The following is a 115,343-nucleotide window of genomic DNA, read 5'->3' as shown; positions in this document are numbered from 1 at the left end:
CTACAAGAATCGGTTTCAGATATATTTTGTTTGGGTTTAGTGTCTTCACAAGAACCGTCATTACAACCGCAACCACTCATAGATGTGCCTATAGTCATATTTTCACTTATTGCATATTAGAATCCATATAGCTACTATAGAGTCAAGCTAGATTTGGTTGATTTCAATGTTTTTAAAAATAGGTGAGTTATCTGAGAAAACTTCTTGTTCAGTACTAACTATTAGATTCTATGAGAAGGAGGGTCTTATTCCTCAGCCTGAAAGAACTGAGGGGAACTATAGAATGTACTCCGAAGCTTATATCGACCGATTAAAATTTATAGTTAATTGCCGCTCTCTAAATATGAATCTTAATGAAATCAAAAGATTGCTTTCTTATAAAGATTTACCCACCCAAAACTGTTCAGAAGTAAATGAATTAATTGACGCACATATTGTAGATGTACAAGAAAGTATCAAAAATCAGCAAAAACTAATTGAACAATTATTAGATATAAGAAAGACATGCGATGGTTCATGCACAGTTGATAGATGTGGTGTATTGAAAAATTTAGCTTGAATAAAGACAAAGTTTAGACTTAATACGATAGCTCTATAAGCTATTGATACTAAATATGATAAAAAATAAATCGAGTGTATAACTCGTAAAGAATCTAATGATTCTTTACGATTAGCTTCAATTCACTGCCCTCACACTCCCCTGCAACCCTTGCTGAATATCCTGCACAAAACCATCCCCATGATTGAACTTTGCTTTAACCTTGGGTTTCGACTCAGGTTTCATTTGTTCAGCTTCAATACCCTCATCCGTATAGAACTCCTCCACCAAATCCAATCCCTCTTCCGAATTCACCTCAAACCGTGCATTGCCATAACCCTGCCGTGCTATTGCATCCAATGCACTTTGATTAAATCCAGAAGCTTTGCTTTGCTGATCTATATCCTTTGCCATTTGAATGGCTTGTTGCAGATTCACGCCATCACGTAGTGTTAAATCCACGTAATACACAGGTGTACGATAACTTTGTGTGGTGGATTTACCTCTTAAAGTCAATTGCAACGGTAAGCAGGACAATAAGCCATTGGAGGCTGCATGGTAGTAACTGAGTCGTGCTGCCAAAGTGCGAATGCTGTTAAAACCTGTGGTTCTAAAGATAAATGTACCCAGTTCATCCGATTCATCTAAATTGACATGTAACCTTCCATAAGGTTTACAGTTGCCACCTTGTGCCAAAGGACATAAGTCAGGTGATGGACATGGATGTTGTTCAATCCCTTGATTAGTGAGTCGTTGGCATGTTTCACCATTACCCACACAAACAGGACGCCCTGTTTGACGATCAAATAAACTGTACTCTGCACGTAGATTGAGTTCAGGATCATTAAAGATCATACGGACTGGTATGGTTCTGAGCTTTTGGTTCGGTGCTTTCGCACGAAGTTGTTCATCGAGTGGATGCTTGACCCAACCTTCTTTGCCTTGAATTTGGCTAGTAATGGTAAATTGGTCATCCTTTTCGGGCAGTCGTTTGCCATTCTTTTCCACGACCTTGCCGATACTGATTCTGCCAAGTATGGGTGGTGTGATTGCTAAACCTTTAATCATAGTAATTTCCTCTGTCGTTTAAATGTGTTGTTTGGTTAAAAATGAAATGGACATAAAAAATCCCATGCGCTGAGGCATGGGATTTTTAGGTGGTGTCTTGTATTTTGCTTAGGCTAAATCGGCTTCAATCATCATTGGCATAAATGTTGAAACGCCGTGAACCTAGTTTGCTTTGTGGAAATTGACTCAAATATTCAGGGTACTGTTTCAGTAATGCCTTACTGTCTAAGCTGATTGAGTCTTTGGACTTTTTCCACGTCACTGAGCCTGTTAAGAATGTTGCGCGTTCAGCCTGCTGCATCTTGGCTTGCAGTTGATGTTTCAGCAGATCGAATTGCTCCTGATGCTTTTCAATTTGATTGCGTGCTTGAATCAATTGCTCAAACTGTTGATTGGCTTGTGTATCTTCGGATAAGTCTGTGGTGCTAAGTGGGACGTGTTCAGGATATAAAAGCTGTAAGGCTTTGGCTGCCGATTCACTGGCATCGGCTTCAGGTGGGGTATCCTTTTCCACACATTCCCAGAAGTAACGCTCCGCATCGATGATGTGTTGAATCACCGATTCAGAACGGGTCACTTTAAAGATTCGGGTTTCATGTCCACAAATCAGTACGCAAATATGGGCTGCTTTCTTACCTGTCACTGCCAATTGATGTTGTACCTGACACAGCACGTATAAAGGCACACCGTCTCGCCACAGCTTGGCCCCATATTCCCCTGCAGTTTTACATTCCAATATTTGCACATCTGCATCACCTGTCACCGAGTAATCCAAGTTGGCGAGCATGAAATGTTTATCAGCTTCGGGATGTTGTAGCACTGCGTTGACTCTACGGACTTTGTAGTTGGTGTGCATGCTGTAGTATTCAGCGACCAAGGGTTCAAGCCGTTTGCCCCAATACAAAGGTGCATGCCCTTCGCTTTCATCTTCGATGGATTGTTTGATTCGACCTGTTTTAATCATCCACAGTTCCAGCATCGACATATAGGGATTGAGTCCACAGGCTGCGGCGCAATCACTGCTACCGATGCCTTGTCGACGTACTGCTAACCATTCGGCTTGGCTGAGTTTCTTGGTATCCACAAAGCGTTTAGCGGTAAACAGCTTGGGACGATGGGTATGAATATTGACCATTGGATTCGGTGTTACTTTCAGAGGTGTGTTTAGTGCTGTATTCATGATCATTTCCTATTTTGTAAATTTCGGGCATAAAAAAGCCACATTCAAAGATGTGGCTTGCTGTTGTGAATAAGCTGGAGTTGAACAATTGGATGGATTAAAAATAGCAGGCATAAAAAAAGCCACATCGTGTGATGTGGCTATAAAGGGTTTATGCTCTGGAGGTGGTGCAACATAAACTTTGCTTGATTGACAATTTTTAATTTAATCTCAAAAGCTTAAAGCAAACTTAAGCAATCATCCTTAGAGCCTGTTCCAATCCACGTTGTTTTAAGCCTGCCCCTGCACCAAACCAAGCAGAATCAAGTCGATGATCTTGGCTCATGGCACGACGCTCGTGATCGCAGAACTCTGTAATCGAGCACAATAAGCCATAGGCGGTGTCTTTAGCTGAACTGAGTTCAGCCCCTCGTCCATGTCCATTAAACATGGTCATGACTTTAGACATCGCACGTCCATTGGGTTCGGTTTTTGTGGTCTCAGCCTGATTGGCAACATTACGATAGAACTGAATAATGCCGTCATCCTGTTCTGTAGGTGTGAGGCTGGTGTTATTAAACACCGCATCGAAATAAGCAGCAGCTTCAGTCTGCGTGACTTTACGCTGACTCAGTTGTTTCATTTCATACATATGTTCATCCCATGCACGGACTGAAATACCCAGTTGTTGTTTAATCTTCTCAGCATCGAATTTGGTGCTGTGGGGGACTTTAACCACACCTGCACTGGAGTTTTGTCCTTTTAAAGCAATGGCTAAGGTGTTATTACACACCACGCGAATACTGGTGAATTGTGCGGTGGTGGCTAGGGTTCCGTCACAAGCGGTGGCTAAGAGAATATAACCATTGCTGACATCTTTACCTTTGAGTGCTGAAGTCTGTCCTGTTCGTGCCAATGCCCAGAATTTCTTTCCACCTTTGAGTACCCCAGCGGTTTCTAATTCAAAACCTGATTGTTCAGTCAGGTCTTTGTAGAAGTGTAGAATTTCTTTGGGTTGCACTTCCTGATAGCGTTGGCTAACCACAGACAAGGGTGCATGGGTATCTGAACGATAAAGCACTCGCTGTTCTTCATAGGGCATGATGATGCTTTGCCCTCGTTCATTTTGTGCCATATAGCTAACATTGGAAGATTCAATGCGCCAATCCATGCCTGCTTGTTGTGCCCAGACTTCAATCGGTTGATTTTGGGTCAGTTGATTCCCTAAGCCATGCCAAGGGGTTTCGCCTACATACGCCATTTGTTCAAGTTGATGTGCCATGTGATTGTTTCCTTATAAACAAAAAAGGCTGCTGAACCCCATCCCTTGATTGGAATGAAGTCCAGCAGCCTGATTCAGATTTGTCTTGTGAATGTGCTTATTAAGCCTTATGTAATTGGCTCAACAAACGCATTCAGTGTATTGATTCATCTTTATGTTATATAAGTGAAATTTATTCCAATGCGCTTTAAAACCCTCAAATTCATAGCATTTATAAACTGTCTGATCTTATTGAGCTGTCATCACAATTTCACGTCCATCCTTGAGTACTGCAACCACTTCTCTGACATTCCGTGGATCACAATTTAAGAAGAAGCGCATGGATTTACCGTACAGAATTGGATTGGCACCATCACGGTAATCTGCTCTACAGTTACCACGGTTCACCACCACTCGATCCAGTGTAATGCTGTCAGACAATGAGATTAAATGTAGATAGGCTGTTTCAACCTCATGTTTCCCACCAAAGACCTGATTCTTGATTTCAATGCGATATTGCATGGATGCATCGCCTTGGTCGGATGATGTTTGTTGTGCGTCCTTCTCGGCTTCTTGTCTATTCAGGGTTTCCCACTCCTCCCAGCTTTTAGCAATAAATTCTCGTATTTCCGCAATGGGCGTCACCTCTAGGTTACTGAGATAATAGCCTGCTGTAGCTGCCGTTTCTTCACTCGGTGATTTCTCTAAAGATTCCAAGTCCTGTAGTTCTTTCTCAGTCAGTTGATCTGTTTGAGCCTTTGCTTTGACTGCTTCGGTTTTCACTGCGTTATTCTGCGCTTGCGCTGCTTCTGGTTGTTTTTCACAACCGACTGTGAACATGGCTATGGTTGCCAACATCATGATCTTTTTCATTTTATCTCTTCCCCCTATTCCCCATATGCTAGGCATTCACATCAAGGTGCTGGCCTGTCCATGCATTGTTGGTAATATTTATCTTTAAAGACTTGTTTGGTTTTTTCAAAGGTCGCTGTACCACCTCGACTATATTCAAAGGCATCATGAATCATCGGTCTGAGTTGTTCTCTCAGCTCATCGTTATCGCCTGCAAGCATATAAGTCGCTTCGGCAAAGCCGCCATAGCTCAAGCGAGCCTGCATCACACTTTCAGCCACATTGGCTTCTTCCTGACAGGCCTTTTCTTGTTTGGAGCTACAGCCTGTAAGCAAAGCAACAGCAATGATGAAAAGTAATTTTTTATTTAGCATGTTCCTACCCTCTGCATTTACCCACGGTATAACCTCTGGCAAAGTCCAGACGACGTTGATCTTCTTCACTGCTAATCGGTACAGTAAAGAACGGCTTGCCGTATTGTTCACGAATACTGTCATAGCGACAGCTACAGGCTTCTTCACTTTCCACTGCGGTTTTAATGGCAGCGTTTGGGTACATGCATTGTTCGATATAGGCTTTACGGTCTTTGCTATCCGTAGATGAACAGGCAGATAAAATAGGTAAAAGGAATACAGCAAGCATGCTGAATGTTTGAATTCTCATAAAGCTCCCCTCTGGTATTGTTCTGTATTGAAATCAAAATTTAAGACACGACAACGCATACTCCCGAGTCAGGAAGATGTGCGAATATGAATAAAATGAGACGAATAAATCCCATCAACTGCTTGGTGAAAAGTCAGTTGTTTGAAATTGAATTCAGTACAGTAAGGGAATGTTTTGAATGACCATGATGGACTCCTTGGAATTAAGAAGTTCTACCGAATCACTGTCAATTGATTATGGTGGCAGAACGAGAAGGGGTTGACAGACTGGGATCCAAGGAACCAGCACGCGTAAAGCGTCCCCCTCCCGTCCTACCGCAAAGAAGGGGGACACGAGGGTTCTAACGACTTATAGAAATATATAAGCCGCCATGGATCTTCGGTCTGTCAAAACCGACTGACAATGTAGGTCAGCATGCTAAGAATAATGGTGAGGGCAAATTAAGTCAATTCAGATGGTTAGGAATAGAGCTTGTTTTATATTTCTATATATTTATTGATCACTTACAAGGTAGCATGACTCAATTCCTAAATTTTGTTCTGCTTACAAAAATGGTGGAACATTAATTAAATATCAGACGTGAAACGTGAATAATCATGAAAAAGTCGTTCTAGTTCACTAAACTCTAGACAAAATTAATATAAAATATTGATATTTATTATAAAATTTATAATGTTTAGCAAAAGTTGCAATTATGTTAATTTTAGCGAAACTTAAAATTATAATTTTTACAAGATAAGCATTAATCTAAATTTAAATAAAAGATGGTTAGATAAGAGTTATAATTAATCAAATAGTTATGAGTGAAGGAACATTGTGGATAACGGTAAAAAACTAAGATTAGATCTTTTGGGTAAAGATGCTCACTCAAAAATTATTACTCCATTTGAACTGCACCTTTGGAATTGTGAAATTCTTCAAATAGAACCTGTCGGTGAATATTTGGTTCTTCAAATGACCAAAGGAGATATTCAATTTAAATTAGGCTTTTTATATACTTGTGCTACTGATAATTTAATCTATAAAAAGTTAGATAAAGAAGTTGATCTTATCGTTTTAAATGGTAGTTTCTACCACCTAGAATCTTATGCTTTTGGGATCTCGAAAGAAGTTATTGAAGTAAAAAATATTCAAACACACATAGTCGCATGGAATACAAAAGCATCTGATGGTAAAAAATCATTAGGTGGACAACAAAAGCCTATCATTACTACTAAAGAGTTTAATAATACTATTCAATCAGAGGAACCAATAAACCAAATTTGGAGCCGCATACGCCAATTTAAAACTAAAGGACTAGCTGAGAAACTGATTATTCAACGCTATGAAAAAGAAAATCTTCCTTTGGAAATGGAATGTATTAAAGCTAAAGCAATAGGCCTTGCCTTTTGTGTTAAGAATGGTTGTGATTATTTTGAGAATGCAAAAAATCAGAAATCAAATCAAAGGATTATCAGCCTTTATTATGGCGCCATAGCCTTTGCATCAGCAGAAATGTTAGCATCTCCTAATGGCTCAAAATCGCTACAAGAAGTAGAAAATATGACTAAATTTGGTCATGGATTACATACACAGGATAGTATAGAAGATAATGCTTTTGAAGGATTCATTGTAGGAATTTTATATAGTGGGTTTTTTAAAAACTGGTTAGCTATTTTGGGGCATGATATCTCTAAATTTCCGCAAGCAAAGCCCAAGAAACCATCAGACATAGACTTATCTAGTCCATATCTAATAACTCTCATAGAGTTGTTTTCACATATCCCTGAATTAGAAGACTTATTAGGAATGGTTTCTAGCACTCCCACAAATTGGCTTAATTTTAACTATGATATTGCTATAAATAATAGCTTTGGTAAAACCAAAGATTCAACATATATACATATACGAGATAGGTCAGGTAGTAAAACTATTGAGGATTTAGAAAGATTAGATTTACCCTTAGAACAAATAGAATATATTGAATCAGACAGTCCCGGTCTACATTTCAAAGCACTTATAAGACATTCAGAAAATCAAAATTGGCATAGCGTAATTAAGCAACATAGAAGTCCTTTTACTGCGACTAGTTATATACTTCCAATTTTTGGATCTGTTAATGAATATCGATGTATAACCGTAGTAATTTTATATGCTTTATCAATCTTAGTAAGATACCGACCTAGTATTTGGTTAGAAGTAGTATCTGGAAAGCATGAAAATTATTTAACATTAACAGAAGAATTTCTATCTATTTATGAAAGGCTTGCTCCTCAGCAATTCTTAGAAGCTCTTCTCGATCAATCTTTGAATGTAGTACAACCTGGATCTTTATTTTCCTCTTTATAAACATTGATTCTATTAGAAAATATACTCAATTCATCATTAAGGTCTTCGCTTTATTTATCGAAGACCTTAGCTGTTTATTGAACAGATGCATTCTAAGATGTCTTTTTATTTAACATAAAACTTTTATACGAAATGTAAATATATGCTCAAGTATAATACCCAAATTTTACCTATAGGAATTAAGCCGAGTATGACTCAATTCCTTAAAAGTCCCAAATAGCTTTTTTAGCTAATAATATATAACCCTATCCTAGTGTATTGAGAGATATAACCTTTTGCTCAATCAACACGAAGAACAGCCAAAAGCCCTCATACCTTTCACACGGACTCTAAGCCGTTGCTCAATCTTTTCAACAGTCATACGAGCTAAATAGCCATACACAGACTTAAGTCTTTCTAATCCTCTTGAGTCTTCACGTTTAATCATACCCAAACCATTTAGATACTTATAACTTTCCTTTTGCTGAATGCTGTCTGTATTAGCTAGTATCGTGTGACTGTCTTCCAAGTCATCATCCGCATGTTTACACGTATGACAATTCCAATAATAACCAAGCCCTTCCGTGATTTCATCCATCCATACCCTACCCACCCATCGAGCTAATTTGCAGTCATACGTAGATGCAGAACCATCATAGATCAAAAACAAATGAACATGATAACTTCCTAGCGGAGCCTGCTCTAAACACCAAGCATTCAGTTTCAGGTTTTTAAAACACGTATGCTTATTTGCCATACGGTTACGAAGCATTTGAACATGTAGATTAAACATTTCAATATCAACCATATGCTGTTTATCCACGTGATACTTCAAATCCACCCTGACAATAAGATTACGGCTATAACGATGGAATAATCTCTCTACCGCTGTTCGAAGTTTTCCTAATCTCCTCTTAACACCAAACTTATACTGACGAAGATCACTAAGCACTTTGGGTTTATGTACCTGAAACTGCATACTGAAATGTTGTATCGATTCATCCCTTATCTCTAAAAGAGATGCATAGGTGTATTGACCATCTTGCATTTGCTTAAAGCCATAAAACTCATAGCTAGCTAAGAACTCAAATAAACTAACGTAGTCTGCATACACATGATTACAGGAATAGATCTGTTCAAAGGCATTTAGCAATATAACCAGTTCAGGTAGGTCTTCTCTCTTCAAACCATCGTTGATAATCCTCTTGGTAAAGGATTCAATTTCAATCAGCAGTCTTGGTTCATGGAGAGTGTGTTGATGAATATTCATGATGAGTAATTCCGTAATATGCTCATCAGATCAGGTGTTTGAGTATTTTTTAATTCTTAATCTTTAGTTATATAATTCATATATATAATATCTACTACAGCTTTTCAGAGAAAAAAATGCCCTAAGATTCATTGAAATATAGAAACATTTCAATCAATTTACCCTAGGGAATGATAGAAAATTGATCATTTTCAGCAGAGCTAAAGTTATTCAACGCTTTCAATGAAAAAACACGCAAACAATCATGATTGTTCATCGTCATTTTTCTTGACAAGCACATGCTTTGATTTAGGTTTTTGCCCTGGTGTTAGCCTTTTTTCTTTAGGCACCCAACCTTGAATTGGGCTAAATAAACTCTTGTAACAAATATATGGCAAATACTTTTCTTTAAAAGCTCCCCTAGTCACTTTGTCTATAGTCTCAATTTTTAAGGGTTTTGACGAAAGTTCGATCACTCCATCCCAAATAACTTGGGGATCTAGAAGGTAAGTAAACTCTGCTTTTATAAAAGCAAGAGAACCACTATGAGATAAATCCTCTGAATTTCGATATTTTTCATTGCGCTGGTCAATAAACCTTTTCAAAAATGAATCTAAACTTTGATATATATCAATAGACTGTAACTCTGAGTCATAATTAAAAATCAAGGTTAGGTCTGCATACAACGTTTTGTCTTGCCCAACTACAAATCCTTTTTCATCCCAACGCAGTATATACCCTCTTAACCAACGTAAAGGTTGAGTTGAGCGCCCTACCCGAAGGAACTCTGTTAAAATTGCCGATTGCTCTTTTTTGCTAAAATTACCACCATGCAGACGACCAAATTTAAGATGCAATCGATGAACCAGTATGTCCTTTTCTAAAAGGTAATCACCATATTTTGACAACTTTTCAAATGACTTATCTAATTCTTTAAGTTGCTTGTTATAAGTATTCACATTCAGACTTGCTTTAAAACCTCTTAATATCTCTTCATACTTTTGAATTGTTTCAGGGCCTATTGTGTGATTACATAAATCCAATAACTCACTCGCCTTGGAAGAAAAGAAGCTCCTAAAATCGATTACATTTTGTGATTCGAAACCAAGCATTTCTATTTGAATAAAAGGATAATCCACACCGTTTAAGTGTTTGAAAAGACCAAACCAAATACGCCCTAAACGCGTCATGCTATCGCTATAAAATTTAGGAGAACGATTCTTATTAGACGTGGCTGGCGTTATTACCACATTGAATAGTTTTGCTGGAACCGTTTTCAACGTCTCACAGAACAGCTCCATCAAATAAAGTAAGCTACTGCGTGGAATCTTATCCTTGTGACTGATAGGAGGAGGTAAAACAGAACGTAAATCCATCAATGCAACTTTATCGAGATAATTTTGAGCTATTTGAGGGAGGTGCTGGCAATCGTAGCTTTTATTGCACTTAGAAAGTGTTAAAAGCTCATCAAATGTGATCTGTTTTGTTATATCCTTTTGCAGTAATGCCCCTTGAGGCATTAAAGACTTATTTGAGTGAGCCTTAAAAATATCATCGTTACTATTATAGCCGTCTATGTTCAGGCTTATGACTTGGTCTACAGAAAAAAAATAGCTGTAAACCCAGTACCAACAATAATAAAGTGAAAGCTCATTGCCCTTACCCTTCTTTATTAAACCCACGGCATTGCTATGATGATAATCTCGAAGATGCTTATTCCAATTCTTTAGGTCGTAACTTTCGGCAGACAGACCAGCCTCCTGTTTCATTTTCTTATCTAATTGAGCAATAATCCCATCTTCTGAGAAGTTCAAATGTTTACAATTAAACATCAATATACAATGCAAATTTAGACCAGCTTCCTGCATCGGTTCTAATTTTAATAAATAACTTTGTAAATTCTCAGTTTGAGCTATCAACTGGCGTATAGCATCAATTTTACCTTTTAGTACTTTGAATAAGCTGGTGTAACTGTTTGAACAATCATCGGAAGGTGCATACAGATTAATGTCCAAACACATGACGTACACTTGCCCATTTCGATCTAATGTGTCTTTGAAATACTGAAAATAGCTCTCTTCTTCATCCGACAAGGCAAATGTTTGTTTAACTGTTTCATCAGTTTTCATTTTTGGGTTTAAATATTCAGATATTTCAAAATAAACCTGTGCCAATTGCTCACGAGGAATAGAACTAAAATCCTGAGGGCTGTTCATACAAAATTTATTTTGTTGAAAAAACTGATTAAACCACATAACAATATTTGTCTGATTTCCCCACCCGCCTTGCACTTCTGGTTCCATCAAATATTGTACAAATTTTCTAAATGCGGGTATCTCCAATCCATGCCACTCAGGCAATAATCCAGATGCATATTGCAAAGAACCAACATTTTTTAAGAAATTTTCTCTGCTCTTAAAATCCATTTTTTCGAATCTTCTTTTACTCATCACCTCATCATTCTTGATATTTAGCAGCCAACGATCATAGAACTGAATGACATCTATTGATTCCCTAAAAATGAGAATATTCTGATCCACCCCCTTTTGCTTGGCTCCATCATAAGTCTTTCTATATCGAGCCCTAAATAAAATATACATTTCTTCTTTTGAAATTTTAGATAAAGTTGGAGTTATATTCATTAAAACCTTCTAGATGCAGTACTTATAAAATTTTCATTGAAATGTTATTCAGTACTTTTTATCATAATAATCATATTTTATAAATCAAAAATCATAATATTTATAGCAATTATTCAAATAATCAAAGAGGCCATTACCCCAGAAATCAAACACAACTGTTCAATTTTTAAATGTCGATTGAAGTTTTTTTAGGGCAAAAATCCTCTTAGCCCTGTTAGGTCAAAATAGGCTACTTTTGCTGGCAATACTTTTAAAAACACAAGGTGAGCTCAGTGAACTTTATGCGGAGGAGTTAGAACTGTAGAATCTAATAGCGATCCAATAAAGAGAGTCCTGTAATAAGTGTCGCTCTACCCTGATTCATATGAGGGAATAATTGGGTGTAAAAGTAAAAATGTGATTTTCTCTTATTTAACTTTCATTTTTTGGGATTAAAATTTCTTTCAGTAAATCGTGATTTTTTCTTAACTCGTGGATAATTGTTTCCTCCATGTAGTCAGTATTGTTGTATGGCATATTGTAGCCAAAACTCTTTAATGCAGCGGAGGGGTTTTTCGAATTTAGAATGCTTGTTAGATTTTCAATTTCTTTTTGTAATTCTTTTACTTGCCTAGCCTTTTTGTCGGATAATACTTTACGATGCTTATACCCATCACTCATTACCTCTCCTAACTCTTCTTCTTTTTCCTTAATTAAGGCTTTCACCCAATCAACATCAAATTTTTCGAATTCTTTTATCAATGTCGGAATTATTGAAGTTACAGCCTGATTCAAGCTCTTCCACTTACACCCATTTAAAGCACATTGCTCACGTAAAACACTGTATAAAATTTCACGCCTAGGTAATAATTTTTTATCATAGCGCGCCTTAACTGCACGAATCGCACTTACTTTTCTAGCTAATCCAATGTTATAACAATAATAGTAAGCCCCCATTGTATCTACATATCCCATTAAAATTTCGGAGAACCGTTGTTTACAAGTTCTTGAAGATAAATTACTTCTTTCACTTCTTAGTAAATCTATTTTTATAAAAAAATCATATATTTGATTTGGTTTAAAACTAGGATCATTTGAAAACTGTGGAAGTACTGTCACTCTAAGTGGGTTCTTTAAGAAATCATTTTGTTGCATTCTCAGTATGATTTTATCTCTAGCTAATAGATATGAGGGATGCGTAATATCAGCCTCAAAATCACAGTCATACCAATACTTAAATGTGAAAAGTATTTCTTGCTCTAAATCATTCAAATCAGAAATGATGTCTAAATTCACTACTTCAAATCCCCTTAAATAACAATGTATTAAATAGCATGATACGCTAATTATTTACTAATTAAGCATCACTCTACTTTTTAAATTCCATTAAATTTACAGTGAGCACATCAACCAAAATGATAGGAATAAAATCATGAATGGCGCTGCTCTACAACTCTCCACATCTGATTACTTATTTATGCGCTACCGCAGCACAACAGTTAAACTAGAGGATGTAGTCAAGGATTACTACCCTCATCTCAGTAAAGTAAAAATGTTAGAAAAAGCAAGAAATCAAGATTTTCCATTTTCTTGCTTCCGACTAGATAATAGCCAAAAAGCTCCGTACTTTGTCCATGTCAAAGATCTAGCTCGCGTCCTAGATCTACAATATAAATATGCTAATCAAGACCATGTTACTCTTCACCAATGAAGGGTAACACTTCATCCAACTCTATTGTCTTTTTCCTTTTTTTCACTGACACATATCTTTCCAGACTCCCCCATGAATCATGTAGACTCACTTGCTGAATTTGAGGAATTGTAAAACCTTGCTCAGCAAGACGAGTACAACCCTCATGCCTTAAATCATGAAAACGTAAATCATCAATTCCCAAGATTTTACAAGCATTTCTAAATTCACCTCCAATCGTTTTAGGACTTAGAGGAATGAGCAAATCCTTGTCATATCCTCGATTCAACATACGTTTTCGCGTACTCTTCACCTGTAAAAGTTCAATCATTTTTCGGCAAGGTTCTAATACATTAAATTCTTTATGATTACCCTTTGAGCCATTCGGATTTTTTAAATCCCGTACTTTCCACACTTCATTATCCTCGTCATAATCAGCCAATAACATTTCAGTAATTTCTGACTCACGACGACATGAAAATATTGCAAACCACATAATCAAATGCATGGGATAGCTGTAAACAGGCTTTTGCCATTTTCGATAAAAGTATTCTGTCAGTTTTTTTAACTCTGCCGTTGTCGGCAAGCGATCACGTTTACCACTAGAAGATATTTGTCGAGTCTTTCGCAATTGTGCTGTTGCTTTATCAAATCCTGCCAAATCAACATTTACATCCCACATGACTGAAGCATGAGACAATACGCCACGAATATGCAATAACTCATGTTGCAACGTACTTGTCGCTATCGGCTTTAAATCTAATTTAGCATATCCAGCCTTACGCAAAGCGACATGTTCTGAAATATCGGCTGGCTTAATTTTTGTGATAATATATTGCGCTATTGGAAATTTCTGAATTAGGCGAAGACAATAGGTTTTAGTACGACCATATTCACTGCCAACTTCATCAAGATATTTGTCTATGGCATTGGCTAAAGTGATATTCGTCACATCCGATCTACCTAATAAAATATCTGGATTTTCTTCGACTTCCTCTTCACGCATTGCAAGCCATTTTTGAGCGAGTCGCATAGAACTAAACGTCTTACTTTCCTTGAAATTTGCAAACCCTTTACGGCTTATTCTAATTTCGGCCCGAAAGCGTATGGTTCCATCGGCTAATTTACGCTGTGAAATTGTCCCCATGATTTACGCCTTATTGTTTTCTTAAGGCTATAATGGCGTAATTTGGCGTAAATATCAAAAATAATAGTGCTAAATGAGGCGTAAAAAATCGAAATAGATCAAAATCAGCAACACTGTAAAGGTATGTTTTTTAATATGATTACTGAAAAAACCATTGATAACACTAAAGAACCTCGCATCAGTGTTGCACCCATGATGGATTGGACAACTCGTGACTATCGTTTCTTTGCACGTTTGTTTAACCCCAATATTATCCTCTATACAGAAATGGTCACTACAGGTGCCATCATCTACGGTGGAGCAAATCGTCATTTGGACTATAACCATGAAGAACATCCAATTGTTCTACAGCTCGGTGGTTCAAATCCGAAAGATCTTGCAACTTGTAGCAAAATGGCTCAAGACTGGGGTTATGACGAAATCAATTTAAATGTGGGCTGTCCAAGTGACCGCGTACAAAACAATAAGATTGGTGCCTGCTTAATGGCAGAGCCTGACTTGGTTGCAGAATGTATTGCTGAAATGCGTAATGCAGTTGATATTCCAGTTACTGTAAAACACCGTATCGGTATAGATGACATGCAATCTTATGAAGAGATGCTCCATTTTGTCGATACCGTTGCGAAAACTGGGTGTGATAATTTTATCGTACATGCCCGTATTGCTCTGCTTCAAGGCTTATCACCAAAAGAAAACCGCGATGTTCCACCACTACGCTACGAAGATGTGTATCGTTTAAAACAAGAGCGTCCTGATTTGCTGATCGAGATCAATGGTGGGGTTAAGACTTTTGCTGAAACGCAAACACATTTAAAGCATGTTGATGGGGTCATGATTGGTCGTGAGGCTTATCACAATCCTTACCTCTTGGCAGAATTAGGTCAACTTTGGAATTTAGATTTACCTGATCGCTTTGATATTATCGATCAAATGCTGCCTTATATTGCCAAACGTATGCAAGAAGGCGCACCTCTATCGATTATTACACGCCATATTTTAGGCTTATTCCAAAATCTTCCCGGTGCTCGTAAATGGCGTCAGGCTTTAAGTGGCGGTAATGCCAAAACATTTGCAGATGTTGAAAATGCCATTATCAATATTAAAGAAGCCATGAAGCGTACAGAAGATTATATACGTGAACAGTCTGTCTGATCACGACTGAAAATTTCTACGATTCAATACAGTCTTAATCCACAGCTATCTTTTCAATCAAACGATGGTCTTTAAAGATCATCGTTGAAACTGTTTGATCATGTATTCAGTACATCGCTGAATGATACCATCTGCATTTTTACTCCAGACCATCACAACATCAGACCATGCATTTTCAGCATCCAAAGCAATCAGTCGTACCTGTTTAGGCAGAATATGCCTAAATTCTTCAGGAACAATACAAATTCCAATTTCAGCAGCCACTAATTGTAATTGTGAAACTTTACGGGACTGAACCGCCGCTTTCTTTGGAGAAAAACCAGCACTTAGGCAAAGGTTTGCAACCAAGTAACTTAATCCGCCCCGTTCCGCATGTGGTGTAGAAACAAAATTTTCATGCTTTAACTGTTGGATTTTAATACTGCGTTCTGAAGCGAGTATATGATTTTGATGAAGTGCAACGTATAAGGGCTCAGGGTAGAGTGTCGTTGCATATAACTCATCTAAGCGATTTAAAACAGGTGGGCGAATAAAACCAACATCAATATTTCCTTTCATCAGTGCAAGAATTTGGTCTTCAGATGACAAGGTGTTGATCTCGAAATTAACATTGAGATGCTTTGCGGTTTGATCAAATACTTTGACTTTTTCTAAGCTCATGCTAATGCTACTTGAGTGTGCAATTTTAATGAGTCGATTTTGTCCATTTGCAATATCTTTAGCATTTTCAATAATATGATCTAAGTTCAGTAAATTATTTTTAATTTGAGCATAAAAGAACTGCCCTGCTTGAGTGAGTTTTATTTTTTTATCACTGCGGTCAAAAATTTCAAATCCTACTTCATCCTCTAAAAGCTTGATTTGACGACTTAAAGCTGATTGGGCAATAAACAGCTTTTCAGAAGCTGCAATAAAACCACCTTCCTCTACGATTCTAATCAAATAATTAAATTGTTTGAATGTCGCCATATTCATCTCAAAATTAGATCAATCCTGCTTTTTTCTATATTAGATTAGATTGTTTGATTTCACTAGACTTTACTTAAAGCGACTTAGATCAGAGAGAAATAGTATGAGCATATCCAAACAATTACTGGTTTTTATTTGTATTATTTGCGCTGTTGTTTTACTCAATCTTTATGATGGTTTTATCGCAAAACAAACAGGTAAATCGCCCCAACAGCCTGAGTTTATTTATTTACAGGACTGATTAAGTGGAACAGATAAAGTATGTTTTTTACAAACGCGTGCAAGATTTCACTAAAGCATACTTTTTTATATTGGTGACGCATGTTGTGGTGCTTTTTTTAAAATCATATTGGTAAGTAATATACTTACCAGCAAGCTCATCACTCACAAAGGCGTCTTTTCGAAAATGAGCACGTATAATACAGCCGTGTAAATCAGGCGCAGCATATACTTTTATACTTTCAACATATTTGCTGTGTTGTTGAATATTGACCTCCCAGCCCAGCAGTTGCTTGATCTTTTGAAACTCTTCTTGTTTGCTGATCTGTTGGATATTTTGCAAATTACAGACTTGAATTGCATCCGCTTGAGGTTGAAGGATTGACCAACCCAGCAAGTTCTGTATATCACGCATTATTGTTTTAGCTTCATCCAATTGGTTGACCGCCTGAAAATGACGAACCGTTGAATAAAGATAATATGCAATTCCGCCAATCAGTAGGATCGCCAATATGCTTATTTTAAGATCGGGGATAGGTCGATTAAAAAGCCGCTTCATTCTCTAAGCTGTCCATGTTTATGGTCTGAATGCTATAGCGCATTTCAAGCGACTTTTCAGCATAGTTAACGACCAAACTTATTTAAACAACGCCAATATTTATCTTTAAATAGGCTGACATCGATTTCAAAATTGTTCTGATATTTTTCAACCACCTGATCTATAACTTTGGCGGGTTTTCTAAACTCTTTACAAGCAAAATACATGGTTCTTAAGTTATTACCGGTTTCTCGTCCAATATTTAAATACCCCTCAAAATCCTTGAGCTCATCTAATAATTCTTCTTCAATCGCGTTAAGCAACTCATAATCTGTTGCAGACGGCATACCACTTGAATTCTGGCCAGCATAAGGTATTTCTACCAGCAGTATCCACGGATGAGAAGCCTTTTGATCCCATGTTAAAAGTGTACTGTTTAAGATCGCCACCAAAGGCAAACCTTCATTGGTCTCCCCCTCCAAACTGATATATTCATCTTCATCAGTACTTGAACGGGTTATTTTGTCTAAGCGAGAAATTTCACTGTTCTTTAAAATTAAAATATTCTTTAAACGATCGATAGGCATTAATTCTTTTTCAGCATCTTGTCTGAATTGTAGCGAAACTTGATCTAGCTTTGTGATCGAATCATATTCACCCAAATAATTATCCAAAAAGATATAAACTGCTTGTAAGAATTCAGCTTTTTGAGCTTCATTATATTGATCATGCACAACCACCAGATCAGTTTCATCTGGATATTCTTCATGGTCTTTTAAATAAAATGATAGCGTTTTTTGACTAAACTCATGACCATGCATACCAATACTGGTTTGCTCAATATCACTTGCGGGTTTAAGTGCGGTAAATTTCCAGCCGGGAATTTCAGGGGCTGCTGCCACCAATTCCTCGACAAACACAATGTTCGCCACAACACCATCTGGCGTTAAAATCAATTCAGCTGTTTGTGGGTCAAGCATCCCGGTAAGGAAAAAAATTCCACCATGAACTTTGGCCAATTCAGGCGATAATTTATCAAAGAAATCTGCCTGAATGGTATCTTGATTTAACTCATCCACAATACGATGGAAATCCTGTTGATGCTGCTCAAACCATTGCCAAAATTCAGCATAGCGGTTTCGATTGATTTGTATTTGTTGTTCTTTCTTTCCAAATAACTTTTTGAAAAAACTCATTTTGATTGTTCTCTGTTATTACGTTTATTTCAGATTAATTTAACTGAATTTTTATGATTTTTAAATGCATCTAAACTTTTACTTAAAAATACCAAGCGCTTATTTGATCCGATCTAACTTTTTCAACACTTCTGCAACGGCGACCATCGCAAAACTAGAAGTCACCACCACAGCCGAGCCATATCCACCACAGCGCAAGCCTGCACTCGCACATACATCAGCGCTGGAAAAAGGATTATCAATTGAATACACACAAGTAATGCCAAATTTTTCTTTTGGTTTCTTACAAATGCCTTTGGCGCGCAACTGACTCCGTAATTTTGCAAGCATCGGATCTTGTTCTGTTTTAGATAAATCAGCAACACGAATTTTTAGAGGATCAAGCTTACCACCAGCCCCACCCGAAATAATCAAAGGAATTTTATTAAAACGACAATGTAACATAAGTGCAAATTTTGCTTTAACGTCATCGATGCAATCTAGAATAATATCGGGAACATTTTCTAAAATTTCTTTCACATTGTCAGGGCTGAGATAATCATCAATCAAATTGATCTTGATCCGAGGATTAATTGAACGGCAACGTTCCGCCATGACTTCAATTTTCTCATGACCTAAAGTAGAGGTCATTGCAGGCAATTGTCGGTTGATATTTGAAGCAGCCACTGAATCCATATCGACCAGTGTTAACTCACCAATCCCTGTACGTGCTAAGGCTTCGACTGCCCATGAGCCGACCCCACCAATACCGATCACCATGACATGACTTTTTTCATAGTGATTGAATGTCTCTTCTCCATAAATTTTGGCTACGCCTGCAAAACGGCGCTCATATTCATCATTTTGGAAAAGTTCAGTCATGTCTAGTATCAACTCAAAAATACCTCGCTATTTTACTCATTTATCGACAGTGTGTCTTGCTCCAACACAATAAAAAAAGCCCTGCATTTTATACAGGGCTTGGAGAACTGAAATATATCGTGATTTATTGATTAGGCTATGAAGCGATTAAATTACGCAGTACATAATGCAAGATACCACCTGCTTTAAAGTATTCCACTTCATTCAAAGTATCAATACGGCATAACACTTTGAAACGATCTATTGAACCATCGACACGTTTAACCTCCACATCTAAACTTTCATGTGGTTGTATGTCATCAGAAAGTCCATAAATCGAAAGTTGCTCATGCCCAGTTAAGTTGAGTGATTGACGGGTTTGACCATCTACAAATTGCAAAGGTAAAACCCCCATACCAACCAGATTTGAACGATGGATTCGTTCAAAGCTTTCAGTAATCACCGCTTTTACTCCTAAAAGATTGGTGCCTTTCGCCGCCCAGTCACGTGATGAGCCTGTACCATATTCCTTACCTGCAATGATGACCAATGGCGTACCATCTTGCTGATACTTCATCGCAGCATCGTAAATGGCTAACTTCTCATCTGTCGGGATATAGAGGGTATTGCCACCCTCTTCGCCATTGAGCATTTCATTCTTAATACGAATATTGGCAAAGGTACCTCGCATCATCACTTCATGATTACCACGACGAGATCCATAAGAGTTAAAGTCCTTTTGATCGACACCTTGTGCTTCTAGATAACGACCTGCTGGACTGTCTTTCTTGATATTCCCCGCTGGAGAAATATGATCTGTTGTGACTGAGTCACCAAGAACGGCCAAGATATTTGCATTGAGAATATCTTTAATTGGTTTCGCGGGTTGATCAATACCGTCAAAGAATGGAGGATGACGAATATACGTTGAGTTTTCATCCCATTCATAGGTTTCAGAATCAGGGATTTGAATTGCTTGCCATTTTTCATCACCATCAAAAACTGCCGCATATTCTTTATGGAACATCGCTGTATTAACTTTTTGCAGCACCTCATCAATCTCGATTTGACTCGGCCAAATGTCTTTGAGATATACTGGTTGACCTTGTTGATCGTGCCCTAATGCTGTGCTGGTAATGTCACTACGAATGGTACCCAATAAACCAAACGCAACCACCAAAGGCGGTGATGCAAGCCAATTGGTTTTTACCAGTGGATGTACCCGCCCTTCAAAGTTTCGGTTGCCTGAAAGTACCGATGCAACATTCAAGTCATGGCACTGAATAGCGTCTTCAATCGGTTTAGGTAAAGGTCCAGAATTACCAATACATGTGGTACAGCCATAACCAACGAGGTTATAGCCCAACTGGTCCAAATAAGGTAATAGCCCTGCTGCTTCTAAATAATCGGTTACCACTTTAGAGCCTGGTGCTAGAGAGCTTTTCACCCATGGCTTACGTTGAATGCCTTTTTCGATGGCTTTCTTTGCCAACAAACCCGCAGCCAACATCACACTTGGATTAGAGGTATTGGTACATGAAGTAATCGCAGAAATCACCACATCACCATCTGTCAATGGGTAGCGCTTACCGTCAATCACACAATGCGGCTCTTCATTTTGTAAAGCAGACTGTTTTGAATCAATTGCTGTACCCGCACCACCTTCATTGGCTAAACGTTCTTTTTCTTCACCTTTAGCTGGCTTAAGATCTAGCGCCATTAAGGCACTAAAAGTTTGTGGAATATCAGGCAATGCCACTCGATCTTGCGGACGTTTCGGGCCAGCAACACTTGCTTCAACGGTTCCCATATCCAAAGCAAGCACATCGGTAAATACAGGTTCATCCCCGGTATGACGCCATAGACCTTGTTCTTTACAATAAGCCTCAACCAATGCAATACGGTCTTCTTTACGACCCGTTAAACGCATATAGCCTAGAGTGATTTCATCAATCGGGAAAAAGCCGCATGTTGCACCATATTCGGGTGCCATATTGGCAATGGTTGCTCGGTCTGCAAGCGGTAAAAATGCCAACCCATCACCATAAAATTCAACAAATTTACCCACCACGCCTTTTTTACGTAGCATCTGAGTAATGGTTAAAACCAAATCCGTTGCGGTAATCCCTTCACGCAATTTCCCTGTCAATTTAAAACCAATCACTTCTGGAATCAGCATTGAAATCGGTTGCCCAAGCATGGCCGCTTCGGCTTCAATTCCCCCCACACCCCAACCTAATACACCTAAACCATTGATCATTGTGGTGTGTGAATCTGTACCGACTAAGGTATCGGGAAAGGCAAATACCTCGCCATCACTTTCACCCAGCCACACTGCTTGAGCTAGGTATTCTAAATTAACTTGATGGCAAATCCCTGTTCCGGGCGGTACCACACTAAAATTATCAAAAGAAGACTGCCCCCAACGGAGGAATTGATAACGTTCTCCATTACGTTGCATCTCAATTTCGACGTTCTCATCGAAGGCATGATCTGTCCCAAAGTGATCCACCATCACAGAGTGGTCAATGACCAAATCCACTGGAGATAAAGGGTTAATTAAATTGGGATCTTTATTGGCTTTCTGTACAGCTGCACGCATCGCAGCCAAATCTACCACAGCAGGTACACCGGTAAAATCTTGCATCAAGACCCGTGCAGGGCGATATTGGATTTCTTGATCTGAAGTTTTATTCTTTTGCCAATCAACAATCGCCTGAATATCGCTTTGCCTCACGGTTTGATCATCTTCAAATCTAAGTAAATTTTCCAATAATACTTTGAGTGATTTAGGCAATTTTGAAATATCACCTAAACTCGCTTGAACCTGTTTCAAATTAAAAATTTTATATCTTGTATCCCCTACAGTTAGGTCTTGTAGAGAATTTAAACGATTGATATGACCATATTTTGCCATTGGTTGAACCTCCAGCTTGGCGTTAACTTTCTTATTGGCTACTTGGAGTACTTCTTTAAATCTAAGACAAATATTTATTTTAGGTGTTGTTGATTGGTTATTTTTATTCAAATTTACATCGCTATATGTAAGCATTCATGTGAATTTTTCCACAACATCCCTGCCAGCGTTGCTTGATCCATTGCCAAACTTTCAGCTAAACCCGCCAAGACAAAAGGCAAGTTCACTGGTGTATTACGAGTATGCTGCTGGTCAGACGTCTGGCAACACAGTGGTGTCATATCTGGGCAATCGGTTTCTAGCACTAAATGTTGCGCACCAACAGCTTGTACAACTGCATGCAGTTTTTTGGCATTTGGATTGGTGATTTGCCCTGTGACACCCAGTTTAAAGCCTAATTTAATAAAGGCTTTTGCTTCTTCTATCCCGCCACTAAAAGCATGTGCAATACCACCATGTTTAAACTGGTGCTGTTTCAACATTGCAAGCACGTCAGCATGTGACTTACGAATATGTAGAAGAATGGGTTTATCGTATTGTTGGGCAAGTTCAATTTGGGCTGAAAAAAAATTTTGTTGTTTTTGAAAAATTTCAGCTTGTTTATGCTGTTTAAGAAACGTGTCTAAGCCGATTTCACCAACCGCAATACAAGCTTCAGTTTTCAGTATATTTTCCAAAGCATTTAAATGCTCTAGACGGTGTTGTTCGATATAAAAGGGATGCAACCCCGGCGCAAGATGGCTACGAGGCGCATTATTTAGCTGATTTAAAAATTGCTGAGTGTCAATCAAATCTTGAAAACGTTCATATAGAAACCCAATCAAAATCAAATGTTCTACACCCACCTTTTTTGCTTGATACGCCAATTGTTCTCGATCCAGATCAAAATCAGCAACATCAAAATGCGTATGTGTATCAAACAAAGGCCAAGGCATTAGGATTTCGCTTTACCACTTGCAACAGGTGTAGAGCTGCTTGGCTGATCAACTTGCATCTCCGCTGGGAAATATTGACTTTTCAGCACGCCTTTTAACTGATCGTAAGGAATCATCAAACGCGGTAAGCCAACAACATAAGGCCCTATATCATATTCACCATATTGTAAAATCAGACCTTGTTTACCCAAATAGAAATTGTCTGATAATGTAAACTTCCACGCCTGTTCATATTCATTGACGCTTTCAGCAAGTTTTGAATCGATAACCCAAGTTTTAAATGCATCATGTGCCAATTTTTCAAATTTAGCTTTTTGATTGGCTTCAATGATTTGATCCAAGCCAACTTGTTTTTTACTCACCAAATCAAAGTTAAAATAGGTTTGCGCAGATGCCCCATGTGCACCGCCTAAATAACTACTGGTATTTAATACCACCGTCGCTAAAGGTTTATCTGAGTTTAAAATTTTAGGACTTAAACTAATCGTGATCTGGCCACTTGCCCCTAATGTTTTAAGCTCTTTATCCATCTCAAGGAATGAATTTGCATAAGGTTGCACCCGCTCTTGCAATTGCTGAACAGGGGTTTTATTGGCTTGCACCTCACTTGCTGAAGCTTGTGAAGCCGTTTGTTGCTGATCTGCATCTTTTTTTGCTTTACTCAATTGCGCGATATCCAGCATTTTATCCAGATTATCAAGAATCGCTTGATCAATCGTTTCATCAACAAAAGCCTGATTACTTTTTAGTCTTTCTATAGAAAACTCAGGGCATGTATTGCCATTACACTCAGGCAGTGTCAATTTTACTTTTTCTGTATCGCCCTGTAATAACATTGATGTATCAGGCACTTGAGATGCAGCACTTTGATCAACTGTTGGTTCTGCTTTTTTCGAGTCAGATTTTTGACATGCAGTTAACCCTAAAGTGATCACCAGAATTGAAAGCGCTAAAGTACTTTTTTGATTTAACATTTCACAAACCTATCCAACGAATCAAGCCAAGATTTTTTAATCTCTATATACATTAGCCTATTCTTCTCTAAACAAATCCTCAATCAAAATTTGTATGAAAATTGAAGCGTTATTGCAATACATGGCTCAAGTTTATTGATTGCTGAGTCAATTCAACGAGGAGCAACTGATCTTAACCGCTCTGCTTTAGAATCCCGCTAAAATTGGCAGAATGATCAGAATACACCTTAGAACATGCGTTGATACACTTCAGGCTTGAGTATTTTCTGCGTCTGTTCTTTGCTCAAATAAATATCCAACTGGGTACCATCTTCGACAATTTCATTGGCGCGATAATGTAAGCCAACACCTTCACCATCAAAGAACCAATCGGCTTGCCCCCAATATAACTTTTTAGGCGCATTTTTTTTCACATCACTATTTTGCTTTTCCAACCATTCTGCATATTTTTCTTGGACCCAAGTATTCAGTTGGTTCTGATGTTTGGCATCAATCACATCTAAAATACTTAAGCTTTTCTTCAATTTCCGGTCAGCAACAAAAAAGTATTGTCGTTCTTTGATACTGACATCCGCTTGTAAACTATTGACTGAAACTTGCAACAAAACATACTGATTGCGTTGTGAAGCCATACGCGTTTGCATATGCAGTTCAAAGGCTTTATTTTTCGGGAATTCTTCTTGCCAAGTATCTGACTTTTTGACAAAAGCATTAATGGCCTGTTGTAAGGTCATATTCTGTTTTAAATCAATCTGTGCCTGAATCACGCTGGACTGACTATTTGCAATCCACTGATTTAACCAATTGTCTTGGGTTTTAATGGTTTGAATATCAATTTCAATGCAATTGTTCTTTTCACAAAACGGTAAGGCATAATCAGCTTTGGTTTCTTGAATATTTAAATAAGGTAAGACTTCAGCGGCCTCTTGTTTGGGTTGTAATACAGAACCATCTTTGTCCTGATCTTTTTTAGAATCACATGCAAACAAAACCATTGTACTTAAGCAAAGCACTGAAATTATTTTTTTTGAAAATTGCACTGCATAAATCCCTTTGGACAAAAAGCATTGTATTTTGATACAAAAACAGCTTCACAAGGAAGCTGTTTTTACATTTTGCAATAAGTTAGCTGAACTTAATGCTCACGTGTAGAACGGAATTGAATATCCGGATAACGCTCTTGCATTAATTGTAGATTCACTCGGCTTGGTGCGAGATAAGTTAAATGCCCACCACCATCGACAGAAAGTTGGTCATGTGCCTTTTTCTTAAATTCATTAAATTTCTTTTCATCATCACAAGAAACCCAACGCACTGTGTTGATGTTCACTGGCTCATAAATACAATCTACTTTGTATTCTTCTTTCAAACGATACGCCACCACATCAAACTGAAGTACACCTACAGCCCCAACAATCAAGTCATTGTTGATTTGCGGCATAAACACCTGAGTTGCACCTTCTTCTGAAAGCTCTTTTAAACCCTTTTGCAATTGTTTAGATTTCAATGGATCTTTTAAGCGTACACGGCGGAACATTTCAGGTGCAAAGTGTGGAATCCCCGTAAAATGAAGTTTTTCACCTGAAGTGAATGTATCACCAATCTGGATCGTACCGTGGTTATGTAAACCAATGATATCGCCAGGCCAAGCTTCTTCAAGTTGCTCACGTTCACCCGCAAGGAATGTCAATGCATCGCTGATACGCACATCTTTACCAATGCGCACATGATTCATCTTTAAACCTTTCTCATACTTACCTGAACAGATACGCATGAAGGCAATACGGTCACGGTGTTTTGGGTCCATATTGGCTTGGATTTTAAATACAAATCCACTGAAGCCTTCTTCCGTTGCTTCAACAGTACGTTCATGTGTTGGATGCGCTTTTGGTTGTGGTGCCCACTGAATAAATGCATTTAATACATGGTCAACCGCAAAGTTACCTAACGCTGTACCAAACAATACTGGCGTTTGACGACCTGCTAAAAATTCCGCTGGATCTAGCGGATCATTCGCCATTTGCACCAATTCTAAAGATTCTTCAAATGAAGCAAAGGCCAGATCACCGACTTTTTCACGAATGTCTGGATAGTCATAGCCATCACGAATTTCAATATCTGTAATGGTCGAACCAAAACCCGCTTTATATACATAAAGCTTATTTTCAATGATGTTATATACACCAGCGAAGTCTCGCCCCATACCCAATGGCCAAGTAATCGGCACACAACGGATTTTAAGCACGTTTTCAATTTCATCAAGCAATTCTAATGGCTCACGGATTTCACGGTCCATTTTGTTGACGAAAGAAATGATCGGGGTATCGCGCATACGACACACTTCCATCAATTTGATGGTCCGTTCCTCGACCCCTTTTGCACCATCAATCACCATCAATGCAGAGTCAACGGCAGTTAAAGTACGATAAGTATCTTCAGAAAAGTCTTCATGTCCTGGTGTATCAAGTAAATTGATGACATGATTTTTATAAGGGAACTGCATGACTGAGGTGGTAATCGAAATACCACGCTCTTTTTCCATTTCCATCCAGTCAGATGTCGCAGAACGGTCTGACTTTCGACTTTTAACCATACCTGCAACTTGGATTGCTTTACCCCACAACAACAGTTTTTCTGTCATTGTGGTTTTACCAGCATCGGGGTGGGAAATAATAGCGAAGGTACGTCGCTGAGCGACTTGCGCCGCTAATTCATCTTTAAACATAAAAAATCTACAATATGTACACAGTTATGTACACATTTATAAATATGTACTTGAACTGGAAAATGGGAATTCAAAAATTGGCGATATTGTATCAGATTTAGCGTCGTTTTTAACGATTGTTGCTATATCATTAAGCACTTTGATCGCACAGACATCGCAAAAATTCCAGAAAGAGGATGAGCGATACAGACGACAAGCAAATGGTTTTAAAGATCAACGTAGATCTCAATATACGGTGGCGATGGTTAAGTAAAACGCGATTACGCTCAGCTTAAACCTCGTTTGAATGATCGTGCTAGGTCTTTAGCTGGCTGAATATTTTTATATCTAAGGTATGGCTTTAACCATACTATAATTGGTTTCCAAACGGTCTACAGGTAACGGCATGCCTAACAAATAACCTTGTAATTGCTGGCAACCTAAACGTTTAAGAATCTGCGCTTGCTGTTCAGTTTCAACGCCTTCTGCCGTCACCACCAGACCCAAACGAATCGCAAAATGAATAATACTTTCTAAAATGATTTGTTCTTTTGAACCTTCACACAAATTACGGATAAATTCTCGATCTATTTTTAATTCATCTACTGGTAAATCTTTTAAATACAAGAAACTCGAATGCCCCGTTCCAAAATCATCAATTGCCAGTCGGATACCTAAATTTCTTAATTTCTCAAAGGTTTGAATACTGTCATCTATATGATGCATCGCTGTAGATTCAGTAATTTCAATAATTAAATTACCATTTTTGACATGGTATTTTTGAATCAATTTTTCTAAAGTTTCAATCAAATGTTTATGTTCAAATTGTACTGCTGAAAGATTTACGGCGATGGGACCAAAAGCATATTTTTTATCTTCCCATTCTTGAATTTGCTTACATGCTTTCTCTAAGGCCCAATAGCCCATACGAATAATCAGCCCCGTTTGCTCAGCGCCATCAATAAACATACTCGGGGCTAACAAGCCTAGGGTTGGATGCTTCCAACGGATTAAAGCTTCTACCCCACAAATTTGGTAGTCCGCAGTGAATTTAGGTTGATAAAATAGAATAAATTGTTGTTCTTCAACTGCTTTATATAAATCATTGATGAGTTTAGATTGACTTCGACTTTGGTGTTGTTGGTCTAATGAACTGCTATAAACACTAAAAGTATTACGCCCCTGCTCTTTAGATTGCATCATGGCGGAGTCAGCATTGATCAATAAATCTTGTAAGTTCTGCCCGTGGTCGGGGAAAAATACGATGCCAATACTGGCAGAAATATTAATTTCTTTACCTGAGATTTGAAAACCATCTTGTATTTTTTGTAAGAATAATTCGGCAATCTCTTCAGCTTCATTACGATTAGAATCTTCCAGAATCAGAATAAACTCATCTCCACCAATACGAGTGAGTCTTTGCCCATCCTTAAGTAACGGATATAAACGCTGGGCGAGTTTAACCAAAAGCTCATCACCGATATGATGACCAAATGCGTCGTTAACAGATTTAAAGCGGTCTAGATCAATATAAATAAAAGCAATTTTAGACTGTATGTCCTTATAATCTAAAAATAAAGCATCGGTGTATTCAACGAGAAATAATCGGTTTGGAAGTTTAGTCAGATTGTCTTGAAGTGCTAAGTCTTCAAGCTCTTTATTGGCTTGTAATAACTGTAAACTACGTTCTTCTAATCTTCGTTCTAAAATCGCCACACAAAAAGCAGAGACAAGTATTAAACTCGCGACAAAAATAATGGTAAACAATAAAATACCTTGCCCTTCGTGTAGTTGACTTCCAAAATGATTGTCATGCACCGATGAGATCGTTGCTGCTGCCATACCGATATAATGCATTCCCACAATACTGAGTGCGATCATGATCGATACAGCAATTTTATAAAGCATCTTATGATTAAAAGAGTTCTTATATTTAAATGCGAGCCAGAAAGACAATCCTGAACCACTAATCGCGATGATGACAGAGAGCATCACCAAAATAACATCATAATCAACTTGTTGATTTGGAATATCTAGCCCCAGCATGCCGATATAGTGCATTCCAGAAATTCCCAGTCCCATCAACACGCCACCTAAAATCAACCGTACAATTGGCAAAGTCTCTTGAGTGGTGAGCCAAATTGCAAAAGTCGAAGCCATGGCCGCAATAATATAGGAGATCACAGTTAATGTTAAATCAAAGGAATAACCTTGCGGTAGATCACAAGCCAACATTCCGACAAAGTGCATTGCCCAAATGGCGAAGCCAAAAACCATGCCACTTAAACACAAGATAATTTTCTGTAGACGAGGGGTATGTTGGGTAAATATGAGTTGTTCTAATGAAATAGCTACGTAACAGATGATAACTGCAATACATGCAGAACCTATTACGAGATTACTATCATAACTCATATAACTCATAAAAATTTACTTCCAGTAATGAACCTATTTTTGTTATAAGCAACCTCTATATATACAACGCAAAATTGCGAGAAGGTTCACCTTTTTTTAAAGAACGTTCGTTTTACTTAAAATATCACTATCCTATTGAACGTCAAGTTATTTTTTGAATCGAAATAAAAAAAGCATATCCGAGATATGCTTTTTTATTTTACCTAAATAGAATTTTTAGTTATTTACTTGTTAGATGTGCCAAATCTAACAGAACATTGGCAGCCTCATTCACAAAGGTCTCTTCCTCTGGCAATGCCGGACGTTGGTTTACCTTCATTTTCGCTCTTGATTCAGCCAATGCATCCAAACTTGCTTGGTAACTTTCCCAATTTGAATATGGCTTTAATCCTGTTTCAGTGCGACGCTTATTCTCCGCAGCCAATGTTCTTGCTTCAAGCGCCACCAAATCTGCTTTACGTTTATCAATATCTAAAGAGATTCGTTTTTGATCTTTGGTTTCTTGAGCAATCGCTTTACGCGTCTCTAAGTATTGGAACTGTGGATCACCTGCCGCACGAACTTTTGATTTTTCACCAAGCTGTGCCACATACGGTTGAATTGATCCTTCACGTTTAAACGGCGCAGTTGGAATCGTATCCCATTTCAAAGCATTTTTAGCTTTACGCTCACCAAACTCTTCATCATAAATATCCACCAGTTTGATATCTGGAATCACACCTTTGTTTTGGGTGCTACCACCAGTCACACGGTAGAATTTACGTTGCGTTAAGGTTGCTTGACCATAAGCCAGACTATCCAATTGAACTTGCGCAGTCCCTTTACCCGTGGTCGTACTTCCTAAAATTACCGCACGATCGTAATCTTGTAAGGCAGCAGAATAAATTTCACTGGCAGAAGCCGATGCTAAGTTAACTAAAACAGCCAAAGGTCCAGCATAGGTTTGCGCACCACCGTCGGTGTCTTCAAACACGCTCACATTGCCGTTACCATCACGGATTTGAACCACAGGGCCTTCTTTAATCACTTGCCCAATCATTTTGGCAACTTCTTCTAAAGAACCACCTGGGTTATTACGCAAATCAATAATAATCCCTTCAACATTTTGTGCTGCAAGTGACTTCAATGCTTTATTGGTATCTTCTGAAACAGAACGGTATTCGGTCCCTGCACGACGTGCACGATAGTTCAGATAGAAAGATGGGATTTCTAAAACACCAAACTTATGTTTTTTACCATCACGTGTCAGCTCTACAGTACGTGAACGCACACCCGCATCTTCTTCTTGAATCACATCACGAGTAATGGTCACAACTCGTGCTTGGCTCATAGAAGCGCCTGCAGCCAACAATTTCACTGACACCTTGGTGCCACGTTTACCACGAATCAAGCCGACAATTTCAGAACTTGGCCAACCAATCACGTCGACCATTTTATTGCCATCTTGTGCAACACCAATAATGCGATCACCAGATTTAACCTGTCCGGTCTTACTTGCCGGCCCACCATCTACAATGGTTTCAATCTTGGTATAGTCTTCATTACCACGCTCAGGACGAATCGAAACACCAATACCTTCAAGTTGTAAGGTGGTTTGACGATTCAACTCCATAGCATCAACAGGTGGGAAATAATTGCTGTGCGGATCATAGGTCAAGGTCATTGCATTGAGGATACGTTCCAGTACATCATCACTCTTGGTTCGTCCAATACGCTCTAGTTGGCGGGTATACCGCTTGGTGAGTGTTTGAACAGGTGTAAGATCTTCTGATGCTGCCAAATCCTGACCATTGGCCAATGTTGGATCATCTTTTAATGCTTTTTGTTTGGCTTGATCTTCTTGTTTGGCAATAGTGAGATTGATTAATTGCGATACCAACATCTTACGCCAATAGTTTTGCAACTCGGCTTTGCTGGCAAAGAATTCAGCTTTCTCACGATCTGCATCAATAAATTCATTTGGCTGATTTAAGTTCTGGGTCTTTTTAAGTTCAGCCAATTCAAATTCATAAAATTCTTTTAAACGTGCACGATAATGCGCATGAATCGCAAATGGTCCAGACAAATCGCCTGCTTTTAATTTTGCGCCGAGTGTTGCACCATATTGCTTTTTATATTGTTCAATTTCTGAAGCTAAAAATAAGGTGTGCTCTGGGTCAAGGCTATCAATATACATGTCGAGAATACGATTTGATGTATTTGCATCTAAACGCATATTCAAATAATGCTGACGGTCAATCAATGTTGCAAGTTGACGTGTCACTAAGGCTTGATCTTGTGAAGGATGAATCGATTGAGACACGTTTGTAGCATTGGTTTCCGCCATTGCCTGATTGATGGTATGGGTAAAGAATAAACCACCTGTTGCAAGTGCTATAGCGCAAGCGAGAGTTTGAATTTTCATAAATTCTTAATACTTCCTTGGGTTTTCCAATTTCTATATCGTTTTTCAATCTGAACTCAACAGTTTCAATATCTTAAACGACTTTATCTGTTTATGTTGTGTAGTTTTAGCATAATCTGTACTGAGTAAGTGTAGCAAATCATTGCAGAAATCGGGTATTGTTTCCCAGTTTATATAAATACAACCGTGGATTCCTATGATCGGCGCATTGATGCTTGATATTGCAGGCACAGAACTTACTCAAGAAGATATTGAACTATTACAAACTCCGCAAGTCGGTGGCATGATTTTATTTTCAAGAAATATAGAATCACCTGCTCAAGTTCGCGCTTTAACCGATCATATGCGCCAAATTCGCCCCGACATTCTTATTGCCGTTGATCAAGAAGGTGGACGAGTACAACGCCTAAAACAAGGCTTTACCCTACTACCAGCCATGGGGCATTTTGGTGAGCTTTACTTAACTCAACCTGAAAAAGCCTTAACTCTGGCTGAACAATGTGGTTGGCTCATGGCAATTGAAGTGCTTGCAGTGGGGATTGATTTTAGTTTTGCACCTGTTTTAGATCTGAATGACATTAGTGATGTAATTGGCGATCGTGCCTTTGCAAAAAATGTACAAGATATTGTGCCGCTTGCCAGCGCATTTATGAAAGGAATGCAACGTGCAGGTATGGCAACCACAGGAAAACACTTTCCTGGGCATGGTTCTGTGAAAGCAGATTCTCATGTTGCTGCAGCAATTGATCCACGTGAATACCAAGACATTTATAACAAGGATATGCAAAGCTTTATTCAGCTACAAACCCAGCTGGATGCACTGATGCCTGCACATGTGATTTATGAAAAAGTAGATCCAAATCCTGCTGGTTTTTCACCTTACTGGATTCAAACGATTTTACGCCAAGAGCTTCAGTTTGATGGTGTGTTATTCTCGGATGATTTAAGCATGCAAGCAGCTTGTGTTGCAGGCGGAGCAGATGCACGTATCCGTGCTGCCCTCGAAGCAGGTTGTGATATGGGCTTGGTGTGCAATAACCGTGAATCGGCATGTATTGCATTGGCTGGGATCGAAAACCTACCTTTGCCAAATCAAGCACGCTTAGAACGTATGCGTGGTAAAATTCCACAGATCAGCATTGGTGAAACATTTGACCTTGGAAATGAATGGCAAGCTGTCAAAAAAGTCATTGAAGAATTTAAAAATTCACTTTAAAACCAATAGAGAGCTATCCATAGGATATTGCGCTAGATGACTTAATTTTGCTGCCCCCTCTTGATGATCAATGGGGGGAATCCTAGGCCTTTAATGATTAAAGAGATTTAAGCTATTCTCCTTTCAATAGGAGGGTTACAAAGGATCAAAAAAGACGACGAAGCAAAATTAAATTTTTAGTCGTGTTTTAATTGCTTTTCATCATGACCCATTAGAAAAAATAAAAGTTAAGGATAACTATGTCAGACCAGCAACTTTCCAAGCACCGCCATATTTCATTTACAGCCCATTACACAGGCTATATTTGGTATCAAATGGGCATTTCTCATCCCTTATTTGCCACATCCAAAGGTAAAACTTTGGCTATGATTGCCCACCCAATAGAAAGTTGGGGAGAAAAATACGTCGGTGGCAGTATGCGTACCACACTCAAGCAACGTCATACCATGTTGGATGAGCGCTTAGCTGAACTGATTGAACAGTCTCCAGACTTACAAGTATTGGAAATAGCCGCGGGGCTGTCACCCAGAGGCTGGTGGTTTAGACAACATTATCCCTTGATTGATTATCGTGAATTAGATTTACCCGATATGGCAAAAACCAAGCAAGCTGCGCTTAAGCAAATTGATCACAAGAGCCCAGATATGTTGTCTGTTGACTTATTTACAGAGGATTTTAAAAAAGCCTTTGAAGTATTTGATCCACAACGACCACTTGTCGTGATCAGTGAAGGTTTAATTAACTACTTCACCAAACAACTGTTACAACAATTGATTCAATCGATTGCCCATTATGGGCAAGACTTTAACAGTCTGCATTATCTCACCGACCTTTACCCTGAACCAGTAAAAAACAAATTGGCAAAAGTGATTTGGAACAGCAGCAAGCTGTTAAAAGTCATGTCACGAAGTGCTTTTACTTTTCACTTTGTCACACCAGAACAAGTCAGAAATTTTATCTACCAAGCTGGTTTTCAAAAAGTTGAAGTGATTCAGCCCCGTGTCTATTTCAATACAGATTCAACTGAATACAATGCTGAAGAGCATCTAGGTGATTTGGTGTGGATGATTGATGCACAACGCTAAAGCAATCACTTATTGAGATTTCGAGACTTAAATCCTTCGAAACATTAACACTTCGAGATTTAAATACTTCAATTCCAAGAAATAAAAAAACCAGTCAAAAGACTGGTTTTTTTAACAGATCAATATATCAAAGGCTTAAGCTACTGCGCCTTCTTGCGCTATACATAACTGCACTGCTTGGGTCTGGCGTGCAATAAACCGTAATAAGCGATCTGCATTTTCAAAGCTACCATGCTTAAATAGTGCGCGAACACCAGATGCAGAGGTTTCAAAAATCAAACATTCAATCGCAAACTCACCTTCATCATCACTCAAATTTAAAGCCAAATCACGGGTATGTTGATTTACAAAAGCTAAATCTTGTTGATGATCAAGACGCATCAATAAACCAAAGTAATTTAAATCAACCACGTCAACCTGAATCACTTTATTTGAATGGCGATGTGTCAACTGACGATGTGGATCAAGCACTTGAATACGATTTTCACCACGACGCTCGATATGCTGCATTTGTTCCCGTGTGAAATTGACAATCCCATCCAGCCCTTGGATCGACCCACCTTTTAAATAAGTGGTGAATAAAGTCATGGTTTCTTTACGGCGTTGTAATTGAGGAACATGATCGGCATTGGCAATCATTGCAAACTGCATATCTGGGCATTGCAAAGCAAAGTTTGCATTTTCATGCGGTAAGGTAAAACTGTCGTATTGACCACATGCCACCAGTGTATTCACTTGAGGAACCGGTACATGGCTTAACCGTAATAGACGATTACAATTGATTTCATAACGTTCTTGTTCAGTATTTGAAAATTCTGCCATTTGCTTAAAGAATAATCTTTTGGCTGTGGGCGACATACGCGTTTTATCGAGCTTGGCATGATTGACTAAATACAAAATCACGGCCTGACCAAACTCGCCCATACGTTGTTCTTTCATCAACATCAATGATTCTTCTAACAACATGCGCCAGCTTTTACGAGTTTCTTGCATCACCCCCATCAAGATCATTTTTTCGACCAGTTCAGGGCGTTGATCAACAAAAAATGAAGCGATCACAGAACCTAAAGAAATTCCCACCACAGCAACTTTTTCAATCGCGACAATATCAAGCCACTGTCCCAACATACGAGAAAGATCAGGTAATTCTAATGTCCCCGCAGATAAACCAGAGTCGATATTGGTGATTTGTTGATTGGCGCCCATAGAGGGCAAATCAATCAAAATGACTGGGCCACTTTCAAAGAACTGCTCAACACAATACTTATATGAGTTAAAGTTTTGGAACGCTCCGCCCACAATCACAATCGGTGTATTGTGAATTGTTCGTGGATCCGCGATCGCCATATACTCAATTTTCCAGCCATCAATCCAAGTTGTTCTTGGCTCCTGCTTAAAACTGTTTTTGTGGTATATGTCGAAAAAACCAAAGCTTGATAAAGATTGGTGTGATTCTGTGTCCATTTGGATAATGGAATTCATATCCTTCCTCCATCCTTGCTTTATTCTTTTAATATGCAAGATTTTGACCCGCATTATTCTTTCAAATTCGTGATACGTATGAATTCTGTATCACATCAATGTCCTTATTGTTTCATTCTTACAGATGTGTGATTTATACGCAATCGCTAAATTGACCGTTTATCCAGTTTAAATGGCAAAAGATTTTGCAAGATATTTAACGCTTCAACGCTGCAAAATAAGTTTATTTCAGTGAAATACTTCCTTGGCTTTACTTAGACTGCTACTATCAAAGGGAAATTTTTAATGATCAAATAAACTGCTATGCAAGACTCAATTGAACAGTATATGCAAACTGTAGGGAAGCAAGCACGCCAAGCCGCTAGTGTTTTGGCAGGCGCAACTACACTTGCAAAAAATAATGCCTTATCTGCGATTTATACTGCTTTGGAAAATAGTCAACCGCAAATCTTGGCCGCCAACCAAATTGACATGAGCAAAGGTCGTGACAATCAATTGGATAGTGCTTTACTTGATCGTTTAGAACTCAACCCCACACGCTTTAAAGGGATGTTACAAGGCTTAAAAGATGTCATCAGCCTTGTCGATCCGATTGGTGAAATCACGGATCTTGCTTTCCGTCCAACAGGTATTCAGATTGGTAAAATGCGCGTGCCTTTAGGTGTGGTCGGTATGATTTATGAATCACGCCCAAACGTTACCCTTGAAGCTGCCTCTCTTGCGTTAAAATCTGGCAATGCCATCATTTTACGTGGTGGCTCTGAAGCATTGAATTCAAATCAAGCAATTGCTGAAGCCATTCAACATGGTTTAAAAGCAGCGGGCTTACCAGAAACTTGTGTACAAGTGATTAACACCACTGACCGTGCTGCCGTGGGTCAATTGATTACCATGTCTGAATATGTCGATGTCATCGTACCTCGTGGCGGTAAAGGCTTGATTGAACGCATTACCAATGAAGCAACCATTCCTGTGATTAAACATCTCGATGGGAACTGCCATGTTTTTGTTGAGGCGCAGGCCGATCTACATAAAGCACTTCCTATCGCATTAAACTCAAAAACACATCGTTATGGTGTGTGTAATGCAATGGAAACATTGTTGGTTGATGAAAAAATTGCGGAAGAGTTTTTACCCCGTATCGCTGAGCTTTATGCAGAAAAAAACGTTGAATTACGTGGCTGTATCAATGTTCAAAAGATCTTAGGCAATACTGTAAAACCAGCCAGTGAAGAAGATTGGTATGAAGAATATCTAGGTCCAATCTTGGCCGTGAAAATTGTGACGGGGATTGAAGAAGCCATTCAACATATTAACAAATATGGCTCACATCATACCGATGCAATCATCACTGAAAACTTTAGCTTAGCGCGTCAATTCTTAACCCGTGTAGATTCAAGTTCAGTTATGGTCAATGCTTCGACGCGTTTTGCTGATGGTTTCGAATACGGTTTAGGTGCTGAAATTGGTATTTCTACCGATAAAATTCATGCCCGTGGTCCAGTCGGTCTTGAAGGTTTAACCTCGCAAAAATGGATTGTTTTAGGCGATGGTCAAATTCGTCATTGATTCCAAGCTTGAATAACTCGACTCAGCATTTATCTCAAACATAAGTGCTGAGTTTTTATTTTTAATGCACAGTAAAAACATCAATCAATTTAAAATTTTGATAAAAAATATGTGCTTGTCTTTTAGAAAAACGCAAAGATTGCCTTTGGATAGGACAAGATTATTTACAAGAAATTATAGAATGCAGATAGATTAAAACAACAATGAGTGATAATTTTTAACAATCAATTGATAAATATTAATTATTAATCAATATCAGGTCGATAGTCCAAAAGTCTAATCACCTAAAGTCTATCTAGGACAAAAAAACTACACATGGTACAACATGACTGCTGATCTAATTTGCCCTTTATAAACAAGCATAATCAGATCAATCAGGATGACTTTTTTAAATTATAATTTCGGGTATTCAAACGTGTCTACATCAGTATTAGTAATTAACTGCGGATCTTCATCAATCAAATATGCGCTTGTTTCTGAACGTCGTGAAGATCGAATCTTTGGTTTAGCAGAAAACCTAGGCTCTGCTGATGCACGTATTAAAGGAATCACGGCGGGCAATCAACCGCTTGAGCTTTCAATTCCCTATGCAGACCATGAAAAAGCTTTAGAAACCATCTTAGGGCGTTTATCACAGTATAAACCTCAAGCCATTGGACACCGTGTTGTTCATGGCGGTACCTTAACCAAAGCTGAGTTATTGACGCCTGAAATTGTAGAAAAAATTCGTGAAGCAACACCACTTGCACCACTGCATAACCCTGCTCATTTAGTCGGTATCGATGCGACAATGCGCCTATTCCCTGAATTACCGCAAGTTGCAGTATTTGATACAGCATTCCATCAAACCATGCCTGCACATGCATATCGTTATGCTTTACCAAAGTTCCTGTATACACAACACAATGTTCGTCGTTATGGTTTCCATGGCACCAGTCATGCCTATGTTTCTGAACGTGGTTCTGAACTTGCGGGTAGCTACAAACATGGCGGTTGGTTAACAGCACACTTAGGCAATGGTAGCTCAACTTGCGCCATTTGGAATGGTCAAAGTGTCGATACCTCCATGGGACTGACTCCACTTGAAGGTGTGGTCATGGGTACCCGTAGTGGTGATGTTGATCCAAGTATTCATAGCTTCCTTGCTTCAAATCTGGGCTGGGACATCTATAAAATTGATAAAATGCTGAACAGTGAATCAGGCTTACTGGGCTTATCAGATCTTTCAAATGATATGCGCACCTTGATTGAAGCCTCAGAACAAGGCAATGAAGATGCGACTTTGGCGATTGAAGTATTCTGTTATCGTTTAGCCAAATCACTTGCGGCATTAAGTTGCAGTTTACCGCGTATCGATGGTTTATTCTTTACTGGCGGTATTGGTGAAAACTCTGCCTATATTCGTGAAAAAACCATTGCTTACTTACCGCACTTCGGTTTCAACCTCAGCAAAGAACAGAATGATGGTTTAAAACGTGGTACAGAAGGTCGAATTGATGCTGGAACAGGTCCTCAAATTTGGGTCATACCAACCGATGAAGAAGGTCGTATTGCCAAAGAAACTGTTCATGTTGTAGAACACGAGGTACAACAGGCCGCAAAAAAGCCTGAATCTGATATTGCGACAGCTTAAGCTGTCGTAAGTTTTGAACGAGCTTTGGGTATACCTATTGAAATAGCAGCATACTCAAGCTCGTTATTACAATTGATCTTGACCAGATTTTGATATAAAGCTGTTTTGTAATCGCTTAAGCTGGCATAAATATATAAACCAGCCTTGTAGATGAATATCGTTTTGCGATCACTGTATACACCACCAAAAAGATGTTGAGTGAAGCAGATGATTTGAGATATTCATCTTCAATTTATCCATGAATTCACATATTTTTACTGATTAAAGAATCGTCTATGAAAACAATTTTATTGGTTCCAACTGGGGAAGGCGTAGGTTTAACGTCTGCGTGTTTAGGTTTAGTCTATGCATTGGAATGCCAAGGCGTTAAAGCAGGCTTTGTAAAACCATTTTCACAAGAATTAGTTGCTGAACCAGACCGCACCACTGCGCTTTACCGTCATATCTCAAAATTAGATACGGTTGAACCGATAGCTTATGCAAAAATCACACAACAGCTCAATGATGGTGAAACTGATGAGCTCCTTGAAGAAGCGGTCAGCTTACAACGCCAAATTGCAAAGTCCCATGACATTGTGATTGTAGAAGGCTTAGTCCCTACTGCACGTGATGCTTTTGCCAGTGATTTAAATGCCTCTTTGGCGCAAGCTTTGGATGCCAAGGTTATCTTTGTCAGTAATGCCAATATCGAAAAACCAGAACAAACTGCTGAAAAAGTTGAAGCACAAGTACGTAATTTTGGTGGTGCATCATCATCGCGTAATGCAGGCGTATTGTTTATGCGTACCCGTGGTCTACCTGCTGAATCTGCACAAATTCCGGTGACCATTGATCCAAGCTTACGTTTAGTTGCAGATACTGAAAAATTTAAAACTGAAATTCAAAAAACTCATGCACACATTGGCTCAGCAACATTTCCAATTATTGGCTTAGTTCCATTCAGTGACACCTTGAGTGTGCCTCGCATCTCAGACTTAGCAAAACAAATTCAAGCCACGTGGATTAATCAGGGCAAAGCCAACACACGCCGTGTATTGCACAGCAGCTTAATTGCTTCAAATATTGAACATGAGTTACAAAAATTCGTTGCAGGCGAACTGATTATCAGTGCTTCTGATCGTATTGATGTATTATTGGCCAGTAGTTTAGCCACCAGCAATGGCATTCCACTCGCAGGTTTAGTTTTAACTGAACATCATGAACCAAATCCATTGGTTTTAGAGTTCTGCCAGTCTGCAATTAAAAATGGTCTACCGATTTTACATACACCACTCAGTACCTTTGAAACAGCACAGCAACTTGCCAATTTAAGCAATGAAATTCCTGTGGATGATACTGAACGTGCCGATCAAGTGACCCGCTTCGTTTCAAGCCATATTGATCCAGAATGGTTAACCCAGATGTTGAATGGTGACTATAAACCTCGTTTATCCCCTTCTGCATTCCGTCATGAATTGGTACAAAAATCTATTGCTGCAAAAAAACGTATTGTACTGCCTGAAGGCGATGAACCGCGTACCATTCAAGCCGCAGCAATTTGTCAATCTCGTGGTATTGCGCAATGTGTATTGTTAGCAAAACCTGAAGCGGTACTTGAAGTCGCTAAAGCACGTAATATTGAACTCCCTGTGGATTTAGAAATTATTGATCCAGATCTGATTCGTGAAAACTACGTGACGCACATGGTTGAATTACGTAAAGGTAAACTCAACGAATTACAAGCACGTGAACAACTGCAAGACACTGTGGTACTCGGTACAATGATGCTGGCACTTGATCAAGTCGATGGACTAGTTTCTGGTGCTGTACATACCACCGCCAATACAGTGCGCCCTGCATTCCAGCTGATCAAAACTGCACCAGAATACTCTTTGGTCTCTTCAATCTTCTTTATGCTGTTGCCAGATGAAGTTTATGTATATGGTGATTGTGCAATCAATCCAGATCCAGATGCTGAGCAATTGGCAGAGATTGCAATTCAATCTGCAGATTCGGCAAAAGCATTTGGTATTGACCCACGTATTGCCATGATTTCCTATTCAACCGGTACTTCAGGTGCAGGTGCGGAAGTTGAAAAAGTTGCAAAAGCCACGGAAATTGCCAAACAACGTCGTCCAGATTTACTGATTGATGGCCCTTTACAATATGATGCTGCATCTGTTGAAAGTGTTGGACGCTCTAAAGCACCAGACTCTCAAGTTGCTGGGCGTGCCAATGTATTTATCTTTCCTGATCTCAATACAGGCAATACCACCTATAAAGCAGTTCAGCGCTCTGCCAATGTGGTTAGTGTTGGTCCAATGCTGCAAGGTTTAAATAAACCTGTAAATGACTTGTCGCGTGGTGCATTGGTAGATGATATTGTCTTTACCATTGCATTAACGGCGATTCAGTCAGAACAACAAGCTGCACATTAATGCTGATCTACTAGACATAAAAAACCACCCAAATCAATTGGGTGGTTTTTTATAATATACTGACCAAAAATTCATAAATCAGTCTTTATGATACTGATATCCCCATCGATTCAATTGCTATTATGGCAATCAGACAGCTTTATTTTCAATGAAATTAAAGCTTAGAAGAAATAGTTCACGCGGAATAAATAATTTCGTGGAGTACCTGGCATAGAGTCTGAACGCCAGTATTCTTTATCTGTTAAATTATTCACAGCAACCGTCGCGCCCCATTTATCATCTTTATAACCAATTGCAGCATCGACACGAGTCCAGTCTGGCATTTTGATCAAATTTTTATCCGTAGTGTAATAAGAACCAACATAAGTCGCCCCCACTTCGCCGTACCATTTCTCTGTCGGTAAATAACGAACAAATAGATTGCCTGTATTTTCAGAAACTTTTGCTAGTTTTTTACCGTTTAAAAGATCTCCTTCTTTTACACCAGTACGACTATCGCTTTTCCATTTCGCATCGGTATAGCCATAGCCACCTCGCACATAGAGATTATCGAGTACTCGACCGATAAAGCTAAACTCTACGCCTTGTGATTGTTGTTTTTGCCCTACTTCCCATTCGTTCGGTCTGTTCACCGCGTCTGGCTGATAGCGTATATTATTTTTAGTAATATCAAAGATAGAAAGCTGAGTATTTAAACGACCATCCAACCAATCACTTTTTACCCCAATTTCATATTGCTCATTATATTGAGGCTCAGCATCATATAAACTTGGATTTACTGTTGTACTTACTCCTAACAATTTTCGACCACCATAAGGTGAAAAGCTTTTACTATAAGAAGTATAAAAACTTTGACTTTCTATAGGCTGCCAAACGAAACCAATATTTGGACTTACACTATCATCTCGATATGATCTTTTACTTTGATTACGAACATCATTGGTTGCAAAATCATAACTATCATAGCGGAGACCTAGCATCATTTTATATTTTTCATTGAATGAGATTAGATCTTGTAGGAAGAAACTTAAAGAGCTTGCATCGGTTTTACTATGTGTAGTTTCTTCTGGACGAGAACCATTGAGCTTAGACCAACCATCAGATAAATAATTATCAGAAGTATTAAATGGATCGACATAACGATAATAAAGCCCCGCCTTATCACCACTTGAATAGTTCCCAAGAATTGGCTCTCTTTTTTCAATTGACCAATCACTACCAAACATAACTTTATGATCTAAAACACCTGTTTTAAACTGTCCTGTAATATCAAAGGTATTCATTAAAGTTTTATTGGTGGTTTGCTGCCAAGCATAGTTTTGACGTATTTTTCCTTGCCAATTACATGTTTTGCCATCATTTTGTAACCCAGCTGCTGAACACCATGTTCCACTAAAGAAGTTATCAAAATCCTGAAAAGATTCACGCTGACTCAATGCCCAATGGAATTTCCAATTTGGTGCAAATTCATATTTCAGATCAGTTCTAAATGATTTTGTTTCATCAACAATATTATCATTGCTTCCAGCAAAACCTGTTTTAATGGAAACCCCAGCAGGCAGTTCATTATAGACTGGACCACGATCAGGTGTTCTATTTAAATTATCGTAAGTAAATTCGGTCGTCCAAAGTAGTTTTTCATCATCGCTACGATAAGTGATACTTGGTGACAACATCTCCTGATTAAAGCCAATCCCTGAACGGAAGCTATTGGTATCGGACTTCTCACCAACCAAACGTACAGCCCAGTTATCATTGAGTGCCTTATTAATATCAATGATTCCACCAACATTATCATAAGAACCAACATAAGCTCCAACTGAACTTTTTGAATCAAAATTAGCAACTTTAGTCACCATATTAATCACACCACCACCCGAACTTCGTCCATATAGTACTGATGCTGGCCCTTTTAAAATTTCAATTCGTTCAACATTGGCAGTACTGCGTCGGTATTGCCCGCTTTCACGCACACCATCACGATAGATATCATTCTCATCAGCATTAAATCCACGAATAGAGATTCCATCATTTCTTGTATCATAGCTGGTTGAAACGCCTGGTGTACCTTGTAACATGATACTTAGGTCATTTGCACCATAAAGCTTATATTTCGAAACATCAATTGTATCAACAGTTTGAGGTATATCTTTTTTATCTAAACCATTTCTCGTAACATTGGCTTGTTTATAGTCCACATATGTTTTTATTGGATCCCCATCAGCCATTGCCTCAATGACAATCGTGGGAAGCGTTGCTGTGCTTTTTTTCTGTTCTTCACTGCTATCTGTATTTGCAAATGTTAAAGAGGAAACGAAAAGCCCTCCCGTCGACAGCATCATTAAAGTTAAGCTTTTTTTAACAAAAGGCATAATTACACCGAAAACATAATGAGAATAGTTATCATTATAATACAATTTCTCACCAAAATTTACAATAACATGCTAATTTAACTACAAAATAATGATAGGTAAAAAAATAAAACGTGAAAAGTGAATTAAATTAACTAAGATTGCTTTTACTTATTTAGAAATTAAACTAAAAGATAACTTTAATACTTACAATTAAAATATATGAATCTCTTAATTTGAGAATCTTAAAATTTTTATATATTTTTTATTTATTGCTTAATTTATTTTCATCTAGGTATTTTATATTCGCTTGGCTAACCAAACAGTATGCCCTGTACAATCTCGGTCTTCAGCAATCATCTTTATCACTTCAAAATTATATTTTTTAAATAGTTCATGATACTCAGCGGATGATAAGCTGGCATGATACAGCGCATCACCAAACATCTCTCCAACCGCTTCACCCTGTGATGGTCCACTGGTAAACATTAAAGCAGCGCCAGCTTTTGTATATTGATCAAAAATTTCAAACATATCTCGCTGATTTTGTGGTGTAAGATGAAAAAAGCTATCCCAAGCGAGTATTGCATCAAATTTGCGATCTAAATCTACTGTTCGCATATCAGCTAAAATCCAAGTGTGATCAGGAAAATTCTGTTTCGCCATTTCAATCATCACATCAGAACTATCAACACCTGTCACAGTATTCGCTTGCTCAATCAAATAAGCTGCAATTGGCTTTGCTGAACCACAACCCAAGTCAAGAATATGGGAGTGAGCGGGAATTAAAGTTAAAAAGCGATCCAACCACGCTTTTTCATAAAGAAATTCCCCGCGTAATTCAGTCCATGCACGAGCATACTTTGTATAAATTTCAATAATATTTTCCGCAAGATGCGTATAGTTTTCCATGTTGTTGTTATTTAGCCCAAGCTTTTGACTCAATAGAGTATAGAGCTTTTCTCACCCTGTAAAATCTGAAATTTATTTCAATACGGCTTTATCATCATTTATATAAAAAGTAGAAAAGTTGACTTGATCAATCAAAATATAAGCTAAGTTTCTCAAATAAAATCATAAAACTTTAGGCTGAAATTAGATCTAAGCCACCACAAAACAAGCAATATCACGTATAATTTAGCCCGCTAGCTAACAGCCCGCTCAAGAGATTTTTGATATGACAACTATTATCAAACAAGATGACTTGATCACATCGGTCAAGGACGCGCTTCAGTTCATTTCGTACTATCATCCACAAGACTTTATCCAAGCGATGAGCCGTGCTTATGATCGTGAAGAGAACCAAGCTGCAAAGGATGCAATTGCACAAATCTTAATTAATTCACGTATGTGTGCAGAAGGTCATCGTCCAATCTGTCAAGATACTGGTATTGTTAACGTATTTGTTGACGTGGGCTTAGATGTTAAATTTGATTTAACCATGAGCTTAGATGATGCGATCAATGAAGGTGTACGCCAAGGTTATTTAGAAAATAGTAACGTACTCCGCGCTTCAGTTTTAGCAGATCCTGCTTTTGGTCGTAAAAATACCAAAGACAATACACCTGCTGTAATTCACTACAAACTCGTTCCAGGCAATAAAGTCGATATTACTGTTGCAGCGAAAGGTGGTGGTTCAGAGAATAAATCTAAACTGGCAATGCTTAACCCTTCTGACTCGATCGTAGATTGGGTACTTAAAACTGTACCAACGATGGGTGCAGGTTGGTGTCCTCCAGGAATGCTCGGTATTGGTATTGGTGGTACTGCTGAAAAAGCCATGATGCTTGCGAAAGAATCGCTCATGGAAGAAATCAATATGGACGAGTTACTTCGCCGTGGTCCACAGAACCAAATCGAAGAACTGCGTATTGAAATCTTTGAAAAAGTAAATGCATTGGGTATCGGAGCACAAGGTCTTGGTGGTCTAACCACAGTGCTTGATATCAAGATCAAAGACTACCCTTGCCATGCTGCTGGTAAACCAGTCGGTATGATTCCAAACTGTGCTGCAACTCGTCACGCTCATTTCCAGTTAGACGGTTCAGGTATCGCACATATTCAAGCGCCTTTACTTTCAGATTACCCAGAAGTGACTTGGGATACTTCAACATCTAAACGTGTTGACTTAGACAATATCACACAGGAAGAAATGAACTCATGGCAACCGGGCGATACATTATTATTGAACGGTACCATCTATACAGGTCGTGATGCTGCGCATAAACGCATGGTTGACATGTTGAATAAAGGCGAACAGTTACCTGTAGATCTTAAAGGTAAATTCATTTACTACGTGGGACCTGTAGATCCTGTAGGCGATGAAGTTGTAGGCCCTGCTGGCCCAACAACAGCAACACGTATGGACAAGTTCACACGTCAAGTCCTTGAAGCAACAGGCTTGTTCGGTATGATCGGTAAAGCGGATCGTGGCCCTGCTGCTGTTGAAGCGATCAAAGACAATCAAGCAACTTATTTGATGGCTGTTGGTGGTGCTGCTTATTTAGTATCTAAAGCCATCCGTGAAGCAGAAGTTGTTGCATTTGCTGACTTAGGTATGGAAGCTATTTACAAATTTAAAGTACAAGACATGCCTGTATCTGTTGCAGTTGATGTCAATGGTACTTCTATTCATGCGACTGCACCAAAAATCTGGCAAGCCAAAATTGGTAAAATCCCAGTGGTTGATGCTGTTGCACAATAATCTGATCTAAAGCTTAGATTAAGCTTGAGCATCACTTAAAAAGCACTCTATGATTAGAGTGCTTTTTATTTTGAGTCAGATCATGAACTTTATAAAATATATTATTTTTTCTGGGTTATTTGTATGCTTGATCTCTATTCAAAGTTTTGCCTCAAACACAGATAGTGATGCCATTGACCCATTAGCGCAAGGTATCATTACCAATCAAATATGGCGCCTACAATACAATGAAAGTGCAAAACGGATCTATCAAAATCAAGCAGAAAATCTAATCAAAAACGGATCAAGTACAATAGAGCTCACTGATAAAGAAAAACAAATCATTCCTCAAATTGTAGAGATTTATCAGGCAATACCAGAAAATATTCTCCGAGATCCACAATTTATCGCCCAAACCAAACAAATTCTTTTAGAATCGTTAAGTTCTCAAGAAATTGATATGCTCTCTCAGCGTGATACAACATCAAGCCAAGAGCTGTACACAAAACTTGCCAATATTGACACAGAAATATTCCTAGAAAGCAATGCTGCTATTCATAAGGCAGTCAATGACCCTCAATTTATCCAACAATATCGCAATAAAATTGGAGAAATTATTCAGCAACTGCATCATTTAGATGAAAATAAATAATGGAAAACCTATGAAAATTAAGCAGTTCGTTTTAACTTTAAGTTTATGCTGTATCACAGTGTCAAGTTTTGCATCTCCAGCAACAGATAAAAGTGTCGACAAATTGATGCAGCTCTCCAATATCTCAGAGATTTTCAAACAAAGTACTCGTGATATGCAACCCTACTTTGACGATCAAGCAGAAGCTCTTGTTCGGCAAGTGACGGGGGCTCAAACATTGAATATCGATCAGCAAAATGCAGCACTACAAATTAGTGCGCTGTATAGTGATATTCAACAACAGCTGGTGACTGACCCTGAATATCTCAACATGTTTAAATCATTATTTAAAAAGACCTTTACTGAAGAAGAAGTTCAAGCCAATATCGCTTTTTTAAGTACACCGATTGGACAATCTATCAATCAAAAGATGAACACGCTTATGACAGAAGTCATGCAAGAAACCGCAAAGTTTTCTCAAGAAAAAATGCTAAAAGTAGAAAATCAAAAAGCCCTGAAAGAAAAAATGGAAACGATTTTAAAGCCAATTCTTCAAGTTGAATAAGCTTTTACTCAACCATTTTATGATGTGAATTACAACCAGAACTTATATAGGTATTTTATGAAATTACTCCAACACTTACTACTTGCAAGCGCATGTATCAGCACAAATTTTGCTTTTGCAGCGCCCGCTTCAGACCAACAAGTTCAACAATTATTAAAAGTCATGAATATTGATGAACTGCTACAAGAAACCATACAACAAATTCGCCCTCAGTTGGATCAACAAGCTTACCAAATCATTCAAATGACGGTAAAAAAAGATCAGCTCAACCCACAAGAACAAATTGTCGCCAATGAGCTTGCTGACAAAATGTATGAGCAAAGTAAAAAAACCATTGCTTGGGATCAAATCAAACCTGTTTATCTTAAGATTTATAAAGACATATACAGTGCTGAAGAAGTTCAAGCTCAAATTGATTTTTATTCAAGTGCAATTGGACAGTCTATTTTGAAAAAAACACCTCAAGTTGCTCAAGAAACCATGAAAGTCATGAACAGCCAACTGATTAAAAGTGTACAAACCGCATCTGAAGACTTTAAAGAAGTGACTAAAAAACTAGATGCTTTAAAAAAGGCCGCAAATACTCAATAAAACAAATAAGAAAAGAGAGCCCCGCTCTCTTTTCTATATCAAGCATCCTCTAGCGATAGATTACCAAGTCATTGGGTTCCAAAGTTTAAACTGCTGCCCCAAATGCACATCATCACTCACTTTGTACGGTTCACCTTTGATTTTTTCTTTAGGTTTGATCACACGACCATCTGCAGTCACTTCAGCGACAAAATTAAGACCAGGGGTTTTCAATTGAGTCATCGCAATTTCTTTGAGTCCTTGTCGGGTAGGCATTTGCATTAAAGGCCCTACACGTAATAACCCTGCTTCACCATTGGGTCCACCGCGAAATTTTTCTTCTTCATATTTGACAAAATATTGCCCGCCAGCTTCCACTGAGAAGTAAGCAACTTTGGGTTTCTGGAAATGAAAAACCGTTAATGGGCGACTGAGACTTAATTTATAGTCACCTTCAGCCAGTTCAATCCAGTAATAATGATTACTGATTAAGCTTGGAATTTTCTTACCATTCAGAAAAAAATTGTTTGGAATAATTTCTTGTCTATTCCAACGACTGTCTGGTCGATAAAAATACACAATTGCAGCTTGAGGATTCTGTGGTTTAACCAGCTTAAAGTATTGCCCCGGCTTTTGATTGACCCAAGATCCGGTAGAGAATGATGCAACTTTATATTGTTCAAGCTTTTCATGAACCAACGAATCTTCTTTTTTGAAATCGATTGGATCTAAAGTTGAAACAACTTTTGCAGGTTGCTGTTCAACAGATTGATGACTTTGACAAGCTGCCAACCCACAACTGATCAAAACGACTAGACCGATGTAACGCATGATTTTCCCTCACCGCGTATTTTTTATTTTCGTTTTTAATAAACCCTATTGTCTACAGCCAGCTTAACATTTCAATGACCATTTAAAAATAAAAAACGTGCAAATAGTCAAGCTACTTGCACGTTTCAGATGAATTGCACTGAGGATGTATCAGAATCCAGCTTTTAAGCTGATTTTGTATCCAATACCTTCAAATCTACTTTTTCAACTTCAGTATTTTCATGCTTTGGTTGACGTTCAGATTTGAACTCTGGTGCAGCTTTATCGTTAATCACTGCTTCATTGATAATCACAGTACCAATGTCTGAACGACTTGGTAAGTCATACATGGTTTCAAGCAATACATTTTCTAAAATAGAACGCAGACCACGCGCACCTGTATTACGCTCTAACGCTTTTTTCGCGATCGCACGTAAAGCAGAGTCTTCAAAAAGAAGGTCTACATTTTCCATCTCAAAAAGATATTGATACTGACGCGTTAATGCATTTTTTGGTTCTGTTAAAATCTGCATCAAGGCTTCTTGATCAAGCTCTTCAAGTGTTGCAATCACAGGTAAACGACCAATGAATTCTGGAATTAAACCAAATTTCACCAAATCTGCAGCTTCAACTTGACGGAATAATTCAGATACTTTCTTACTATCGTCTTTATTCTTTACGTCTGCGGTGAAGCCAATGCCACCTTTTTCTTGACGTTGTTGCACAACTTTTTCAAGACCAGAGAATGCACCACCGCAGATAAACAAGATATTTGCAGTATCGACTTGAATAAACTCTTGCTGTGGATGTTTACGTCCACCTTGAGGCGGAATTGACGCAACCGTACCTTCAATCATTTTCAACAATGCTTGTTGCACGCCCTCGCCAGACACATCACGTGTAATCGAAGGGTTTTCAGATTTACGGGTAATCTTGTCAATTTCATCAATGTAGATAATGCCTTTTTGTGCTTTTTCTACATCGTAATCCGCTTTTTGCAAAAGTTTCTGAATAATGTTTTCAACATCTTCACCAACATAACCAGCTTCGGTCAAAGTTGTTGCATCAGCCATTGCAAAAGGTACATCAAGCAAACGCGCAAGTGTCTGTGCCAGCAATGTTTTACCTGAACCTGTCGGTCCAATCAGCAAAATATTACTTTTAGCAATTTCAACGGCATCTTTAGGCTTGTGACCTGTTTGTGATACTTTTAAACGTTTGTAATGGTTATACACTGCAACTGAAAGTGTTTTCTTTGCTGTGTCTTGACCAATTACATACTGGTCCAAAGCCGCACGAATTTCATGTGGTTTTGGCAATGGACGTGTTGCCCAATCGCCTGTTTCCACCTGTTGACTCGTTTGCACTAAGTCTAAGCACACATCCACGCATTCATTACAAATATATGCGTCCTCGCCTGCGATCAGCTTACCGACTTCAGACTGCGTTTTACCGCAAAATGAACAATGCTTTTGTCCTTGAGGAAGATCGGACATTTTCACTCCAAATTCTTAAATCTTATCTATAAATGTTTAGTCTTGAGGTCGTTTACTTAATACCTGATCCACTAAACCATATTCTTTTGCTTGCTGTGCAGTCATAAAATTATCACGATCTGTATCTTTCGCGACAGTTTCGTAATCTTGACCACTATGTTCAGCCATTAAACGATTTAAACGTTCTTTGATGAATAAAATTTCACGTGCATGAATTTCAATATCCGATGCTTGACCACGGAAACCACCCAATGGTTGGTGAATCATCACACGCGCATTTTCCAAGCAATAACGCTTACCTTTTGCACCAGCATTTAATAAGAAAGCCCCCATAGATGCAGCTTGACCCATACAATAGGTCACGACATCAGGCTTAATAAATTGCATCGTATCGTAAATTGCCATACCAGCAGTCACTGAACCACCAGGTGAATTGATATATAAATGGATATCTTTATCTGGATTTTCAGCTTCTAAAAACAACATTTGCGCGACAATAAGATTCGCCATGTTGTCTTCAACTTCACCAGTTAAAAAAATCACACGTTCACGTAAAAGACGTGAAAAAATATCGAAAGAACGCTCACCACGTGAAGATTGTTCTACGACTACTGGCACCAAAGCGCTTTCAATTGATGGAACATACATACGTTATTTATTCCTGAATTCTTGTTACTTCACTCATGTTCACAATATGAGGGATAATTGCTGAAAATGCAAAATATTCCCAACTTAATATCAGATATTTTTTGCATAAGTATTGTGAATGGAATGATTAAATCCATGTTTAAGCTCATAAAAAAAGGCGCCAAAGCGCCTTTTTTTAGATCAAACAACTTAGCCTTGTTGGCGCGCTTGTTGCTCTTTTAACAAATCTTGATAGCTAACAACTTCATCAGTTACTTTAGCAGCAGCTAAGATATGATCAACAACTTGATCTTCTAACACTACGCCTTCAATTTGAGCACGTTGTTGCTTATCAGTTTTGAAATATTCGATCACTTCAGTCGGATCTTCATAAGAAGAAGCCATATCTTCGATATAAGCATCAACACGTGATTGGTCTACTTCAAGTTTAGCGTCAGCCAATACTTTGCTTACCAATACACCAAGTTTAACTGCTTTTTCAGCTTGTTCTTTGAACAATTCATCAGGAAGCATGCTGCTGTCAAATGCTTTAGCACCTTGAGCACCAAACTGTTGAGTAAATTGTTGAATCATTTGTTGACGTTGACGATCAATTTCTTGAGCCAACATAGATTCAGGAACTTCTACGTCATTTGCAGCAACAAGTGCATCAAAAGTTGCACCTTTCACTTGGTTACGTAGGCCATTTTTTACTTCACGTTCCATGTTTTTGCGAACGTCAGCTTTTAATTTCTCTACGCCTTCTTCTTCAGTTAAACCGAAGATTTTAAGGAATTCAGCATCAATTTCAGGAAGTTTTTGTTTTTCAACAAGTTTAACTGTGATTTTGAATTGAGCCGCTTTACCTGCTAAGTTTTCAGCTTGGTAGTCTTCAGGGAAAGTTACATCAATCACTTTCTCTTCGCCTTTCTTCATACCAACGATACCGTCTTCGAAGCCAGGGATCATACGACCAGAACCTAAAACAAGTTTAAAGTCTTCAGCAGCACCGCCTTCAAACTTCTCACCATCAACAGTACCTTCAAAATCGAAAGTCACTTGCATGTCTTTTTTAGCCATGCCTTTAGTTTCAGTCCATTCAGCACGTTGCTTTTGAAGATTTTCAAGCATTGCATCAACGTCTTTATCTGTTACTTCAGATGATTTACGTGATACTTCAAGACCTTCAAATTTAGCTTCAACTTCAGGATAAACTTCAACTGTAGCTTGATAAACTAAAGCATCATCTTTGTTTTCAACTTTGTCGATGTTTGGCATACCAACAGCGTTGATTTTTTCTTGTTGAATTGCTTCAAATACTGTGTCACGAATGATGTCGTTTACAACTTCTTGGTAAATACCAGCGCCGTATTCACGACGTACAACGTTTACTGGCACTTTACCTTGACGGAAGCCGTTGATCTTCACAGTTTTGGCAGTGCGTTTCAAGCGAGCTTCAAACTGCTCGTTAATACGGCTCGTCGGTACAGATACATTTAAACGACGGGCAACGCCCGAAACCGCTTCAGAAGTTACTTGCATGGCTTCCTCGATAGAATTTAATAATTACAGTTTTTCAAAAAGTGCCACATTATATGACAACATTTGAATATATACAAAACACCTGTGTAAATCATTTTATTTCGGTCACTGATTTTCTCATTGTGGCGCTTTTTTTAATAAATTATCTTCGACTCAATGACAAAATAAAAATTTTGTATTTCTTTATGAATTTACCAAATTCAAATACTTTAGTGACATTAGAATAAATTTATTTACATTTTGAAATATCTGGAAATAAAATTAAATAAATAAAATTCAAAAAGTTAAGTGAAATTTCAATACATTTTTAATTCATTTTCTCATCATAAACATTTAAAACCATCGACAATTTCAATTTCAAACAGATGCAATAAACAATAAGAATCATTATTATTCGCATACAAATTTACACTACTCTTTGTGAGTTCACGTATGTCTTTTATCAAATCACGCAAAAAGATTGTTTCTACTGCAATCGCATCTTCACTTTCAGTTATTGCAACATCAGCCATCGCTCAAGACGAAATCGCAAAATTACCAACAATTAAAGCACAAGCAACGACTGAACAAAGTTTAAGAGTAGATCAGTCTGCCAATACAAAATTTGTTGCCCCGCTTTTGGATACACCTAAATCTGTAACTGTAATTTCAAAACAATTGATTGAAGATACTCAAGTGACAACACTTGCAGATGCGCTTCGTACAGTTCCTGGGATTACACTAGGCGCTGGCGAAGGCGGTAACCCAAATGGTGATCGTCCATTTATTCGCGGTTATAACTCTGAAAGTTCTATGTATATTGATGGAGTTCGTAACTCAACTTCTCAAAACCGTGAAATGTTTGCTATCGAACAAGTAGAAGTCACTAAAGGTTCTGCTTCAGCGATGGGTGGTGCTGGAACTTCAGGCGGTAGCATCAATATGATTTCTAAGGTCGCTAAAAAAGGAGACTTTTTAGAAGGTTCTGTTGCAGGTGGTACAGATAACTACCAACGTATTACCCTAGATGGCAATAAAGATTTTGGTAATGGTATTGCTGCTCGTGTCGCTGTGATGGGGCATCATAATGAAAAGGCTGGTCAAGAAGATGGCACTGAATATAAACGTGCTGGTATTGCGCCAAGTATTACTTTTGGCTTAGATACAGCGACTCGTGCAACGTTAAGTTACTACTACTTAAAGTCAGACGATACACCAGATTCTGGTGTTCCATATCAGTATGATACAACTAAAAAAGCAACCGTAGGTAAGCCTGTCGATGTTAAGCAAGGTATTTATTATGGTTGGTTAGATCGTGATTTCCAAAAACAAGAAAATCAAAGTGGTACATTAAAGTTAGAACATGATCTTACGGATAGCCTCACTTTAAGTAATACGGCCGTTTATAGTAAATCAAAAAATAATTATTTATGGACTCAACCTGATGACAGCCAAGGAAATATTGTCAATGGAAAGGTTTGGCGCCGTGTAAACACCAATCTTACCAGCACAGACAGTTTTACTGATCAATTGGCTTTAACAGGTAAATTAAATACGGGTGCTTTCAAACATAAATTTAATGTAGGTGCAGAATACTCTAAACAAGATTCTGATCGTGGAACAAATATTGTTACTGATCCAAATACATCAAAAATTGCTGGTAGTGGTGTAAACAATGCTTGTTCACTGGCAAATTCGAATGGCTGGTGTACAGACTTAAATAACCCTAATTCTCATGATGCATGGTTAGGCAATGTAAAAGCTAATCCGAATGTCACCAATATTATCTCTAAAACACAATCAATCTATGCTTTAGACAATATTGAAATCACGCCTCAGTGGTTACTTGATCTTGGTATCCGTTGGGATAAATTCGAAACGGACATGAAATATAATCAAGATTCAGGTTCAGGTGCTACAGCAATTAAAGCTGGGACACATTATAACTCTGACAATGATTTCTTTAACTATCAATTGGGTGTGACATTTAAGCCTGCCGATAATGGTTCTATTTACTTAAGCTATGCGACTTCTGCGAACCCTGTTGGTGTAGATGCAGGTGATGGTTCTGAAGGAATCAGCGTTCCTGGTCGTAATACATCGGATGAACAAGCACGTGCAATTAATAACTTAAAACCAGAAGAAGTTAAAACCTATGAAATTGGAACAAAATGGGATCTTTTTGGCGATAAGTTAAATTTAACAGCTGCTATTTTCCGCACTGAAAAACAAAATACACGTGCTTTAGATACAGATGGTTTTACGCGTAATATCGGTGAAACTCGTGTCGATGGTATTGAATTAGGTGCTAACGGTAATATTACCAATAAATGGGCAATCAGTGCTGGCTATACCTATCTAGATAGTGAAATCGTAGATGCAGGCTTTACAAAAAATAGTGATGGAACTTATTCACCAAGCTCAACAAATGGTAATCAAGTTCAAAACGTTGCGAAAAACTCCGCAACACTTTGGACAACTTATCAAGTGCTTCCACAGTTGAATTTAGGCGTTGGAGCAATTGCTATGGACAAAGTTTATGGTGATGCAGCTAATACTAAATTTGTTCCTGGCTATGTACGTTATGATGCAATGGCTCGTTATAACGTAAACAAAAATGTTGATTTACAATTAAACGTAAACAACCTTTCGGACAAACGTTATTTCACTAAAGCATATGCGTCTCACTATGCAGCAGAAGCAGAAGGTCGTAATGCTGTATTATCAATTAACTTTAAATATTAATTGAAAGAACAAATCCATAATTATTTTATGGATTCGTTTTAAATGATATAAAATAGCCTCTGTACAGAGGCTATTTTTCTATAACCGATTACTCTGTAATCAATTTGATTAAAAGGTATTAAGATGATCCATCATATTCCTAATGTATTAAGCAAAGAACAAGTTCTATATTTTAGAAATACAATGCAAAGTACAGAATGGATTAGTGGTCAATATACAACAGGTTCACTTTCAGCCAATGTCAAAAAAAACCAACAACTGCCAGAAAATCATCCGTTAACACAACAATTAGGCAATATCATCTTAGACGCTCTAGGACAAAATGCTCAATTTTTATCAGCAGCATTGCCATTAGAAATTCTTCCGCCATATTTTAATCGTTACGAAAATAACCAATCTTTTGGATTTCATGTTGATAACTCCATCCGTAATATTCGCGGTACTCAGCAACGTATCCGTACTGATCTATCTTGTACTGTTTTTTTAAGTGAACCTGATGAATATCAAGGGGGTGAACTCGTTGTTGAGGACACTTATGGCTATCATGAAATCAAACTCCCTGCGGGAGATCTAATTCTGTACCCTTCCACGAGCCTTCATGAAGTAACAGCTGTGACTCAAGGTGCTCGCATCGCTTCTTTTTTTTGGCTTCAAAGTATGATTCGCGATGATGCTAATCGCCATATGTTATTCAATCTAGATCAAAGCATTCAAAATTTAAGAATTGAATTAGGCGATATGCACGCTGAAGTCGTTAAACTCACCAGTCTTTATCATAATTTAATTCGTAAGTGGGCTGAATTGTAATCCCCATCCCGTGAAATTGATTTTCTCAACCGGTAAGTTTTCTCATGAGTAAAAAAATCCAAGCACCACTCACTCAAATTCCAACATATTTACAGACCATTGCGGATTACGAGAAACAAGCAGAACAGCATCTATCTGAAAACACTTGGCACTACTTGCAAGGTGGGGCGATGGATGAGCAAAGTGTGCAAGAAAACTTACAACAATTTAAAAATATTCAACTGATTCCAAGACTGCTCAATGACTTAACTCAAGGCTCGACAGAATGTGAAATTTTAGGGCAAAAATTTCCTCATCCAATTTTTCTTGCACCGATTGGACATCAACAATTGTTCCACCCAGAGGGCGAAGCTGCGGCTGCACTGGCAGCCGAAGTTTTAGGAAGTAATATCGTACTGAGTACTTTCACCAATACTGATATGCGAAGTTTAAAACAAGAAAACCCTTTGAAATGGTTTCAACTGTATTGGCAAGGTGATCGTGAGAAATCATTGGCCTTAGTTCGACTCGCAGAACAACAAAATTTTAAAGCACTTGTGATTACAGTAGATTCACCGCATACAGGAATTCGTGATCGTGAACGTCGGGTGAATTTTCAATTGCCAGAAGGCATGCAACACCCCCATACACCCACCCACATTCCCCTACCCGAAATTTCTGAGCATCAACATCCTGTATTCAACGGTTTAATGCAAATTGCACCCAAATGGGCAGATATCGAATTTATAATTGCCCATAGCCATTTGCCTGTAATTTTAAAGGGTGTGCTACATCCACTCGATGCAAAAAAAGCAGTCGAAATCGGAGTAAAAGGCTTAATCGTTTCCAATCACGGTGGACGAGTACTCAATAGCAGTATTTCCCCACTGATCGCCTTAGCAAAAATTAAGGCTGTTGTTCCGCATGATTTTCCTTTGCTTTTAGATGGTGGAATCCGTCGTGGTACCGATATATTTAAAGCATTGGCATTAGGCGCATCTGCGGTGCTGATTGGCCGTCCTGCGATCTACGGGCTCTCTGTTGCTGGTGCTTTAGGTGTGGCCCATGTGATTAAAATTTTAAAGGAAGAATTTGAAATTACCATGGCATTAATGGGAACAGCTACCGTAAAAGAAATCAATCAAGAATATATTTTTCAAGATTAAGTCATTCAAAGGAAATTTTTCTCTCAACTGATATTTTTTATGCAAATTAAGGAAATTATTTCCAAGATAATTGTTTTAGAATTAATCTCAAGTTAAACCATTTGTAAGTTATCAGTGTTTAGATTTATCTCGTGTTACCCACGTATAAGTTTATGAAAATTTACTGTGTTTTCATCTTAAAAACACTTGTAAATTGAACAGATAGACACAATCTATATTTGTAGTAAGTTGCCTTTACCCAAGAGACGAGCAACAACAACTACACAAGGAGTTCCCTCATGATGTTGGCTGATCCAAGTAAAAAATATCGTCGCATGTATCAACGTGTAGACTTGCCTGACCGTCAATGGCCAAATAACGAAATCAATAAAGCGCCAATTTGGATGAGTACAGACCTTCGTGATGGTAACCAAGCGATTTTCGAGCCAATGAACATTGAGCAAAAATTCAAAATGTTCGAAATGTTGGTCAAAATCGGCTTTAAACATATTGAAATTGGCTTTCCTTCAGCATCACAAGTTGATTTTGATTTCACCCGTAAGTTGATTGAAGAAGGTCATATTCCAGATGACGTTTATATCGAAGTCTTGGTGCAAGCGCGTGATCATTTAATTGCACGTACTTTTGAGGCTTTACAAGGTGCAAAACGTGCCATTGTGCATATCTATAACTCAAATTCACCCACTTTCCGTAAAAAAGTATTGAATGTTGATGCCAATGGTGCAAAACAATTGGCAATGAATGCGGCAAGCAAAGTAAAAGAATATGCAGCCAAACAGCCTGAAACTGAATTTATTTTTCAATACAGTCCAGAATGTTTTACAGCAACAGAATTAGAAGTTGCTAAAGATGTCTGTGATGCAGTGACTGAAATTTGGGAAGCATCACCTGACAATAAAGTCATTTTAAATTTACCTGCAACTGTTGAGGTTTCAGGTCCGCATGTCTATGCCGACCAAATCGAATGGATGCATCGTAATTTGCAACGTCGTGATGGTGTGATTATTTCAGTACATTGTCACAATGACCGTGGTTGTGGTATTGCAGCATCTGAGTTAGCGATCATGGCTGGTGCTGATCGTGTTGAAGGTTGTGTATTTGGGAATGGTGAACGTACTGGTAATGTTGACGTTGCTGCAATTGCATTAAACATGTACACACAAGGTGTAGCATGTGAGTTAGATTTCTCAAACATTAATGAAATTATTGCCACAATAGAAGAATGTACTGGTTTACCTGTACATCCACGTCACCCATATGCTGGTGATTTGGTCTTTACTGCTTTCTCTGGTTCTCACCAAGATGCAATTAAAAAAGGCTTTGAGTTCCAAAAAGATGAAGAAATTTGGGATATGCCTTATTTACCGATCGACCCTAAAGACTTAGGTCGTGATTATGATGCAGTGATCCGTGTCAACTCACAGTCGGGCAAAGGCGGTATTGCTTACTTATTAGAGTCTAACTATAACGTAGTTTTACCTCGTCGCTTACAAATTGAATTCTCACAAATTGTTCAACAAGTTGCAGATGAAGAAGGCGTTGAAGTTTCAGCTCAACAAATTTGGACCTTGTTTAAAGACACCTATGTTGCTGCAAAAGATGCACATTATTCAGCGAAAAATTATAGATTGTCAGATGAAAATGGTAGCCAAGTGATTGAGCTTGATGTGGTCATCAATGGTGAAACTCAGCGCTTACGTGGTGAAGGGAATGGTCCAATTTCTGCGATTTTAAATGCACTTCAATTACCAATTGATGTCTTAAACTACGAAGAACGTAGTATCAGTTCAGGCGCACATGCAAAAGCGTTGGCATTGATCGAACTTCAAGTCCAAGGCACAGGTAAATCTGCATTCGGTGCTGGTGTACATGACAATATCGTCACCTCTTCAATTGAAGCAATCATTGCGGCAACCAATCGTTTAATTGACCAAGGTGTTTTAAGTACTGAACAAGTGATCGCTGCTGCTGTATAAGCGATATCAATTAAAAGACTTTAGAAAGGATGCCCCCTAGTGGTATCCTTTCTTTTATTTATTGATGTTATCAAGCAATCACTTCAAACAGCTTTATATCTTTTAAAGATAATGTATAGATAAAAGATACGTGAAAATTTTATCCATGATTGTTTGAGGTCAGACTGGTGTTGGCGAGTAGTGAACACGTTTGGCGATGAGAAGCAAAGTTTGACAAGATCGCTCTCTTATAAAGCTTAAGCTTTTCATTTTTTCGAAAGAAGAATACGTTGCGCCTCAGCAAAGTCAAAACATTCATTGTGACTCTACTCGACATCATCACTCATCCTGAAGTGAACTTTAATGATAAAAGCTATTGTGAAAACCATGGAATATCATTAATTTATTAGCCATACAGATGACTTAGATATCTCTAATATCCGTAATTTATCGACCTTCTAAAATTTTAAGGTGAACATTTCCAGTGTCTTTTCCAGCTGATTCAGTGGGGCTCGTTACTCCACAAAAGTTTGAATTTGAAGAACCGTTAGAGCTTGAGTGTGGTCGAGTATTGCCACGCTATGAAATCATGGTGGAAACCTATGGTGAGCTCAATGCAGATAAATCAAATGGAATTTTGATTTGCCATGCACTTTCAGGACATCATCATGCGGCTGGCTATCACCATGAAGACGATAAAAAAACAGGCTGGTGGGATGCATGTATTGGGCCGGGTAAAGCCATTGATACCTCGAAGTTTTTCGTGGTCGCACTCAACAATATCGGAGGTTGTAGTGGCTCAACGGGACCCACTTCACCTAACCCTGAAAATGAAAATCGTCCATACGGTCCCGACTTTCCATTAGTGACTGTACGTGATTGGGTTAAAACCCAAGCCCTCCTCTCTGACCGCTTAGGGATAGATGTTTGGTATTCAATCATTGGTGGTTCTTTAGGTGGCATGCAGGCTTTACAATGGTCTGTGGACTATCCTGACCGTTTACAAAAATGTGTCATCATTGCTAGCGCACCAAAGCTTTCCGCACAAAATATTGCATTTAACGAAGTGGCACGTCAGTCTATTTTGTCTGATCCAGATTTTCACAATGGCCGCTATTTAGAACTCGATAGTTATCCAAAACGTGGCTTAATTTTGGCACGTATGGTGGGTCATATTACCTACCTTTCTGAAGAAGCCATGAAACAAAAATTTGGCCGTGATTTAAAATCAGGCAAGTTTATGTATGGTTTCGATGTTGAGTTCCAAGTTGAAAGCTATCTGCGTTATCAAGGTGAACAATTCAGTCGTAACTTTGATGCCAATACTTATCTGATCATGACCAAAGCCTTGGATTATTTCGATCCATCACGTGAATATGAACAGTCACTAACGAAAGCCCTATCTAATACCAAATGCCGCTTTTTAGTGGTGTCATTTACAACAGACTGGCGTTTTAGCCCAGAACGTTCGCAAGAGATTGTTAATGCATTGATTACCAATCAAAAGCCTGTGAGTTATTTGGATATTGATGCTGAGCAGGGCCATGACTCATTCCTATTCCCTATCCCCTTGTACGTCAAATCCTTACGTGCATTTTTAGGTGGTATTGAACACCTTAATTCAACACCTAAGGAGGCTTTGTAATGCGTATTGACCAACAACTTGCAGAAAAATGGATCAATGCTGGTGCAAGTGTGCTCGATTTAGGTTGTGGTGATGGCGAATTATTGTCACAAATGAGCAAAAAACAGCAAATTCATGCTTACGGGCTAGAAATCGATCAAGAAAAGATTGCAATTGCCGTCAGCAAAGGGTTAAATATTATACAACAAGACTTAAACCTCGGTTTGGGACGCTTTGCCGACCAGTCTTTTGACTATGTGGTTATGGCACAAGCTTTGCAAGCTGTAGATGCACCTGATGTGCTTCTGCGCGATATGGTGCGTGTGGGGAAACAAGCAATTATTACGTTTCCTAACTTTGCGTATTGGAAAACACGGTCTTTCCTTGCACTGAAAGGCAAGATGCCTGTTTCTGATGCCTTACCGTATATGTGGTACAATACACCTAATATCCACTTATGCACCTTTCGTGATTTTGAAGCATTATGTGCTGAAAATCAGATTCAAATTATTGATCGACTCGCTGTAAATGGGAACCAACAAGGTAGCTTTTTAAGTAAAGCCATACCGAATTTGTTCGGCGAAGTCGCTATTTATCGAGTGAGCGCTCTATGAAGAAATTATTATTAGGCAGTACGTTATTTTTTGGGCTAGTGAGTATTCAAGCCCATGCGGACTATGTACCGCAGCAACAACAATCTGTATCAGCAATGGCAGCGCAATATGCACATATGAATGTGACAGATTTGCAAAAAGCAGCCAAAGCTGGTCAACCTGCTGCACAATTTTATTTAGCAACACATTTCCAGGCTGGTACTGGCGGTGTATCTAAAGACCTTAAACAAGCATTTACATGGTTTAAAGCTGCGGCTGACCAAGGTATTTCTGCGGCTCAGTTAAATGTTGGTCGTATGTATGCTGATGGTTTAGGCGTTTCTAAAAGCGAAACATCTGCACGTCAATACTTTGAAAAAGCAGCAAGCCACGGCGATAACCGTGCAAGCTTTAATCTTGCGGTGATGGAAGAGCAAAAGAAAAACTACATGGGCGCTTATCAGTGGTATGAGCTTTCTACACGTGATGGTATGTTAGACAATAAAGTGATTAACATGTCGCAAACCAAGAAAACTGCTTTGGCTGCTAACTTAACTCAAGACCAAATTCGTACTGCAACACAACGTGCAGATCAATGGATTCAAGCTCAATAATTTGATTCTCATCGATCATAAAAGCACCTTCGGGTGCTTTTTTTTACTGCTATCCATTTAATAAGTATTTCAGCTGAGATTGTTGACAATGCAAGACCTATTCAAACAATTAATTCAATATGAATGCGGGTTGCATCATCGTGATCGTCAAAACTTTCAAATACTTGATCAACGGTTACATCCAGATTTTAAAGAAATTACCAAATCAGGGTGGGTTGTGCATAAAGCCCAAATGATTGAAGCACTTTTAAATGATACAGATAGCGACATCATTCAAGCACAGGATTTTCAAGTTCAGTCATTATCTGATCATAGCGTTTTACTGACCTATCAAAGCCATCAAATCAATGTGGCAACTCAAGCTCAATACAATGTGGCTTTACGCAGTTCAATTTGGGTTATGAATGATCACGGTATATGGCAAATGATTTTCCATCAAGGCACCACTTGTGCTTTTGAGAAGTAAATCGAATTCTTCTATGTATGGAAAGATATGCAAAAGAAAAAATATTATGCTTCACGCAAACAAATGATTCCTTTGGCGATTTTTGCTGGAATTTTGGCCTGCCCCTTTTGGGCTGCGACCGTGCTTTTGATCTTGGAAATGTTTGAATGGAAGAATGGCTTAAAAAGTCTCTTTTCGCTATTTCTTGTTACGCCATTGGGTTTCATTGCTTATTTTTTCAGTAATAAAGCTATTCAGATGTTTAGCAATCAACGCCCTATTTTAACCCTCTCCCAAGACATGATTAGAAGCATTGATTTTAAAGGTCGAGTGATAATTAAAAAACACATTAAAATACCAGAGATCTATGAAGTTGAGCTCAAAAAAACCTTACTTGATCGACAATACTATTTACTTTTTATCATGAAAGATAACAGCAAACAGAAACTCAATGTTGGACTAGGTTTTATGAAAAATGAGGATGTTCTCGATTTAAAACAACAGTTAGACAAACGCATTAGCGCAAAAGCAAAACATATCCAGTAAAGCGTAAAGGACGAGAGAATTTAGCCGCATTTTATGACACAGATTAAGTTAAAATAACTCAATTTTAAATTTTGAGTCTGCATCATGTCATCAAAAGATTGGTTATCACAAGGAACACTGGTACTCGCAAGCAATAACAAAGGCAAAATTGCTGAATTTGAAAAATTGTTTGCTGAATTGGCTTTACCCGTTGAAGTGATTCCTCAAGGTCAACTGAATATCGAAGACGCGATTGAAGATGGCTTAAGCTTTATTGAAAATGCAATTATCAAAGCACGTCATGCAAGCCGTATTTCAGGTAAACCTGCGATTGCAGATGATTCTGGGATTTGCGTTCCCGTATTAGGTGGAGCACCTGGAATTTACTCTGCACGTTATGCAGGTGAACATGGCGATGATGCAGCCAATAATACAAAATTGCTGGAAAACCTTAAGCCTTTACGCCAAGACGATCAAGCGATTGAAGCAATGTTCGTATGTGTATTAGCATTGGTTGAACATGCAGATGACCCTTTACCACAAATCTACCAAGGGATCTGGCAAGGTGAAGTACTAGAGCAAGCTCGTGGTGAAAATGGTTTCGGTTATGACCCACTGTTCTGGTTACCCGGGCTAAATATTTCAAGCGCAGAAATGAGTAAAGCAGAAAAGAACAAAATTAGCCATCGTGGTCAAGCGATGCAATTGTTTAAAGCAAGCTTGAAATAAGCAGTTAAAACCAGCCGTTTAAGATCATACGATTTTGTTAGATTCCTCCTCGCCTTTGTGGAAAGGAGGAATACGATGAATATCGCTAAAACTTATCTAAGACGAAGCAAGATAAACTAATCAACCGACAAAAACTATAAAAAATGAATCAACACACCATATAGGACGCATACCACACAACTGACTATCGTTCCCGAAGCAATATATTTTGCTGAAACTCCAGTACCTTGATAGTGGGTTTCCAATGCGACAATATTGGCGGCTGGGGGTAAACAAAACAGTAAAAACATCACCCCAATATATTGATGGATCTGTGGAACCGGTAAAAAGAAATAAGCCAGACTACACAATACAACACCACAAACTAACTTTAATATTGCAAGCTTAGTACTGGACAGTAAATCCTCGATATGGACTTTGGTTTTTCTTAACCACATCCCCAATACACACATACCGGTAAAACTCATACTCCATTTAGCCAGAGTATAAATCCAATTAATCCAATCATTTGCCTGAAACTGTTGCACATCAAAGCAACGTAAAAGCCCGGCAATGATCAAGGCAATCACAGGTGGCGATTGCAATACTTTTTTGATAAGCAATCGTTTGGATTGTGGAGCTGAGCTCACCGAAGTCACAGCCCAAGAGTTTCCAAAAATTGAAACCCCGATATAAAGCGGTATCATCAGCATACTATTGTCTGGGCCAAATATAGCCAAGGCAATCGGAAAGCCGAGCCATGCCATATTGGTATAGCTAAAACACAATGAAGCTAAACGATCTTTAGACAGCGTGAGATAAATAAAGAAAAGCGTAAAGCATGAGAAAAAAGCAAATAAGATTAAAGCAATACTGCCCGATTTATAAAATACCATATTGTAAATAATCACAATCGGGATAAATAAGCGAGCCAGCAGCAAAGACATGAATGATTTTAAGTTTACTGAAAATTTGCTATTCGCCAGTATCAGCCCACAGATAAATGATAAAACTGGAAATAACAAAGCCACAATACAACACCTTATTCTCAAATCATGAACATACTAGCATTTTCCAAATATAGATGACGTTGAACATATCAAAATAATTTATAAATATTGTCTGTCTTTAAATTGAAATATTAGTGTCACTTTTTTGTCATGGATAACTGTTGTTATAGCTGTTATTAAATAGGAGTTAAAACTATGGCTGGATTATCGATTTGGCATGTACTTATTTTTGCAATTGTTGTGATTCTACTATTTGGTACATCAAAGCTGAAAAACTTAGGTAAAGATGTTGGTGGTGCCGTCAAAGATTTTAAGAAATCAATTAAAGAAGAAGAGGCAACAACTGCTTCACTGACTGAAACGCGTACACTAGAACATCAAACTAGCAATACTGATGTGAACTCTACAGTAAAACACTAATCGGTGAGGCGTAGATCATGTTAGATGTTGGATTTTCAGAACTGTTAGTGTTTGGGATCATTGCTCTTTTAGTATTGGGACCAGATAAACTTCCTGAAGCTGCGCGTTTTGCTGCCAAATGGTATAGCAAATTTAAACGTGCAATTAGTAGTGTCCAAAATGACATCGACCGTGAATTACGTCTTTCTGAATTTAGAGAACAAATGCAACAAGAGATGCAAAAAATTCAAGAACTTGAACAAAAAATGCAGGCTCAGATGCAGGAGTTACAGCAACAAAAAATTGCTGTAGAACAAGAAAGTCATCTCGCAATAACAGACAATAAAAAAATTCACACGACTTATCATAAACTTGATATTACGGTTCCCACTATTTATATGTCAAAGACTTGGTTAGATAAACAAAACTGTACTGTAACTCGACCACAAATTGTTCTTGTTAAAGAAGTACCGCAATTGAAGGTGGCTGTATGAGCGACTCATTAGCACCACAAGTACATGATGCCTCGTCTACCGAGACGCCGCCTTTAGATGCGATGCCGATTACTCAACACCTGATGGTGTTACGTAAGCATTTATTTAAAATTGTTGGCGCGCTCATCACTATATTTTTTTGTTTATTGCCATTTGCTAATAAGACCTATATTGCGTTATCAGAACCACTCAGAAAACAATTACCTGCAACCTCAACCATGATTGCAACTGATGTTACAGCAACATTCATGGCGCCGTTTAAGTTAAACTTCTTTATTGCGCTTATGTTGGCGATGCCCTTTATCATCTATCAACTTTGGGCTTTTATTAAACCTGCATTATACGAAAAAGAAAAAAATCTAGCATTTCCGTTGTTGTTTGGCAGTATTGTGCTGTTTTATTCAGGGATTGCTTTTGCTTATTTTATTGCATTGCCATCTATCCTGCATTTCTTTATCAGTGTTTCACCAGAAACCGTCGCGCCAATGACCGATATCAATAGTTATTTAAGCTTCTGTCTAAAATTATTTTTGGTCTTTGGTGTGACCTTTGAAATCCCAATTATTACTTTAGTGTTAATTTTAGTTGGCTTGGTCACCACTAAAACATTGGCTGAAAAGCGCCGCTTTATCGTGGTGGGATGTTTCTTCGTATCTATGTTTATTACCCCTCCTGATGCAATTTCAATGATCATGCTCGCAATTCCAATGTGGATGCTATTTGAGCTGGGTTTATTGCTGGGTAAAGTAATTGAAAAACGTAAAACTGTAGATGCTTAAGGATCAAAATAAAAAGCTTTTTAATATTTAAATGACTTCTTTTGAGGTCATTTTTTATTTTAAGAATGTTAAATTCTTTTTTTAGTAACAATTATAAAAATAAATCTATGGCTTAATCTTCTGCACTTTTATTCAAATACATTAGATCTATTGCACAAGTCGAAAAATGATCATGTTGAGTGAATTATATTTCGATTGGAAGTTCCTTCTCCCCTCGGGAGAAGCTTAGGATGAGGGGAATTTTATGTTGATCTATGCTTTAAATAAGCGTTTATAAAAGAAGTCTATTCTTAAAATCTCTTTATGAAACATCCCTATTTTAAAAACAACTAAAAGTTAATCCTGTTTATTCAATTCACCAAATACATATCAGGCTTAATCAGTCACAACCTATTTTTTATAGAAAGTGAACAGCACAGTAATTGTCTAAATACAAATATGACAATCCTATTACTTTCTTAAAATAAGATTAAATTTAACCAATATTAAATATAAGAGTAAGAGATCTTACACATTTGTTCTGTATGTTTTTAAGCTGAATCAAAATCACATTTAATCAAGACTTAAAGCCAAAGGGAATCGTATGACAGACCTCACGCCATATCATGAAAATCAAGAGTTAGATAACAATACTTCGAATAACACGCATTTCCGTGACATTTTAGAACAACGGATTTCTCGTCGTAGTTTAATTACAAAAACAGCAAGCGGCGCAGCTGCTCTCGCTTTAGCATCGAGCCTAGTCGGTTGTAATGACGACGATGACAATAACTCAACCCCAACAACGACCGTTAAAAAACCAGAAAAATTCACCTTTAACCCTGTTGCAAAAAACCTCAATGACATCGTCACTGTTCCTGCTGGTTATGAAGCAAATGTGCTTTATGCTTTAGGGGATCCATTAACACAGACTATCCCTGACTGGGATGATAACAATGTTCCTTCAGGGGTCAGCTTTACAGCGCGTTCAGGCGATTGTCATGATGGTATGAGCTATTTTGGCTTAAATTCCAATAGCTCTAAATATGATGCGAAAGCCTCAAACCGTGGCTTATTGGTCATGAACCATGAATACATTAATCAAACCTTCTTACATCCTAAAGGTGCAACAAAAGTAAATGGCCGTCGCCCAGAAGATGAAGTGATTCGTGAAGTTAATGCACACGGTGTTTCCGTCATTGAATTAAAAAAAGATGCAACCACACAAAAAGTAGAGATTGTTAAAAGCTCTCCATTTAATCGCCGTATTACAGCGTCAACAGTCATGGACTTTGCTGGTACAGTTGCGGGTTCAGACTTGGTGAAAACCAAATACTCAAGCTCAGCAAAGCAAACACGTGGCACACATAATAACTGTGGTAATGGTTATACACCTTGGGGGACTTACCTCACCACAGAAGAAAACTTTATTGGATACTTTGTGCGTAATAAAGGTGACGATGCAAAACGTAGTGCGGCTGAAATCATCGCACTGAATCGCTATGGTTTAAAAGATGGTGCCAGCTCACGTTATGGCTGGGAAACTGCGATTGGGGCAATCGAGAGCCAAGACTTATATGACCGTTGGAACGCTTCTATTACCGCTGACTCAGCAGACAAAGATTATCGCAACGGCGCAAATACCTTTGGTTGGATTGTTGAAATCGATCCATTCGATAGTCGTTCAAACCCAGTTAAACGGACATCTTTAGGTCGCTTTGCACATGAAGACTGTCGCTCAAGCCGTTTAATCGAAGGGGAAAATCTGGCCTTCTATATGGGCGATGACTCACGTGGCGAATATATCTACAAATTTGTATCTGATGCGAAGTGGGATGCAAAAGATGTCAATGGTGGCTATCGCGCTGGCGATAAATATATGAACAGTGGCAAGTTATATGTTGCGCAATTCAATAATGATGGTACAGGTAAATGGATTGAATTGGCATACGGTAAAAATGGTTTAAATGATAGCAATACTGTCTATCCTTTTAAATCTCAAGCCGATGTCACTACTTTTGCACGCTTAGCCGGTGATTCGGTCAAAGCCACCAAAATGGATCGTCCAGAATGGGTTGCGGTGAACCCTGAGAATGGTGAAGTCTATGTCACCTTAACCAATAACTCGAACCGTGGTACAGCACATGCATTAGATGCTGCAAATCCACGAAACTATAACGACCCTGAAGGCGGTAAAGGCAATGTAAATGGTCACATTATCCGCTTCCATGAAAAAGATAATAAAACCACTGCTGAAAGCTTTACTTGGGATATCTACCTCTTTGGTGCTGAAGCAAAAATGGCCAGCAACATCAACTTATCTGGGTTAAATGATAACAATGATTTATCGTCACCAGATGGTATGTGGTTTGACCCACGTGGTGTCCTTTGGATTCAAACCGATGATGGTGCTTATACAGATACCACCAACTGTATGATGCTTGCTGCACTGCCTGGTAAAGTCGGTGATGGTGCAAAAGCAATAACATCTGCTGGGCAAGAAACGATCGTGGGTAAACAAGTCACTGATGAAAACCTGCGTCGCTTCCTAACAGGTCCAAAACAATGTGAAATCACAGGTGTCACCATGACACCCGACTACAAAGCCATTTTTATCAATGTTCAGCATCCAGGTGAAGACTCACCTAGCTTTGATAAGCCATCAAGTAACTGGCCTGCCTCACAAAAAGATCCAAGCAATAAGACCGCTCGCCCACGCTCTGCAACGGTCGTCATTACTCGTAAAGATGGCGGTGTAATTGCTGGCTAATCAACTAAATTTATTTTTTTAAAGTCATAGTGACGAAAGTTGCTATGGCTTTTTATTTTTCAATAGCGCGCTTAATCTCGACTAACTCGCCCATATGTTCACCTTGTTGTGTTTTTTCGATCCAATCAATCTGCGTACTGCTTATTCTTAAAAAGTTGGAACAGCGTGTCCCATAAATTGGACTTTGAATAAATGTTGAAGACAACAACGCTTCCATCTCAGGATTAATTCCAGTATTGGGCAGTAAATCAGGAATAATTTTTCGTTCATCTTCTAAAATATCCCAAACAGCGAATTGTAGATCTTGTTCAGGGATAGCAGGAACTTGCAGCATGGGTAAAAATTCTTGGGTAAAGCGTTTACGTAAATGCTTAGTTTTTTCCCAATCGTCTGACATCAAGCCGTTTGAAACGACAAATACACCTTGGGATAATACTTGTGGGGCTTCACCACGATTACTCATATAAACAGCTTGCTGTCGATCACCCACAAATAAGTTAAAACCCGCATAATCTCTTTGCTGCTTTTCCAGTGCTTGTGCAAAACGAATCGGTGTTTGATCTGACGCTAAAAAAGCTTGAATCAAATAGCCGCGTGTCGTCGGATAAGTTTGTTTATCAGCACCATCACGATAATTGGTAATCACTGCCCAACGTCCCTGTGGTGTGACCCCCATCCATGTTCCGCCTGATTGCAAATCTTGCCCTGCAATAATCGGACTGTTCGACCATGACTGTAATTGAGTGCTTGGACGGTGGTAGAATTCATCACGATTTGAAATTAAACAAACAGGTAAATCATCCAAAACTTGCCAAGCCAATGCCACAATACACATAAAATACATTCCATGAAGTTTACACATTGAATGTACAACATTTTTAATATGTTTCAGCTAAAATCTGTGCAAAATAGAAAATCAAGGATTGGGAATGCTTACCTACCCGAATATTGACCCAGTTGCAATATCACTGGGTCCACTCAACGTCCATTGGTATGGGCTAATGTATCTCTTGGCATTTTTATGTGCTTGGGGCCTTGCCACTTATCGCGCCAAACAACGTGCTGACTGGAACTCTGAAATGGTTTCAGATCTGGTGTTCTATGGCGCACTGGGGGTTGTGCTCGGTGGTCGTGTTGGTTATGTCTTATTTTACGAGTTTGGCAAATTTTTAGCAGATCCTATCTGGCTATTTAAAGTCTGGACTGGTGGTATGAGTTTCCACGGGGGCTTCCTTGGCGTAATGATCGCCATGCTTTTGTGGTGTCATAAATATAAGAAAACTTGGTTTGAAACACTGGACTTCATTGCACCCTGTGTACCGACGGGCTTGATGTTTGGTCGAATTGGTAACTTCATTGGTGGTGAATTATATGGCCGCCAAGTTTCTGACCCTAACTTTGCGCTAGGTATGATCTTCCCGACTGATCCACTACATTTGGTTCGTCATCCATCTCAGCTCTATCAAGCGCTGTGTGAAGGACTGCTGCTGTTCCTTATTCTATGGTTCTATAGTGCTAAACCACGCCCACGTTATGCCGTATCTGCAATTTTTCTAATGGGTTATGGCTGTGCTCGATTCTTTATGGAATTCTTCCGTGAACCTGATGTAGATCAAGGTTATATCCTGTTTGGCTGGATGACCAAAGGTCAAATCCTCTCATTCCCAATGATTCTGATTGGATTGTGGTTAATTTGGTACGCTTACCAAAAGAAAATTTTTGACTGGGGTCCACAAAAAAATACTTAAGCCTTATGGGCTAAGTTTAAAAAGGTGAAGCTAAGCTTCACCTTTTTTATGCTAAATTATCATTATTCAATTTAAACGAAATCACTATGCTTGAATTTTGGTTTGATCCTAGAGTCTCGGTTGCAAAGAAGCTCATTTTCCTTATTTTATTGGCACTGGTCACTATTGGACTATATTGGTACCAGCCTCTAACCCCTGATAATATTTTACTTTTTGCAGGTACAGGTATTATTTTTCTGATTTGTCGTTACTGTAAGGTTCATTTTGCAGCCCAACGTCCAACAGGATTTCTTTATCGTTTATTGACCTGGATTCCACTGGCTTTAGTTTTGGCATTGGTTTTTAAAAATATGAACAATGGTGAAATTTTAATCCCAGGCGCTCAAGGTATTGGTTTTATGGCCCTAGCGGTTTGTATTTTTTCACCACTCTCCCTACTCAATAAAAACTCATCTGAACAAGCGTCTAAATAATGTTAGATTTTTGGTATTCAGCGCGCTGTAGCCGTGAAATGAAAGTGATCATCTCAATCTTAACCTGTGTGATAATTTATTATTGCGCCACGATTGAGAAGTTAAGTCCAACGTTTACCGTGATATGTTTAGCAATTGGAGTCTCTACGCATTTATTAAGAATGCTGGGGCTAAAAATTGCTCAACAGAATGTCTATGCTCAAGGTTTTAAAATTTTATTTTCAATCTACCCATTGCTTGCACTTATGCTTTTAATGGCGTTTTTACCCGCACAACATAAGATATTGACCTCGATTCAAGCCATTGGCTTTGCTGCATTGGGTCTATTTATCATGTCAATTTATCAAAATCGCGCAAAACGTTTTGACTAAAGGTGGTGTAGTAAAAAAGCATAGTAATAAAAAAGGAAGCCTTTCATTCCAAAAGCTTCCTTTTTTATCTTTTAATCCGTAATAGATTAAATGCTTTTAACTGTGAAACTAAGCAGCTAGACGATAATATTCATAGGTTACATTTGGGTCTTTATACACATCGTAACTACGTTGTCTAAAATCAGAAACCCATTGAGAACCTGTAAATCCAGCAATATGACCATAACGATGGCGACTGGTACTGTTGATGATATAAATATCACCTTCTTGAGGATTATCAAAATCAGGACGGATTTGCTTATAACCAATCTCAGTTAAAGTCGAACCCCAATCTGAAGCGGCAACAGGATGATCAGAAAAACGCGCACCGGCTGATTCAAGCGCTATACGCACATATCTTGTACAACGATGTGCAGTAGTACTACGTGACATACTGACAAGTTTTTCAGTAAATTTGCTAATATCGATTAAGCTTTCTTTCTTAAATGCTTCAGTTTGATTTTTAAAAGTTTCAAATGCTTTATTTTTTAAGTATTCATCTGGTCGAAAATTATTATTTTGATTTTCCGATCGAATCTGAATATGAACCGTGGGATTCACGTATTCATTCATATTAACATTGTGGTCGTAAATCATGCATTGTCCTCAAACTGCCCTTTTGAATTGATTCAAACCACCTTGTTTAAACCAATAACAACTTTTCACAAGCCATGAATAGTAATCAGCAATTCTTAAAATGTAGACTTAAAACATGTAAAAAAATATGTAAGTGTTAATAAATCTCATTTGTAACGCCTCAAGCTACTGAAACTGCTGACATTACACAATTCATCACCTGGGTTTGTTTGTTTAAAAATTAATCAATAAAAGTTTGCTCGGCCGTATCATTAAAATATTTTCTTAATCTAATCAACATATTAAACTGTCAATTGAGTCACACTTTTGTTTTATGAATTCAGCAAAATCGTATGCCAAAGAAAGATTTTTTCAATAAAAAGCTGACGTTATCAACATCAGCTTTTTAGAAATTATGCCGTCGGTGCTTAATAACAATCCCAGTTATACACCACTTTAGAGAAATCTCTTTTTTCAAGATCATCCGGATGAATAAAGAAGTTCCCTACACCTGAGTCGCCCCACATGATCTCAATACCTTCAGCTTCACCTGTATCAATCTGCAACAGCAAAATATAATCTTGAATAGATTCATTGTATTCACGCGGATCAGATTGAGTAAAAAATGGATATCCCCCTAAACGATGACCGCTTGCGGAAAAAACTTCACTGTACTCATCACAAAACTCTTCCTCATCTTCTCTTTCATAAGGGTCTGTGACTTTTTGAGCAAAATCAAAATTATTCATATCAATATAGCTTTCAGCCTTCTCAAACTGAATCGCAGACTGCCCTGCGATAGGACTATAAATATCGTCCTCAGCAAAACTTGGAAAATCGCTTTGTAAAAGTGCAAGATCTTGCTCAATCTTGTCATAAAAAACCACGCGAAAGCCATCTTGCTTTTTTTGATCATCAAAATTGAGACCATATAAATCATCATGCGGATTGATAAAAAACTGTAAAATTCCAGATTTTGGATAATGTTGATTTTCTGGCACTTCTGCAAAATTGATCTGCGCCAATAATTGTAGGTCATCCCCCTCCGCACTCTGCGGATATTGCTTTCCTACAGGTAAATAAGGATTTCCACCCACTTTGCTTTGCCAAATCTGTAAATCTTCAGTCGGCACTAATGATATTTCTATATTGTTTTTTTTTGTCGCAATAATTTGCTTTTTATATGGCTGTAAACATGCTGGGAGCTCATTCAAATTTATACTCATTTTCAAATACTCTTAGTTTTAGCTGTTAGATGGATGCAAAACAGAAAATAATCTAGCTTAAAAAGAAACTCAGATTAGTATAAACTCTGAAGCTATTCAGAAACATTACGAATGGGTAATCATGCGACATAATCTGTCATTTATGTCGTATGGACGCCCCAAATTGGACACTATATGAAAGCGTATTTAGACCTTCTACAACATATCCTAGACGATGGCGGTGACAAAGGTGATCGTACTGGTACAGGTACTCGTTCTGTATTTGGTCATCAAATGCGTTTTGACTTGTCAAAAGGGTTTCCGCTACTAACCACTAAAAAAGTTCATTTCCGCTCCATTGTGATTGAATTGCTGTGGTTCCTAAAAGGCGACACCAATGTTCAATATTTAAAAGACAATAAGGTTTCGATTTGGGATGAATGGTCTACCGCTGAGCAGACTGCCCGTTTTGGACGCCCTGAGGGTGAATTGGGCCCAGTCTATGGTCATCAATGGCGTAACTTTGGCGCAACGCAAAAAGACAATGGTTTGTTTGAAAATGATGGTTTTGACCAAATCAGTTGGTTGGTCAATGAAATCAAGACCAATCCAAACTCACGTCGTTTGATTGTGTCTGGCTGGAACCCAAATGAAGCAGGTAAAGTTGCCTTACCGCCATGCCACACTTTATTCCAATTTTTTGTTCAGGATGGAAAGTTGTCTTGCCAACTTTATCAACGTAGTGCAGATGTTTTCTTAGGGGTGCCATTTAATATTGCCAGCTATGCTCTACTGACTCATATGGTTGCTCAAGTTTGTGGTTTAGGCGTAGGTGATTTTGTCTGGACTGGCGGTGATACACATTTATATGTTAACCATTTTGAACAAGCAAAACTTCAGTTAACACGTGAACCCTTACCATTGTGTCAACTCAAGTTAAATCCTGAAATTAAGGATATTTTTGACTTTAAATTTGAAGATATTGAAATTACAGGTTATGAGTCACATCCTGCAATTAAAGCACCTGTAGCTGTTTAAATACTTTAATCCAGTCTTTCCTTATTCCCTCCTTGTAATAGGAGGGAAAATTTTCCAATGGATAATAAGCGAATTCATTATGACATTTAAAAACTTTGAAATTGTGCATGTCGTTGCAATGGATCAACAACGCTGCATTGGTAAAGCGAACGATCTTCCATGGCATATTTCAGCAGACCTTAAGCACTTCAAAGAAATCACCCAAGGTGGTGTTGTGGTGATGGGACGTAAAACGCTTGAATCGATGGGACGTGCATTACCTAAACGTGTCAATTGGGTAATTACCCGTGATCAGGATTGGAGCTTTGCTGGGGTTAAAACGGCCCATAGTATAGATGCTGCTTTGGAGCAAGCGATTCCTGATGTATTGGCATCAGAAAAACCTGCCAGTATCTTTATCATTGGTGGTGGTGAAATTTTTAAACAAACCATGCACATTGCCGATCGTTTAGAGCTCACCCACATTGAGCTCGATGTACAAGGTGATGCATATTATCCAGAAATTCCAGCGGAATTTAAAAAAGTTGCGAGCGAGTCACATGTTGATGACAAAACAGCTATTGCTTTTGAGTTTGCAACATACCGAAAATAGCACTGAACTTTATGAACAAAAATAGTGGCTTATGGATAGCTTAAAAACAAGATCAATACTGCATACACTTGGAATGGGGATAGTCCATTCCTTGTTTAGCCTATTTGTCATATTGAGCAGCCTGTGGTTTTGTTTCGCGATTTGGATTCAACACCCCTTAGGAAAGATTTTCAGTTATATCATCATCCCTATTTGGATTATTTTTGCACTGAGTATTCTTGGGATCTATTTTACTAAAAATATATTTAGCCGAAAAACTGACAGTCTGATCTATATCATCGCCTTTATTGTCAGCTTAATCTGGTACTTTAACATTCCTGCGCAACAAGATCGTCAATGGAGTCCAGAAGTTTCCAGAATTTTTACTTACGAGCAGCAAGGTAATCTTGTCACAATTCATAATGTCCGTAACTTTAATTGGCACTCCCCTGATCAATATGAGGAACGTTGGGAAACCAGAAGCTACAACTTAGATGAGATTACAGGCGTCAATATCATCACCTCTTATTGGATGGGACCACAGATTGCCCATACCTTGGTTAGCTTTGATTTTTTAAATCAGCGCCCACTCGTTTTTTCTATTGAAATTCGGAAAGAAAAAAATGAAAACTTTTCTGCAATTGGTGGGTTTTTTAGACAGTTTGAGCTAAGTCTAATCGCTGCAGATGAAAGAGATATTGTTTATACACGAAGTAATATTCGAGGTGAGCAGGTTTATTTTTTCCCGATTCAACTACCAAAAGCAGAAACCAAAGCATTATTTGAAGAGTATCTTTTGAAATCTTCCGCTTTGGCAGAACATCCAAAGTGGTACAACACCCTAACCAGCAACTGTACAACTTTGGTTTTTGATATGGTTCAGGCGATTTCCCCTGAAAAATTACCAACAGATTATCGTTTATTGGCTTCAGGTTATTTACCCAATTATCTTTATGATTTGGGTGCATTAAATCATCAATGGTCAATCAAAGAATGGTATAAAAAAGCACATATCAATCCAAGAACAGCTGAATATGCTCAGTTTAAATATCAAAATAGTGATAACTTTTCTAAAGTGATTCGTTTTGGTTTACCTGATGAACATGCTCAATAATGTATAGCTTTAGTCAGCTCGTCTTTATGGTTTAACTCAATTTTGTTTATATAATCATTAAAATTAGGAGAATACGCATGTTTAAATCCATACTCGCAACCACATTCATCACAGCAACGCTCTTATTTTCTGGATGTGCATCTACACCAAGTGCCGATCAACAAAGCCAAAATCTAAGTTTGTTGCAAAACAAAAATTGGACACTTACGCACATTGGTGCAACAGAATATAAAGCAACGCCAAATGCTCACAACGTACCAAGTATTCAATTTGGTTCAGATCTACGGGTAAGTGGTGCAGATGGTTGTAATCGTATTATGGGTGCCTATGCGATCAAAGGACAACACTTAACCTTAGGACAACTCGGCTCTACTCGCATGTATTGTCAGGACACTATGAAACTCGCAGCTGACTATACTGAAGCACTCAATAAGGTGAAAGGTTATCAAGTCTATGACAAAACGTTAAAGTTAGTTGATCAATATGGTAATCGTGTTTTGCAATTTACAACGCCATAACATCACCGAATCACTTATTTGTATACTCCTGTTTAAAAGCTTAAAATTTTAGGCTTTTAAACACCTCCAATTATAAAATCCAATACCAACAGTGAAATTGAATAAAAATTTTTAACTCAATCAATGAAAGACAATAATTTTACTACACACACCGTCTTATCAATGGGATTAGAATAACAACAACTTAAAATTTGGATATTTCTATGAAAGTTATTGGCCTTATCTTGATCTCATGTCTACTTCTATCTGCATGTAGTTCAATGAATGTAAGACCTACGGTTGGGGTAAGTATGGGAACATCTGTTAAATAAAAAAACAGCGCCGAAGCGCTGCTTTTTATTAATAAAAATTATGGGCATGTAGTCGTATTGATACCATAAGGACTGTTTAAATTTGGTCCGTATGTCCCATCAGTACTGTAATCAGATGCAACTGAAGCCAGCCCTAAATTATATGTCGTTCTAAATGGTAATGTCGCAACTTGTGATGATGCGCCAATTTGTACATTAAGCCATTGAGCATAAATCTTCGGATAACGAATCACAAAATCAAATTTCCCTTCAGCATCCGTTGTATACGTTGCCGTAGCCCCTTGTCCTAAGAATGTTGGTACTTTAACTGGAATGCTGTTTACTTCATTATTGGTAATTGCACTATATGGCGCGGTTACAGCACAACTATGTGCTGAATTGATTGTTGTTAATGCAGGAAAGTCATCAGTCGTATCTGCTGGCGTTCCATTATTGTTCATTGGAATACCATTACTTAAATAAATATTTGGATTGTTCAAGTTATAATAACCACTACCAGGTCCAACCCATTTTAATACTGGATCAGAGCCAGGCACAGGTGCTAACGCCCAAATGTAACGACCTTTAACATAATTAGTTGGATTAATATCCATTTCCACTTTTTGATTCGCTAACGGCTTACCATCAAAATCGACAACACTTACTGATAAATTTTTCGTGTAGTACACACCGTCATTTGAAGATCCCGTTTCTGTAGGATTAACACCGATGACAATTGATGCAACTGGATTCTGCACAACTGACTGCACAACATCAATACGTGAAATTTGAGTTGCGTCTAAATACCCAGCTTCACTGAATATCGCTGTTAAATTTAAATCATCAGCATCAAATGCTGCTGCAGTATATGTCGCATTACGTGCACTTTCATCAACCTTAACTTTAAATACTGCTTGTCCATTTTGGTCGGTTGTTAAACCAGATGCACCAACAATAATTACACCATTTCGAACAAAATCTTTGATATTCAAGTTGACATATTTATTCGCAACACCGCCACCATTTTGATCGACTAAAGTCACCGTAACATTTGCTAGATCATTACGCACATTTAGTGTTGCTTTATTCGACTCGATTCGTAAATTATAACGCGCAGGTTGAGGTGCTGTTGGTGAAGGTTTAAATGCCGTTAAACGATAAATCTGTGTTGTTAAGGCACCATTTGTATTGGTATTACTTGCTGTGAGTTCAATACCACTTGCCAATAACAAGTCTCCATCAGCAGTATTACCATCCACTTCCACAGAGAAGAAAGCATTACCATTTGAGTCAGTTTTTACAGTCTGTGGTTTACTTGTATTTGTTGGGTGTCCATCTCCTGGTGTTCCAATAATCAATGTCGCAGAATTATTCGCCGCTAAGGTTACATCTTCATCTCTAACAGGAAGACCATTGTTATCAAGCAATTGCACTTTAACAATTGTTTTATCACCAGCAACACTTAAACTTGCCTTAGAAGAATCTATAGTTAAATGATTTGGATTCACTGCCTCAAAAACACTAAATTCTAAGGTAGATACAACATCAACACCCTTCGGATTTTTAATCGTACCTTTGATTTGAATTGCTTTAGAACCTAAATCAATTAATGCTTGTTTAGCAGCACTTGGAATATCTTTTGGAATCGTAATCGTAATCTGTGTTTGACCATTTGCTGCTGTGACTAGCGAATCATTACTTAAACGAATTCCTGCATCATAAGCTTCTTTATTTAAAGCTAAATTTACAGGATAGCCTGTATTAGCACCCAATTCATCTTTAACTGCAACTTGAACTTGATAACTTTTGCCAAACTCTAATTCTTTTTTATCAGCAGTTAAACGCAAGTTTACAGAATCTTGAGGGATAGCAACCTGAATCGAACCCGTCTGCTGAATACGATCACCATTATTACGATTTGTACCCACAACAGCAAACGTGATGCCATTCTTGATTAAGCTCGCATCATAAGCACCTTCAGCAACTCGAATGGTAAATTCAGCTTCACCCTTACTATTTGTTGTCACATTGGAGTCTGACAATGAAACTCGAGAACCCGCTAAACTTGATAATGCAATCGCGACAGATGTATTTGGAATAATTGTTCCATCCTCATCTTTGGCAATCACTTTAACACGGACCTCTCCACCCAATACAGAAACGGTTTGAACATCATAGCTCAGACTTAACGCTGCCAAATCGGGAATATCAACCACAGGTTGAGAAATCTCAACTTTACGAGTAACTGTATAAGCAGAACCATCGGTACGTACCCCTTTCACAGCCACAGTAAGACCATTTGCAACCAAGTTCGCCAATTCACTTGTATTATTGGCTTTCACCTTAATCTTAAACGTTACTTGACCTTGAGCATTCGTTGTAAGTGTTGCCGCTGTCGCGAGGCTCGCTCCATTACTTGTCGCCGCATCATTTAGCCCGATAGACACTTTTTGATTCGCTAGAACCTTACCATCTGTACCCAACGCATTAACGGTTACATCAAATGTTTGTTCGTTATTTACAGTTAAAATAAGGCTACCCAACATATCAATATTCAAGTGATCTAAATCAATTTCACCTTGAGCTGTTGGTGCTTTGAAATTGAGATTGACTGTACTTGCCGCGCCAACCCCATTGGTTGGTTTAGCAATTATGCCTATTCCATTTTTAACCAATTCTTGTTGGGCTGGATTAGCTATATCTGCTTTATATTGATAGGTAAATGTAGCATAGCCTGCTGCATCTGTAAGTGCATCTGCTGGGCTGGTTAAGGTCAATCCTAAGTTTTGTAGCTCTGGAACTGAATAAGCGTTAATAAAGCCTAAATTAATAGTCTCTCCTTTTAATGGACTACCTTTTATTCCTACAGCTTTAACTTTAACAGCAATAGTTTGATCCTTCGTGTAATCATAAGCTAGATTAATTGGATCTATTGTAAGATAACTTAATGCCTCCTCAGACTTTGCTCCATCTTTTACTGCTATTTTAATACTGTTCGTTACATTATTATTCGCTGTAAATGTTGCTGTAATTCCAGATTTTACTAAAGCTTCAATTGCTTCTGAAGTCATCGCATTTGTTTTTAAAGTGAATCGGACATAACCATTAACATCAAATGTTTGCTCTGCATTTGCAGTTCCATCTCCAGCAATAAACGACACACCATTAGAATTCGCTTCAGCATTTAGGCTCAGTTTGACCTTACCTTGAGTCGCGGCTTCACCTTTATTATTAATTCCTTTAACAGTAATGGTAATCGAATCATTTTTTGCATTAATCTGATACGAAGACGCAATTTCAAGACGTTGAAGTGCCTGCTGGTTTGATGCTCCAGTATCAGCAGTTGTCACTTTAACTGTTGCTGTTGCAAAAATATCTGCGGAGTCACTATAAGTCGCTTTTAAGTTAATTCCTTGTTGAGATAAGGCAATCGGATACGATGATGCAGATTTAAGGGTAAATACTGCATAGCCTTTCGCATCAGTTGTCACTTCTGCCTGATCAATCGTGACACCATATACAGCACTACTATCTGTAAAAGATAATTTTACTTTTTTATTGGTTAAAAGATTACCATCACTATTTTTTGCAACAACAGTAACTTGCGTCGTTCCACCTTGTGCAACGATAGGGCTATCTTGAGTAACAATTTCTAATTTTTGAACAATTTGAGAAACATCTTTAAAAGTAATTGATGCTTTTGCTTGGCTCTCAGCTTTAAACTCATCTACTAATTTAAAATCTAAACTTGACGAGGTTAATACAAGTTGAGCAATGTCAGCTGCCGTTAAATCACTATTCGCAGTAATATTAAAAGTTGCTTTGCCTAGCTCATCTGTTTTTAAGGTAGAACCATTTGTAATCGAAAATTTACCTTGCATTTCAGCAGGTAAAGCTAAAGATACAGATTGATTCGCTTTTACACCACCATTTTTATCTGTGACTTGGGCAGTAATAGAAGCTGAACCTTTTGGTAGATTAAGCACAACTCCTTGTTGGATTTTAAGATTATATTCACTTTGAATCGTGCTTGTTTTTTTAATATTAAGGGTATAAACCTGTTTAATTGTTGTTCCATCTACAGTTGCAGTCAGCTGTACTTTTCCAGAATTTGCATTCAGTGTAGGAATATTTAATTCAAATACCGCAACACCATCATCACCAGTCGTTACCTGAGAACTCTTACTTGTTACACCTAATTTTTCACTATCTGCAATCGATAAATTTACCAGTTTAGCAGCAACACCACCTTTATCACTGTTCAAGGCTTGAACTGAAATTAAGACTTTAGAATTGTCATAAGCAACATCAATTGGTTTAGCTTCAGCATCTTGTAGCGAAAGCCCCAAACTTTCTACAACTTTTTTAGTATCCGTGGTTGAACCATTACCACCATTTCCTGTACCTGTTCCACCATTATTCTTATCATCCCCATAATATCCACCACCTCCACCGCCGCCACACGCCACTAAAGCTAATGAGGACGCCAGAACTGTTGCTTTAACCCCTAATTCTTTAAATTTTGTTAAGTAAATCATAATTTCATCCATTGTATTTAGTATAAGTTTTGCCCTAAAAATACTTTTATGGCTTTTACACGAAATGTACTCAAATCTACAAAACTTTTCAATCTAATACTTGTGATATATTGAAAAAATATAATTTGACGACACTCTTTATATGAATATTTTTTATAAATTGCTATTAAATCTTTAATTGATATTTCTTGTAATATAATTAAATGAGGAGAAGTTATGTACGACATCATTATCATTGGCGCAGGAACTGCGGGTATTAGTGCATATAAAGAAGCAATCAAATATACATCTAACATACTGATTATCAATAAAGGTCCATGGGATACAACCTGTGTCCGTGTTGGCTGTATGCCAAGCAAAGTTCTCATTTCAACTGCAAATCGGATGTATGACATTCAAAATGCCAAAGAAGTCGCTTTAGAGGTAAAAGCAGAGATCGATACACGTCAAGTTATGCAACATGTCAGAAATTTACGTGACCGCTTTGCTCGTGCGACGCTTAAAGATGTAGAAAGTTGGGAAACTGCACATAAAATTGATGGCGAAGCTAAATTTGTAAATGCAAATACGGTTGAGGTCGATGGAAAACATTATCAATCTAAATCATTTATTCTTGCTGTAGGTTCAACACCGACCTATAACCAAGATTGGAAAAATAAAATAGGCAATAAACTAATTACTTCAGATGAAGTATTTGAGCTTGAGACACTGCCTAAGTCTATTGCCGTGATCGGGAGCGGTGTGATTGCAATTGAATTAGCTCAAGCAATGCATCGCCTAGGTGTAAATACGACTGTTTTTGCAAGAAGCAAAAAAGTGGGGGTGCTTAGTAGCCCTAATTTACAAGAAATCGCACAAGCAGAGTTATCCAAAGAACTTAATATTAAATTTGAAGTTTTACCTGATTCAATCCAAGATATTAAAAATGGTGTTGAAATATCATTTATCGAAAATAATGAATCTAAAGCCATACAGGTTGACTATATTTTAAATGCGACTGGTCGTGTTACACACTTATTAACCTTGTCCCTCGAAAACATTGATCAGGCATTCTCAGATTTAAAACAATTACCAGTTCATCCCACCACTAAACAACTGGCTGATTTTCCAATATTTATTATTGGCGATGCTTTTACCCAAACGCCTTTACAGCATGAGGCTGCAAATGAAGGAAGAAATGTCGTTTCAAGTTGTTTAAATTTTCCCAATATACACAACTTAAATAACCTATCCCCTTTAGGTATCGTGTTCTGTAGTCCAGAAATGGGGATTGCTGGGCAAAACTTTGCCACGTTGTCAAAATCAGACACAACATTTGTTACAGGTTTTGCTTCTTATGAAAAGCAAGGTCGTGCATTGGTTTTAGGTAAAAATAGAGGTGCTGTTGAAGTTTATGTAGATCAGCAAAGTAGAAAACTCTTAGGGGCTGAACTTTTTGTTGAATCTGCTGAACATATGACTCACCTACTTTCTTGGATCATTGCAGAACAGCTGACAATTGATGAGATATTAGCAAAACCTTTTTATCATCCAACCTTGGAAGAAGGCCTAAGAACTGCATTAAAACATGCCCGAAGACAGCTTAAATAACGTTTTTACCTATTGAATGAAGCTCCTGCTAAGGCTAGAGCTTTTAATATTCTATTTTAGACTTTTTTCTTCCCGATAAACACCACGCATAAAAAAACACCCCGCTCTCGTTAGAGACCGGGGTGTTTTAGATTTAAAAGCTGGCGATGACTTACTCTCACATGGGTAACCCCACACTACCATCAGCGCTAAGAGGTTTCACTTCTGAGTTCGGGAAGGGATCAGGTGGTTCACTCTTGCTATTGTCGCCAGCAAACTGTTATGGACTTGTTCGGGTCTTATTTAAATGCCTTACTTCGTACCAAATGAGTTATTAACAGAACATTTGAGTTGAGTATTGTAACTAGCTTTACAACTAAATCAAGTATGTTTGATCTTTTATGAATCAAATGATGCTTCGTATACAACTGCTTGGGTGTTGTATAGTCAAGCCTCACGAGCAATTAGTATTGGTCAGCTTCATACGTCACCGCACTTCCACATCCAACCTATCAACGTCGTAGTCTTCAACGGCTCTTTAGAGGACATAAAGTCCTAGGGAAATCTTATCTTGAGGTAGGCTTCCCGCTTAGATGCTTTCAGCGGTTATCCCTTCCGAACATAGCTACCCGGCGATGCGACTGGCGTCACAACCGGTACACCAGAGGTTCGTCCACTCTGGTCCTCTCGTACTAGGAGCAGATCCTCTCAAATTTCCAACGCCCACGGTAGATAGGGACCGAACTGTCTCACGACGTTCTAAACCCAGCTCGCGTACCTCTTTAAATGGCGAACAGCCATACCCTTGGGACCTGCTTCAGCCCCAGGATGAGATGAGCCGACATCGAGGTGCCAAACACCGCCGTCGATATGAACTCTTGGGCGGTATCAGCCTGTTATCCCCAGAGTACCTTTTATCCGTTGAGCGATGGCCCTTCCATACAGAACCACCGGATCACTAAGACCTACTTTCGTACCTGCTCGACTTGTGGGTCTCGCAGTTAAGCGCGCTTTTGCCTTTATACTCTACGCGTGATTTCCGACCACGCTGAGCGCACCTTCGTACTCCTCCGTTACTCTTTAGGAGGAGACCGCCCCAGTCAAACTACCCACCAGACATGGTCCTCGTCCCGGATAACGGGACAGAGTTAGAACCTCAATATTACCAGGGTGGTATTTCAAGGATGGCTCCATAGCAACTGGCGTCACTACTTCAAAGCCTCCCACCTATCCTACACAAGTAAGATCAAAGTTCAATGTCAAGCTGCAGTAAAGGTTCACGGGGTCTTTCCGTCTAGCCGCGGGTACACCGCATCTTCACGGCGATTTCGATTTCACTGAGCCTCTGCTGGAGACAGCGCCCCCATCATTATGCCATTCGTGCAGGTCGGAACTTACCCGACAAGGAATTTCGCTACCTTAGGACCGTTATAGTTACGGCCGCCGTTTACTGGGGCTTCGATCAAGAGCTTCGCTTACGCTAACCCCATCAATTAACCTTCCAGCACCGGGCAGGCATCACACCCTATACGTCCACTTTCGTGTTTGCAGAGTGCTATGTTTTTAATAAACAGTTGCAGGGGCCTGGTTTCTGTGGCTGCCAATAGCTCAAGGAGCAAGTCCTATCACCGTCAGCAGCGTACCTTCTCCCGAAGTTACGGTACCATTTTGCCTAGTTCCTTCAGCAGAGTTCTCTCAAGCGCTTTGGTCTACTCGACCTGACCACCTGTGTCGGTTTAGGGTACGATTCCTGTGTAACTGAAGCTTAGAGACTTTTCCTGGAAGCATAGTATCAGCCACTTCGCTAGTAAACTAGCTTGCTATCAGCTCTCAGCATAGAGCACCCCGGATTTGCCTAAGATGCATGCCTACTGCCTTTCACCTGGACAACCAACGCCAGGCTGACTTAACTTTCTCCGTCCTCTCATCGCATTACACAGAAGTATTGGAATATTAACCAATTTCCCATCGACTACGCCTCTCGGCCTCGCCTTAGGGGTCGACTCACCCAGCCCCGATTAACGTTGGACTGGAACCCTTGGTCTTTCAGCGAACGGGTTTTTCACCCGTTTTGTCGTTACTCACGTCAGCATTCGCACTTCTGATACCTCCAGCATACTTCTCAATACACCTTCATCGGCTTACAGAACGCTCCCCTACCACGTATACATAGTATACATCCGCAGCTTCGGCATATAGTTTTAGCCCCGTTACATCTTCCGCGCAGGCCGACTCGACTAGTGAGCTATTACGCTTTCTTTAAAGGGTGGCTGCTTCTAAGCCAACCTCCTAGCTGTCTATGCCTTCCCACATCGTTTCCCACTTAACTATAATTTGGGGGCCTTAGCTGGCGGTCTGGATTGTTTTCCTCTTGACTACGGACGTTAGCACCCGCAGTCTGTCTCCCGGATAGTACTCATAGGTATTCGGAGTTTGCATCGGTTTGGTAAGTCGGGATGACCCCCTAGCCGAAACAGTGCTCTACCCCCTATGGTATTCGTCCGAGGCGCTACCTAAATAGCTTTCGGGGAGAACCAGCTATCACCGAGTTTGATTAGCCTTTCACCCCTATCCACAAGTCATCCCCTGGCTTTTCAACGACAGTGGGTTCGGTCCTCCAGTTAGTGTTACCCAACCTTCAACCTGCTCATGGATAGATCACCCGGTTTCGGGTCTATACCCAGCAACTAAACGCCCTATTAAGACTCGATTTCTCTACGGCTCCCCTATGCGGTTAACCTTGCTACTGAATATAAGTCGCTGACCCATTATACAAAAGGTACGCAGTCACCAAACAAGTTGGCTCCCACTGCTTGTATGCATGCGGTTTCAGGATCTATTTCACTCCCCTCACAGGGGTTCTTTTCGCCTTTCCCTCACGGTACTGGTTCACTATCGGTCAGTCAGGAGTATTTAGCCTTGGAGGATGGTCCCCCCATATTCAGACAAGGTTTCACGTGCCTCGCCCTACTCGTCATCATTATATGTGCCCTTTCGTGTACGGGACTATCACCCTCTACGGTAGCACTTCCCAGAGCTTTCCGCTAAAACACATATAACTTAATGGGCTGATCCCCGTTCGCTCGCCGCTACTGAGGGAATCTCAATTGATTTCTTTTCCTAAGGGTACTGAGATGTTTCACTTCCCCTCGTTCGCCTCGCATGACTATGTATTCATCATGCGATACCTACCTTATGGTAAGTGGGTTTCCCCATTCAGAAATCTCCGGATCACAGGATATTTGCCGCCTCCCCGAAGCTTATCGCAGGCTATTACGTCTTTCATCGCCTCTGACTGCCAAGGCATCCACCACATGCACTTAATTACTTGACTATACAACCCCAAACAGTCGTTAATCCCTACAAGGAGGATCAACAATGTGAACTTAATCACTTCTATTTGTTGCCTGTGAACTTAATCACCATACAGCTTCAATTTAATTCATATACCAAAACGCTTGATTCAGTTTTATCGCTAGTGCTCATTTCATTCAACATTAACAATTACTTGCTAACATCAACTAAAACGAGTTTAAACAATTATTTCAACTCAAATATATTCTGTTAATGATTCACTACCGCCTCGTCAGCGAGTAGTTAACTGTGATAAATCACAGAACTTAATAAGCTATCGGCTTACTAAGTTCTGTAATCACTTAGTCTTTAATTAGTGGTGGAGACTAACGGAGTCGAACCGTTGACCTCCTGCGTGCAAAGCAGGCGCTCTACCAACTAAGCTAAGTCCCCAGCTTAAGATCTTAATATATCTGCTCTTCTGTGTTCAGTAGACTTGGTGGGTCTGACAAGACTTGAACTTGTGACCCCACGCTTATCAAGCGTGTGCTCTAACCAACTGAGCTACAGACCCTCAGATACATCAATGAAGAACAACTTGTTGTGGATTCTTACCAATCGTCAATCTTTCGTTAAGGAGGTGATCCAGCCGCAGGTTCCCCTACGGCTACCTTGTTACGACTTCACCCCAGTCATCGGCCACACCGTGGTAAGCGTCCTCCTTACGGTTAGACTACCTACTTCTGGTGCAACAAACTCCCATGGTGTGACGGGCGGTGTGTACAAGGCCCGGGAACGTATTCACCGCGGCATTCTGATCCGCGATTACTAGCGATTCCGACTTCATGGAGTCGAGTTGCAGACTCCAATCCGGACTACGATCGGCTTTTTGAGATTAGCATCCTATCGCTAGGTAGCAACCCTTTGTACCGACCATTGTAGCACGTGTGTAGCCCTGGTCGTAAGGGCCATGATGACTTGACGTCGTCCCCGCCTTCCTCCAGTTTGTCACTGGCAGTATCCTTAAAGTTCCCACCCGAAGTGCTGGCAAATAAGGAAAAGGGTTGCGCTCGTTGCGGGACTTAACCCAACATCTCACGACACGAGCTGACGACAGCCATGCAGCACCTGTATGTAAGTTCCCGAAGGCACCAATCCATCTCTGGAAAGTTCTTACTATGTCAAGACCAGGTAAGGTTCTTCGCGTTGCATCGAATTAAACCACATGCTCCACCGCTTGTGCGGGCCCCCGTCAATTCATTTGAGTTTTAGTCTTGCGACCGTACTCCCCAGGCGGTCTACTTATCGCGTTAGCTGCGCCACTAAAGCCTCAAAGGCCCCAACGGCTAGTAGACATCGTTTACGGCATGGACTACCAGGGTATCTAATCCTGTTTGCTCCCCATGCTTTCGTACCTCAGCGTCAGTATTAGGCCAGATGGCTGCCTTCGCCATCGGTATTCCTCCAGATCTCTACGCATTTCACCGCTACACCTGGAATTCTACCATCCTCTCCCATACTCTAGCTTCCCAGTATCGAATGCAATTCCCAAGTTAAGCTCGGGGATTTCACATCCGACTTAAAAAGCCGCCTACGCACGCTTTACGCCCAGTAAATCCGATTAACGCTCGCACCCTCTGTATTACCGCGGCTGCTGGCACAGAGTTAGCCGGTGCTTATTCTGCGAGTAACGTCCACTCACTGTAGGTATTAACTACAGGAGCCTCCTCCTCGCTTAAAGTGCTTTACAACCATAAGGCCTTCTTCACACACGCGGCATGGCTGGATCAGGGTTCCCCCCATTGTCCAATATTCCCCACTGCTGCCTCCCGTAGGAGTCTGGGCCGTGTCTCAGTCCCAGTGTGGCGGATCATCCTCTCAGACCCGCTACAGATCGTCGCCTTGGTAGGCCTTTACCCCACCAACTAGCTAATCCGACTTAGGCTCATCTATTAACGCAAGGTCACAAGTGATCCCCTGCTTTCCCCCGTAGGGCGTATGCGGTATTAGCATCCCTTTCGAGATGTTGTCCCCCATTAATAGGCAGATTCCTAAGTATTACTCACCCGTCCGCCGCTAGGTCAATCACCGAAGCAATCTCCCCCGCTCGACTTGCATGTGTTAAGCCTGCCGCCAGCGTTCAATCTGAGCCATGATCAAACTCTTCAGTTAAAAATCATTAGTGACTTAAGGTCACAATTCTGGCTCATCAATGTACTGACAAATTCTCTCAAATAAACTTCGAGTAATTTAAACCAATCAATCAATGATAATATTTCGATCAATCAATCAGTAAAAATCCACACAAGTTGTTCTTCATATTCTCTTAATGATCTTCTCAATGCTTCGTCAGCATCAAGCTAGGTCGGCTATACTACTCTCTATCTCTAAAAAGTCAATCAATAATGTTAATTATTTTTTCTAACAAACCCAACCTTAACCTCATCTTAAAATCTCAATTCGAAATCTTAACAACTTAATCAAGTGCCTGATTTATCAGAAGTTTTATTTAACATCACCGCCGATGGATGTGCATTCTACAGCATTCCTTACCCAACACAACCCCTTTTTTTAATTATTTTTCATTTTATCTATCACTTGCTTATTTATTCTTCTAAATTGACCTTATTTCTGTTTTTTGGTCTATTTTTTAAGCATGATCAGCACAGGACTGCTCGATTTATTTGATAATTTATTGTCTTTATCTATTTCCTGCCATTTTAAAGGGCGACAATCTATATATTCACAGTAACCACCCTCACCTTGATAATATTCATCATTGAGATGTAGTTGATAAACAAAACTTCCAACATAACCTGCTGCTAAACCAAATTTATAATCACCACGGCTTTGTGCTTGAATATCAATTTTGGTATTTTCATCTTGATATTGCCATTCAAACTCGCGTGGTAAATACATCTCCTGATGATTTACTGTTGTGACTTTAGGGAACACCCGATGAATATTGAAACAGACCTGTCGATCAAGCATTTTTGTTTCATTGTTTTGAATATCTCGAATATAGATACGTGAATGTAAAATATTATTCATCTGATCACGACTATGCATAAAAATAATCTGTAGATCATCATTCACTTGAATCAATTGATATGTATACAGCGCATAAGGCAGATAAGGAAAATTCACTGTTTTCATATATTCAAAAACAGCATTTTGTTCAATTTCGTAATTTTGATCTTTGTATTGAATTATCCCTTTACAATGCGCAACCAAAGACCAGTGCTGTGCAAATCCAAATTTCAAATGAATAAAATGAGAAATTAAAGGCATTGTTGTAATGCTTAAATTCATACTTAATTCGTCATCTTGTCTTTGAATAGTAAAATCAGGAATTTTTCCAAACACTTTTTCTTTTTGACCAAACGTATAGGTCACATTGCTATTTTCATCAAGGTGAAATTGGCATTCATGCTGAATTGAGTATGAGTTTAATTGTCCCACCATATGGGGGCTGGAGCTAACCAGTAAGGTTGCTGTATCTAAAGCAGTTGTTGAGATTTCATTGTTATTGCAAAAAACAGGACTATTGGGCTGTCCAATCAAACTAAAAAAATTGAGGTAATGCAACGGTGCAGGTAAATTGGCAAGCACTAATTTTTGATGAATAATTTTATATCTGTCTTGTGGGGGATGACAGCAAAGTTCTATAGGCTTTTGAGCTTGATTCAGCTGTTTAGACTGATCTAAGAAATCTTGAAACAACCGCATATCAAGCCCCCTTACCTTTTTATCTTTTTACATTTTATTCAACAGTATTCTTTCTCGCTAAGAATGTTGTCACAAAACCAGAAATCGCATAGATAATCGAAATGACTAAAATCCCTACAGGAATATTATAAGTGATTGCTGCAAGGATAAAAACTGCTATAGGCAACACAAAGAATGGAACACGTTTACGGTCTACTGTTTTAAAAGAATAATATTTGATATTTGAAATCATCAACAAACCTACTGCAATGATAACAAATGCATTGGTCGCTTGAATCGCAACATCTTTTAAATCAAAAATATAGGTAAAATCTTGTCCAACCCATACCCATGCAATAATAATAATTGCTGCTAATGGGCTTGCCACACCGATGAAATAACGCTTATCGACCACACCAATTTGTACATTAAAGCGGGCTAAACGAAATGCAGCACATGCGGTATAAACAAAACAAGCAGCCAAGCCAATCCGCCCTAGATCATGCAAACTCCAGCTATACATCAAGATTGCTGGGGCAACACCAAATGCCAAGAGATCTGAAAGAGAATCGAATTGTTCACCAAAAGCACTTTGTGCACCAATTGCACGAGCAACACGACCATCTAAACCATCAAATAATGCTGCAAGGAATATCGCATAAACGGCTTGAGTGAAGTCACCATTCATACTGGCAATGATCGAGTAAAAGCCAGATAACAACGCAGATGTTGTAATCAGGTTAGGCCACAAATAGATTCCGCGACGTTTGACCTTCTGCCCTTCATGGGTATGCTCTTCTTCTTCCACTTCAAAAGTAATGCCATCAAATCCATGGTCTTGATTAGAAGAGTTTGGGCTTTCTGGTTTATTTATATTTGTCATTTTTTGAATCCTATCTATGGCTCTTATAGAGCTGTTGATATCTCACTTAAATATTTTATCACATTCATTTTTAAGTGAAATTGATGTGAATTACTCAATGTATTTCGTCTTAATTTGTAATTCACACCATCGTTCATGTTTCTGTTGATATCCAATCGAATGGATTATTCACCCACTAACCAGCGAACAGCAGCATGTCCACCATTTTCACTCATACGTAAATGTGGGAACAACCATTGCAATGCCTCATCAGCATCGTTAGAGAATTTCCAAGGTGGGTTAATCACCAACAAACCACAACCATTCAACCCGACTGGTGTGTCATCTGGCCAAACACAAACTTCACAGACCAACTGACGGCGAATCCCTGTTTTCATCATTTTCTTTTCAAAACGATCAATCATGGCACGGTCTTTAATTGGATACCAAATGGCAAATACGCCTGTTGGCCATTTTTTATGTGCAGTGGCAATCAACTCGACCAATTGCGGGAAGTCTTTACGTTCTAATTCATAAGGTGGGTCGATCATCACCAAACCACGTTTTTCTTTTGGAGGAATAACCCCCAAAAGACCTTCATAAGCATCACGCTCATGTAAACCCGCACGTTTATCGCGAATATTAAAATACAATTGTTGAAACACATCACGCTGCATTTCAAAAATAGTCGCTTTATCAATATCACGCATGCCTTCAAGTGCAAACCACGGTGAACCTGGATAAGCGCCTTTACCTGAACCTGCACGCATATCTTCAACAATTTTAAGATATTGTTTTACACCTTCAGGCGCATTACGTTTAATCGACTCATCCAGCTTAACCAGACGATGAATACCGGTTAAGAATTCACCTGATTTTTGTGCTTCAGAAGTAGATAAATCGTATTTACCTGCACCACCATGTGTATCTATATAGCGATATGGTTTGTCTTTAGTATTTAGACGTGTCAAAAGTTGCAGCAATAACACATGTTTCATGACATCGGCAAAGTTGCCTGCATGGAAATGGTGACGGTAATTCATGTTTCGATTAATTCCTGAGTTCAATAATCATTTTAACACGAAAAAATATTTCTTCACTGTCCATCGTTTGTTCTAATATAACAACATATCTTTATTGCACTATTTTTTGGTAATTTATGGAAGCGCTGCTACTCCCAAAGTCATGGAATGTTGATCAAATTCTTGATGATTTAGATCAACATGGATTTACCATTATTGATCATGCTTACTCCGCTGAATACGGACTCCAATTGGTTGCAGAATGTACTTCAAATTTAAATCGCTTTCGTGAAGCAGCAATTCAAAATGGTGTGATCAGCAATATTCGCAGCGACCATATCTTGTGGATCAATGAAGAGCTTACGATCGCACAACAACATATTGATGCACTCAAACAGCTCTCGCAAATTTTAAACTACTCATTTTATTTAGGCATTCAGGATGTAGAAGCACATTTTGCCTGCTATAACGCAGGTGAATTCTATGCACTTCATCGCGATAATCCACAAGGTAAAAATGGCCGTATGATTTCTACGGTGTATTATCTACACCAAGAATGGCAGGATGACTGGGGTGGAAAGTTACACTTACAGGATAAAAATAATGTTTGGCATACAATAGATCCCCAGCCTAATCGTATTGCCATGTTCCAAAGTGATTTATTACATGAAGTGCTAGAAGCCAAACATCAGCGATTATCAATTACCGCATGGCTAAGAAGCGACAATACTGTGTTGTAATATACTCAGTTTTCAAATTTGCAACGCTGTATCTCTATAGGCCAAGCTTTAAATTATTGAAATAGACCTCATAATACTCTTCATAAATTCAGAGGATTCAGCACATGTTTGATAATACAAAACAAATCATCTCGCGTATTGGGGAAACAGATCAATTGTATTTGTCAGGCAATACACCTGAACTTGCACTTGAACGTGGGGACTTACGCTTACAACTGGTCACTCAAAGTCATTCAAAGCAGGAACAAATCCATTTCTTGCAAGAAGCCATTGTTTTACTTGAAACTGCACGATTTGAATATGAAGAAATGCCAATGTCAGTCTACATTCAGCTTTCTTTGCATTTGGCCAAAGCCTATATGATTTACTTTGAATTAACCAAAGAATCACGTTATGCCTTGATTACGCAACAGATTTTAAAACCTTTGGCACAACATCATCATGCTGATATTTACTTTATGTTGGCTTATGCCTCAGTCAGTAAAAATGAATTTGCATTGACTCGTCACTGGCTAAGTAAATATATCAAGACAACAGATTTTGATTTAGCCTTACTGCAACAACATACTGCCTTTAGACCTGTTCGCAATGAAGCTTGGTTTAGTCAAATGATTCAGTCTAAATTACATTGATCAACGCTATGCACATTCAAAATGACTCAATTTGTTATTCGTTTTGATCAATACTAATTTGATCGATACAAAATAGAAAAGATGGCCATAACGGCCATCTTTTTTGTTGCTCTGGGGGAAACTAAATCATTAGGCTGTTAGCTTATACGCATCTAGATGTAATTGTTGGTTTAACTCGTCAATCCAAATTGCCCAATCATCATCTTGTATCAAGTGACTAATTAATAAGTCACGTTGAGATTTATTCCAAAACGGCGCTTCATGTAATGAAAGATTTGCTGGCAATTGATGAGTGCGTACATATAGCTCAATTGCTGCGGGACTATTTGCCAAACCAAGTTGAGAAAATAGTAATTCTAAGGATGGTGTGTTCGTCCTGAGCATATTGCCTCCTTATATAAATTTATTTGTCATCTTTTATTCAATTAACTTATAAGAAAATAATTTTAAAAGATAGTCTAGATTTTAATTTTCTTGTTTCAATTTGTGATTAAAAAACAAACAAATGTTGGCTTAACATCAATTATCTTTTCCTTGGTGTTTGATTTGAACCATAAAAAAAAAGCACTCTAAATAGAGTGCTTTTTTCAAAATTAATCTTTAACAGATTAAATTTTAATTATTTAAGCATATCAGCAATAGCTGCGCGCTCTTCTTCAAGTTCTTGAAGGGTTTTGTCCATACGTTCACGGCTGAATGCATCAATTTCTAAGCCTTCAACACGAGTGTATTCGCCATTTTCACAAATTACAGGAACACCGTACATCACACCTTCAGGAATTCCATAAGAACCGTCAGAAGGAATACCCATTGTTACCCATTCGCCATTGGTGCCAAGTGCCCAATCACGCATATGATCGATCGCAGCATTTGCAGCAGAAGCAGCAGAAGAAAGACCACGCGCTTCAATGATTGCAGCACCACGTTTACCAACAGTTGGAAGGAATACGTTTGCGTTCCAATCAGCATCGTTGATTTTGTCTTTTAAGCTTACGCCATTTGCAGTTGCAAAACGGTAGTCCGCATACATTGTTGGAGAGTGGTTACCCCAAACTGTAAGGTTTTTGATATCCGCTACAGCAACACCCGCTTTTTGAGCAATTTGAGTCAACGCACGGTTGTGGTCAAGACGTAACATTGCTGTAAAGTTCTTCGCTGGAAGATCTGGAGCAGATTTCATTGCGATATAAGCATTTGTATTTGCAGGGTTACCTACAACAAGTACTTTAACGTCACGGCTCGCAACTTCGTTAAGTGCTTGGCCTTGACCAATGAAGATTTCACCGTTCACTTTCAACAAGTCAGCACGTTCCATACCAGGACCGCGTGGACGTGAACCAACCAATAACGCGTAGTCAGCATCTTTAAATGCAACTTTTGGATCATCAGTACCGATCATGCCAGCCAATAATGGGAAAGCACAGTCATCTAATTCCATCATTACGCCTTTAAGCGCAGCTTGAGCTTTCTCAAATGGAACTTCTAACAATTGCAAAATAACGGGTTGGTCTTTACCAAGCATTTCACCGCTAGCGATACGGAATAATAAGCTGTAACCGATTTGACCAGCTGCGCCAGTAACGGCAACGCGAACAGGTTGCTTCATGTAATTATCTCCAATGAGGATCGTTAATGTGATTAAACGGTTAAATCCGTTTTAATCGAATTATCATAAACGGCAAAGATTGTACTCCAATCCTTTAACAGTTGCATGTAAAAGAGAATGCTTTTCAACAAAAGTATGATAGGAAATATAAATAAAATTCCTCAGAAGAACTAATAAGTCCCTTTGATCGAGAATGTATTTGGGCAGTTTGAAACAATGTGATTTGAACATTGTTTATACTGACCATTGACCCGATAACACACTTGAACCTCGGTTAACACTGGGTTTGATGATGAACTTTGACAAGTAAAACGGATACTGTCGTTATTCATTCCCGGGTTTAATCTAATAAATTGAGTTTTTAACGCATTATGTTGCACATTCTTGTTTTCAGAGCTGGTTAAATCTGCAGGAATTTTCAAACGATCTGCTAAATTAATCACAGTTCTAAAATATTGACTCGCGTTCATTGGAACACAGCCGCCCACGCTACGCCACAACTGAATACGTGCATTTTCCTCAGGCATTACCCGTGCAACCACCTTAGCTTGTAAAGGGGTCAAACTTGCAGATGTATTGGTGGTGCAATTCCGCTCTGTCGTTTCAGGCAACAGACCTGTGATTGTCAATGAATAACCTTCGAGACATTTGCGTTGCTTTTGTTTTGAAGAATCAAGTGCACAGACAGCAGGTGTCAACTGGACTTGCATGACATAGCCTTGTAATTGCGGTGCAGCATGTAACTGCACATTGAGCCCAAACAATCCCGCAAAGCATAGGCTCCATGCTAAGCAAGATTGTTTCAATTTACGCAAAATTTTGAAAATCATTGATTTACCAACAAAGTTTCATCCAAGTCCAAATAGTTTTATTGTGAAACACGGGTTGGAATAACAGGCATACGACTTTCAATCGCTTGAGGCCCTTGTCCCAACAAGATTCCATAATGTGCTGCATTGGTCATCACATTTTTTACATAGTCACGTGTTTCATTCAGAGGAATAGATTCTGTATATTGATCTGCTGAAAGATTTTGATAATCTGGCTGCCAACGTTTCGCGCGATTTGGCCCAGCATTATACCCTGCTGTTGCCAAGACAGGATTACTGCTTAATTGACCATGAATCATCGACAGATAGAAAGTACCATAGCGAATATTGGTGTTGGCATCACTGAGTGCAGCAGGATTATAAGTTTCACCCATTTGTTTTGCCACCAACTTTGCAGTGCCTGGCATAATTTGCATCAAACCACCTGCACCAACATGTGAGCGAGCAGCAGTCACAAAACGACTTTCTTGGCGCATTAAACCATAGGCCCAAGCTGGATCAATACCCGCATTACGGCTATGACTCACCACCAACGACTGATGAGGTGTGGCATAACGATAAACATAGTTATGTTTTTTCTCAGTACGTTCTGCAGCATAAATTGCACGATCATACCAGCCCATATCAGTTGCACGTTTTGCCGCAGCAAGCAGCAACCCATCATCATGTTTTAAGTATGCCTGACGTACCGCCCAGTTCCATTCCCTATTGGTATAAGTTGCAGGCGCATTAATATTTCGTAAAGTAAATGCACGACGGAAATGAATATCGCTATTTAAGCGTTGTTGGTCATCAGTTGAAGGCTGTTCTCTGGCAGGGCTATCATTATATTTTTGCCCCAAATGATCTTTGGCAAGCAAATTATGATAATCATCACCCGACATTGCCAATCGTTGATAGATATCTTTGGCGGTTCTTTTAGATTGTGCATCATTGCGTTGTTCTGAAGCACGTGCCAACCAATATTGCCAACGGTCTTCTTGCTTTTGTGTCACGCTCATACTGTCTATTGCACGAATCACACTTTCCCAAGCCCCAAATCGAATGGCTTGTCGTGCATAAACTTCAGCTTCTTCTGCACTGAATGGCGCACCATAGCTTGCATCAAAATTTTGCAGTACTTCACGATTAAAATTATTTTTCATAACGGTCGTTCCGCCGATATAACCGACAGTACGATAAATATATTTTTGCACATCCGCTGGTACACCCTGAACTAACTTAGGTACCGACTGCAAAGCGCTGGTTAAATCTGTATCTGCCGCACGACCCAATGCATAAACCAAATAAGCATAATCTTCTACATTATTTTTTGGTGCAGACCATAAATAATTTAATGGATTCGCTTGGATTTGGTTCAATTGGGTTAACGATAAATTAACGCCAATCGTTTGTGCGGTAGCGATGGCTAGACCAGACTGCCCGGCTCTCAGTTGCGCATATAATCGTTGTTGACGATCTTGGGCAGTCATGAGTGGGCTACTAAGCATCATGCGACCTAAACCATTGCATGATTCAGGTTGAGAGTTGGTTGCCAACCAAACATCTTTAAATTCAGCATAGACCAAAACGTCACCAGTTTTCGCACGAACTTGAGCAACGGCACAACGTTCTGCTTGATCTGGATTAGAGACATATTGCAATACAGGTTGCGCGCTGACGTAATCTGCTTGTTTAACCTTCTCTTCGACATAATCCGCAGCCAACTTTTCCGCCATCGCCGATTGAGGATAACGTTGCGCAAAGCTAATAATATTTGCAGAAGGTTGAAAAGCGAGATTTGAATTCAGTGACCAATACTCAGGATAATAGCCCAAAGCATCATTTTGCATTGAAGAACGATATTGTTCTAAAGCACTTGGATTATTTGCATTGCGTAAAGCATCATTAAACTGCTCTTCAGCAGCATGAGCCACTTGCAGGCTTGTACATGCAACTGTTCCTAAAAGGTAAAGTTTTAATTTATTTTGCTTAAGTTGCTGCTTTAACACCGTTTTTCTCTCAACCTGCATGATGTGCCTTTAACATACTGATGCACTTATTTGTGCCTAGTTTAATTATTCTAATCCATTTCTACTGTTGTGTTATGTAACCTTATGATTCATCATTAATATTGTTCTCTATTTTTTCTTCATAATTTTCATTTTCAATGCCCTACAATCCAATAAATGGCAATAGCTGCTAAATATTTTCCTGAGTTCACTCTAAATGCTATAAAATGGCGCGCCTTTTATGAGTCTGTTAAAATAGCAGGCTTAGTACACATTCAAAATTCCCTTTATTCATAGGAAAGACGCCTCCATGACGGTTCAAACCTTCATTCCCAATGGTGCCAAAGCTGCCTCAGAAAACACTGTAACCCAGCCACAGCACACCCCAGCCGACGGTGCAGTAAAAAAACTGTATATCGAAACGCAAGGGTGTCAGATGAATGAGTATGACAGTCATCGTATGGCAGATCTTTTAGGCGACTCACACGGTTACATTTTAACCAAAGATCCAAGTGACGCAGATATCCTGTTAATGAATACCTGCTCAATTCGAGAAAAAGCCCAAGAAAAAGTATTTTCTGAGCTGGGTCGCTGGCGCAAATTAAAAGAAAAAAATCCTGATCTCGTCATCGGTGTTGGTGGATGTGTTGCTTCTCAAGAAGGCGACAATATTCAAAAACGTGCACCGTATGTCGATATGGTTTTTGGCCCTCAAACCTTGCACCGTTTACCACAAATGCTGGATCAGCATGTTGAGCAAATCGAAAAGCCGAAGAAAGACAAAATTAAACTCGTAGATATTTCATTCCCTGATATTGAAAAATTCGACTTTTTACCTGAACCGCGTGTTGAAGGTTACAAAGCATTTGTTTCAATCATGGAAGGTTGCTCGAAATACTGTTCTTTCTGTGTGGTTCCCTATACTCGTGGTGAAGAAGTTTCTCGTCCTTTGGATGATGTCTTGGCAGAAATCGCTGGTTTGGCTGAAAAAGGCGTTCGCGAAATCAGCCTTTTAGGACAAAATGTAAATGGCTACCGTGGTGAAACTTTTGAAGGTGAAATTTGTACCTTTGCAGATTTATTACGTTTGGTTGCAGAAATTCCAGGAATCGGTCGTTTACGTTATACAACATCACATCCGCTCGAATTTAATGAAGATTTGATTCAGTGCTACCGTGACCTACCACAAATGGTTTCACATCTGCATTTACCAGTACAAAGTGGCTCAAATGATGTGTTACAAGCGATGAAGCGTAACCATACCATTGATGTCTATATCGAAAAAATTGCCAAACTGCGTAAAGCTCGTCCAGATATGCATTTATCTTCAGATTTTATCATCGGCTTCCCTGGTGAAACTGATGCACATTTTGAAGAAACCTATCAGTTTATCCAAGATTTAGACTTTGATCATTCTTATAGTTTTGTTTATTCAAAACGTCCTGGCACACCAGCGTCTGAATTACCTGATGACACCTCTGATGCAGTCAAGAAAGAACGTTTAGCCAAGGTTCAACACTGGATTAAGCAATCAAGTATTCGTAAAACCGATGCGATGTTAGGCACCATTCAACGTGTACTGGTTGAAAATGTTTCTAATAAAGATCCAAATTTATTGGTCGGTACAGCTGACAATACACGTTTAGTAACATTTGTAGGTGACGCCTCTTGGGTCGGACGCTTTGCAGAGATTGAGGTTACAGAGATTAAGACCCTAAATTTAGTTTATGGAGAACTCTTGAATCTTGAGCCTGACGTGGCGTAATGTAAGGGTATAGACTTTACTTTAAAAAGGATATCTCTTGACTGCAGCGATTCGACGTACAGTAGCTTTTCCAGGTATTTCAGTTGAACGTTTAAAAAGCATGTTAGGTGCTTATAACGGTCATCTGAAACAAATCGAACAACGTTTAAATGTCAACATTTCTCATCGCAACGATAACTTCTATATCGATGGTGATTTAGAAGCAGTTGAGAGAGCTGAAGGTTTATTGCAGCGTTTGCATGCAGAAGCTGAACTCTCTCAGCAAATCAGTGCTGATACGATTCATTTGATGATTCAAGGCAGCCAAACTGACCGTGAGTTACAAGACGACCTTTCAGACAATGAGCATACCGGTTTAGATGACGTCTGGTTGCAAACGCGTAAAGGTCGAATCAACCCTCGTGGTGCCAATCAAAAACGTTATGTACAACGTATTCTACAAAGCGATATTTCTTTCGGGATCGGCCCTGCAGGTACAGGTAAAACCTATCTTGCAGTCGCTGCTGCGGTAGATATGCTAGAACGTAATGAAATTCAACGTATCCTTTTGGTTCGCCCTGCTGTTGAAGCTGGGGAAAAACTCGGTTTCTTGCCAGGTGATTTAAGCCAAAAGATCGACCCATATCTACGCCCGCTTTATGATGCATTGTATGAAATGCTTGGCTTTGAAAAAGTTGCAAAACTGATTGAGCGCCAAGTGATTGAAGTTGCACCGCTTGCTTATATGCGTGGTCGTACATTAAATCACTCCTTTGTGATTCTCGATGAAGCACAAAACACCACCCCTGAACAGATGAAGATGTTTTTGACCCGTTTAGGTTTTGGTTCTCGTGCAGTGATCACTGGGGATATTACACAGGTCGATTTACCACGCGGGCAACAGTCTGGTCTTGCTCACGCATTGCGTATTATCGAAAAGATCAAAGAAATTCACATCACTCGCTTCCATTCCCGTGATGTCGTTCGTCACCAGCTGGTACAAAAAATTGTAGAGGCTTATGAAGGATGGGACAGTGAACAATACCGTTTAAGTGCTGAAGCACGTGCAGAACGTAAAGCACGTCAAGAAGCCTTAATTTCTGAAAATGATTCTGCCGCAGATGCTCAACATGAGGAACATACTGCTGCAAATCAGGAAAATGTTTAAGGACTGTTTTTGAAACTTAGCTTATCGTTACAACAAGCGTTTGAAGCACCAGAATTGGTGCTCAAGCGTGTCTATGTAAAAAAAGTCATTGAAACAACACTACGTCATATTGATGTAGACCAAGATTGTGAAATCGGAATTGCGTGTGTTGATGAAGATGAAAGTCACAAATTAAATTTTGAATATCGTGAAAAAGACAAACCCACCAATGTATTGTCTTTTCCAAGTGAGATTCCAGAAGAAGTTTTACCCATGCTCGATGCATTACCCATCGGTGATTTAGTCATTTGCATCCCCGTGGTTTTACAAGAGTCGATTGAACAACAAAAAACACCGATTGAGCATTTCACTCATATGCTGGTTCATGGCACCTTACATTTAATGGGGTATGACCATGAAACTTCTGATGATGATGCTGAAGAAATGGAAGCACTCGAAATTGAAATCTTGAAAAAACTAGGCTTTGAAAACCCTTATACTGTTAAAGAAAGTTGATTTTATAATCAACTCCAAATCCCTCTGCTCTAGAGGGATTTTTTGTTTCATTCAAATGAGATGCCTTTCAAAAAACTGATCTCATTCAAAATCTAAGTATTTGAATACATCATCACGGTGTATTATCTGAAACTCTCCCAAATCCCAACTTGCCCTTCTTTGACACGTGGAATATTGCCTAATTTAATCCAAGGCATATTGTCACCATGGAAATCACTCCCCACAGAGACTTTTAAACCGTGTTCAGCAATCATTCGATCGACCATTTGTCGTGTTGAAGCGGGTTCCATTGCGGGTGGAAGCTCAACAGCATCACCACCATATTGTGCAAAGATTTCAATTAAATAACGGGTATTTGTTGCTGATAGATCATAACGTGTTGGATGTGCCAATACTGCAAAACCTTGACTCTCATGAATCACTTGAATGGTTTCTGCTAAACCTAAACCATCAAATTTCACATAGGCTTTTTTACCTTCCTTAATGTATTTATCAAATGCCTGCTGTGCGCGCTGAACAAAACCCTTTTCTACAAGGGTCTTGGCAATATGCGTCCGAGTAATCCGATCAGGTTCACCATCTACCTTTGCCACAACTTCTGCATAAATATCCTGATGAATCAAAGGAATTAGCAAATCACAGATTTGCTTGGCTCGCTCAGCACGAATTTTCTTCTGTTGCGTTAAAAGCTGTTGTAATGGTTCAGGATTTTGCATATTGAGCGCAACAATATGTACACCATAACTTTTTTTAGTCTCTGGTCTGGACCATTGACTAGAGATTTCTACACCTGAAATGATTTGAATTGGTTGATTTTTTGCAAATTGTTCAGCTTGTATTAAGCCATCCATGCTATCGTGGTCCGTCAATGCAAGTGTATGTATGCTTTTCTCGATGGCAGCTTGAACCAATAACTCTGGCGTCAGAGTCCCATCAGAAATATTACTGTGAGTATGTAAATCTATGCCTTGCATCTTTTATACTATCCCATCAACCTGAACAGACTAGATACTTTAACATGAAAGCACTTTTAGACTTTGTGCCCCTCATAATTTTCTTTTATTTATACAAAACGGTTGATCCTAAAAACACCGATCATCCATTATTACAATTGATCGGCTCAGCAGGTGGTGTAAATAACAACAACATTCTTGTTGCAACTACAGGTCTGATTATTTCAATGCTTGTGGTCTATGGTGCGTTATTCATTTTCCAAAAATTCCGTCTGGATAAACAACAATGGTTTGTTTTGTTCATGACCGTCATTTTTGGTGGAATCACCTTAATGTTGAGTGATGACTTCTATATTCGCCTGAAAGCTGCAATTTTGAATTTAGCCTTTGCTGGCGCGTTCTTACTCTCTCCCTATTTTGGTAAAGAAAAGAAGCCTCTCATTCAAAGATTATTTGGTCCTGTTTTAAACCTGACTGAAAAAGGCTGGAAAAATCTAAACTTTGCATGGGCTGCAATGTTCATTGTCATGTCTTGTTTACATATTTTCTTCGCATTTTTATTTGCAGGTGGAAAATATTGGGGTGAATTTACAGCATTTGGTGACATGATCGTCATGTTTTCCTTTATTATTATCCAGTTTGTTATATTACGAAAACACTTTAAATCTACCGATGAATAAAGTGTTTTAGAAAATCGAGAAATATCATGCCATTATTTGTAATTACGTGTACAGATCAAGCAGGTACAGTAGAAAAACGTCTTGCTGTACGCCCACAACATTTAGCTCGACTCGAGAAGTTAGATGCTGAAGGCCGTGTCATCGTGGCTGGCGCGATGCCGATTGATCGTGAAAATCCACAAGCAGGTTTTTATGGCAGTACTTTAATTCTCGATTTTGACAGCCGTGAAGCTTTGGATGAATGGTTAAAAGACGAACCTTTCTTAAAAGAAGGGATTTATAGTCATATTGATGTTAAACCATTCAATAAAGCATTGCCTAAGGGATAACATAATGCGCGTTGTCGTCCAAAGCTTACTTAGCCTGACTTTAAGTTCTTTTGTACTTTTATCACCTGTTGTATCGGCTGAGCCTACTCAATCTTCAGCGACTCAAGCAACGACGGCAGCGCCTACTCAGGCAGCCCAACCTGTTGCACCGCCAAAACCGAGTATTATTCCTGCTGTAGCAGGCGCAAATTCCAGTACCCAAACACAGGCGCAAGCACAAGAAAATAAACCGTTAACAGCTGAACAAATTAGCAAAGAAAAAGCATCTCAAGATGCCAAAGCTAAAGCTTTGGTTAAAGACCAAGCAACACGTTTACAGCAACTTGAAAAGGCCAATTTAGAAGCCCTTTCACAGAACCAAGAATTACAACTCAAAAATGACAATCTGGGTGTACAAGTTCAAGTTCTACAAAGTGAACAAAGTGCGCAAATGTTCTTATATGGTGCTGCGACCATTGCTGTTGGTGTTTTACTTGGCTTTTTAATCGCAAGCTATATCTATACCAAACGTCGTCGCCAGTGGTAAGCCACTGCTTCGACATTACGCTTAAAAAGTTTCACGCTATAACCTGATACTGCGAAATGTCAGGTTTTTTCATTTTAATTATCAAAAGGTAATCTGCTTTGTCAAATGCCATTCAAACTGCCGATTTAGACTGGCAATGTATTGATGGAATTGAAGTTCCAATTTCCAAACAATTTGGTGATGTCTATTTTTCTAAAGACAACGGGTTACTTGAAACCCGACACGTATTTTTGAATGGTAATGATCTTTCAACACGACTTGCAGATTTAGATGATTTTGAATACTTCTGTGTTGGTGAAACTGGCTTTGGTACAGGATTAAATATTTTGGCATTGTGGCAACTTTGGCACAATGTTCGTCCAGATAATCACAGCCACTTACATGTGATCAGTGTAGAGAAGTTCCCCTTGTCTAAACAGGATTTAACCCGTGCGTTAAAGGTCTGGACTGAACTTCAACAATTTTCTGATCAGTTGATTCAACACTATCCATTGCCCATCGCTGGTTGTCACCGTTTAAGCTTTCCAGAAGCGCGTTTTTCAATTGATCTGTGGTTAGGTGATGCACATGATGTATTTCCAGCAATGGTTAAAGCCCAACAAGTTAACGCATGGTTTTTAGATGGATTTGCACCCTCTTGTAATCCAGACATGTGGGAAGACAAAGTTTTAAACAATATTGTCAGACTGTCAGATTTTGGAACAACTTTTGCCTCATTCAGCGTGGCAGGTGTGCTTAAACGGGGTCTAAAACAACATGGAATCACTATTTCACGTCCGCGTGGTTTTGGTCATAAACGTGAAATGCTAAAAGCCATTTGGAATCCATCTGAGCAAGCAGCCGAAGAAAATCAATCACAGTCAATGGACCTTACAGCGCAAAATATTCAAAAAAAAATACGGAAAACTCAAAATAATTTAAATCAACGCCACATTGCTATCATTGGTGCTGGAATTGCAGGTTTAAGCTGCGCATGGGGATTTGCCCAAAGAGGACATCAAGTTACGATTTACGACCAATCAGCGCCTTTAGCAGGTGCTTCTGGTAACCCTCTGGCCTTATTAAATCCGAAACTATGCCCTATCGAGCAAAGTTCGGAACATTTAATGACCTTGGCTTGGCAACATGCCCTACAGCACTATTCAAAATTTCAGGCTTTTCGTCCTATTGCTGTTCAACAATTAGCACAAAAAAATGCTGAACATTTACTGGATTTAGCAGCGCAATATCCTCAAGATTTACTCAAAACTCAAACAGCCGATGATTTAGAGCTACAAACTACACTTGAGAGTTTACAGCTCACTCAAGCGGGTTCAATCTATCCCCAGCAACTCAAAGACCAAATCATTGAACATCCGCTGATTCAATTTAAACATGCTCACATTCATAGTATTGTTCAATCGAATCATCATCAATTAACCCTACAAGATAGCCAGCACACCGATCTTGGTGATTTTAATCATGTGATTGTCTGTTGTGCCAAGGAAAGCCATGCTTTTTTTGAGCAGTTCCCAATACTCAAACCGATCCGTGGACAAGTCAGTTGGCTCAACAATGTTAAACACCGATTAGATCCGCAATATGCCTACAGTTATGGTGGCTACTGCATGCAGCTTGATGAGCAGCATTTGATTTTAGGTGCTTCTTTTTATCCCAATCGTGATGACACTGAAGTTTTGCTTGAAGACCATGTGCATAACTATGAACTTATCCACAGTGTGTTTCCACAATACGCAGAATCACTCTGCAAAGTTGATGAATGGCACGGGCGTGCTTCTGTACGAGCCCAAAGTCTGGACTATTTTCCATTACTGGGAAAAGTTGAAGCTGAAAAAGAGGTTTATACATTTTCTGGGCTGGGCTCTAAAGGTTTTTTATTTGCGCCCTTGTGTAGTGAAATCTTGATGGCTTTGGTCCTTAATCAAGCTTGCCCAATTCCTCAAAATTTATTGCAAAAATTAAATCCAAACCGCTTTCAAAAGAAAGTAAAAGCCAAAAAACCTTATTTTAAACCGATTCAATCATGATTCTTTTTTATTGATTATCTGTAATAAAAAAGCGCCTTTCGGCGCTTTTTTACGAACCCTGTTCTAATGGGAGACCTGCATCACGTGCTGCACGTGTTCCCCCCATAAGTACAACGTAATCACGAGAATCATCTAAACTCTCTAATTTTTCAGCAGCTCGAGGCGCTTTACTTCCACCACCACATAAAATGTAAATGGACTGATCCGAATTCACTTGAGTCAAGCTCTCAGCACTTAAACCATCTATAGGCTGATTTACAGCCCCTTTTACATGGCCTTCGGCAAAGGCTTTTGCATCACGAACATCCCAGATAACTGCATTTTCTGGGAACTCAAATGTTGTAATTTCTAATTTACGGATCATTGTGCACTCCTTTGATGTAAACAACACTTGGCAAATGAAGAAAACATCCCTAGCATCTCAGATATTCTTTCCATTTGTAAAGGTCTAAACTATGCCATCTTTCGATATTGTTTCAGAATTAGAGATTTTTGAAGTAAATCATGCTGTTCAAAACACACAAAAAGAAATTGCGACACGCTTTGACTTCCGTGGTCAGGACGTTTCAATCGAAATTAATGAAAAAGCCAAAGAAATTAAAATTTCAACTGAAAGTGATTTCCAGTGTGAACAAGTCTATAGCATGCTTGAAAATCATTTCTTTAAACGTAAAATCGATATTCAAGCCCTTGATCCACAAAAAATGACGGCTTCAGGTAAAAATATTGTGCAAGTGATCAAGCTTAAAGATGGACTTGACTCAGATACCGCAAAAAAAATTAATAAAGCCATTAAAGAAAGTGGTGTCAAAGTGCAATCTTCTATCCAAGGTGACAAGATACGTGTAACTGATAAAAAGCGCGATACATTACAGCAAGTTATGGCATTTTTAAAAGAACAACAATTCGGTGTACCTTTACAATTTAATAACTTCAAAGACTAAGGTCTTTAGCAACACTATAGGTTAAGACATGACTCAGACCAACCGTTTATCTAAACTTGTGAAAGCGACTTCTAAATTCCCTAAAGGCATTCGTAGTACGCTCTGGAGTAAGGCGTTTGGTCGAGTTGTGCCTATGGTGGGCACAGCCAATATTAAGTACCTAGAAGTCAGTCATTCAAAAGTTGTGGTGGAAATTAAAAACCACCGTGCTATGCAAAACCATATTGGACAATTACACGCTGTTGCAATGGCGCTGATTGCTGAAACAGCAACAGGCTTTGTCACAGGTATGAATGTTCCTGATAGTTCAATTGTATTGATCAAAAGCATGCATATTGAATATAAACGACCGTCTAAAGGTGATATGACAGCAACAGCGACATTGAGCAAAGAACAAATTTTAGAAATGCAAAGCTCTGAAAAAGGTGAAACACTGGTTCCAGTCACCATTATAGATGAGTCTGCAAAAGAGCCTGTCGAATGCCAAATGGTGTGGGCTTGGGTGTCAAAAGAACGCCTAAAAAAGAAATAAATACAAATCTGCAAATGTAAATAAAACTTACTGTTTAGTTAGTATAAAATTTACCAAAGTACAAATAATGAGTGACGATTATTCACTATATTCATGCTTACTTACTCATCAAGATGGTGTTATTTCCACCACCATCTTGAACTATTGAGACTTGAACTATAGAGGATAACCATGCGATCAGCTACGCCAAGAAAAATTATTGCACTCAGCCTCATTCTAAGCCCTATTTTGTTTCTCACTGCATGTGCCCAAACTCCAAGTCACGTTGCTACTGCTGCAACGGGCAACACATTAGCAATGAATTCACCCCCCCAACAAGCGCAACAAAATAAAACCATTGTGACTGATTTTTATGAAGGTGTATTTCAAAAGCATCAAGTTAAAGCATATGCAGATCGTTATATTGGTGACCAATATATTCAACACAATCCGCGTGTTCCAGATGGTAAAGCGCCCTTTGTAAATCACTTTACCCAGTATTTCCAAAAAAATCCTGAAGCAAAAAGTGTAATCAAACGTGCTGTCGCAGAAGGAAATTTAGTATTTTTACACGTTCATTCAGCTCAAAATCCACAAGATCTTGGTGTTGCAATTGTCGATATCTTTAGAGTCGAAAATGGAAAAATTGTTGAACACTGGGATGTACAACAAGCTGTTCCAGAATCAAGCGCCAACAGCAATACCATGTTTTAACACAATATTTAAATCAAACGATCTAAGCGCCTATTCCATAAAAAAATCCCAAACAATGTTGGGATTTTTTGATCTTGAGCATTTAAGCACTTTGCGAAGCTAAATACTTCTGCTTTACATCTTCAGGAATTTGGCGTTTATTTCCCGCAACATCTACAGCAACAAAAGTAAATACACCTGCAGTCACACGTTTGGCAGCACGAGAACTGTCATGACTATCCCAAACTTCAATCTGCATTTGGATCGATGTATTACCGACCTTTAAAAGCTTGGTATAACAACTGATCACATCCCCCACTTTTACGGGAACAAGAAAAGTCATCTGATTAATCGAAATCGTTGCACAACGCCCTTTACTAAAGCGTTCTGCATGAATTGCACCAGCCAAATCCATTTGTGAAACAATCCAACCACCAAAAACATCACCACTCCAGTTTGTATCTGCTGGCATTGCGATGGTTTGTAAAGACAGTGTACCTTCAGGTTTTACATGAGAATCTGACACAATAACTCCGAGCCCGTGAATTACTTATGGGCATTCAATTGTTGATCTAACCATTCTTGTAATTGGTTAGCACGTAACGCACCACTTATTCTAGCAACTTCCGTGGTTTTATTCATTAAAACCAAGGTTGGAATACTGCGAATATTAAATGCACTACTTAACCGTGGATTCGCTTCAGTATCAATTTTAGCAAAAACCACATGAGGGTTATTTTTTGCAACTTCAGCAAAATGCGGTGCCATCATTTTACAAGGACCACACCACTCTGCCCATAAATCAATCATAATTGGCAAATCACTATGGCTGACAAAGTTACTGAAATTTTGTTCATTTAACTCAATAGGAGCAAGTGTAATCAAATTTTGATGACATTGACCACAAGTGGGTTGAGCATTTAATTTATCTTCGGGAACTCGGTTTTTTGCGCCACATGATGGACATACAATAATCATCTAGCTCACTCCAATATGTTGATGTAAAAACTCTAATTGGGTCAAAATTGATTTTTCCAACCATTTCCCATGATAAATATCAAAATGTGCCATATCCCATTCATGATATTGTACAAAAGGTGCAATATTTGTCGCCGTTTCCCGACTAGATTCAATCGGGATAAAACTGTCTTTTTTAGCTGCAATAAATAGCACAGGAATATTAATACTTCTGACAGTCTGAATTGGTCTAAAACGAATTAAATTAAAAAATACCCGTGCTGGAACTTCCCCACTCCAAAAATAGTCTGGATTTACAATCGACATATAGCCGTTATAACTATCTTTGGTTGGAATAAAGCATAAATCAAAGGGGTGCACCACAGGTAAGGTTCGTGGAAGCATGCCAACTTTTGCCCCCATATAATCTTGACTGGATATTTTTAATGCCTTGGGTAACTGTTGAATTGGAAATAATTTTGCAGTTTCTGCCCCATCCACATAAGGCACTTGCACCATAATGGCTTGAACACTTTTTAGCTCACTTGCAAGGTTTAGTACATAGCCGCCACTCAAAGAGGTCCCCCAAAGCACTATTTTTTTTGGATTAATTTTCTTTTGTGTTGCAACATAACTGACCACAGTTTTCCAGTCATCCAATTGATTTTGCAATGAAATCAGTTCACGAGGAAAGCCTGTACTTCCTCCCCAAAAACGATAATCAAACAGTACAACCGCATAGCCTGCCTGTGCAATTTTTTGCGCATAGCTCACCAACTTAAATTGTCTTAAACATGCAAATCCATGAGCCATAATAATAACAGCAGGTTTTTTTAAATTTTTAGGTCGATAAAAATCCGCCGCTATGACTTCTTGTCCAATGGGAATATATAGTGGTTCAACTGTATATGCGTACATACACACTCCATTGCGTTATCTTTTATAGATATTTCTTTTATAAATCTTTTATCGTTCAAACTCAGTTCTGAGCTTAATGCTATTATATATAGCATATTGGATTTTAAATCATATAGGAGTGACGAAATGAGTGAAAATGTTGGTTTTGCTGGTCAAATTGGTCCAGAACATATTGCTCAAGTGGCAGAAAAAGGCTTTAAGTCTGTAATGAATAATCGTCCTGATTTGGAAGGCGGAACGGAACAGCCTACAAGTGCTCAAATTGAAGAAGCTGCACGTGCTGCAGGTTTGGACTATGTATTTCTACCTGTCGTTGCTGGTCAAATCACAGAAGTTGATGTCAGAACCTTTGCCAACCGCTTTAACGAGCTTCCAAAACCAGTACTCATGTTTTGTCGTACAGGTAACCGTTCAAATAACCTCTATCAAATTGCAAAACAAATGGATTTATTAGACGACGAATAAATTCTCATGAATATAGAAGGCATTCTATTGAATGTCTTTTGGTTCACCTTAAATAGAAAAGCTTAAGTTTTTACAGCAATTCGAATAGATTGCGCTTTTAAAATTTTGCAACAATTTAAACAGATCTGTTTAGTGAATCAAACAGGTATTGTACCTATGCTTAAATGGTTATATGACAAACTAAGCAATTTCACGATATGATCTTTGGCATCGTTTCGTCTTTTCTATAATTTAAAAATAAAGGGATCTTCACATGCAACAGGCTCTATTTGGTGGTGGCTGCTTTTGGTGTACCGAAGCCGTATTTTTACAACTCAAAGGTGTCAATCACGTAGTCAGTGGTTATGCTGGCGGGCATACTCCCAATCCAACTTATGAAGCAATTTGTAATGGGGATACCAATCATGCTGAAGTGATTTTGATTGAATTTGATGAACAGCAAATCAATTATCAACAATTACTCACGGTTTTTTTTGCAATTCATGATCCAACTACATTAAACCGCCAAGGTAATGATATTGGAACACAATATCGTTCAGTGATTTATTACTTCAATGAACAGCAAAAACTTGAATCTGAACAATTTATTGAGCAGCTCAAAGCAGATGGCTTAAATATTGTGACTGAACTCAGTCCAGCACCTACCTTCCATCCTGCCGAAGAATATCATCAAAACTTCTTTGCCCGTAATCCTGCGCAAGGTTATTGTAATTTTGCCATTCCGCCAAAATTACTCAAACTCCATAGCCAATTTCAAGATCTTTTAAAAGACTAAGATCACTGAAAATACTTCACTTTATACAACAAAAGTGAACTAACCCAATAGCCAAAATATCAACATAAAAAAAACCTCCTTAAAAGGAGGTTTTCAAATATTTGTAATTGTTTAAATTAATTATCACTCATAAATGCAAGATCATTTAATCCTGCTTCACTTGCACGAGACATCACTTGTGCAACGGTATCATAGCGAGATTCTTTATCCGCTCTCAACTGTACAGCTGGTTTTACTGGCTTTTGACCTTCTTCATCAAATCGTTTAGCCAATTCATCTAAAGTGATGACTTTATCATTCCAAGCCACATCGCCATTCTGATTGATACTGATGGTAATTGCTTCAGGTGGAGGCGCGATTACTTCAGCAGTGGTCTTTGGTAAAGTTAATGGTATCGATGGGTTAGCAACGGTGGCTGTCACCAAGAAGATGATCATCAATACCAACATAATATCGATCAGCGGAATGAGGTTCATCTCATTCATGCCAGAATCGTTGTCTTCTCCCAATTGAAAAGCCATTAAGCTTGACCTCCAACTAAACCTTTATTGGTAGATTCAGATTCAACTTTTTGCGTTGAAGAATCTTGTTGTAACATCGTATCAATTAACAAACCATGTGCTTGATCTTGCAACTCATTTGACAATGTACGGTTAAAACGTACGCAAATGTTATATGCCAATACCGCTGGAATCGCAACAGCAAGACCTAGACCGGTCATGATCAATGCCTCACCAACTGGCGTTGCAACTTGAGCTAAACCTGCTTGACCACTTTTACCTACAGCAACAAGTGCATGGAAGATTCCCCATACTGTACCAAATAAACCAACAAATGGTGCAAGTGAAGCAATCGTTCCTAAAACTGAAACACCTTTTTCAGCATTGGCCTTTTCTGCTGAGATTTGACGTAGTAACGCTTGTTCTGCAACCGCTTTACGTTGATCAAAGCTTAATGGCGCAAGCTTGGCTTTTAATGCTTTTAAAGCCTGAGCAAGGTGATCCTGAGCAACCTGCTTGAGTTGACGCGTGCCTAGAATACGCAAAATGAACACAGTCCACGTTGCAATAGACATTGCCAATAACACGAAATACAGTGTCTTACTGACCGCATCAGCATGTTGCCAATAAACTGAAAAGTTCATATGCACATTTCCTAATTCTTAAAAAAATTATTTACTTTTTAGAGACCGACAATGCAAAATCTTGCCTAATTTTAAATGGTACACCCGCACCATTTTCTCTATAAGCTTTAAATTTTGCAGATTGAGTCTGCTTAACAACATAACTATCTAAACTTGAATTACCGCTAGATTGAAGAATACGGACATTGGTAATATTTCCGCCCGCATCCGCAGTAATTTCTAGATTCACAACCTTTGTTCCATCTTCTGGAGACATCAGTTTAAGTAATTGCTCTTTTGCGATACGTGGACTACGACTCCAAGACACCTGACCTTCGTTTACATTACGCGGCGTGTTTCTTTGCTCTTGATCACGACGTTGACGATCGCGCTCATCTTGCTCACGTTTTTGACGATCACGTTCATCTTGTTCACGTTTCTGCTGTTCCGCACGCTTCTGATCATCTTGACGTTTTTGCTCATCTTGACGTGCCTTATCCTGCTTCTGTTGCTCTTCTAAACGCTTTTGTTCTTCAAGCTTTCTTGCCCGATCATCATTTTCTACAGGTTTTTTCTGCTCAATGATTTTTGGCTTAACCACAGGTTTAGGCTCAACTTTCTTCTCTATAGGTTTCGGTTGAACTTTAGGTTTGATGGGTTCAGATGGAGGAGGTGGCGGCGGTGGAACATCTTCTTTTAACTTTAAAAATTTGATTTTTAAAGGTTCTTTCTTTATTTGAGGCAGTTCAAATGGTTTCATATGACTTACCCCCCACAACACACCTACGTGCCCGACAACAACTGCTAACACTGCAGCAAGGACTTTTTTCTTCATCGGTGGTGGCGTTTGAAGTGGTGCAATGGAAGACTGACTCATAAGAATCTAAATACCTAAAATTGAGCAAACTACAAAAAATTATTCAGTTTGTAGATTAAGCTCATCGGATAGAACAATTAAAGTGCAACAATGATAAATGAGAAGTGTTTTCATTTGCAACTGGTTTTTCAATGTTTTTAATCGATTTTACAAATTAAAAATAAAAAAAGGATGCATAAAGCATCCTTTTTTACTACTCATATTAAATGAATATTCACATGTTATTGAAAAACAACAGTCTTATTACCATCGACAATAATACGGTCTTCTAGATGCCATTTGACCGCTCTAGCAAGTACGTTACGTTCAACATCTTGGCCTAATTCACGCAGTTGATCCACAGTAAAATCGTGGTTTACTCGTTCTACATCTTGCTCAATGATTGGGCCTTGATCCAGATCAGCCGTCACATAATGCGCTGTTGCCCCAATCAATTTAACGCCTTTTTCATAAGCCTGTTTATATGGATTTGCCCCCACAAAAGCAGGTAAAAATGAGTGATGAATATTGATCACTTTCATTTCCCACTTTTGTACAAACTCTTCATCGAGAATTTGCATATAACGCGCGAGAACCAATAAATCATTCCCTTGCATTAACTCATCGATCTTTGTATAGGCTTCACGTTTATTTTCTTTGTTGACAGGAACCACATAGAAAGGAATACCAAAGTTTTCTACAGACTCACGTAAGTCTTCATGGTTTGAAACCACCTGGGTAATTTCACAAGGTAAGCCACCACGCGAATGACGCCATAACAACTCAAGCAAAGCATGGTCAACTTTAGACACCAAAATACCGACTTTTTTAATGTCGCTCACTAAAGCCAAACGCCAATGCATACTATAACGTTCAGCCACATTGGTTGCGAAAGTTTGAATGAGACTCTCACGACGGGATTGCAAATGATCAAGTTCAAACTCAACACGCATAAAATAACGCCCGCCCTGAGCTTCAGTTGCGTATTGATCAAGCGCAGTAATGTTCGCGCCCTGATGATACAAAAAGCTCGATACAGCTTGCACGATTCCTGGCTTGTCTTCACAAGTAATCAGTAGACGTGCTGTGTTGGCAGTAGTCATGTTCATGTTGATGGATATCACTTATAAGTTAATTTAAAAAACAGCCGAATATTTTAACGCTTTTTCATCAGCTTTCAATCTTGATTCAGCATCAATCGCGTTTTACCGCAGATAAACTGGCAAATAATTCCGAAGAACCGAAGCTTTCTAGCAAACGTTCATAGGTTTCACGACTTTCACCACGTAAATAAGGACCTTCTAAAAACACCATCTGGCGCAATGCTTGCCAAATCCATTTTTCATCTAAATGGTTGGAATCACTTAAATGCCCAGACATATATAGGAAGTTGGTCCAGTTGGTCAGGACAATCCAAATATTGATGATGAGTGCTTCAATTTCAGAAGGTGTCATCTGCATCAGCCCTGCTTCAACAAAGGCATGATAAATTTTTTGCCCTTGTTGCATCACCTTGCCAGCAAAGCGAGGATAAATTTTTCTAAAGTCGTCATTATTTTCAATTAAATGATAAACATCACGATGTAGAAAGCGATATTCCCATAGCTGACTGCTTAAAACTTGGAAATAACGGATTTTATCATTCGCATTGACTCCACGGTCATCGGGTAATGACAGCATATCTAAAGTTTCTTTTTGGTATTGTTCCATCAATTCTTTGATGATTTCTTGTTTGTTTCGAAAATGATAATACAAATTTCCAGGACTGATCCCAAGCTCTGCTGCAATATGATTCGTTGTAACTGCACGTTCGCCGCGCTCATTAAAAAGTTGCAGACTAATCTGCAAAATTCGGTCTTTCGTTTTCAAAGTTTTGGAGCTCGACATCCTATTACCATTTTTAACCGTTAGCACAAGCTAACATAAAGTGACTTGACTATTTAGAGTATTTACTCTAAAAATTATATTATATTAACCTATTCGTAAATGGTGTTTGTCATGAACAGTCATACAAAAACAAATTCAATGACTTCTTACTCACCTGAAGTTCAACGTATGCATGACATTCTTGAACAACAGAAAGTCGCTTATCAACGCTACCCTGTTCCTACAGCAAAGGAACGTATTGAACGTTTAGCTCGCTTAAAGAAAGTTCTGGTAAAATACCAAGATCAATTTGCAGAAGCAATCAATCAAGACTACGGCAATCGTTCAATCAGCGAAACTAAAATTGGTGAACTACTCACATGTTTAGAACAAATTAAATATTATAGCAAGCATTTAACAGCATGGATGAAACCATCTAAGCGCCATGTGTCTATCTTACACCAACCAGCCAAAGCTTGGGTGCAATATCAGCCTTTAGGTGTGATTGGAAT

Annotated in this window: 102 protein-coding genes, 2 tRNA genes and 3 rRNA genes (2 of these 107 cut by a window edge); 51 read left to right on the top strand and 56 right to left on the bottom strand. The window is 38.8% G+C overall.

From position 1 onward, the window contains the following. A protein-coding gene (locus tag MTO68_RS03000) for a cation diffusion facilitator family transporter (protein WP_009585719.1) crosses the window boundary here: on the bottom strand, positions 1-80 show its 5' portion. Its footprint begins 1,216 nt before the window's first position; 80 of the gene's 1,296 nt are visible here — the first part of the coding sequence; it begins with the start codon at positions 78-80; its stop codon lies off the left edge, out of view. Between the two features lie 86 nt (positions 81-166). Here MTO68_RS03000 and cadR point away from each other — a divergent pair, with 86 nt between their 5' ends. Beyond that, positions 167-559, top strand: a complete 393-nt coding sequence (cadR, locus tag MTO68_RS02995) for a Cd(II)/Pb(II)-responsive transcriptional regulator (protein WP_005312186.1) — start codon at positions 167-169, stop codon at positions 557-559. Between the two features lie 117 nt (positions 560-676). Here the strand turns inward: cadR and MTO68_RS02990 are convergent, their stop codons facing one another. The 6 genes from MTO68_RS02990 to MTO68_RS02965 all read right to left on the bottom strand — a co-directional run bounded on the left by MTO68_RS02990 (position 677) and on the right by MTO68_RS02965 (position 5,541). Continuing rightward, positions 677-1,606 (bottom strand): hypothetical protein, encoded by a 930-nt coding sequence (locus MTO68_RS02990; RefSeq protein WP_009585702.1) that lies wholly within the window; start codon positions 1,604-1,606, stop codon positions 677-679. Positions 1,607-1,730: 124 nt separating this feature from the next. Beyond that, entirely contained in the window at positions 1,731-2,786 is a 1,056-nt protein-coding gene (locus MTO68_RS02985) for a lambda-exonuclease family protein (RefSeq protein ID WP_009585773.1), read from the bottom strand. Positions 2,787-3,015: 229 nt separating this feature from the next. Further along, positions 3,016-4,047, bottom strand: a complete 1,032-nt coding sequence (locus MTO68_RS02980) for a DUF932 domain-containing protein (RefSeq protein WP_009585679.1) — start codon at positions 4,045-4,047, stop codon at positions 3,016-3,018. Between the two features lie 228 nt (positions 4,048-4,275). Continuing rightward, the gene (locus MTO68_RS02975) at positions 4,276-4,899 is read right to left on the bottom strand and encodes a hypothetical protein (RefSeq protein WP_244014949.1); all 624 of its coding nucleotides are present in this window, start codon (positions 4,897-4,899) and stop codon (positions 4,276-4,278) included. Positions 4,900-4,940: 41 nt separating this feature from the next. Continuing rightward, positions 4,941-5,252 carry a hypothetical protein gene (locus MTO68_RS02970; protein WP_009585749.1) on the bottom strand — a complete coding sequence of 104 codons (312 nt, stop codon included), beginning with the start codon at positions 5,250-5,252 and terminating at the stop codon, positions 4,941-4,943. A gap of 4 nt (positions 5,253-5,256) precedes the next feature. Further along, positions 5,257-5,541, bottom strand: a complete 285-nt coding sequence (locus tag MTO68_RS02965) for a hypothetical protein (RefSeq protein WP_009585676.1) — start codon at positions 5,539-5,541, stop codon at positions 5,257-5,259. 816 nt (positions 5,542-6,357) lie between these two features. On the opposite strand from MTO68_RS02965, the gene MTO68_RS02960 reads away from it, so the two are divergent. Next, the gene (locus MTO68_RS02960) at positions 6,358-7,869 is read left to right on the top strand and encodes a YaaC family protein (RefSeq protein ID WP_009585778.1); all 1,512 of its coding nucleotides are present in this window, start codon (positions 6,358-6,360) and stop codon (positions 7,867-7,869) included. Between the two features lie 283 nt (positions 7,870-8,152). Here the strand turns inward: MTO68_RS02960 and MTO68_RS02955 are convergent, their stop codons facing one another. The 3 genes from MTO68_RS02955 to MTO68_RS02945 form a co-directional block, all read right to left on the bottom strand. Beyond that, the gene (locus tag MTO68_RS02955) at positions 8,153-9,118 is read right to left on the bottom strand and encodes an inovirus-type Gp2 protein (protein ID WP_009585655.1); all 966 of its coding nucleotides are present in this window, start codon (positions 9,116-9,118) and stop codon (positions 8,153-8,155) included. A 242-nt stretch (positions 9,119-9,360) separates the two neighbouring features. Beyond that, positions 9,361-11,739, bottom strand: coding sequence for a hypothetical protein (locus tag MTO68_RS02950; RefSeq protein ID WP_009585731.1), 2,379 nt, complete (start codon positions 11,737-11,739; stop codon positions 9,361-9,363). A 411-nt stretch (positions 11,740-12,150) separates the two neighbouring features. Continuing rightward, the gene (locus MTO68_RS02945) at positions 12,151-13,014 is read right to left on the bottom strand and encodes a hypothetical protein (RefSeq protein WP_009585781.1); all 864 of its coding nucleotides are present in this window, start codon (positions 13,012-13,014) and stop codon (positions 12,151-12,153) included. Between the two features lie 136 nt (positions 13,015-13,150). On the opposite strand from MTO68_RS02945, the gene MTO68_RS02940 reads away from it, so the two are divergent. Beyond that, entirely contained in the window at positions 13,151-13,429 is a 279-nt protein-coding gene (locus MTO68_RS02940) for a pyocin activator PrtN family protein (protein WP_005312148.1), read from the top strand. On the opposite strand, the gene MTO68_RS02935 is transcribed toward MTO68_RS02940, so the two are convergent. Then, entirely contained in the window at positions 13,413-14,555 is a 1,143-nt protein-coding gene (locus tag MTO68_RS02935; protein WP_005312143.1) for a tyrosine-type recombinase/integrase, read from the bottom strand. The two genes, MTO68_RS02940 and MTO68_RS02935, sit on opposite strands and share 17 nt — an antisense overlap. Positions 14,556-14,690: 135 nt before the next feature. Here MTO68_RS02935 and dusA point away from each other — a divergent pair, with 135 nt between their 5' ends. Then, complete coding sequence (gene dusA / locus MTO68_RS02930) at positions 14,691-15,707, top strand: tRNA dihydrouridine(20/20a) synthase DusA (RefSeq protein ID WP_244014948.1); 1,017 nt, start codon at positions 14,691-14,693, stop codon at positions 15,705-15,707. Positions 15,708-15,785: 78 nt separating this feature from the next. Here dusA and MTO68_RS02925 read toward each other — a convergent pair whose 3' ends face one another. Then, a complete protein-coding gene (locus tag MTO68_RS02925; protein ID WP_239046478.1) occupies positions 15,786-16,676 on the bottom strand; it encodes a LysR family transcriptional regulator in 891 nt (296 codons plus the stop codon). A gap of 103 nt (positions 16,677-16,779) precedes the next feature. Here MTO68_RS02925 and MTO68_RS02920 point away from each other — a divergent pair, with 103 nt between their 5' ends. Beyond that, positions 16,780-16,917 (top strand): hypothetical protein, encoded by a 138-nt coding sequence (locus tag MTO68_RS02920; RefSeq protein WP_209826904.1) that lies wholly within the window; start codon positions 16,780-16,782, stop codon positions 16,915-16,917. Positions 16,918-16,944: 27 nt separating this feature from the next. Here the strand turns inward: MTO68_RS02920 and MTO68_RS02915 are convergent, their stop codons facing one another. The 10 genes from MTO68_RS02915 to MTO68_RS02870 form a co-directional block, all read right to left on the bottom strand. Beyond that, positions 16,945-17,454, bottom strand: coding sequence for a hypothetical protein (locus tag MTO68_RS02915; protein ID WP_239046479.1), 510 nt, complete (start codon positions 17,452-17,454; stop codon positions 16,945-16,947). Between the two features lie 65 nt (positions 17,455-17,519). Beyond that, positions 17,520-18,629 carry a DUF695 domain-containing protein gene (locus MTO68_RS02910; protein ID WP_244014946.1) on the bottom strand — a complete coding sequence of 370 codons (1,110 nt, stop codon included), beginning with the start codon at positions 18,627-18,629 and terminating at the stop codon, positions 17,520-17,522. 99 nt (positions 18,630-18,728) lie between these two features. Continuing rightward, entirely contained in the window at positions 18,729-19,490 is a 762-nt protein-coding gene (locus tag MTO68_RS02905) for a tRNA threonylcarbamoyladenosine dehydratase (RefSeq protein WP_244014944.1), read from the bottom strand. Between the two features lie 136 nt (positions 19,491-19,626). Further along, entirely contained in the window at positions 19,627-22,386 is a 2,760-nt protein-coding gene (gene acnA / locus MTO68_RS02900; RefSeq protein WP_034610101.1) for an aconitate hydratase AcnA, read from the bottom strand. 113 nt (positions 22,387-22,499) lie between these two features. Further along, complete coding sequence (locus MTO68_RS02895; protein ID WP_244014942.1) at positions 22,500-23,321, bottom strand: TatD family hydrolase; 822 nt, start codon at positions 23,319-23,321, stop codon at positions 22,500-22,502. Continuing rightward, positions 23,321-24,295, bottom strand: coding sequence for an RsiV family protein (locus MTO68_RS02890; protein WP_034609772.1), 975 nt, complete (start codon positions 24,293-24,295; stop codon positions 23,321-23,323). The genes MTO68_RS02895 and MTO68_RS02890 overlap by 1 nt, the downstream gene beginning before the upstream one ends. Before the next feature lie 227 nt (positions 24,296-24,522). Next, on the bottom strand, positions 24,523-25,290 hold the full coding sequence (locus MTO68_RS02885; RefSeq protein ID WP_244015949.1) for a hypothetical protein: 768 nt from the start codon (positions 25,288-25,290) through the stop codon (positions 24,523-24,525). Between the two features lie 140 nt (positions 25,291-25,430). Further along, entirely contained in the window at positions 25,431-27,020 is a 1,590-nt protein-coding gene (locus tag MTO68_RS02880) for a peptide chain release factor 3 (RefSeq protein WP_004723253.1), read from the bottom strand. 327 nt (positions 27,021-27,347) lie between these two features. Beyond that, the gene (locus tag MTO68_RS02875; protein WP_244014940.1) at positions 27,348-29,423 is read right to left on the bottom strand and encodes an EAL domain-containing protein; all 2,076 of its coding nucleotides are present in this window, start codon (positions 29,421-29,423) and stop codon (positions 27,348-27,350) included. Positions 29,424-29,634: 211 nt separating this feature from the next. After that, on the bottom strand, positions 29,635-31,818 hold the full coding sequence (locus MTO68_RS02870) for a carboxy terminal-processing peptidase (RefSeq protein ID WP_004818923.1): 2,184 nt from the start codon (positions 31,816-31,818) through the stop codon (positions 29,635-29,637). A gap of 196 nt (positions 31,819-32,014) precedes the next feature. Here MTO68_RS02870 and nagZ point away from each other — a divergent pair, with 196 nt between their 5' ends. Beyond that, complete coding sequence (gene nagZ / locus MTO68_RS02865) at positions 32,015-33,034, top strand: beta-N-acetylhexosaminidase (RefSeq protein WP_105713363.1); 1,020 nt, start codon at positions 32,015-32,017, stop codon at positions 33,032-33,034. A 239-nt stretch (positions 33,035-33,273) separates the two neighbouring features. Further along, positions 33,274-34,119: a class I SAM-dependent methyltransferase gene (locus MTO68_RS02860; RefSeq protein ID WP_244014938.1), complete on the top strand. Its 846-nt coding sequence runs from the start codon at positions 33,274-33,276 to the stop codon at positions 34,117-34,119. A 135-nt stretch (positions 34,120-34,254) separates the two neighbouring features. Here MTO68_RS02860 and MTO68_RS02855 read toward each other — a convergent pair whose 3' ends face one another. Then, positions 34,255-35,601 (bottom strand): alpha/beta hydrolase, encoded by a 1,347-nt coding sequence (locus tag MTO68_RS02855; protein WP_239046485.1) that lies wholly within the window; start codon positions 35,599-35,601, stop codon positions 34,255-34,257. A 303-nt stretch (positions 35,602-35,904) separates the two neighbouring features. Between MTO68_RS02855 and MTO68_RS02850 the strand changes: the two genes are divergently transcribed. The 3 genes from MTO68_RS02850 to pta all read left to right on the top strand — a co-directional run bounded on the left by MTO68_RS02850 (position 35,905) and on the right by pta (position 41,220). Further along, entirely contained in the window at positions 35,905-37,170 is a 1,266-nt protein-coding gene (locus MTO68_RS02850) for a glutamate-5-semialdehyde dehydrogenase (protein WP_004818916.1), read from the top strand. A 415-nt stretch (positions 37,171-37,585) separates the two neighbouring features. Continuing rightward, the gene (locus tag MTO68_RS02845; RefSeq protein ID WP_244014936.1) at positions 37,586-38,803 is read left to right on the top strand and encodes an acetate kinase; all 1,218 of its coding nucleotides are present in this window, start codon (positions 37,586-37,588) and stop codon (positions 38,801-38,803) included. A gap of 275 nt (positions 38,804-39,078) precedes the next feature. Beyond that, on the top strand, positions 39,079-41,220 hold the full coding sequence (pta, locus tag MTO68_RS02840) for a phosphate acetyltransferase (protein ID WP_244014935.1): 2,142 nt from the start codon (positions 39,079-39,081) through the stop codon (positions 41,218-41,220). A gap of 161 nt (positions 41,221-41,381) precedes the next feature. Here pta and MTO68_RS02835 read toward each other — a convergent pair whose 3' ends face one another. Both MTO68_RS02835 and MTO68_RS02830 read right to left on the bottom strand, forming a co-directional pair. Next, positions 41,382-43,592: a TonB-dependent siderophore receptor gene (locus tag MTO68_RS02835; RefSeq protein WP_244014933.1), complete on the bottom strand. Its 2,211-nt coding sequence runs from the start codon at positions 43,590-43,592 to the stop codon at positions 41,382-41,384. Between the two features lie 279 nt (positions 43,593-43,871). After that, positions 43,872-44,483, bottom strand: coding sequence for a class I SAM-dependent methyltransferase (locus MTO68_RS02830; RefSeq protein WP_244014931.1), 612 nt, complete (start codon positions 44,481-44,483; stop codon positions 43,872-43,874). Positions 44,484-44,748: 265 nt separating this feature from the next. Between MTO68_RS02830 and MTO68_RS02825 the strand changes: the two genes are divergently transcribed. The 4 genes from MTO68_RS02825 to MTO68_RS02810 all read left to right on the top strand — a co-directional run bounded on the left by MTO68_RS02825 (position 44,749) and on the right by MTO68_RS02810 (position 48,041). After that, positions 44,749-46,275, top strand: coding sequence for a fumarate hydratase (locus MTO68_RS02825; protein WP_244014929.1), 1,527 nt, complete (start codon positions 44,749-44,751; stop codon positions 46,273-46,275). A gap of 82 nt (positions 46,276-46,357) precedes the next feature. Beyond that, positions 46,358-46,906: a hypothetical protein gene (locus tag MTO68_RS02820; protein ID WP_244014927.1), complete on the top strand. Its 549-nt coding sequence runs from the start codon at positions 46,358-46,360 to the stop codon at positions 46,904-46,906. Between the two features lie 10 nt (positions 46,907-46,916). Beyond that, the gene (locus tag MTO68_RS02815) at positions 46,917-47,450 is read left to right on the top strand and encodes a DUF2059 domain-containing protein (RefSeq protein ID WP_004726539.1); all 534 of its coding nucleotides are present in this window, start codon (positions 46,917-46,919) and stop codon (positions 47,448-47,450) included. A gap of 57 nt (positions 47,451-47,507) precedes the next feature. Then, positions 47,508-48,041, top strand: coding sequence for a DUF2059 domain-containing protein (locus tag MTO68_RS02810; protein ID WP_096732970.1), 534 nt, complete (start codon positions 47,508-47,510; stop codon positions 48,039-48,041). A 60-nt stretch (positions 48,042-48,101) separates the two neighbouring features. Here the strand turns inward: MTO68_RS02810 and MTO68_RS02805 are convergent, their stop codons facing one another. From MTO68_RS02805 to tig, 4 genes are all read right to left on the bottom strand, one after another. Continuing rightward, complete coding sequence (locus MTO68_RS02805) at positions 48,102-48,851, bottom strand: DUF2846 domain-containing protein (protein ID WP_004726536.1); 750 nt, start codon at positions 48,849-48,851, stop codon at positions 48,102-48,104. Positions 48,852-49,015: 164 nt separating this feature from the next. Next, complete coding sequence (gene clpX / locus MTO68_RS02800; RefSeq protein WP_034609735.1) at positions 49,016-50,326, bottom strand: ATP-dependent Clp protease ATP-binding subunit ClpX; 1,311 nt, start codon at positions 50,324-50,326, stop codon at positions 49,016-49,018. A gap of 36 nt (positions 50,327-50,362) precedes the next feature. After that, entirely contained in the window at positions 50,363-50,974 is a 612-nt protein-coding gene (gene clpP / locus MTO68_RS02795) for an ATP-dependent Clp endopeptidase proteolytic subunit ClpP (RefSeq protein ID WP_004726532.1), read from the bottom strand. A gap of 189 nt (positions 50,975-51,163) precedes the next feature. After that, complete coding sequence (tig, locus tag MTO68_RS02790) at positions 51,164-52,495, bottom strand: trigger factor (protein WP_004726530.1); 1,332 nt, start codon at positions 52,493-52,495, stop codon at positions 51,164-51,166. A 432-nt stretch (positions 52,496-52,927) separates the two neighbouring features. Here tig and MTO68_RS02785 point away from each other — a divergent pair, with 432 nt between their 5' ends. The 10 genes from MTO68_RS02785 (at position 52,928) to rdgB (ending at position 63,656) form a co-directional block, all read left to right on the top strand. Further along, positions 52,928-55,219 (top strand): TonB-dependent siderophore receptor, encoded by a 2,292-nt coding sequence (locus MTO68_RS02785; RefSeq protein WP_244014925.1) that lies wholly within the window; start codon positions 52,928-52,930, stop codon positions 55,217-55,219. A 123-nt stretch (positions 55,220-55,342) separates the two neighbouring features. Then, the gene (locus MTO68_RS02780) at positions 55,343-56,026 is read left to right on the top strand and encodes a Fe2+-dependent dioxygenase (protein ID WP_004818896.1); all 684 of its coding nucleotides are present in this window, start codon (positions 55,343-55,345) and stop codon (positions 56,024-56,026) included. 44 nt (positions 56,027-56,070) lie between these two features. Next, positions 56,071-57,171, top strand: coding sequence for an alpha-hydroxy acid oxidase (locus MTO68_RS02775; RefSeq protein ID WP_244014923.1), 1,101 nt, complete (start codon positions 56,071-56,073; stop codon positions 57,169-57,171). A gap of 278 nt (positions 57,172-57,449) precedes the next feature. Beyond that, positions 57,450-59,147, top strand: coding sequence for a 2-isopropylmalate synthase (gene leuA, locus MTO68_RS02770; protein WP_004726520.1), 1,698 nt, complete (start codon positions 57,450-57,452; stop codon positions 59,145-59,147). Positions 59,148-59,610: 463 nt separating this feature from the next. Continuing rightward, positions 59,611-60,771, top strand: a complete 1,161-nt coding sequence (locus tag MTO68_RS02765) for a homoserine O-acetyltransferase (RefSeq protein ID WP_004726519.1) — start codon at positions 59,611-59,613, stop codon at positions 60,769-60,771. Next, positions 60,771-61,364, top strand: coding sequence for a methionine biosynthesis protein MetW (gene metW, locus MTO68_RS02760; protein WP_004726517.1), 594 nt, complete (start codon positions 60,771-60,773; stop codon positions 61,362-61,364). Before MTO68_RS02765 ends, metW begins: the two co-directional genes overlap by 1 nt. Continuing rightward, the gene (locus tag MTO68_RS02755; protein WP_004726515.1) at positions 61,361-61,957 is read left to right on the top strand and encodes a tetratricopeptide repeat protein; all 597 of its coding nucleotides are present in this window, start codon (positions 61,361-61,363) and stop codon (positions 61,955-61,957) included. The genes metW and MTO68_RS02755 overlap by 4 nt, the downstream gene beginning before the upstream one ends. Positions 61,958-62,045: 88 nt before the next feature. Continuing rightward, the gene (locus tag MTO68_RS02750; protein ID WP_004818887.1) at positions 62,046-62,423 is read left to right on the top strand and encodes a DUF4440 domain-containing protein; all 378 of its coding nucleotides are present in this window, start codon (positions 62,046-62,048) and stop codon (positions 62,421-62,423) included. A 27-nt stretch (positions 62,424-62,450) separates the two neighbouring features. Beyond that, positions 62,451-62,948, top strand: a complete 498-nt coding sequence (locus MTO68_RS02745; protein ID WP_244014921.1) for a hypothetical protein — start codon at positions 62,451-62,453, stop codon at positions 62,946-62,948. Positions 62,949-63,032: 84 nt separating this feature from the next. Continuing rightward, positions 63,033-63,656 (top strand): RdgB/HAM1 family non-canonical purine NTP pyrophosphatase, encoded by a 624-nt coding sequence (gene rdgB, locus MTO68_RS02740; RefSeq protein WP_244014919.1) that lies wholly within the window; start codon positions 63,033-63,035, stop codon positions 63,654-63,656. A 134-nt stretch (positions 63,657-63,790) separates the two neighbouring features. Here the strand turns inward: rdgB and MTO68_RS02735 are convergent, their stop codons facing one another. Then, positions 63,791-64,666: a permease gene (locus tag MTO68_RS02735; protein ID WP_244014917.1), complete on the bottom strand. Its 876-nt coding sequence runs from the start codon at positions 64,664-64,666 to the stop codon at positions 63,791-63,793. A gap of 174 nt (positions 64,667-64,840) precedes the next feature. Between MTO68_RS02735 and tatA the strand changes: the two genes are divergently transcribed. The 4 genes from tatA to MTO68_RS02715 all read left to right on the top strand — a co-directional run bounded on the left by tatA (position 64,841) and on the right by MTO68_RS02715 (position 69,066). After that, positions 64,841-65,065 carry a Sec-independent protein translocase subunit TatA gene (gene tatA / locus MTO68_RS02730; RefSeq protein ID WP_004726505.1) on the top strand — a complete coding sequence of 75 codons (225 nt, stop codon included), beginning with the start codon at positions 64,841-64,843 and terminating at the stop codon, positions 65,063-65,065. A gap of 17 nt (positions 65,066-65,082) precedes the next feature. Beyond that, the gene (gene tatB, locus MTO68_RS02725) at positions 65,083-65,538 is read left to right on the top strand and encodes a Sec-independent protein translocase protein TatB (RefSeq protein WP_239046497.1); all 456 of its coding nucleotides are present in this window, start codon (positions 65,083-65,085) and stop codon (positions 65,536-65,538) included. Then, positions 65,535-66,317, top strand: coding sequence for a twin-arginine translocase subunit TatC (gene tatC, locus MTO68_RS02720; protein WP_034609692.1), 783 nt, complete (start codon positions 65,535-65,537; stop codon positions 66,315-66,317). Before tatB ends, tatC begins: the two co-directional genes overlap by 4 nt. Before the next feature lie 583 nt (positions 66,318-66,900). Beyond that, positions 66,901-69,066: a PhoX family phosphatase gene (locus MTO68_RS02715; RefSeq protein WP_209826922.1), complete on the top strand. Its 2,166-nt coding sequence runs from the start codon at positions 66,901-66,903 to the stop codon at positions 69,064-69,066. 52 nt (positions 69,067-69,118) lie between these two features. Here the strand turns inward: MTO68_RS02715 and MTO68_RS02710 are convergent, their stop codons facing one another. Then, entirely contained in the window at positions 69,119-69,901 is a 783-nt protein-coding gene (locus MTO68_RS02710; RefSeq protein WP_004818873.1) for an NRDE family protein, read from the bottom strand. 94 nt (positions 69,902-69,995) lie between these two features. Between MTO68_RS02710 and lgt the strand changes: the two genes are divergently transcribed. From lgt to MTO68_RS02695, 3 genes are all read left to right on the top strand, one after another. Further along, positions 69,996-70,814: a prolipoprotein diacylglyceryl transferase gene (gene lgt, locus MTO68_RS02705; RefSeq protein WP_004818870.1), complete on the top strand. Its 819-nt coding sequence runs from the start codon at positions 69,996-69,998 to the stop codon at positions 70,812-70,814. Between the two features lie 86 nt (positions 70,815-70,900). After that, a complete protein-coding gene (locus MTO68_RS02700; RefSeq protein WP_004818868.1) occupies positions 70,901-71,287 on the top strand; it encodes a hypothetical protein in 387 nt (128 codons plus the stop codon). Next, positions 71,287-71,658, top strand: coding sequence for a hypothetical protein (locus tag MTO68_RS02695; RefSeq protein ID WP_004818867.1), 372 nt, complete (start codon positions 71,287-71,289; stop codon positions 71,656-71,658). Before MTO68_RS02700 ends, MTO68_RS02695 begins: the two co-directional genes overlap by 1 nt. A gap of 108 nt (positions 71,659-71,766) precedes the next feature. On the opposite strand, the gene MTO68_RS02690 is transcribed toward MTO68_RS02695, so the two are convergent. Continuing rightward, positions 71,767-72,294, bottom strand: a complete 528-nt coding sequence (locus MTO68_RS02690; protein ID WP_244014915.1) for a CHAP domain-containing protein — start codon at positions 72,292-72,294, stop codon at positions 71,767-71,769. Positions 72,295-72,701: 407 nt separating this feature from the next. Then, positions 72,702-73,499, bottom strand: a complete 798-nt coding sequence (locus MTO68_RS02685; RefSeq protein WP_244014913.1) for a YwqG family protein — start codon at positions 73,497-73,499, stop codon at positions 72,702-72,704. A 174-nt stretch (positions 73,500-73,673) separates the two neighbouring features. Here MTO68_RS02685 and thyA point away from each other — a divergent pair, with 174 nt between their 5' ends. The 4 genes from thyA (at position 73,674) to MTO68_RS02665 (ending at position 76,719) form a co-directional block, all read left to right on the top strand. Then, positions 73,674-74,516 (top strand): thymidylate synthase, encoded by an 843-nt coding sequence (gene thyA / locus MTO68_RS02680; protein ID WP_151801587.1) that lies wholly within the window; start codon positions 73,674-73,676, stop codon positions 74,514-74,516. A 79-nt stretch (positions 74,517-74,595) separates the two neighbouring features. After that, positions 74,596-75,108 (top strand): dihydrofolate reductase, encoded by a 513-nt coding sequence (locus MTO68_RS02675; RefSeq protein WP_154130104.1) that lies wholly within the window; start codon positions 74,596-74,598, stop codon positions 75,106-75,108. Positions 75,109-75,139: 31 nt separating this feature from the next. Continuing rightward, positions 75,140-76,201, top strand: coding sequence for a DUF4105 domain-containing protein (locus tag MTO68_RS02670; protein WP_244014911.1), 1,062 nt, complete (start codon positions 75,140-75,142; stop codon positions 76,199-76,201). A 77-nt stretch (positions 76,202-76,278) separates the two neighbouring features. Then, entirely contained in the window at positions 76,279-76,719 is a 441-nt protein-coding gene (locus MTO68_RS02665) for an META domain-containing protein (protein ID WP_234622392.1), read from the top strand. A gap of 349 nt (positions 76,720-77,068) precedes the next feature. Here the strand turns inward: MTO68_RS02665 and MTO68_RS02660 are convergent, their stop codons facing one another. Next, positions 77,069-81,547: an Ig-like domain-containing protein gene (locus MTO68_RS02660; protein ID WP_244014909.1), complete on the bottom strand. Its 4,479-nt coding sequence runs from the start codon at positions 81,545-81,547 to the stop codon at positions 77,069-77,071. A 216-nt stretch (positions 81,548-81,763) separates the two neighbouring features. On the opposite strand from MTO68_RS02660, the gene MTO68_RS02655 reads away from it, so the two are divergent. Beyond that, a complete protein-coding gene (locus MTO68_RS02655) occupies positions 81,764-83,137 on the top strand; it encodes a dihydrolipoyl dehydrogenase (RefSeq protein WP_244014907.1) in 1,374 nt (457 codons plus the stop codon). Between the two features lie 138 nt (positions 83,138-83,275). On the opposite strand, the gene rrf is transcribed toward MTO68_RS02655, so the two are convergent. The 8 genes from rrf to rlmJ all read right to left on the bottom strand — a co-directional run bounded on the left by rrf (position 83,276) and on the right by rlmJ (position 92,023). Then, positions 83,276-83,390: ribosomal RNA gene (gene rrf, locus MTO68_RS02650) — 5S ribosomal RNA — on the bottom strand. Between the two features lie 169 nt (positions 83,391-83,559). Beyond that, positions 83,560-86,450: ribosomal RNA gene (locus tag MTO68_RS02645) — 23S ribosomal RNA — on the bottom strand. Between the two features lie 337 nt (positions 86,451-86,787). Beyond that, positions 86,788-86,863 (bottom strand) — tRNA-Ala (locus MTO68_RS02640). Between the two features lie 44 nt (positions 86,864-86,907). Continuing rightward, a tRNA-Ile gene (locus MTO68_RS02635) sits at positions 86,908-86,984 on the bottom strand. A gap of 59 nt (positions 86,985-87,043) precedes the next feature. Beyond that, a 16S ribosomal RNA gene (locus MTO68_RS02630) occupies positions 87,044-88,582 on the bottom strand. Together the 16S, 23S and 5S rRNA genes with 2 tRNA genes alongside form the textbook arrangement of a ribosomal RNA operon. Positions 88,583-89,053: 471 nt before the next feature. Then, positions 89,054-90,139: a DUF6670 family protein gene (locus MTO68_RS02625; protein ID WP_244014905.1), complete on the bottom strand. Its 1,086-nt coding sequence runs from the start codon at positions 90,137-90,139 to the stop codon at positions 89,054-89,056. A 34-nt stretch (positions 90,140-90,173) separates the two neighbouring features. Beyond that, the gene (gene pssA / locus MTO68_RS02620) at positions 90,174-91,001 is read right to left on the bottom strand and encodes a CDP-diacylglycerol--serine O-phosphatidyltransferase (protein ID WP_004717950.1); all 828 of its coding nucleotides are present in this window, start codon (positions 90,999-91,001) and stop codon (positions 90,174-90,176) included. A 164-nt stretch (positions 91,002-91,165) separates the two neighbouring features. Beyond that, on the bottom strand, positions 91,166-92,023 hold the full coding sequence (gene rlmJ / locus MTO68_RS02615; protein WP_004717951.1) for a 23S rRNA (adenine(2030)-N(6))-methyltransferase RlmJ: 858 nt from the start codon (positions 92,021-92,023) through the stop codon (positions 91,166-91,168). A gap of 116 nt (positions 92,024-92,139) precedes the next feature. Between rlmJ and MTO68_RS02610 the strand changes: the two genes are divergently transcribed. Both MTO68_RS02610 and MTO68_RS02605 read left to right on the top strand, forming a co-directional pair. Further along, positions 92,140-92,742 (top strand): 2OG-Fe(II) oxygenase, encoded by a 603-nt coding sequence (locus MTO68_RS02610; RefSeq protein ID WP_004717953.1) that lies wholly within the window; start codon positions 92,140-92,142, stop codon positions 92,740-92,742. Between the two features lie 104 nt (positions 92,743-92,846). Then, the gene (locus MTO68_RS02605; RefSeq protein WP_244014903.1) at positions 92,847-93,374 is read left to right on the top strand and encodes a hypothetical protein; all 528 of its coding nucleotides are present in this window, start codon (positions 92,847-92,849) and stop codon (positions 93,372-93,374) included. 129 nt (positions 93,375-93,503) lie between these two features. On the opposite strand, the gene MTO68_RS02600 is transcribed toward MTO68_RS02605, so the two are convergent. The 4 genes from MTO68_RS02600 to MTO68_RS02585 all read right to left on the bottom strand — a co-directional run bounded on the left by MTO68_RS02600 (position 93,504) and on the right by MTO68_RS02585 (position 97,822). Next, positions 93,504-93,758: a DUF2789 family protein gene (locus MTO68_RS02600; RefSeq protein WP_004818847.1), complete on the bottom strand. Its 255-nt coding sequence runs from the start codon at positions 93,756-93,758 to the stop codon at positions 93,504-93,506. A 235-nt stretch (positions 93,759-93,993) separates the two neighbouring features. After that, positions 93,994-94,980 carry a malate dehydrogenase gene (locus MTO68_RS02595; RefSeq protein WP_004717959.1) on the bottom strand — a complete coding sequence of 329 codons (987 nt, stop codon included), beginning with the start codon at positions 94,978-94,980 and terminating at the stop codon, positions 93,994-93,996. Between the two features lie 170 nt (positions 94,981-95,150). Further along, positions 95,151-95,810, bottom strand: coding sequence for a ribonuclease I (locus tag MTO68_RS02590; RefSeq protein WP_244014901.1), 660 nt, complete (start codon positions 95,808-95,810; stop codon positions 95,151-95,153). Positions 95,811-95,848: 38 nt separating this feature from the next. After that, entirely contained in the window at positions 95,849-97,822 is a 1,974-nt protein-coding gene (locus MTO68_RS02585) for a lytic transglycosylase domain-containing protein (RefSeq protein ID WP_244014899.1), read from the bottom strand. A 289-nt stretch (positions 97,823-98,111) separates the two neighbouring features. Here MTO68_RS02585 and miaB point away from each other — a divergent pair, with 289 nt between their 5' ends. Genes miaB through ybeY form a run of 3 tightly spaced genes read left to right on the top strand, consistent with a single transcriptional unit; the run spans position 98,112 to position 101,208 of the window. Beyond that, positions 98,112-99,566: a tRNA (N6-isopentenyl adenosine(37)-C2)-methylthiotransferase MiaB gene (gene miaB, locus MTO68_RS02580; protein WP_004717965.1), complete on the top strand. Its 1,455-nt coding sequence runs from the start codon at positions 98,112-98,114 to the stop codon at positions 99,564-99,566. 37 nt (positions 99,567-99,603) lie between these two features. Beyond that, a complete protein-coding gene (locus tag MTO68_RS02575) occupies positions 99,604-100,713 on the top strand; it encodes a PhoH family protein (RefSeq protein WP_004717967.1) in 1,110 nt (369 codons plus the stop codon). A 9-nt stretch (positions 100,714-100,722) separates the two neighbouring features. After that, the gene (gene ybeY, locus MTO68_RS02570) at positions 100,723-101,208 is read left to right on the top strand and encodes an rRNA maturation RNase YbeY (protein WP_004818840.1); all 486 of its coding nucleotides are present in this window, start codon (positions 100,723-100,725) and stop codon (positions 101,206-101,208) included. Between the two features lie 122 nt (positions 101,209-101,330). On the opposite strand, the gene MTO68_RS02565 is transcribed toward ybeY, so the two are convergent. Beyond that, positions 101,331-102,182, bottom strand: coding sequence for a PHP domain-containing protein (locus MTO68_RS02565; RefSeq protein ID WP_034611696.1), 852 nt, complete (start codon positions 102,180-102,182; stop codon positions 101,331-101,333). A gap of 44 nt (positions 102,183-102,226) precedes the next feature. Here MTO68_RS02565 and MTO68_RS02560 point away from each other — a divergent pair, with 44 nt between their 5' ends. The 4 genes from MTO68_RS02560 (at position 102,227) to mnmC (ending at position 105,723) form a co-directional block, all read left to right on the top strand. Then, positions 102,227-102,841 carry an inner membrane-spanning protein YciB gene (locus MTO68_RS02560; protein ID WP_004717972.1) on the top strand — a complete coding sequence of 205 codons (615 nt, stop codon included), beginning with the start codon at positions 102,227-102,229 and terminating at the stop codon, positions 102,839-102,841. Positions 102,842-102,867: 26 nt separating this feature from the next. Beyond that, positions 102,868-103,170, top strand: a complete 303-nt coding sequence (locus MTO68_RS02555; RefSeq protein WP_004717974.1) for a YciI family protein — start codon at positions 102,868-102,870, stop codon at positions 103,168-103,170. Positions 103,171-103,174: 4 nt separating this feature from the next. Then, positions 103,175-103,696: a hypothetical protein gene (locus tag MTO68_RS02550; protein WP_004717976.1), complete on the top strand. Its 522-nt coding sequence runs from the start codon at positions 103,175-103,177 to the stop codon at positions 103,694-103,696. Positions 103,697-103,794: 98 nt separating this feature from the next. Continuing rightward, complete coding sequence (gene mnmC / locus MTO68_RS02545; RefSeq protein WP_244014898.1) at positions 103,795-105,723, top strand: FAD-dependent 5-carboxymethylaminomethyl-2-thiouridine(34) oxidoreductase MnmC; 1,929 nt, start codon at positions 103,795-103,797, stop codon at positions 105,721-105,723. 49 nt (positions 105,724-105,772) lie between these two features. On the opposite strand, the gene MTO68_RS02540 is transcribed toward mnmC, so the two are convergent. Beyond that, positions 105,773-106,087 (bottom strand): rhodanese-like domain-containing protein, encoded by a 315-nt coding sequence (locus tag MTO68_RS02540; RefSeq protein ID WP_004717980.1) that lies wholly within the window; start codon positions 106,085-106,087, stop codon positions 105,773-105,775. Between the two features lie 91 nt (positions 106,088-106,178). Between MTO68_RS02540 and MTO68_RS02535 the strand changes: the two genes are divergently transcribed. The 3 genes from MTO68_RS02535 (at position 106,179) to MTO68_RS02525 (ending at position 107,892) form a co-directional block, all read left to right on the top strand. After that, positions 106,179-106,667, top strand: a complete 489-nt coding sequence (locus MTO68_RS02535; protein WP_004717983.1) for a YajQ family cyclic di-GMP-binding protein — start codon at positions 106,179-106,181, stop codon at positions 106,665-106,667. A 28-nt stretch (positions 106,668-106,695) separates the two neighbouring features. Beyond that, positions 106,696-107,199 carry a DUF4442 domain-containing protein gene (locus tag MTO68_RS02530; protein WP_244014896.1) on the top strand — a complete coding sequence of 168 codons (504 nt, stop codon included), beginning with the start codon at positions 106,696-106,698 and terminating at the stop codon, positions 107,197-107,199. A gap of 171 nt (positions 107,200-107,370) precedes the next feature. Then, positions 107,371-107,892 carry an ester cyclase gene (locus MTO68_RS02525; RefSeq protein ID WP_244014894.1) on the top strand — a complete coding sequence of 174 codons (522 nt, stop codon included), beginning with the start codon at positions 107,371-107,373 and terminating at the stop codon, positions 107,890-107,892. 82 nt (positions 107,893-107,974) lie between these two features. On the opposite strand, the gene MTO68_RS02520 is transcribed toward MTO68_RS02525, so the two are convergent. Genes MTO68_RS02520 through MTO68_RS02510 form a run of 3 tightly spaced genes read right to left on the bottom strand, consistent with a single transcriptional unit; the run spans position 107,975 to position 109,746 of the window. Further along, the gene (locus MTO68_RS02520) at positions 107,975-108,397 is read right to left on the bottom strand and encodes an acyl-CoA thioesterase (protein ID WP_004717987.1); all 423 of its coding nucleotides are present in this window, start codon (positions 108,395-108,397) and stop codon (positions 107,975-107,977) included. 20 nt (positions 108,398-108,417) lie between these two features. Beyond that, positions 108,418-108,849, bottom strand: a complete 432-nt coding sequence (gene trxC / locus MTO68_RS02515) for a thioredoxin TrxC (RefSeq protein WP_004818833.1) — start codon at positions 108,847-108,849, stop codon at positions 108,418-108,420. Continuing rightward, a complete protein-coding gene (locus tag MTO68_RS02510) occupies positions 108,850-109,746 on the bottom strand; it encodes an alpha/beta hydrolase (protein ID WP_004818832.1) in 897 nt (298 codons plus the stop codon). Between the two features lie 126 nt (positions 109,747-109,872). Between MTO68_RS02510 and MTO68_RS02505 the strand changes: the two genes are divergently transcribed. Continuing rightward, entirely contained in the window at positions 109,873-110,211 is a 339-nt protein-coding gene (locus MTO68_RS02505) for a TIGR01244 family sulfur transferase (RefSeq protein ID WP_004818831.1), read from the top strand. A 253-nt stretch (positions 110,212-110,464) separates the two neighbouring features. After that, complete coding sequence (msrA, locus tag MTO68_RS02500) at positions 110,465-110,986, top strand: peptide-methionine (S)-S-oxide reductase MsrA (RefSeq protein ID WP_004818830.1); 522 nt, start codon at positions 110,465-110,467, stop codon at positions 110,984-110,986. Positions 110,987-111,102: 116 nt separating this feature from the next. Here the strand turns inward: msrA and MTO68_RS02495 are convergent, their stop codons facing one another. The 5 genes from MTO68_RS02495 to MTO68_RS02475 form a co-directional block, all read right to left on the bottom strand. Further along, positions 111,103-111,507 (bottom strand): biopolymer transporter ExbD, encoded by a 405-nt coding sequence (locus MTO68_RS02495; protein WP_004717995.1) that lies wholly within the window; start codon positions 111,505-111,507, stop codon positions 111,103-111,105. Then, positions 111,507-112,130 (bottom strand): MotA/TolQ/ExbB proton channel family protein, encoded by a 624-nt coding sequence (locus MTO68_RS02490; RefSeq protein WP_004818829.1) that lies wholly within the window; start codon positions 112,128-112,130, stop codon positions 111,507-111,509. Before MTO68_RS02490 ends, MTO68_RS02495 begins: the two co-directional genes overlap by 1 nt. A 31-nt stretch (positions 112,131-112,161) precedes the next feature. Further along, complete coding sequence (locus tag MTO68_RS02485; protein ID WP_004818828.1) at positions 112,162-112,986, bottom strand: energy transducer TonB; 825 nt, start codon at positions 112,984-112,986, stop codon at positions 112,162-112,164. Between the two features lie 221 nt (positions 112,987-113,207). Next, entirely contained in the window at positions 113,208-114,074 is an 867-nt protein-coding gene (gene purU / locus MTO68_RS02480; RefSeq protein ID WP_016539263.1) for a formyltetrahydrofolate deformylase, read from the bottom strand. Positions 114,075-114,159: 85 nt separating this feature from the next. After that, a complete protein-coding gene (locus tag MTO68_RS02475) occupies positions 114,160-114,852 on the bottom strand; it encodes a TetR/AcrR family transcriptional regulator (protein ID WP_034611676.1) in 693 nt (230 codons plus the stop codon). A 111-nt stretch (positions 114,853-114,963) separates the two neighbouring features. Between MTO68_RS02475 and MTO68_RS02470 the strand changes: the two genes are divergently transcribed. After that, positions 114,964-115,343: the 5' end (the start) of a coniferyl aldehyde dehydrogenase gene (locus MTO68_RS02470; protein ID WP_016539261.1), read on the top strand. It continues 1,069 nt past the right edge of the window; only the first 380 of its 1,449 coding nucleotides appear in the window; it begins with the start codon at positions 114,964-114,966; the stop codon falls past the right edge of the window.

The organism is Acinetobacter sp. NyZ410 (assembly GCF_022828975.1).
Classification (GTDB): domain Bacteria; phylum Pseudomonadota; class Gammaproteobacteria; order Pseudomonadales; family Moraxellaceae; genus Acinetobacter; species Acinetobacter guillouiae.
This window is presented reverse-complemented; position numbering and strand designations above follow the sequence as displayed.

What these genes read in the sequence shown, in the direction of transcription:
- cadR (WP_005312186.1), top strand. Translation starts at nt 167, where the DNA reads ATGTTTTTAAAAATAGGTGAGTTATCTGAGAAAACTTCTTGTTCAGTA.
- MTO68_RS02990 (WP_009585702.1), bottom strand. Translation starts at nt 1,606, where the DNA reads ATGATTAAAGGTTTAGCAATCACACCACCCATACTTGGCAGAATCAGT.
- MTO68_RS02985 (WP_009585773.1), bottom strand. Translation starts at nt 2,786, where the DNA reads ATGAATACAGCACTAAACACACCTCTGAAAGTAACACCGAATCCAATG.
- MTO68_RS02980 (WP_009585679.1), bottom strand. Translation starts at nt 4,047, where the DNA reads ATGGCACATCAACTTGAACAAATGGCGTATGTAGGCGAAACCCCTTGG.
- MTO68_RS02975 (WP_244014949.1), bottom strand. Translation starts at nt 4,899, where the DNA reads ATGAAAAAGATCATGATGTTGGCAACCATAGCCATGTTCACAGTCGGT.
- MTO68_RS02970 (WP_009585749.1), bottom strand. Translation starts at nt 5,252, where the DNA reads ATGCTAAATAAAAAATTACTTTTCATCATTGCTGTTGCTTTGCTTACA.
- MTO68_RS02965 (WP_009585676.1), bottom strand. Translation starts at nt 5,541, where the DNA reads ATGAGAATTCAAACATTCAGCATGCTTGCTGTATTCCTTTTACCTATT.
- MTO68_RS02955 (WP_009585655.1), bottom strand. Translation starts at nt 9,118, where the DNA reads ATGAATATTCATCAACACACTCTCCATGAACCAAGACTGCTGATTGAA.
- MTO68_RS02950 (WP_009585731.1), bottom strand. Translation starts at nt 11,739, where the DNA reads ATGAATATAACTCCAACTTTATCTAAAATTTCAAAAGAAGAAATGTAT.
- MTO68_RS02940 (WP_005312148.1), top strand. Translation starts at nt 13,151, where the DNA reads ATGAATGGCGCTGCTCTACAACTCTCCACATCTGATTACTTATTTATG.
- MTO68_RS02935 (WP_005312143.1), bottom strand. Translation starts at nt 14,555, where the DNA reads ATGGGGACAATTTCACAGCGTAAATTAGCCGATGGAACCATACGCTTT.
- dusA (WP_244014948.1), top strand. Translation starts at nt 14,691, where the DNA reads ATGATTACTGAAAAAACCATTGATAACACTAAAGAACCTCGCATCAGT.
- MTO68_RS02925 (WP_239046478.1), bottom strand. Translation starts at nt 16,676, where the DNA reads ATGGCGACATTCAAACAATTTAATTATTTGATTAGAATCGTAGAGGAA.
- MTO68_RS02920 (WP_209826904.1), top strand. Translation starts at nt 16,780, where the DNA reads ATGAGCATATCCAAACAATTACTGGTTTTTATTTGTATTATTTGCGCT.
- MTO68_RS02915 (WP_239046479.1), bottom strand. Translation starts at nt 17,454, where the DNA reads ATGAAGCGGCTTTTTAATCGACCTATCCCCGATCTTAAAATAAGCATA.
- MTO68_RS02910 (WP_244014946.1), bottom strand. Translation starts at nt 18,629, where the DNA reads ATGAGTTTTTTCAAAAAGTTATTTGGAAAGAAAGAACAACAAATACAA.
- MTO68_RS02905 (WP_244014944.1), bottom strand. Translation starts at nt 19,490, where the DNA reads ATGACTGAACTTTTCCAAAATGATGAATATGAGCGCCGTTTTGCAGGC.
- acnA (WP_034610101.1), bottom strand. Translation starts at nt 22,386, where the DNA reads ATGGCAAAATATGGTCATATCAATCGTTTAAATTCTCTACAAGACCTA.
- MTO68_RS02895 (WP_244014942.1), bottom strand. Translation starts at nt 23,321, where the DNA reads ATGCCTTGGCCTTTGTTTGATACACATACGCATTTTGATGTTGCTGAT.
- MTO68_RS02890 (WP_034609772.1), bottom strand. Translation starts at nt 24,295, where the DNA reads ATGTTAAATCAAAAAAGTACTTTAGCGCTTTCAATTCTGGTGATCACT.
- MTO68_RS02885 (WP_244015949.1), bottom strand. Translation starts at nt 25,290, where the DNA reads ATGGTTTTGTTTGCATGTGATTCTAAAAAAGATCAGGACAAAGATGGT.
- MTO68_RS02880 (WP_004723253.1), bottom strand. Translation starts at nt 27,020, where the DNA reads ATGTTTAAAGATGAATTAGCGGCGCAAGTCGCTCAGCGACGTACCTTC.
- MTO68_RS02875 (WP_244014940.1), bottom strand. Translation starts at nt 29,423, where the DNA reads ATGAGTTATATGAGTTATGATAGTAATCTCGTAATAGGTTCTGCATGT.
- MTO68_RS02870 (WP_004818923.1), bottom strand. Translation starts at nt 31,818, where the DNA reads ATGAAAATTCAAACTCTCGCTTGCGCTATAGCACTTGCAACAGGTGGT.
- nagZ (WP_105713363.1), top strand. Translation starts at nt 32,015, where the DNA reads ATGATCGGCGCATTGATGCTTGATATTGCAGGCACAGAACTTACTCAA.
- MTO68_RS02860 (WP_244014938.1), top strand. Translation starts at nt 33,274, where the DNA reads ATGTCAGACCAGCAACTTTCCAAGCACCGCCATATTTCATTTACAGCC.
- MTO68_RS02855 (WP_239046485.1), bottom strand. Translation starts at nt 35,601, where the DNA reads ATGAATTCCATTATCCAAATGGACACAGAATCACACCAATCTTTATCA.
- MTO68_RS02850 (WP_004818916.1), top strand. Translation starts at nt 35,905, where the DNA reads ATGCAAGACTCAATTGAACAGTATATGCAAACTGTAGGGAAGCAAGCA.
- pta (WP_244014935.1), top strand. Translation starts at nt 39,079, where the DNA reads ATGAAAACAATTTTATTGGTTCCAACTGGGGAAGGCGTAGGTTTAACG.
- MTO68_RS02835 (WP_244014933.1), bottom strand. Translation starts at nt 43,592, where the DNA reads ATGCCTTTTGTTAAAAAAAGCTTAACTTTAATGATGCTGTCGACGGGA.
- MTO68_RS02830 (WP_244014931.1), bottom strand. Translation starts at nt 44,483, where the DNA reads ATGGAAAACTATACGCATCTTGCGGAAAATATTATTGAAATTTATACA.
- MTO68_RS02825 (WP_244014929.1), top strand. Translation starts at nt 44,749, where the DNA reads ATGACAACTATTATCAAACAAGATGACTTGATCACATCGGTCAAGGAC.
- MTO68_RS02820 (WP_244014927.1), top strand. Translation starts at nt 46,358, where the DNA reads ATGAACTTTATAAAATATATTATTTTTTCTGGGTTATTTGTATGCTTG.
- MTO68_RS02815 (WP_004726539.1), top strand. Translation starts at nt 46,917, where the DNA reads ATGAAAATTAAGCAGTTCGTTTTAACTTTAAGTTTATGCTGTATCACA.
- MTO68_RS02810 (WP_096732970.1), top strand. Translation starts at nt 47,508, where the DNA reads ATGAAATTACTCCAACACTTACTACTTGCAAGCGCATGTATCAGCACA.
- MTO68_RS02805 (WP_004726536.1), bottom strand. Translation starts at nt 48,851, where the DNA reads ATGCGTTACATCGGTCTAGTCGTTTTGATCAGTTGTGGGTTGGCAGCT.
- clpX (WP_034609735.1), bottom strand. Translation starts at nt 50,326, where the DNA reads ATGTCCGATCTTCCTCAAGGACAAAAGCATTGTTCATTTTGCGGTAAA.
- clpP (WP_004726532.1), bottom strand. Translation starts at nt 50,974, where the DNA reads ATGTATGTTCCATCAATTGAAAGCGCTTTGGTGCCAGTAGTCGTAGAA.
- tig (WP_004726530.1), bottom strand. Translation starts at nt 52,495, where the DNA reads ATGCAAGTAACTTCTGAAGCGGTTTCGGGCGTTGCCCGTCGTTTAAAT.
- MTO68_RS02785 (WP_244014925.1), top strand. Translation starts at nt 52,928, where the DNA reads ATGTCTTTTATCAAATCACGCAAAAAGATTGTTTCTACTGCAATCGCA.
- MTO68_RS02780 (WP_004818896.1), top strand. Translation starts at nt 55,343, where the DNA reads ATGATCCATCATATTCCTAATGTATTAAGCAAAGAACAAGTTCTATAT.
- MTO68_RS02775 (WP_244014923.1), top strand. Translation starts at nt 56,071, where the DNA reads ATGAGTAAAAAAATCCAAGCACCACTCACTCAAATTCCAACATATTTA.
- leuA (WP_004726520.1), top strand. Translation starts at nt 57,450, where the DNA reads ATGATGTTGGCTGATCCAAGTAAAAAATATCGTCGCATGTATCAACGT.
- metW (WP_004726517.1), top strand. Translation starts at nt 60,771, where the DNA reads ATGCGTATTGACCAACAACTTGCAGAAAAATGGATCAATGCTGGTGCA.
- MTO68_RS02755 (WP_004726515.1), top strand. Translation starts at nt 61,361, where the DNA reads ATGAAGAAATTATTATTAGGCAGTACGTTATTTTTTGGGCTAGTGAGT.
- MTO68_RS02750 (WP_004818887.1), top strand. Translation starts at nt 62,046, where the DNA reads ATGCAAGACCTATTCAAACAATTAATTCAATATGAATGCGGGTTGCAT.
- MTO68_RS02745 (WP_244014921.1), top strand. Translation starts at nt 62,451, where the DNA reads ATGCAAAAGAAAAAATATTATGCTTCACGCAAACAAATGATTCCTTTG.
- rdgB (WP_244014919.1), top strand. Translation starts at nt 63,033, where the DNA reads ATGTCATCAAAAGATTGGTTATCACAAGGAACACTGGTACTCGCAAGC.
- tatA (WP_004726505.1), top strand. Translation starts at nt 64,841, where the DNA reads ATGGCTGGATTATCGATTTGGCATGTACTTATTTTTGCAATTGTTGTG.
- tatB (WP_239046497.1), top strand. Translation starts at nt 65,083, where the DNA reads ATGTTAGATGTTGGATTTTCAGAACTGTTAGTGTTTGGGATCATTGCT.
- tatC (WP_034609692.1), top strand. Translation starts at nt 65,535, where the DNA reads ATGAGCGACTCATTAGCACCACAAGTACATGATGCCTCGTCTACCGAG.
- MTO68_RS02715 (WP_209826922.1), top strand. Translation starts at nt 66,901, where the DNA reads ATGACAGACCTCACGCCATATCATGAAAATCAAGAGTTAGATAACAAT.
- MTO68_RS02710 (WP_004818873.1), bottom strand. Translation starts at nt 69,901, where the DNA reads ATGTGTATTGTGGCATTGGCTTGGCAAGTTTTGGATGATTTACCTGTT.
- lgt (WP_004818870.1), top strand. Translation starts at nt 69,996, where the DNA reads ATGCTTACCTACCCGAATATTGACCCAGTTGCAATATCACTGGGTCCA.
- MTO68_RS02700 (WP_004818868.1), top strand. Translation starts at nt 70,901, where the DNA reads ATGCTTGAATTTTGGTTTGATCCTAGAGTCTCGGTTGCAAAGAAGCTC.
- MTO68_RS02695 (WP_004818867.1), top strand. Translation starts at nt 71,287, where the DNA reads ATGTTAGATTTTTGGTATTCAGCGCGCTGTAGCCGTGAAATGAAAGTG.
- MTO68_RS02690 (WP_244014915.1), bottom strand. Translation starts at nt 72,294, where the DNA reads ATGATTTACGACCACAATGTTAATATGAATGAATACGTGAATCCCACG.
- MTO68_RS02685 (WP_244014913.1), bottom strand. Translation starts at nt 73,499, where the DNA reads ATGAGTATAAATTTGAATGAGCTCCCAGCATGTTTACAGCCATATAAA.
- thyA (WP_151801587.1), top strand. Translation starts at nt 73,674, where the DNA reads ATGAAAGCGTATTTAGACCTTCTACAACATATCCTAGACGATGGCGGT.
- MTO68_RS02675 (WP_154130104.1), top strand. Translation starts at nt 74,596, where the DNA reads ATGACATTTAAAAACTTTGAAATTGTGCATGTCGTTGCAATGGATCAA.
- MTO68_RS02670 (WP_244014911.1), top strand. Translation starts at nt 75,140, where the DNA reads ATGGATAGCTTAAAAACAAGATCAATACTGCATACACTTGGAATGGGG.
- MTO68_RS02665 (WP_234622392.1), top strand. Translation starts at nt 76,279, where the DNA reads ATGTTTAAATCCATACTCGCAACCACATTCATCACAGCAACGCTCTTA.
- MTO68_RS02660 (WP_244014909.1), bottom strand. Translation starts at nt 81,547, where the DNA reads ATGATTTACTTAACAAAATTTAAAGAATTAGGGGTTAAAGCAACAGTT.
- MTO68_RS02655 (WP_244014907.1), top strand. Translation starts at nt 81,764, where the DNA reads ATGTACGACATCATTATCATTGGCGCAGGAACTGCGGGTATTAGTGCA.
- MTO68_RS02625 (WP_244014905.1), bottom strand. Translation starts at nt 90,139, where the DNA reads ATGCGGTTGTTTCAAGATTTCTTAGATCAGTCTAAACAGCTGAATCAA.
- pssA (WP_004717950.1), bottom strand. Translation starts at nt 91,001, where the DNA reads ATGACAAATATAAATAAACCAGAAAGCCCAAACTCTTCTAATCAAGAC.
- rlmJ (WP_004717951.1), bottom strand. Translation starts at nt 92,023, where the DNA reads ATGAATTACCGTCACCATTTCCATGCAGGCAACTTTGCCGATGTCATG.
- MTO68_RS02610 (WP_004717953.1), top strand. Translation starts at nt 92,140, where the DNA reads ATGGAAGCGCTGCTACTCCCAAAGTCATGGAATGTTGATCAAATTCTT.
- MTO68_RS02605 (WP_244014903.1), top strand. Translation starts at nt 92,847, where the DNA reads ATGTTTGATAATACAAAACAAATCATCTCGCGTATTGGGGAAACAGAT.
- MTO68_RS02600 (WP_004818847.1), bottom strand. Translation starts at nt 93,758, where the DNA reads ATGCTCAGGACGAACACACCATCCTTAGAATTACTATTTTCTCAACTT.
- MTO68_RS02595 (WP_004717959.1), bottom strand. Translation starts at nt 94,980, where the DNA reads ATGAAGCAACCTGTTCGCGTTGCCGTTACTGGCGCAGCTGGTCAAATC.
- MTO68_RS02590 (WP_244014901.1), bottom strand. Translation starts at nt 95,810, where the DNA reads ATGATTTTCAAAATTTTGCGTAAATTGAAACAATCTTGCTTAGCATGG.
- MTO68_RS02585 (WP_244014899.1), bottom strand. Translation starts at nt 97,822, where the DNA reads ATGCAGGTTGAGAGAAAAACGGTGTTAAAGCAGCAACTTAAGCAAAAT.
- miaB (WP_004717965.1), top strand. Translation starts at nt 98,112, where the DNA reads ATGACGGTTCAAACCTTCATTCCCAATGGTGCCAAAGCTGCCTCAGAA.
- MTO68_RS02565 (WP_034611696.1), bottom strand. Translation starts at nt 102,182, where the DNA reads ATGCAAGGCATAGATTTACATACTCACAGTAATATTTCTGATGGGACT.
- MTO68_RS02560 (WP_004717972.1), top strand. Translation starts at nt 102,227, where the DNA reads ATGAAAGCACTTTTAGACTTTGTGCCCCTCATAATTTTCTTTTATTTA.
- MTO68_RS02555 (WP_004717974.1), top strand. Translation starts at nt 102,868, where the DNA reads ATGCCATTATTTGTAATTACGTGTACAGATCAAGCAGGTACAGTAGAA.
- MTO68_RS02550 (WP_004717976.1), top strand. Translation starts at nt 103,175, where the DNA reads ATGCGCGTTGTCGTCCAAAGCTTACTTAGCCTGACTTTAAGTTCTTTT.
- MTO68_RS02540 (WP_004717980.1), bottom strand. Translation starts at nt 106,087, where the DNA reads ATGATCCGTAAATTAGAAATTACAACATTTGAGTTCCCAGAAAATGCA.
- MTO68_RS02535 (WP_004717983.1), top strand. Translation starts at nt 106,179, where the DNA reads ATGCCATCTTTCGATATTGTTTCAGAATTAGAGATTTTTGAAGTAAAT.
- MTO68_RS02530 (WP_244014896.1), top strand. Translation starts at nt 106,696, where the DNA reads ATGACTCAGACCAACCGTTTATCTAAACTTGTGAAAGCGACTTCTAAA.
- MTO68_RS02525 (WP_244014894.1), top strand. Translation starts at nt 107,371, where the DNA reads ATGCGATCAGCTACGCCAAGAAAAATTATTGCACTCAGCCTCATTCTA.
- trxC (WP_004818833.1), bottom strand. Translation starts at nt 108,849, where the DNA reads ATGATTATTGTATGTCCATCATGTGGCGCAAAAAACCGAGTTCCCGAA.
- MTO68_RS02510 (WP_004818832.1), bottom strand. Translation starts at nt 109,746, where the DNA reads ATGTACGCATATACAGTTGAACCACTATATATTCCCATTGGACAAGAA.
- MTO68_RS02505 (WP_004818831.1), top strand. Translation starts at nt 109,873, where the DNA reads ATGAGTGAAAATGTTGGTTTTGCTGGTCAAATTGGTCCAGAACATATT.
- msrA (WP_004818830.1), top strand. Translation starts at nt 110,465, where the DNA reads ATGCAACAGGCTCTATTTGGTGGTGGCTGCTTTTGGTGTACCGAAGCC.
- MTO68_RS02495 (WP_004717995.1), bottom strand. Translation starts at nt 111,507, where the DNA reads ATGGCTTTTCAATTGGGAGAAGACAACGATTCTGGCATGAATGAGATG.
- MTO68_RS02490 (WP_004818829.1), bottom strand. Translation starts at nt 112,130, where the DNA reads ATGAACTTTTCAGTTTATTGGCAACATGCTGATGCGGTCAGTAAGACA.
- MTO68_RS02485 (WP_004818828.1), bottom strand. Translation starts at nt 112,986, where the DNA reads ATGAGTCAGTCTTCCATTGCACCACTTCAAACGCCACCACCGATGAAG.
- purU (WP_016539263.1), bottom strand. Translation starts at nt 114,074, where the DNA reads ATGAACATGACTACTGCCAACACAGCACGTCTACTGATTACTTGTGAA.
- MTO68_RS02475 (WP_034611676.1), bottom strand. Translation starts at nt 114,852, where the DNA reads ATGTCGAGCTCCAAAACTTTGAAAACGAAAGACCGAATTTTGCAGATT.